This is a genomic window from Pseudomonas sp. JL23 (genome assembly GCF_056933585.1).
This window is the reverse complement of record NZ_CM167795.1, coordinates 337776-450727: the sequence shown is the minus strand read 5'-3', so window position 1 is coordinate 450727 and position 112952 is coordinate 337776. Positions and strand designations below refer to the sequence as shown.

At 60.5% G+C, this 112952-nt stretch carries 106 protein-coding genes, 3 pseudogenes and 1 riboswitch (2 of these 110 cut by a window edge); of the genes and pseudogenes, 52 read left to right on the top strand and 57 right to left on the bottom strand.

Annotated features, from left to right (window positions below):
• The 9 genes from tcyN to AC1Z24_RS02110 all read left to right on the top strand — a co-directional run.
• Positions 1-78: the 3' portion of an L-cystine ABC transporter ATP-binding protein TcyN gene (gene tcyN / locus AC1Z24_RS02150; protein ID WP_483744386.1), read on the top strand. Its footprint begins 666 nt before the window's first position; 78 of the gene's 744 nt are visible here — the last part of the coding sequence; its start codon lies beyond the left edge, outside the window; the stop codon is at positions 76-78.
• 479 nt (positions 79-557) lie between these two features.
• Positions 558-1286: a hypothetical protein gene (locus AC1Z24_RS02145; protein ID WP_483744385.1), complete on the top strand. Its 729-nt coding sequence runs from the start codon at positions 558-560 to the stop codon at positions 1284-1286.
• Positions 1287-1735: 449 nt separating this feature from the next.
• The gene (locus AC1Z24_RS02140) at positions 1736-2983 is read left to right on the top strand and encodes an SfnB family sulfur acquisition oxidoreductase (protein WP_483744384.1); all 1248 of its coding nucleotides are present in this window, start codon (positions 1736-1738) and stop codon (positions 2981-2983) included.
• Between the two features lie 24 nt (positions 2984-3007).
• Positions 3008-4201, top strand: a complete 1194-nt coding sequence (locus tag AC1Z24_RS02135; protein ID WP_483744383.1) for an SfnB family sulfur acquisition oxidoreductase — start codon at positions 3008-3010, stop codon at positions 4199-4201.
• A complete protein-coding gene (locus AC1Z24_RS02130; RefSeq protein ID WP_483744382.1) occupies positions 4201-5559 on the top strand; it encodes an LLM class flavin-dependent oxidoreductase in 1359 nt (452 codons plus the stop codon). Before AC1Z24_RS02135 ends, AC1Z24_RS02130 begins: the two co-directional genes overlap by 1 nt.
• 118 nt (positions 5560-5677) lie before the next feature.
• Complete coding sequence (locus AC1Z24_RS02125) at positions 5678-6466, top strand: MetQ/NlpA family ABC transporter substrate-binding protein (RefSeq protein ID WP_483744381.1); 789 nt, start codon at positions 5678-5680, stop codon at positions 6464-6466.
• 1 nt (position 6467) lies between these two features.
• Positions 6468-7589 (top strand): methionine ABC transporter ATP-binding protein, encoded by a 1122-nt coding sequence (locus AC1Z24_RS02120; RefSeq protein WP_483744380.1) that lies wholly within the window; start codon positions 6468-6470, stop codon positions 7587-7589.
• Positions 7579-8223: a methionine ABC transporter permease gene (locus tag AC1Z24_RS02115; protein ID WP_483744379.1), complete on the top strand. Its 645-nt coding sequence runs from the start codon at positions 7579-7581 to the stop codon at positions 8221-8223. Before AC1Z24_RS02120 ends, AC1Z24_RS02115 begins: the two co-directional genes overlap by 11 nt.
• 63 nt (positions 8224-8286) lie before the next feature.
• Positions 8287-8913, top strand: a complete 627-nt coding sequence (locus AC1Z24_RS02110; RefSeq protein ID WP_483744378.1) for a class I SAM-dependent methyltransferase — start codon at positions 8287-8289, stop codon at positions 8911-8913.
• A gap of 69 nt (positions 8914-8982) precedes the next feature.
• Here the strand turns inward: AC1Z24_RS02110 and AC1Z24_RS02105 are convergent.
• The 6 genes and pseudogenes from AC1Z24_RS02105 to AC1Z24_RS02080 all read right to left on the bottom strand — a co-directional run bounded on the left by AC1Z24_RS02105 (position 8983) and on the right by AC1Z24_RS02080 (position 15592).
• Positions 8983-9440: pseudogene (locus AC1Z24_RS02105) on the bottom strand (REP-associated tyrosine transposase).
• A gap of 278 nt (positions 9441-9718) precedes the next feature.
• Positions 9719-11140 carry a group II intron reverse transcriptase/maturase gene (gene ltrA / locus AC1Z24_RS02100; RefSeq protein ID WP_483743426.1) on the bottom strand — a complete coding sequence of 474 codons (1422 nt, stop codon included), beginning with the start codon at positions 11138-11140 and terminating at the stop codon, positions 9719-9721.
• Positions 11141-11686: 546 nt separating this feature from the next.
• Positions 11687-12706, bottom strand: coding sequence for an ABC transporter substrate-binding protein (locus AC1Z24_RS02095; protein WP_483744377.1), 1020 nt, complete (start codon positions 12704-12706; stop codon positions 11687-11689).
• Between the two features lie 141 nt (positions 12707-12847).
• On the bottom strand, positions 12848-13714 hold the full coding sequence (locus AC1Z24_RS02090; protein WP_259108191.1) for an ABC transporter permease: 867 nt from the start codon (positions 13712-13714) through the stop codon (positions 12848-12850).
• A gap of 82 nt (positions 13715-13796) precedes the next feature.
• Complete coding sequence (locus AC1Z24_RS02085) at positions 13797-14678, bottom strand: ABC transporter ATP-binding protein (protein WP_259108188.1); 882 nt, start codon at positions 14676-14678, stop codon at positions 13797-13799.
• 17 nt (positions 14679-14695) lie between these two features.
• Entirely contained in the window at positions 14696-15592 is an 897-nt protein-coding gene (locus AC1Z24_RS02080; RefSeq protein WP_259108185.1) for a TauD/TfdA dioxygenase family protein, read from the bottom strand.
• Between the two features lie 265 nt (positions 15593-15857).
• Here AC1Z24_RS02080 and AC1Z24_RS02075 point away from each other — a divergent pair, with 265 nt between their 5' ends.
• The gene (locus AC1Z24_RS02075) at positions 15858-15995 is read left to right on the top strand and encodes a hypothetical protein (RefSeq protein ID WP_259108182.1); all 138 of its coding nucleotides are present in this window, start codon (positions 15858-15860) and stop codon (positions 15993-15995) included.
• A gap of 24 nt (positions 15996-16019) precedes the next feature.
• On the opposite strand, the gene AC1Z24_RS02070 is transcribed toward AC1Z24_RS02075, so the two are convergent.
• The 6 genes from AC1Z24_RS02070 to AC1Z24_RS02045 all read right to left on the bottom strand — a co-directional run bounded on the left by AC1Z24_RS02070 (position 16020) and on the right by AC1Z24_RS02045 (position 20809).
• Positions 16020-16802: a MetQ/NlpA family ABC transporter substrate-binding protein gene (locus tag AC1Z24_RS02070; protein ID WP_259108180.1), complete on the bottom strand. Its 783-nt coding sequence runs from the start codon at positions 16800-16802 to the stop codon at positions 16020-16022.
• A 178-nt stretch (positions 16803-16980) separates the two neighbouring features.
• Positions 16981-17895, bottom strand: a complete 915-nt coding sequence (locus AC1Z24_RS02065; RefSeq protein ID WP_483744376.1) for a sigma 54-interacting transcriptional regulator — start codon at positions 17893-17895, stop codon at positions 16981-16983.
• A gap of 99 nt (positions 17896-17994) precedes the next feature.
• Positions 17995-18576, bottom strand: coding sequence for an alpha/beta hydrolase (locus AC1Z24_RS02060; protein ID WP_259108174.1), 582 nt, complete (start codon positions 18574-18576; stop codon positions 17995-17997).
• 246 nt (positions 18577-18822) lie between these two features.
• Positions 18823-19224, bottom strand: a complete 402-nt coding sequence (locus tag AC1Z24_RS02055) for an ExbD/TolR family protein (RefSeq protein WP_259108171.1) — start codon at positions 19222-19224, stop codon at positions 18823-18825.
• Position 19225: 1 nt separating this feature from the next.
• The gene (locus AC1Z24_RS02050) at positions 19226-19945 is read right to left on the bottom strand and encodes a MotA/TolQ/ExbB proton channel family protein (RefSeq protein WP_259108169.1); all 720 of its coding nucleotides are present in this window, start codon (positions 19943-19945) and stop codon (positions 19226-19228) included.
• 45 nt (positions 19946-19990) lie between these two features.
• Positions 19991-20809, bottom strand: coding sequence for an energy transducer TonB (locus AC1Z24_RS02045; protein ID WP_483744375.1), 819 nt, complete (start codon positions 20807-20809; stop codon positions 19991-19993).
• A 349-nt stretch (positions 20810-21158) separates the two neighbouring features.
• On the opposite strand from AC1Z24_RS02045, the gene AC1Z24_RS02040 reads away from it, so the two are divergent.
• Both AC1Z24_RS02040 and AC1Z24_RS02035 read left to right on the top strand, forming a co-directional pair.
• Complete coding sequence (locus tag AC1Z24_RS02040; RefSeq protein WP_483746503.1) at positions 21159-22064, top strand: LysR family transcriptional regulator; 906 nt, start codon at positions 21159-21161, stop codon at positions 22062-22064.
• A gap of 168 nt (positions 22065-22232) precedes the next feature.
• Complete coding sequence (locus AC1Z24_RS02035; protein WP_483744374.1) at positions 22233-22799, top strand: hypothetical protein; 567 nt, start codon at positions 22233-22235, stop codon at positions 22797-22799.
• Positions 22800-22845: 46 nt separating this feature from the next.
• Here AC1Z24_RS02035 and AC1Z24_RS02030 read toward each other — a convergent pair whose 3' ends face one another.
• The 6 genes from AC1Z24_RS02030 to bioB form a co-directional block, all read right to left on the bottom strand.
• Positions 22846-23763: a hypothetical protein gene (locus AC1Z24_RS02030; protein ID WP_483744373.1), complete on the bottom strand. Its 918-nt coding sequence runs from the start codon at positions 23761-23763 to the stop codon at positions 22846-22848.
• A 190-nt stretch (positions 23764-23953) separates the two neighbouring features.
• Entirely contained in the window at positions 23954-24634 is a 681-nt protein-coding gene (gene bioD / locus AC1Z24_RS02025) for a dethiobiotin synthase (protein WP_259108158.1), read from the bottom strand.
• A gap of 146 nt (positions 24635-24780) precedes the next feature.
• On the bottom strand, positions 24781-25590 hold the full coding sequence (gene bioC / locus AC1Z24_RS02020) for a malonyl-ACP O-methyltransferase BioC (protein ID WP_483744372.1): 810 nt from the start codon (positions 25588-25590) through the stop codon (positions 24781-24783).
• Complete coding sequence (locus AC1Z24_RS02015; RefSeq protein ID WP_483744371.1) at positions 25583-26314, bottom strand: alpha/beta fold hydrolase; 732 nt, start codon at positions 26312-26314, stop codon at positions 25583-25585. The genes bioC and AC1Z24_RS02015 overlap by 8 nt, the downstream gene beginning before the upstream one ends.
• On the bottom strand, positions 26307-27497 hold the full coding sequence (gene bioF / locus AC1Z24_RS02010) for an 8-amino-7-oxononanoate synthase (protein WP_483744370.1): 1191 nt from the start codon (positions 27495-27497) through the stop codon (positions 26307-26309). The genes AC1Z24_RS02015 and bioF overlap by 8 nt, the downstream gene beginning before the upstream one ends.
• 174 nt (positions 27498-27671) lie before the next feature.
• On the bottom strand, positions 27672-28730 hold the full coding sequence (gene bioB, locus AC1Z24_RS02005) for a biotin synthase BioB (RefSeq protein WP_483744369.1): 1059 nt from the start codon (positions 28728-28730) through the stop codon (positions 27672-27674).
• A 111-nt stretch (positions 28731-28841) separates the two neighbouring features.
• Between bioB and AC1Z24_RS02000 the strand changes: the two genes are divergently transcribed.
• The 5 genes from AC1Z24_RS02000 to rarD all read left to right on the top strand — a co-directional run bounded on the left by AC1Z24_RS02000 (position 28842) and on the right by rarD (position 34682).
• Positions 28842-29576, top strand: coding sequence for a phosphoribosyltransferase family protein (locus AC1Z24_RS02000; protein ID WP_483744368.1), 735 nt, complete (start codon positions 28842-28844; stop codon positions 29574-29576).
• 178 nt (positions 29577-29754) lie between these two features.
• Positions 29755-30519 (top strand): TOBE domain-containing protein, encoded by a 765-nt coding sequence (locus tag AC1Z24_RS01995; RefSeq protein ID WP_483744367.1) that lies wholly within the window; start codon positions 29755-29757, stop codon positions 30517-30519.
• 84 nt (positions 30520-30603) lie between these two features.
• A complete protein-coding gene (locus AC1Z24_RS01990) occupies positions 30604-32505 on the top strand; it encodes a PhoX family protein (protein ID WP_483744366.1) in 1902 nt (633 codons plus the stop codon).
• Positions 32506-32704: 199 nt separating this feature from the next.
• The gene (locus AC1Z24_RS01985) at positions 32705-33679 is read left to right on the top strand and encodes a serine/threonine protein kinase (RefSeq protein WP_483744365.1); all 975 of its coding nucleotides are present in this window, start codon (positions 32705-32707) and stop codon (positions 33677-33679) included.
• A gap of 115 nt (positions 33680-33794) precedes the next feature.
• A complete protein-coding gene (gene rarD, locus AC1Z24_RS01980) occupies positions 33795-34682 on the top strand; it encodes an EamA family transporter RarD (protein WP_483744364.1) in 888 nt (295 codons plus the stop codon).
• Between the two features lie 231 nt (positions 34683-34913).
• On the opposite strand, the gene AC1Z24_RS01975 is transcribed toward rarD, so the two are convergent.
• Positions 34914-35429, bottom strand: a complete 516-nt coding sequence (locus AC1Z24_RS01975; RefSeq protein ID WP_483744363.1) for a glycine cleavage system transcriptional repressor — start codon at positions 35427-35429, stop codon at positions 34914-34916.
• Positions 35430-35739: 310 nt separating this feature from the next.
• Here AC1Z24_RS01975 and AC1Z24_RS01970 point away from each other — a divergent pair, with 310 nt between their 5' ends.
• A complete protein-coding gene (locus AC1Z24_RS01970) occupies positions 35740-37917 on the top strand; it encodes a malate synthase G (protein ID WP_483744362.1) in 2178 nt (725 codons plus the stop codon).
• A gap of 93 nt (positions 37918-38010) precedes the next feature.
• On the opposite strand, the gene AC1Z24_RS01965 is transcribed toward AC1Z24_RS01970, so the two are convergent.
• Positions 38011-38457, bottom strand: coding sequence for a response regulator (locus AC1Z24_RS01965; protein WP_483744361.1), 447 nt, complete (start codon positions 38455-38457; stop codon positions 38011-38013).
• A gap of 129 nt (positions 38458-38586) precedes the next feature.
• On the opposite strand from AC1Z24_RS01965, the gene AC1Z24_RS01960 reads away from it, so the two are divergent.
• The 8 genes from AC1Z24_RS01960 to AC1Z24_RS01925 all read left to right on the top strand — a co-directional run bounded on the left by AC1Z24_RS01960 (position 38587) and on the right by AC1Z24_RS01925 (position 47736).
• Positions 38587-40521 (top strand): putative nucleotidyltransferase substrate binding domain-containing protein, encoded by a 1935-nt coding sequence (locus AC1Z24_RS01960; RefSeq protein ID WP_483744360.1) that lies wholly within the window; start codon positions 38587-38589, stop codon positions 40519-40521.
• Positions 40518-41231, top strand: a complete 714-nt coding sequence (locus AC1Z24_RS01955; RefSeq protein ID WP_483744359.1) for a 3'-5' exonuclease — start codon at positions 40518-40520, stop codon at positions 41229-41231. Before AC1Z24_RS01960 ends, AC1Z24_RS01955 begins: the two co-directional genes overlap by 4 nt.
• A 235-nt stretch (positions 41232-41466) precedes the next feature.
• Complete coding sequence (locus tag AC1Z24_RS01950; protein WP_259108117.1) at positions 41467-41985, top strand: RNA polymerase sigma factor; 519 nt, start codon at positions 41467-41469, stop codon at positions 41983-41985.
• Positions 41982-42971, top strand: coding sequence for a FecR domain-containing protein (locus AC1Z24_RS01945; protein WP_483744358.1), 990 nt, complete (start codon positions 41982-41984; stop codon positions 42969-42971). The genes AC1Z24_RS01950 and AC1Z24_RS01945 overlap by 4 nt, the downstream gene beginning before the upstream one ends.
• Before the next feature lie 288 nt (positions 42972-43259).
• Positions 43260-45698, top strand: a complete 2439-nt coding sequence (locus tag AC1Z24_RS01940; RefSeq protein ID WP_483744357.1) for a TonB-dependent siderophore receptor — start codon at positions 43260-43262, stop codon at positions 45696-45698.
• Between the two features lie 64 nt (positions 45699-45762).
• Complete coding sequence (locus AC1Z24_RS01935; protein ID WP_483744356.1) at positions 45763-46863, top strand: PepSY-associated TM helix domain-containing protein; 1101 nt, start codon at positions 45763-45765, stop codon at positions 46861-46863.
• A complete protein-coding gene (locus AC1Z24_RS01930) occupies positions 46860-47042 on the top strand; it encodes a hypothetical protein (RefSeq protein WP_483744355.1) in 183 nt (60 codons plus the stop codon). Before AC1Z24_RS01935 ends, AC1Z24_RS01930 begins: the two co-directional genes overlap by 4 nt.
• 79 nt (positions 47043-47121) lie before the next feature.
• Positions 47122-47736, top strand: a complete 615-nt coding sequence (locus tag AC1Z24_RS01925) for a glutathione S-transferase family protein (RefSeq protein ID WP_483746502.1) — start codon at positions 47122-47124, stop codon at positions 47734-47736.
• A gap of 3 nt (positions 47737-47739) precedes the next feature.
• On the opposite strand, the gene AC1Z24_RS01920 is transcribed toward AC1Z24_RS01925, so the two are convergent.
• From AC1Z24_RS01920 to rloA2, 5 genes are all read right to left on the bottom strand, one after another.
• Positions 47740-47970 carry a hypothetical protein gene (locus AC1Z24_RS01920; RefSeq protein WP_483744354.1) on the bottom strand — a complete coding sequence of 77 codons (231 nt, stop codon included), beginning with the start codon at positions 47968-47970 and terminating at the stop codon, positions 47740-47742.
• Positions 47967-49331: a cell envelope integrity protein CreD gene (creD, locus tag AC1Z24_RS01915; protein ID WP_483744353.1), complete on the bottom strand. Its 1365-nt coding sequence runs from the start codon at positions 49329-49331 to the stop codon at positions 47967-47969. The genes AC1Z24_RS01920 and creD overlap by 4 nt, the downstream gene beginning before the upstream one ends.
• Positions 49332-49457: 126 nt before the next feature.
• Positions 49458-50876 (bottom strand): two-component system sensor histidine kinase CreC, encoded by a 1419-nt coding sequence (gene creC, locus AC1Z24_RS01910; RefSeq protein ID WP_483744352.1) that lies wholly within the window; start codon positions 50874-50876, stop codon positions 49458-49460.
• Positions 50876-51556, bottom strand: coding sequence for a two-component system response regulator CreB (gene creB, locus AC1Z24_RS01905; protein WP_483744351.1), 681 nt, complete (start codon positions 51554-51556; stop codon positions 50876-50878). The genes creC and creB overlap by 1 nt, the downstream gene beginning before the upstream one ends.
• A 59-nt stretch (positions 51557-51615) precedes the next feature.
• Complete coding sequence (rloA2, locus tag AC1Z24_RS01900; protein WP_483744350.1) at positions 51616-52116, bottom strand: retropepsin-like aspartic peptidase RloA2; 501 nt, start codon at positions 52114-52116, stop codon at positions 51616-51618.
• Positions 52117-52292: 176 nt separating this feature from the next.
• Between rloA2 and AC1Z24_RS01895 the strand changes: the two genes are divergently transcribed.
• The 4 genes from AC1Z24_RS01895 (at position 52293) to AC1Z24_RS01880 (ending at position 55348) form a co-directional block, all read left to right on the top strand.
• Positions 52293-53186, top strand: a complete 894-nt coding sequence (locus AC1Z24_RS01895) for an acyltransferase (protein WP_483744349.1) — start codon at positions 52293-52295, stop codon at positions 53184-53186.
• A gap of 240 nt (positions 53187-53426) precedes the next feature.
• Complete coding sequence (locus tag AC1Z24_RS01890) at positions 53427-54062, top strand: sigma-70 family RNA polymerase sigma factor (protein ID WP_483744348.1); 636 nt, start codon at positions 53427-53429, stop codon at positions 54060-54062.
• Complete coding sequence (locus tag AC1Z24_RS01885) at positions 54059-54733, top strand: anti-sigma factor (RefSeq protein ID WP_483744347.1); 675 nt, start codon at positions 54059-54061, stop codon at positions 54731-54733. Before AC1Z24_RS01890 ends, AC1Z24_RS01885 begins: the two co-directional genes overlap by 4 nt.
• Positions 54734-54769: 36 nt before the next feature.
• Positions 54770-55348 (top strand): hypothetical protein, encoded by a 579-nt coding sequence (locus AC1Z24_RS01880; protein WP_483744346.1) that lies wholly within the window; start codon positions 54770-54772, stop codon positions 55346-55348.
• Between the two features lie 66 nt (positions 55349-55414).
• On the opposite strand, the gene fdhA is transcribed toward AC1Z24_RS01880, so the two are convergent.
• The 9 genes from fdhA to AC1Z24_RS01835 form a co-directional block, all read right to left on the bottom strand.
• Positions 55415-56614 (bottom strand): formaldehyde dehydrogenase, glutathione-independent, encoded by a 1200-nt coding sequence (fdhA, locus tag AC1Z24_RS01875; RefSeq protein ID WP_483744345.1) that lies wholly within the window; start codon positions 56612-56614, stop codon positions 55415-55417.
• A gap of 150 nt (positions 56615-56764) precedes the next feature.
• Positions 56765-57622 carry a formyltetrahydrofolate deformylase gene (gene purU, locus AC1Z24_RS01870; RefSeq protein WP_259108083.1) on the bottom strand — a complete coding sequence of 286 codons (858 nt, stop codon included), beginning with the start codon at positions 57620-57622 and terminating at the stop codon, positions 56765-56767.
• Between the two features lie 133 nt (positions 57623-57755).
• Positions 57756-58388 (bottom strand): sarcosine oxidase subunit gamma, encoded by a 633-nt coding sequence (locus tag AC1Z24_RS01865; RefSeq protein ID WP_259108082.1) that lies wholly within the window; start codon positions 58386-58388, stop codon positions 57756-57758.
• A 137-nt stretch (positions 58389-58525) separates the two neighbouring features.
• Positions 58526-61546 (bottom strand): sarcosine oxidase subunit alpha, encoded by a 3021-nt coding sequence (locus tag AC1Z24_RS01860; RefSeq protein ID WP_483744344.1) that lies wholly within the window; start codon positions 61544-61546, stop codon positions 58526-58528.
• Positions 61543-61854 (bottom strand): sarcosine oxidase subunit delta, encoded by a 312-nt coding sequence (locus AC1Z24_RS01855; protein WP_259108078.1) that lies wholly within the window; start codon positions 61852-61854, stop codon positions 61543-61545. Before AC1Z24_RS01855 ends, AC1Z24_RS01860 begins: the two co-directional genes overlap by 4 nt.
• 158 nt (positions 61855-62012) lie before the next feature.
• Positions 62013-63263, bottom strand: a complete 1251-nt coding sequence (locus tag AC1Z24_RS01850; protein ID WP_259108076.1) for a sarcosine oxidase subunit beta family protein — start codon at positions 63261-63263, stop codon at positions 62013-62015.
• Positions 63264-63279: 16 nt separating this feature from the next.
• Positions 63280-64533 carry a serine hydroxymethyltransferase gene (glyA, locus tag AC1Z24_RS01845; protein WP_413310087.1) on the bottom strand — a complete coding sequence of 418 codons (1254 nt, stop codon included), beginning with the start codon at positions 64531-64533 and terminating at the stop codon, positions 63280-63282.
• A 276-nt stretch (positions 64534-64809) separates the two neighbouring features.
• On the bottom strand, positions 64810-66030 hold the full coding sequence (gene alaC / locus AC1Z24_RS01840; RefSeq protein ID WP_483744343.1) for an alanine transaminase: 1221 nt from the start codon (positions 66028-66030) through the stop codon (positions 64810-64812).
• Positions 66031-66249: 219 nt separating this feature from the next.
• Positions 66250-66996: a TraX family protein gene (locus AC1Z24_RS01835; protein ID WP_483744342.1), complete on the bottom strand. Its 747-nt coding sequence runs from the start codon at positions 66994-66996 to the stop codon at positions 66250-66252.
• 234 nt (positions 66997-67230) lie between these two features.
• Here AC1Z24_RS01835 and AC1Z24_RS01830 point away from each other — a divergent pair, with 234 nt between their 5' ends.
• Positions 67231-68271: a threonine aldolase family protein gene (locus AC1Z24_RS01830; RefSeq protein WP_259108066.1), complete on the top strand. Its 1041-nt coding sequence runs from the start codon at positions 67231-67233 to the stop codon at positions 68269-68271.
• Positions 68272-68383: 112 nt separating this feature from the next.
• On the opposite strand, the gene AC1Z24_RS01825 is transcribed toward AC1Z24_RS01830, so the two are convergent.
• On the bottom strand, positions 68384-68686 hold the full coding sequence (locus AC1Z24_RS01825) for a cell division protein ZapA (protein ID WP_483744341.1): 303 nt from the start codon (positions 68684-68686) through the stop codon (positions 68384-68386).
• Complete coding sequence (locus AC1Z24_RS01820; protein ID WP_483744340.1) at positions 68683-68916, bottom strand: hypothetical protein; 234 nt, start codon at positions 68914-68916, stop codon at positions 68683-68685. Before AC1Z24_RS01820 ends, AC1Z24_RS01825 begins: the two co-directional genes overlap by 4 nt.
• 289 nt (positions 68917-69205) lie before the next feature.
• Between AC1Z24_RS01820 and AC1Z24_RS01815 the strand changes: the two are divergent.
• Positions 69206-69928 (top strand): annotated as a pseudogene (locus AC1Z24_RS01815) (MCP four helix bundle domain-containing protein); the annotation flags it as partial.
• Between the two features lie 30 nt (positions 69929-69958).
• Positions 69959-70831: a methyl-accepting chemotaxis protein gene (locus tag AC1Z24_RS01810; protein WP_483746501.1), complete on the top strand. Its 873-nt coding sequence runs from the start codon at positions 69959-69961 to the stop codon at positions 70829-70831.
• A 134-nt stretch (positions 70832-70965) separates the two neighbouring features.
• Here AC1Z24_RS01810 and gbcB read toward each other — a convergent pair whose 3' ends face one another.
• A complete protein-coding gene (gene gbcB / locus AC1Z24_RS01805; protein ID WP_259108055.1) occupies positions 70966-72066 on the bottom strand; it encodes a glycine-betaine demethylase subunit GbcB in 1101 nt (366 codons plus the stop codon).
• 319 nt (positions 72067-72385) lie between these two features.
• On the opposite strand from gbcB, the gene gbcA reads away from it, so the two are divergent.
• Positions 72386-73681 (top strand): glycine-betaine demethylase subunit GbcA, encoded by a 1296-nt coding sequence (gbcA, locus tag AC1Z24_RS01800; RefSeq protein ID WP_483744339.1) that lies wholly within the window; start codon positions 72386-72388, stop codon positions 73679-73681.
• A 1444-nt stretch (positions 73682-75125) separates the two neighbouring features.
• Here the strand turns inward: gbcA and AC1Z24_RS01795 are convergent.
• From AC1Z24_RS01795 to AC1Z24_RS01760, 8 genes and pseudogenes are all read right to left on the bottom strand, one after another.
• A pseudogene (locus AC1Z24_RS01795) lies at positions 75126-75197 on the bottom strand (RHS repeat-associated core domain-containing protein); the annotation flags it as partial.
• Positions 75198-75225: 28 nt separating this feature from the next.
• The gene (locus AC1Z24_RS01790; RefSeq protein WP_483744338.1) at positions 75226-75792 is read right to left on the bottom strand and encodes an N-acetyltransferase family protein; all 567 of its coding nucleotides are present in this window, start codon (positions 75790-75792) and stop codon (positions 75226-75228) included.
• Positions 75793-75906: 114 nt separating this feature from the next.
• Positions 75907-76713, bottom strand: a complete 807-nt coding sequence (etfB, locus tag AC1Z24_RS01785; protein WP_483746500.1) for an electron transfer flavoprotein subunit beta — start codon at positions 76711-76713, stop codon at positions 75907-75909.
• A complete protein-coding gene (gene etfA, locus AC1Z24_RS01780; protein WP_483744337.1) occupies positions 76703-77923 on the bottom strand; it encodes an electron transfer flavoprotein subunit alpha in 1221 nt (406 codons plus the stop codon). The genes etfB and etfA overlap by 11 nt, the downstream gene beginning before the upstream one ends.
• Positions 77923-79869: a dimethylglycine demethylation protein DgcB gene (gene dgcB, locus AC1Z24_RS01775; RefSeq protein ID WP_483744336.1), complete on the bottom strand. Its 1947-nt coding sequence runs from the start codon at positions 79867-79869 to the stop codon at positions 77923-77925. Before dgcB ends, etfA begins: the two co-directional genes overlap by 1 nt.
• Positions 79870-79999: 130 nt before the next feature.
• Entirely contained in the window at positions 80000-82060 is a 2061-nt protein-coding gene (dgcA, locus tag AC1Z24_RS01770; RefSeq protein WP_259101655.1) for a dimethylglycine demethylation protein DgcA, read from the bottom strand.
• Between the two features lie 15 nt (positions 82061-82075).
• On the bottom strand, positions 82076-82606 hold the full coding sequence (locus AC1Z24_RS01765; RefSeq protein ID WP_259101652.1) for a DUF5943 domain-containing protein: 531 nt from the start codon (positions 82604-82606) through the stop codon (positions 82076-82078).
• Between the two features lie 78 nt (positions 82607-82684).
• The gene (locus AC1Z24_RS01760; protein ID WP_259101650.1) at positions 82685-83662 is read right to left on the bottom strand and encodes a dipeptidase; all 978 of its coding nucleotides are present in this window, start codon (positions 83660-83662) and stop codon (positions 82685-82687) included.
• Between the two features lie 229 nt (positions 83663-83891).
• Between AC1Z24_RS01760 and AC1Z24_RS01755 the strand changes: the two genes are divergently transcribed.
• Together AC1Z24_RS01755 and AC1Z24_RS01750 are read left to right on the top strand one after the other, a co-directional pair.
• Positions 83892-84293 (top strand): lysozyme inhibitor LprI family protein, encoded by a 402-nt coding sequence (locus AC1Z24_RS01755; protein WP_483744335.1) that lies wholly within the window; start codon positions 83892-83894, stop codon positions 84291-84293.
• Between the two features lie 58 nt (positions 84294-84351).
• Entirely contained in the window at positions 84352-84768 is a 417-nt protein-coding gene (locus tag AC1Z24_RS01750; RefSeq protein WP_483744334.1) for a DUF3010 family protein, read from the top strand.
• A gap of 92 nt (positions 84769-84860) precedes the next feature.
• Here AC1Z24_RS01750 and AC1Z24_RS01745 read toward each other — a convergent pair whose 3' ends face one another.
• Positions 84861-85820, bottom strand: coding sequence for a GlxA family transcriptional regulator (locus AC1Z24_RS01745; protein ID WP_483744333.1), 960 nt, complete (start codon positions 85818-85820; stop codon positions 84861-84863).
• Between the two features lie 195 nt (positions 85821-86015).
• Here AC1Z24_RS01745 and cdhC point away from each other — a divergent pair, with 195 nt between their 5' ends.
• From cdhC to AC1Z24_RS01730, 3 genes are all read left to right on the top strand, one after another.
• Entirely contained in the window at positions 86016-86903 is an 888-nt protein-coding gene (cdhC, locus tag AC1Z24_RS01740; RefSeq protein ID WP_259101643.1) for a 3-dehydrocarnitine:acetyl-CoA trimethylamine transferase CdhC, read from the top strand.
• 205 nt (positions 86904-87108) lie between these two features.
• A complete protein-coding gene (locus AC1Z24_RS01735; protein ID WP_483744332.1) occupies positions 87109-88074 on the top strand; it encodes an L-carnitine dehydrogenase in 966 nt (321 codons plus the stop codon).
• A 133-nt stretch (positions 88075-88207) separates the two neighbouring features.
• Positions 88208-88687 carry a thioesterase family protein gene (locus AC1Z24_RS01730; protein ID WP_483744331.1) on the top strand — a complete coding sequence of 160 codons (480 nt, stop codon included), beginning with the start codon at positions 88208-88210 and terminating at the stop codon, positions 88685-88687.
• A gap of 109 nt (positions 88688-88796) precedes the next feature.
• On the opposite strand, the gene fba is transcribed toward AC1Z24_RS01730, so the two are convergent.
• The 7 genes from fba to tkt form a co-directional block, all read right to left on the bottom strand.
• Complete coding sequence (gene fba / locus AC1Z24_RS01725) at positions 88797-89861, bottom strand: class II fructose-bisphosphate aldolase (RefSeq protein WP_259101632.1); 1065 nt, start codon at positions 89859-89861, stop codon at positions 88797-88799.
• A 99-nt stretch (positions 89862-89960) separates the two neighbouring features.
• Positions 89961-90290, bottom strand: a complete 330-nt coding sequence (locus AC1Z24_RS01720; protein ID WP_483744330.1) for an MliC family protein — start codon at positions 90288-90290, stop codon at positions 89961-89963.
• 54 nt (positions 90291-90344) lie between these two features.
• Positions 90345-90539 (bottom strand): hypothetical protein, encoded by a 195-nt coding sequence (locus AC1Z24_RS01715; RefSeq protein WP_259101629.1) that lies wholly within the window; start codon positions 90537-90539, stop codon positions 90345-90347.
• An 89-nt stretch (positions 90540-90628) separates the two neighbouring features.
• Positions 90629-90859 (bottom strand): hypothetical protein, encoded by a 231-nt coding sequence (locus AC1Z24_RS01710; RefSeq protein ID WP_259101627.1) that lies wholly within the window; start codon positions 90857-90859, stop codon positions 90629-90631.
• A gap of 28 nt (positions 90860-90887) precedes the next feature.
• Positions 90888-92051: a phosphoglycerate kinase gene (locus tag AC1Z24_RS01705; protein ID WP_483744329.1), complete on the bottom strand. Its 1164-nt coding sequence runs from the start codon at positions 92049-92051 to the stop codon at positions 90888-90890.
• An 18-nt stretch (positions 92052-92069) separates the two neighbouring features.
• Positions 92070-93119 (bottom strand): erythrose-4-phosphate dehydrogenase, encoded by a 1050-nt coding sequence (gene epd / locus AC1Z24_RS01700; RefSeq protein ID WP_259101623.1) that lies wholly within the window; start codon positions 93117-93119, stop codon positions 92070-92072.
• 122 nt (positions 93120-93241) lie between these two features.
• Positions 93242-95239 (bottom strand): transketolase, encoded by a 1998-nt coding sequence (tkt, locus tag AC1Z24_RS01695; RefSeq protein WP_483744328.1) that lies wholly within the window; start codon positions 95237-95239, stop codon positions 93242-93244.
• Between the two features lie 249 nt (positions 95240-95488).
• Between tkt and AC1Z24_RS01690 the strand changes: the two genes are divergently transcribed.
• Together AC1Z24_RS01690 and metK are read left to right on the top strand one after the other, a co-directional pair.
• Positions 95489-96502 carry an ArsR/SmtB family transcription factor gene (locus tag AC1Z24_RS01690; RefSeq protein ID WP_483744327.1) on the top strand — a complete coding sequence of 338 codons (1014 nt, stop codon included), beginning with the start codon at positions 95489-95491 and terminating at the stop codon, positions 96500-96502.
• 2 nt (positions 96503-96504) lie between these two features.
• Positions 96505-97695, top strand: a complete 1191-nt coding sequence (gene metK / locus AC1Z24_RS01685; RefSeq protein ID WP_259101616.1) for a methionine adenosyltransferase — start codon at positions 96505-96507, stop codon at positions 97693-97695.
• Positions 97696-97884: 189 nt separating this feature from the next.
• Here metK and AC1Z24_RS01680 read toward each other — a convergent pair whose 3' ends face one another.
• Positions 97885-98505 (bottom strand): LysE family translocator, encoded by a 621-nt coding sequence (locus AC1Z24_RS01680; protein ID WP_483744326.1) that lies wholly within the window; start codon positions 98503-98505, stop codon positions 97885-97887.
• Positions 98506-98692: 187 nt separating this feature from the next.
• On the opposite strand from AC1Z24_RS01680, the gene ligB reads away from it, so the two are divergent.
• Together ligB and AC1Z24_RS01670 are read left to right on the top strand one after the other, a co-directional pair.
• Entirely contained in the window at positions 98693-100378 is a 1686-nt protein-coding gene (ligB, locus tag AC1Z24_RS01675; protein WP_483744325.1) for an NAD-dependent DNA ligase LigB, read from the top strand.
• 72 nt (positions 100379-100450) lie between these two features.
• Positions 100451-100861 carry a DUF1090 domain-containing protein gene (locus tag AC1Z24_RS01670; protein ID WP_483744324.1) on the top strand — a complete coding sequence of 137 codons (411 nt, stop codon included), beginning with the start codon at positions 100451-100453 and terminating at the stop codon, positions 100859-100861.
• Positions 100862-100991: 130 nt separating this feature from the next.
• Here AC1Z24_RS01670 and AC1Z24_RS01665 read toward each other — a convergent pair whose 3' ends face one another.
• Together AC1Z24_RS01665 and AC1Z24_RS01660 are read right to left on the bottom strand one after the other, a co-directional pair.
• A complete protein-coding gene (locus AC1Z24_RS01665) occupies positions 100992-101438 on the bottom strand; it encodes a c-type cytochrome (RefSeq protein WP_483744323.1) in 447 nt (148 codons plus the stop codon).
• Positions 101439-101519: 81 nt separating this feature from the next.
• The gene (locus AC1Z24_RS01660) at positions 101520-101918 is read right to left on the bottom strand and encodes an MAPEG family protein (RefSeq protein ID WP_483744322.1); all 399 of its coding nucleotides are present in this window, start codon (positions 101916-101918) and stop codon (positions 101520-101522) included.
• A gap of 277 nt (positions 101919-102195) precedes the next feature.
• Here AC1Z24_RS01660 and AC1Z24_RS01655 point away from each other — a divergent pair, with 277 nt between their 5' ends.
• The 8 genes from AC1Z24_RS01655 to AC1Z24_RS01620 all read left to right on the top strand — a co-directional run bounded on the left by AC1Z24_RS01655 (position 102196) and on the right by AC1Z24_RS01620 (position 111011).
• A complete protein-coding gene (locus AC1Z24_RS01655) occupies positions 102196-103359 on the top strand; it encodes an MFS transporter (protein WP_483744321.1) in 1164 nt (387 codons plus the stop codon).
• Between the two features lie 55 nt (positions 103360-103414).
• A complete protein-coding gene (locus AC1Z24_RS01650) occupies positions 103415-104218 on the top strand; it encodes a DeoR/GlpR family DNA-binding transcription regulator (protein ID WP_259101597.1) in 804 nt (267 codons plus the stop codon).
• 345 nt (positions 104219-104563) lie between these two features.
• Positions 104564-105469, top strand: a complete 906-nt coding sequence (gene ltnD / locus AC1Z24_RS01645; RefSeq protein ID WP_483744320.1) for an L-threonate dehydrogenase — start codon at positions 104564-104566, stop codon at positions 105467-105469.
• Positions 105470-105479: 10 nt separating this feature from the next.
• The gene (gene otnK / locus AC1Z24_RS01640; RefSeq protein WP_483744319.1) at positions 105480-106775 is read left to right on the top strand and encodes a 3-oxo-tetronate kinase; all 1296 of its coding nucleotides are present in this window, start codon (positions 105480-105482) and stop codon (positions 106773-106775) included.
• Complete coding sequence (gene otnC, locus AC1Z24_RS01635) at positions 106772-107410, top strand: 3-oxo-tetronate 4-phosphate decarboxylase (protein ID WP_483744318.1); 639 nt, start codon at positions 106772-106774, stop codon at positions 107408-107410. The genes otnK and otnC overlap by 4 nt, the downstream gene beginning before the upstream one ends.
• 215 nt (positions 107411-107625) lie before the next feature.
• Positions 107626-109083 carry a GntT/GntP/DsdX family permease gene (locus AC1Z24_RS01630; RefSeq protein WP_483744317.1) on the top strand — a complete coding sequence of 486 codons (1458 nt, stop codon included), beginning with the start codon at positions 107626-107628 and terminating at the stop codon, positions 109081-109083.
• A 20-nt stretch (positions 109084-109103) separates the two neighbouring features.
• Entirely contained in the window at positions 109104-109892 is a 789-nt protein-coding gene (gene otnI / locus AC1Z24_RS01625) for a 2-oxo-tetronate isomerase (RefSeq protein ID WP_483744316.1), read from the top strand.
• Between the two features lie 51 nt (positions 109893-109943).
• On the top strand, positions 109944-111011 hold the full coding sequence (locus AC1Z24_RS01620) for an alpha/beta fold hydrolase (RefSeq protein ID WP_483744315.1): 1068 nt from the start codon (positions 109944-109946) through the stop codon (positions 111009-111011).
• Between the two features lie 61 nt (positions 111012-111072).
• Here the strand turns inward: AC1Z24_RS01620 and AC1Z24_RS01615 are convergent, their stop codons facing one another.
• Positions 111073-111465, bottom strand: a complete 393-nt coding sequence (locus AC1Z24_RS01615) for an acyl-CoA thioesterase (protein ID WP_310504114.1) — start codon at positions 111463-111465, stop codon at positions 111073-111075.
• Between the two features lie 201 nt (positions 111466-111666).
• Positions 111667-111782: riboswitch (S-adenosyl-L-homocysteine riboswitch) on the top strand.
• A 21-nt stretch (positions 111783-111803) separates the two neighbouring features.
• Between AC1Z24_RS01615 and ahcY the strand changes: the two genes are divergently transcribed.
• Positions 111804-112952: the 5' portion of an adenosylhomocysteinase gene (ahcY, locus tag AC1Z24_RS01610; RefSeq protein WP_483744314.1), read on the top strand. Its footprint extends 261 nt past the window's final position; only the first 1149 of its 1410 coding nucleotides appear in the window; it begins with the start codon at positions 111804-111806; the stop codon falls past the right edge of the window.

Here is a 112952-nt window from a genome sequence, read left to right as displayed (position 1 = left end):
CAGGGCGAGGCCAAGGCCCTGTTTGCCAACCCTCGTGAGGAACGCACCCGGCAATTTCTCGAGCGCAGCCGCAACTGATCTGCACCACCGCATGAACGAAGCGCCTTCGGGCGCTTTTTTTGCCTTGTTTTCAACCTTGCGAATCACCCTGTATACACACTTGCGCACACTATTTATTGGTAATGTTTAAACACCCTCACATACTGAAAAACTTCTCTCCGGCACCATAAAGGCAATCCGCAACACCTGCGGTAGGTCAACCAATAAATAAAAAGTAAATAAACAACCTGATATCCGTGGGAAATTTCCGACTTCACTCTTTCAGCATATTTTACTCACACTACTTCTTGACAGCCTCGCAATAACCCCATTAGCTCGGTGGCGGCGAAAGGTTTAACGTCATTGTTTTATTGCAAATATTATCGTCCAACATATTGCAATACCTGTCGTAACTTTCGGCATTCCACCATTCAATACCCCTTAAATTTTCAGTCGTTTTCCCTGTGTATACGTGCGTGTGCCGCCCCTGGAAAAACGACGATCAAGAGTATTCATAAATGGCTTCTAACACCTGCAAGACCACTCCTCCCACCCTGCCAGCCCCCCATGTACCCCAGGCTCATCACCAGGGTATTGGTCGTCTGGCCGCCGCTCACCTGACGGTGCATATAGACCCCTACCCCACCATGGACGAAGGCGATCTTATCGAATTGCTCTGGGGAGGTTGCTACGTGACTTCGAAAACCCTGGACCTGGCTGACATTGGCCAGACTATCGCCTTACGCGTGCCAGAGAGCTTTCTACAGAACGGCAAGGTCAAGATCAGCTATCGGGTCATGAAGGTCGGTGGCCTGCCCGAAGCATCCGCGCCCTGCACGCTCTGGGTCAGGCTGGATCTGCCCGGCGGCCAGTTGCTCGACCCGGACGCCGAAGAAAATCAGGGCCTGGAACCCCTGACACTGCCCGATCCGGTACTGCAACGCGGACTGCACTCCAGCCATCTACTCGATGGTCTGCCAGTCAGCATTGCGCCCTATCTGAACATGGCTGCCCATGACGAAATCACTCTGCGCTGGGGCGACTTGCGCGTGGACCTGCCCGCCATCAGTGCCCGCGAAGTGGGCATGCCCGTTATCTACACGGTGCCGCCGGAGTTCATTCGCGAAGCCTGCGTCGAAGAGGCCCAGGAAATAACCTACTGCATCATTGACCGCGCCGGAAATAACTCGCGCTGGGCTCCGGCGCGCATTATCAAAACTTCTAACAACGCAAAGAAACCTCTTTAACGTCGAACACAGCGCACATGGCCGATACGGCGGACAATCCCTGACACGCTATCCACCGTATCGGCACCACCGCCTTTCAAGACGACGAAAGTTGTGCACTTGCGCACACAGTTATAAACATTCAGACTTTTCCTACCCAACATTGCATTTATACCTACAGCTTTTCCCCGACGCACTTATGACACGCTGCTAGCCTGCATCAGAAACACACGATTAATAACGAGAACAATCATCATGAAACACAAAGACATCGCAGTAGTGTGCATTTTTATTCTGACCCTGACCTATGCCACCGTCCTTTAAAGCAAAGGCTAACATTCGTCTTCTATGCTTATTCCTAAACGTTAGTTTATTTAATTTTTATACACGATTAGGGTATATGCACCGGACCACCGGACATCGTTGATTTTCCCCGCCGCAGCCCATGCGGCGCTTCATACGAGGTTCCCATGGTCATTTCTACGGTCAACCGCACACCACCACAGCAGGGCCGGGACAACATCGCTCCATTGCTGCCCGCCAAGGTCCTGCGCACCGATGCCGATGCCATCGCCGCCGCCCATGAGCTGGCCGCCATTGCCCGAGTCCACGCCGCCCAACGCGACCGCGAGCGCAAACTGCCCTGGGCGGAAATCGAACACTTCACCCGCAGCGGCCTGGGCAGTATTTCCATCACCCGTGCCTATGGCGGGCCACAGGTTTCATTTACCACCCTGGCCGAAGTATTCCGCATTATTTGCACCGCCGATCCGGCGCTGGGGCAGATTCCGCAGAATCATTTCGGCATTCTGCAACTGGTGGCGGGCTGCGCCACCGAACCGCAGAAACGCGCGCTATTCCAGAGCGTCCTGGACGGCTGGCGCATCGGTAACGCCGGGCCCGAACGCGGCACGAAAAACACCCTGGAACTCAAGGCCCGGGCCCGGCGCGACGGTGATCAATTCATCATTGATGGACAGAAGTTCTACTCAACCGGCGCCCTCTTCGCCCATTGGGTTGCGGTCAAAGCGCTCAATGACGAAGGCCGTCAGGTGCTGGCTCTGGTGCCGCGCAATACGCCGGGCTTGAGCATCGTCGACGACTGGTCCGGCTTCGGCCAACGTACCACCGCCAGTGGCACGGTGTTGCTGGAGGGCGTAAGAGTCGACGCCGAACGGGTGATCGACAACTGGCGCCAGGCCCTGGTGCCGAATATTCAGGGCGCGGTTTCGCAGTTGATACAGGCCGCCATCGACGCCGGGATTGCCCGTGGCGCCATTGACGATGCCATCAGCTTTGTCCGCGAGCGCTCGCGGCCGTGGGTGGACGCCAACGTCGAACGTGCCAGCGACGACCCTTATGTGATCGCCGATATCGGCAAGCTCAAGCTCGACCTGCATGCCGCTGAAGCCCTGCTGCGCAAGGCCGGACAAATACTGGATGAAGTCGCCGCCACAGAGATCGACGAGCACTCCGCCGCCCGGGCCTCCATTGCCGTGGCCGAGGCCAAGGTGCTGACCACGGAAATCGCCCTGCTGGCCAGCGAGAAGCTGTTCGAACTGTCCGGCAGCCGCGCCACCCTCGCCGAATTCAATCTCGACCGCCACTGGCGCAACGCAAGGGTGCACACCCTGCACGACCCGGTGCGCTGGAAATACCACGCCATCGGCGCCTGGAACCTCAACGGCAACCTGCCTGCCCGCCATTCGTGGATCTGAACCAGACCTCTGGAGCACCACCCTATGAGTTTTACCTCTCCCGCCGCCGTGATCGGTGACGACGCCCAGGCTCTGGAAATCGCCACCGCACTGGCTGCACAGTTTCAACGCGAAAGCATCCTGCGCGACCGCGAACGTCGCCTGCCCCTGGCCGAACTCGACCTGTTCAGCCAGTCCGGCCTGTGGGGCATCAACGTGCCGAAAGCCTATGGCGGCGCTGGCGTGTCCAACGTCACCCTGGCCAAAGTCATTGCGCTGATTGCCGCTGCCGATGCTTCACTCGGGCAGATCCCGCAAAACCATTTCTATGCCCTGGAAGTGCTGCGGGTAAACGGCAGCCTGGCCCAGCAACAGCGTCTGTATGGCGAAGCCTTGCGCGGTGTGCGTTTCGGCAATGCCCTGGCCGAACTGGGCACCCGCACCGCCCATGACCGCACCACCCGCCTGAGCCGCGACGGCGATGGCTATCGCATCAATGGCCGCAAGTTCTACGCGACCGGCGCCTTGTACGCGCAACGCATTCCCACCTCGGTAATCGATGACGGCGGCATCCAGCAACTGGCCTTTGTCGCCGCCGACAGCCCGGGCCTGAGCGTGATCGACGACTGGAGCGGCTTTGGCCAGCGCACCACCGGCAGCGGCTCGGTGGTGTTCAACAGTGTGTTCGTCCCGGCTGACGATGTCGTGCCGTTCCAAAGCGCCTTCGAGCGCCCGACCACGGTCGGCCCCCTGGCGCAGATTCTTCACGCCGCCATCGACACCGGTATCGCCCGCGCCGCCTATGACGACGCCCTGGTGTTCGTGCGGACCCGCACCCGGCCATGGATCGACTCCGGCAGCGACAAAGCCGTGGACGATCCGCTGACATTGCACAGCTTCGGCAAACTCGGCGCGCGCCTGAGCGCCTGCGAAGCCCTGCTCGACCGCGCCGGAGAATTCCTCGACCGCGCCCAACTCGACACCACCGCCGACAGCCTCGCCGACGCCTCAATCGCCGTGGCCGAAGCCCGGGCCATCAGCACCGAAGTATCCCTGGCCGCCGGCAGCACCCTGTTCGAACTGGCCGGCAGCCAGGCGACCCTGGCCGAACATGGCCTCGATCGCCACTGGCGCAACGCCCGCGTGCACACCCTGCACGACCCGGTGCGCTGGAAGTACCACGCCATCGGCAACTACTACCTCAACGACATCAATCCTCCACGCCGGGGGACCCTCTGATGGCGAAGAAAAAGATCCTGCTCAATGCGTTCAACATGAACTGCATCGGCCATATCAACCACGGCTTGTGGACTCACCCACGGGACAACTCGACCCAATACAAGACCCTGGAGTACTGGACCGAACTGGCCCAACTGCTTGAGCGCGGGCTGTTCGACGGCCTGTTCATTGCCGATATCGTTGGCGTATACGACGTCTACCAGAACTCAGTGGACGTGCCGCTCAAGGAGTCGATCCAACTACCGGTCAACGACCCGCTGCTGTTGGTCTCGGCCATGGCCGCCGTCACCCGCAACCTGGGTTTCGGCCTGACCGCCAACCTCACCTACGAGCCGCCGTATCTGTTCGCCCGGCGCATGTCGACCCTCGATCACCTGAGCCGCGGCCGGGTTGGCTGGAATATCGTCACCGGTTACCTCGACAGCGCCGCCCGGGCCATGGGCCTGAGCCAGCAGGTCGAGCATGACCGCCGCTACGATCAGGCCGACGAGTACCTGGAGGTGCTCTACAAGCTCTGGGAAGGCAGCTGGGAAGATGGCGCCGTGCTTAACGACCCGGCCCGGCGCATCTATGCGCAGCCGGACAAAGTGCACAAGGTCCGCCATGAAGGCGAGTTCTATCGGGTCGAGGGTTACCACCTGTGCGAGCCGTCACCGCAGCGCACGCCGGTGCTGTTCCAGGCGGGCAGTTCTGATCGCGGCCTGCAGTTCGCCGGGCGTCACGCCGAGTGCGTATTTATCAGCGGCCAGAACAAGACCGCGACCCGCGAGCAGGTGGACAAGGTCCGCGCCAGCGCCAAGGCCGCCGGGCGCAAGCCTGAAGACATCAAGATCTTCATGGGTCTGAACGTGATCGTCGGCGCTACCGAGCAAGAGGCCCAGGCCAAGCTCGCGGAATATCGCCAGTACGCCAGTGCCGAGGCAGGCGTCGCGCATTTTGCCGCGTCCACCGGCATCGACTTTGCCGAGTACGAACTGGATGAACCGATCCAGTACGTGAAGAGCAACGCCATTCAGTCGGCGACGAAAAACCTCAAGAACAACGACTGGACCCGCCAGCGCCTGCTCGACCAGCACGCTCTGGGCGGGCGCTATTTCACTGTGGTCGGCTCGGCGCAACAGGTGGCCGACGAACTGGAATCCTGGATCGCCGAAACCGGCCTGGACGGCTTCAACCTGACCCGCATCGTCACCCCGGAAAGCTACGTCGACTTCATCGACCTGGTCATTCCCGAACTGCAACGACGCGGCTCTTACAAGACCGCCTACGACAGCGGCTCACTGCGCGAAAAGCTGTTTCCCGAGGGTGAAGCGCATTTGCCCCAGCGGCATACCGGGGCCAGTTACCGACACTCGTAGTTCTGGAGCTGTCTGTGGGACCGGCTTTAGTCGGGAATACGCCTTCCCGGCTGAAGCCGGTCCCACAGGTGAGCGCATCTATACAGACAAAACAAAACCCAACCTTGCGGAATTCACCATGAACAAACTGATCGCCACCTTGGCCCTTGGCCTGTTATCCCTCACCGCCCACGCCGCCGATGCGCCGTTGAAAGTCGGCACCACCGCCGCCTTCGCCATCCCCCTGGAAGCCGCTGTCGAAGAGGCCGGCAAGCAGGGCCTGAAGGTCGAACTGGTGGAATTCACCGACTGGATCGCCCCCAACGTCAGTCTCGCAGCGGGTGATATCGATGTGAACTATTTCCAGCACATCCCCTTCCTGACCAATGCCAATGCTGCCGCCGGGACCCATCTGGAATCCTATGCGCCGGGGATCATCAATAACGTCGGCCTGTACTCCAGGAAATACAAAAGCTTCGACGAGCTGCCAAGCGGCGCTACCGTAGCCATCGCCAACGACCCGATCAATGCCGGACGCGGCCTGCAACTGCTGGCCAAGGCCGGTCTGCTGACCCTCAAGCCGGGCGTCGGCTACAAGGCCACCGAAGAAGACATCACCGCCAACCCGAAAAAACTCAAGATCATTCAGGTCGAGGCCGTGCAACTGGTGCGCGCCTACGATGACGCCGATCTGGTTCAGGGCTACCCCGCTTATATCCGCCTGGCCAAGACCTTCGACCCCAGCTCGGCGATTCTTTTCGACGGCCTCGATCACCCGGAATACGTCATCCAGTTCGTGATCCGCCCGGACCACAAGAACGATCCGCGCCTGGCCAAGTTCATCGACATCTATCAACACTCGCCGGTAGTGCGCGCCGCCCTGGACAAGGCCAACGGCAAGCTCTACCAGGCCGGCTGGGAAAAGTGAAATGACCGCCATCGCCCAGCGTCAGCAGCCCACCGACAACGCGCAGTCCGCCGACAAGGTCGAACTGCATCCTGACCTGAACAACGCCCTGGTTCGCTTCATCAACCTGGGCAAGACCTACAACGGCCAACAAGGCCCGGTGCAGGCGTTGCACAACATCGACCTGGCCATCCAGCGCGGCGAGATCTTCGGCATCATCGGCCGCAGCGGCGCGGGCAAGTCGTCACTGATCCGTACCATCAACCGTCTTGAGCAACCGAGCAGCGGCCGCGTACTGATCAATCAGGTGGATATCGGCGAGCTCAACGAAGACCGCCTGGTCGAGCTGCGCCGCCGGATCGGCATGATCTTCCAGCACTTCAACCTGATGTCGGCCAAGACCGTGTGGCAGAACGTCGAACTGCCGCTCAAGGTCGCAGGCGTGGCCAGGGAACAGCGCCAGCGCAAGGTCGCCGAGCTGCTGGAACTGGTCGGCCTGCAAGACAAGCATCACGCCTACCCGGCGCAGTTGTCCGGCGGGCAGAAACAGCGCGTCGGCATCGCCCGCGCCCTGGTGCATGACCCGGACATTCTGCTGTGCGATGAAGCCACCTCGGCCCTGGACCCGGAAACCACTCAGTCGATCCTTGGCTTGCTCAAAGAGATCAATCAGCGCCTGGGCCTGACCATCATCCTCATCACCCACGAGATGGCAGTGATCCGCGATATCTGCGACCGCGTTGTGGTGCTGGAGCAAGGCAAGGTGGTCGAGCAAGGGCCGGTCTGGCAGGTGTTCGGCAGCCCGCAACATGAGGTCAGCAAAACCCTGCTGGCACCGCTGCAACATGGCTTGCCGGAAGACTTGCAGGCGCGCCTGCATACACAGCCACCGCAGCCGGATTCGGCCCTGGTGCTGGACCTGCACTTTACCGGCGAGTCCGGCGAAGAGCCCGATCTGGCGGCGCTGTTCAACGCCCTCGGCGGGCAGATTCGTCTGCTCAATGGCGGTATCGAACGCATTCAGGGTCGTCCCTTGGGACACCTGCTGATCTCCGTGGCGGCATCGCGTTACAGCCGCGAAGAATTACTCAGTCGTGCCCGACAACAGGCACAGCATGTGGAGGTCATCGGCTATGTGGTTTGATCGCTTGCTCCAGGGCACCCTGGATACGTTTTTGATGGTCGGCGTGTCGTCGCTGATCGCGCTGCTGGTGGGCATTCCGTTGGCGGTGATTCTGGTCACCAGTCATAAAGGCGGTATCTACGAGGCACCGAACCTCAATCGCATACTCGGCGGCTTCGTTAACCTGTTCCGCTCGGTGCCGTTCCTGATCCTGATGGTCGCGCTGATTCCCTTTACCCGGCTGATCGTCGGTACCACCTACGGCGTGTGGGCCGCTGTCGTGCCCCTGACCATCGCGGCGACTCCGTTCTTTGCGCGTATTGCCGAAGTCAGCTTGCGTGAGGTCGATCACGGCTTGATCGAAGCCGCTCAGGCGATGGGTTGCCGCCGCTGGCATATCGTCTGGCACGTACTGCTGCCCGAAGCGCGGCCGGGTATAGTCGGCGGTTTCACCATCACCTTGGTGACCATGATCAACTCCTCGGCCATGGCCGGTGCCATCGGTGCCGGTGGCCTGGGTGACATCGCCTATCGCTACGGCTATCAGCGTTTCGACAGCCAGGTAATGGTCACAGTGATTGTGCTGTTGGTGCTGCTGGTGGCGTTTATCCAGTTCGGCGGCGATCGCCTGGCGCGGGTGCTGAACAAGCGCTGAGCTATGCGGCGCAGGGCATTTTGAGTAAGGTCAGCACTCAACGAGCCCTGCGCGAAGCCCCCCATGACCCTCGACCGCGACACGCTACAGACCATCACCGCAACGACCCTGGGCCACTACAACCAGGTCGCCGACGACTTTCGCGAAGGCACCCGCGACCACGACGTCAGCCAGAATATCGATGCCCTGCTGCGGCATATCCAGGGCACGGCGCCGTTGCAGATCCTCGATTTCGGCTGCGGACCGGGGCGCGACCTGCAGACCTTCACCCGCATGGGTCATATCGCCACCGGCCTCGACGGCTCCGAACGCTTCGCCGACATGGCCCGAGCCGCCACCGGGTGCGAGGTGCTGCAACAGAACTTCCTCGAGCTGAATCTGCCAGTTGAGCGCTTCGACGGCATCTTCGCCAACGCCGTGCTGTTCCACGTGCCCAAGCAGGAACTGCCCCGGGTATTGCGCGAACTGCACGCTGCCCTGAAACCCGGCGGCGTGCTGTTCAGCTCCAACCCCCGTGGCGACAACCAGGAAGGCTGGAAAGGCCCGCGCTACGGCGCCTATCACGATCTGGAAAACTGGCGGCAATTGCTCACCACGGCAGGGTTCGTGGAGCTTGAGCATTACTACCGGCCAGCGGGATTGCCCCGGGATCAACAGCCCTGGTTGGCGAGTGTGTGGCGCAAGGCCTGAGGATCCAATAATCCAACCTGTGGGAGCGTGGCTTGCCCGCGATGAAAGCGACACGGTCTCGCTACCTGATCAGATCCAGACAGCGTCCCAAAGTGGGTAGTCCCCAACCCGCTTGACCAGACCGGCCCGCACAGGTTTAACACGATATATCTGGCAACAGCTTTCAGATCGTCCTCCCGGCGAATAGCTCGATCATGGAAACTTGCCTGCCAGATACTACCGGTACGACCTATTGCCGCGCTCACGGCCAAACGGGTGAGAGACTTGGTACGCCCAACTACAAGGCTCAGCGAATCACTCCTCAGCTCTAGCAGCCAGTGGAAATGATCAGGCATTACCACCCAAGCCAAAGAATGTACGAGCTGATCGCGTTCAGCTTGCTTGAATTGCTTGGCGAGGAGACATCCCACTCTCCAGTCCGCAAATAACGGCTGTCGATCCAGGGTGTTGGATGTGACCAGATAAATTCGGCCTTGTTCGCTGTATCGACCGACGCGCAGCCGTCGAGATTGATGAGGTGAGCGCATTCCTTTGCCTCTGAGCTTTCTGAAGCTCAGAGGCTAGCTCTGACAGGTGACTGCCAATGGGCAATTGCTTGACGGAATATGTCCAAGACCGAGTTGAGGCCATCGCGGGCAAGCCACGCTCCCACCCGATCTCACTCCGATCCGTTTTCTAAAGGCCCAGGCCAATCATCAGCTGGAGCACTTGCAGGAACAGCGAGCGACGTAAGGATCGAGTAGGAGGCGGCTTTACAGCCGCCGTCCTCTCACACCACCGTACGTACGGTTCCGTATACGGCGGTTCAAGTTATGCGGCTAAGCCGGTTTATCGTATCCAGTACCGAGACTAACCCAAGTTGATCCCATAGCCTCTTCGGCAACGCCTGATTCATATGAGATGCTCCCGAGCTCCACCATGGGCCTCGGCCATTGAAGGCTGATTTGCAGGCACGAGCTTCGCTAAGCCCCAGGCGCATCAAGTTACGCGCCCTCGTTGAGGGCCGCTTCCATTGACGCCAAAGGACGCAGCGGAGCTTGCGCCGCACCCAGCCGTCAATTTCCTCAAGTGGCCGTTTGCTCTGACTGAGCTTGAAGTAGCCTGACCACCCGCGCAGCACAGGGTTTATACGTCCGATGACATTCGCCATCTTGTGGCCCCGTGCCCCGCGCAGCAGCTCCATGAGCCGGTCGCGCAAGCGAGCCAAACTCATCGTTGCCACTCTCAATCTCGGCTGCTGATGCCAGCTCATCCCATAGCCCAAGTAATCACAGAACCACGGACGTGCCACACGGCTCTTTTCCCGATTCAGCGTCAGTTTTAGGCGCTGATTCAGGAAGCGCTCAACACCGGCCAACACTCGCTCGCCCGCACGACGAGTGCGCACATAAATATTCGTATCGTCGGCATACCTCACGAAACGATGTCCCCGTCGTTCCAGCTCGCGGTCGAGTTCGTTAAGCAGGATGTTCGACAGCAACGGCGAGAGCGGGCCGCCTTGCGGCGTCCCCTCCTGTCGTCGGCTGACGATCCCGCTCGACATCGCTCCGGCTTCGAGGTAACGACGGATCAGTCTAAGCACGCGCTTGTCTTCGACGTGACGCTCTATCTTGTCCATCAATACGTCGTGGTTTACTCGATCAAAGAACTTTTCAAGATCAAGTTCCACACACCAGCGGTTGCCCGCTCCTACGTGGTCACGGGCCTTTTCGATGGCTTGATGAGCGCTTCTACCCGGACGAAAGCCGTAGCTATAGTCCGAGAACAGAGGATCGAAGATCGGCGTGAGCTGTTGCAGCAGTGCCTGCTGGATCAGGCGATCCACGACGCTGGGAATACCCAGTTGTCGTGTTCCGCCTTTGGGTTTGGGGATGTCAACGGCGCGTACACCCTGCGGGTGATACTCGCCGACCAGCAACCGAGCCTTGAGGATCGGCCAATACTGTTTCACGTAGCCCGCCAATTGCTCGACCGTCATGCCATCGGTACCCGGCGAGCCCTTGTTGCTGACCACGCGTTGATAAGCACGCCTAAGGTTAGCGGGTGCAAGCACCCGTTCCATCAGCGTGTCCGGCTCCGCGTTCGTCCACGTCACAGACGCCGCCGATACCTGTGCGCTGTCAGCCGTCATCCTCGGATACTGTCCGGGACTCGGAGTAACAGTCTTCTCTGGGAGAAATTTCTGCATTTCGGTATTCAACGAGACTTTGACGCCTACTGGCGGCATACCTTGTTCGGCCCTTGGTGACGGGGTTATTCGCCACTTACTACGGCCTCGGCTGACTTCTGCACGCTCATCCCGTCGCCTCTCGACGCTCGGTAGCACAGTGGCAAACGCGCAGATCTCCCAGGGTAATTCGCGCGACCTTCCTGCTTATGCCTGTCGGATCTACGTCACAGCGTTCCGTGCAAGTATCGGGCTTTGGGAAAATACGCCCCCTTACCCCGCTGTGCCGCCTCATCCGCTTCCTGTTCGTCAGGCCAGCATTTTGCCTCGGGCTTCCTTCAGATTCGCAGTCACCCGCGACACCCTTGCCTCTGGCTAACACTTCCCCTTGCCGGGTGTGTAGAGGACTTTCACCTCCCAGTCACCAGCGTGGCCACCACAGCCAACCTGGTTGCGCTACGCGCAACGCGCCATGCCTGGCGCACACATAAAAAAACCGCCTGTCAGCAGGCGGTTTTTTGTTGGCACATAAATTCGCGATCAATGTGGGACCGGCTTTAGCCGGGAAGGCGTATTCCCGGCTAAAGCCGGTCCCACGGGGAAAAATCAGCTCCCCGCACCACCATGCGCTTCTTCGAAGAAGTATTCCTTCCAGTCCGTAGCCTTGTTTTTCAACACGCCCAGTTCATGCAGCTTCTCGGCGTAGATGTAGGTGCGTTGCGGCACCACGGTAAAGTCGATTTCCGGGTCGGCGACGATCTTCTCGACCAGAGGCAATGGCAGCTTGGATTGTTCGACCGCGATATAGGTCTTGGCTGCTGCAGGCTTGTCGGCCTTGATGATCTTCTCCGCCTCGGCCAGGGCGTCGTAGAACGCCTTGTAGGTCTTGGGGTTTTCGTCGTGGAATTTCTGCGTGGTGTAGAGCACGTTGAACGTGGCCTGGCCGCCGAGGATGTCGTAGGAGCTCAGCACTTTGTGCACGTTAGGATTTTCCAGTTCCTGATACTGGAACGGCGGGCTTGAGAAGTGCGAGTTGATTTCCGAACCACCGGCAATCAGCGCCGAGGTGGCGTCCGGGTGCGGCACGCTGACGGAGATATTGTCGAATTTCTTGAAGTTGTCGTTACCGAACTGCTTGGCGGTTTCGATCTGCAAGGTGCGCGACTGGAAGCCTACGCCCGCAGCCGGAACAGCGATGCGGTCCTTGTCGCTGAAGTCCTTGAGGGTCTTCACGTTAGGGTTGTTGGTCAGCAGATAGTTGGGCATCGAGCCCAGGGAGGCGATGGCCTTGACGTTCTGCTTGCCCTTGGTGCGGTCCCACAGCACCAGCATCGGCGGAATACCAGCGGACACCACGTCCAGAGCACCGGCCAGCAGCGCTTCGTTCATGGCCGTGGCACCGGAAATGCTGTTCCAGTCGACGGCTATATCCAGCCCTTCCTGCTTACCGTGTTTCTCAATCAGCTTCTGATCGCGAACCACGTCGAGGATCAGGTAACCGATGCCGAATTGTTGCGCGATGCTAATCTTGCCTTCTGCCTGGGCGCCGCTGCTGAGCAGGCCCGCGAACAAACCGATGGTGGCCGCCAGCACAGTCAGTGCGGGACGTTTGAAAGAAGCTGCCATGTTGAACCTCAAAAAATTCGAATGGTGGGTGGTAGTACTCGTTGGAGCAGGGCTTGCCCGCGAACCTGGCGACGCGCAGTGCCATGCGCAACGCGTCAAGCTTTTCGCGGGCAAGCCTCGCTCCCACAGGTGTCAGGTTTCTTAGCGCTGCATGCCCCAGCGCTTCACGGTCAGCTTCTCGACATTGGCGAACAGCAGATTCTCGACCAGCAGGCCAATCAGAATCACCGCAGCCAAGCCAGCGAAGACCTTGTCGGTATACAGCTCGTTACGGTTCTGGAAGATGTACCAGCCCAGGCCGCCCTTGCCCGACGAGGCGCCAAACACCAGTTCAGCGGCGATCAGGGTGCGCCAGGCAAAGGCCCAGCCGATCTTGAGGCCCGCGAGGATCGATGGCAGTGCCGCCGGGATCAGGATGTACCAGACAAAGCGCAGGCCCTTGAGGCCGTAGTTGCGCCCGGCCATACGCTGGGTCTCGGACACACCGAGGAAACCGGCGTAAGTGTTGAGCGCCAAGGCCCACAGCACCGAGTGCACCAACACAAAGATCAGGCTGTTCTGCCCCAGGCCGAACCACAGCAGGGACAGCGGCAGCAAGGCAATGGCCGGCAGCGGGTTGAACATCGCGGTCAGGGTGCTGAGCAGATCACGGCCCAACTGGGTCGACACTGCCAGCGTGGTCAGGCCAAAGGCCAGGACGATACCGATCAGGTAGCCCTTGACCAGCACAGTCAGGGAAATCCATACCTTGCTCAGTAACTCGCCGCTGATGATGCCGTCGTAAAACGCCGACGCGGTTTGCAGGAAACTGGGCAGCAGCAGGTCATTACCCTGGATACGCGCAGCGATTTCCCAGATAACGGCAAGGGCGATAAGGATCACGCTCTTGCGCACCCAGCTCAGCTGCCAGATGCGTTGTAGCAGGGGAATATCACGCGCCAGGTCTTCTTGGGTGAAGGGCTGCAGCGTGACTTCGTATTCCTCACGGATGGGCGGTGCAAGGCTCATGGTGCTGATCTCTTGAATACTGGTTTACAACAAACCATCGCGATTGAAATGCGGCTCCCACAGGAGATATGCGCCAATCAAATCAATAGGCGATTCGAATGTCCTGGAAGCTCAGATCGCGCTCCACCGGGCTGCCGTCGCTTTCGTCGAACAGCAGGCGATGAATGCGTTGCGCGGTGCTCTGGAAGGCCGTGCCGCCGAGGCTTTTCAGGTCGAACTGATGGCTGTTGATCTCGGCCCGTACGCGCCCCGGATGGGGCGACAGCAGCAGGATGCGATTACCAACGACCAGAGCCTCTTCGATGGAATGGGTCACGAACAGCAAGGTGAAACGCACTTCTTCCCACAGCTCCAGCAGCTCTTCCTGCATCTTGCGTCGGGTCAGGGCATCGAGGGCGGCGAAGGGTTCGTCCATCAGCAGGATCTTCGGTTGCATCGCCAGGGCACGGGCAATTGCCACGCGCGCTTTCATGCCACCGGACAGGGTGTGCGGGTAGGCATCGGCAAAAGCGCTGAGGCCGACTTTTTCCAGGTAATACCGCGCACGTTCCAGAGCTTCGGGCTTTTTCAGGGTGCGCGAGGCCAGCAGCGGGAACATGACGTTCTGGATCACGGTTTTCCAGGGCGGCAGTTGGTCGAACTCCTGGAATACGACGATCCTGTCCGGGCCAGGCTCGGAAACCTGCTCGCCAGCAAGACGAATCTCGCCTTCGCTGGGTCGGATAAAACCGGCCACGGCTTTGAGCAAGGTCGATTTCCCACAGCCCGAAGGGCCAAGCAGGACAAAGCGGTCGGACGGATCGACTTCAAAACTGACTTGATGGGTAGCCCGCACCACGCGCTCGGGGGTGCGGTATTCCAGGCTGACGTTCTGTACCTTCAGCAGAGCTTCAGGCGCCTGCAAAGGCAGCGCCTGGGCAACCGGGCTTTCGCTGGCCGTGTGGCCTTGCAAAACAGCATTCATGAAACGGTACTCCTGAATCAGAACGGCGCATCACCCTGGATGGTGGTGCGGTGCAGCTTGCGACGCAGGTGTGCAGGGCAACCGGCGGCCAGGTGGATCAGCGAACGGTTGTCCCAGAACACCATGTCGTTTGCCTGCCAGTGATGGCGGTAAATATGCTCGGGACGCACGCTGTGGTCGTAGATTTCCTGCAGCAGGGCGCGGCTTTCGTCTTCCGGCAGGCCGACGATGCGCGTGGTGAAACCTTCGCTGACGAACAGCGCCTTGCGGCCGTTTTCCGGGTGGGTACGCACGATCGGGTGGGTGACTTCAACGACCTGGGCCAATTGCTCCGGGGTCAGGGTCGGGCGCCAGCTGGCGGCGTTATGGCCTTCGCTGTAGCGCGCGGTGTAGTTGTGCACGGCCGAGCGACCTTCCACCGCCTTGCGTAGATGCTCAGGCAGGGTGTCCCAGGCCCGATGCATGTCGGCGAACAGAGTGTCGCCGCCTTCGCTTGGCAGTTCCTGGGCGTAGAGCATCGAGCCCAGGCTCGGCAGTTCCTTGTAGGACAAGTCCGAGTGCCAATATTTGCCCGCATCGCCCAGGCCGACCGGCTGGCCGTTCTCGACAATATTGGAAACGATGAGGATTTCCGGGTGATTGGCCAGCAGGAACTGCTTGAGCACATGGATCTGCAGGACGCCGAAACGGCGGCTGAAATCGATCTGCTGTTGCGGGGTGATCTGCTGGTCGCGGAAGACCACGACGTGATAGTCCAGATGAGCCTGATGCACGCGGGCAAAATCAGCGTCGTTCAGAGGTTTGGACAGATCCAGCCCGACGATCTCTGCACCCACCTTTTCGGCGAATGGGCGCACGTCGAACGATTGCGCGGCGGCTTGGGCGGACGATGAAGCGAGAGAGGCAGCGGGCATGTGAATTGCGACTCCAGAAGACTGGTGGTTTAGGGAGTCGACTTTATAGATATAAGAATCAGAATTTAAATACCGTTACGGCATATTGATATCACTTAACGAGCTAGCACCCCGCAGACGCAGACTGACTGGGCAGTCAGTCCGGGATTCAGGTCCTTTCCGACGAAAGACCGGGGAGTTTTCCGACAAATGCGAACACAATGCCCGTTACGGGGTCTACGCAGGACGCGTGATAAAGCCCTATAAGAATCAGGAGCATTTCGATATGCCAACCCAGAAGACCTTCAACTACCCCCTAAAGGGCAATCCGGAAGACATGGTCAAACTGTTGATCGCCCTGAACCGCGCGCTCGATCCCCAGACAAATAAAAACGCCGACGCTGCTACCAGCCGTCGGCGTTAATCAGTTCAGCCTGTCACGCGACAATCAGAACGCTGGCACAACTGCACCGTCGTACTTCTTGTTGATGAAGTCTTTGACCTGTTGGCTGGTCAGGGCCTTGGACAGCTTGTTGATGGCGTCGGTGTGGGCATTGTCCTCACGGGTCACCAGGTAGTTCACGTACGGCGAGTCGGAACCTTCCAGAATCAACGCATCCTTTTTCGGGCTGAGTTTTGCTTCCAGCGCGTAGTTGGTGTTGATCAGGTCCAGGTCAACTTCTTTGAACACGCGCGGCAGAATGGCCGACTCCAGTTCTTTGAACTTGAAGTGTTTCGGGTTGCTGGCCACGTCTTTGGTGGTCGACAGCGCGTTGGTTGGATCTTTCAGGGTGATCAAACCGTTTTTCTGCAACAGCAGCAGGGCACGACCGGCGTTGCTGCCTTCGTTAGGCAGGGCGATGGTTGCGCCATCCGGCAGGTCCTTGATGCTCTTCCACTTGCTCGAGTAGCCGCCAAACGGTTCAACGTGAACGCCTACACCCACTTGCAGGTTGGCACCCTTGCCTTTGTTGAAGCCATCCAGGTAAGGCTTGGTCTGGAAGTAGTTGGCGTCCAGACGTTTCTCGTTCAACTGCACGTTCGGTTGCACGTAGTCAGTGAAAACCTTGATTTCCAGGTCCACGCCTTCTTTGGCCAGCTCAGGCTTGATCAGCTCGAGGATCTCGGCGTGGGGTACTGGCGTGGCGCCTACCACCAGTTTTTCGCCGGCGTGGGCCAGGCCGATCGACAGAGCGGCAGCCAGTGCAGTCAACAAGAAAGTCTTTTTCATATTATGTCCTTGGCGAAAAGCGCCATCGCCACAAAACGACGGCTTATCAGTGAGTTGCCGCACTCTGGTGGCGCGGCGTGAAGCGGACATTACCGAGATTCTTTATTCCAATACAATACTTTTTATTTCAGTGCTTATGCCTTTTTGCTGAGTAGCGGCTAATCGCCACATACCCGCTTCAAGGCAACTCTTGTAGTAGACGCTTCAGCACTGCCAGTTGTTTAGGATCGGCGTCATTCAACAAGCGTCGAATCTGCTCTTCGGGGGACAGGCGTTCAGGCAAACCCAGGTGTTGCGCCTGCACTTCATCGCCAGGGCTGACCAACAGCGCAAAATGAATAACGTTCTCCAGTTCCCGGGTATTACCCGGCCAACTGTGGGCTTCCAGCGCCGCCTGCGCCGCCTCGCTGATCAGTGGTACGGCAAAGCCCAGGCGCTGGCTGTAGATGCCGAGGAAATATTCGGCCAGGGGCAGGATATCGCCGACCCGCTCGCGCAAGGCAGGCAGCTCAAGCTGGCCTTCACGCAGGTAGTGATAGAGACGCTCGTGGAACTTCCCCGCCGCCACGGCTGGCGCCAGGTCGATACTGGTCGCTGCGACCAGCCGTACATCCACCGGGCTTGGCTGGGCGGCGCCGACGCGAGTGACTTCGTGATTTTCCAGGGCGGCCAGCAGTTTGGTCTGAATGGCCAGGGGCAGGTCGGCGATTTCATCCAGGTACAGCGTGCCGCCATTGGCCGAGCCGAACCACCCTGCCCGGCTGCTCACCGAACCACTATGGGCCCCGGCGGCGTAGCCGAACAATTCGGCATCGGCGTAGGTCGGGCTGATGGCCGCGCAATTGACTGAGACGAACAATCCGGAACGGTCACTGCCGCGATGGATCTGCCGTGCCAGCAACTCCTTGCCGGTGCCCGACTCGCCGCGAATCAGCACCGGCAAGGCGCCAGGTGCGCGCAGCTCCAGTTCCTCACGCAAGCGCCGTGAACGCGGGTCGACGAACACCAGGGCTTTGGCGCGAATGCTCAGGGGGCTTTTATCAGCGTCGGGGAAGGTCAGCAGCGGCTGGCCGAGATCAGGGTGAAGGCTCATGGCAAACTCCCGCCCGAGCCAACGATTGACTCAGGCGTTAACTAAAGGGATCGACCGTAGTCGGTAATAGAAACGCGAAACAGGCCGCGTCAATTGAGTTCATGCGCGGCGCCGGGCTTGTTGTTCCATGCGGCCCTGCAGGCGATACAGATAAGCGAAACCCTGCTCCCAACGCTGATGACCGGACTTGACGTTGATATGCCCGGCCTCGCTGAGGATGCCGATCTCGGCGCCCCAGTTGCGGGCAAAGGTCAGAGCGCGCTGAGTGCTGACGGCGGCATCGTTGTCGGAACTGACCACCTGGGTCGGAAACGGCAGCAGATCCGTCGGGATCGGCGCAAAGTTGCGCAGCGCCGGCGGGCAGTTCGGCCGCTCGACGTCGGCAGGTGCGACCAGCAAGGCGCCACGCACCTGACGCAACGACACCAGCGGTGCCAGCTTCGCCCAATGCGCCACGGTCACGCAGCCCAGGCTGTGGGCAATCAGGATCACCGGGGTATCGTCGGCGGCGATGCTGCGTTGCAGTTCACCCACCCAGTCCTCGAGACGCGGTTGCAGCCAATTGTCCTGCTCGACCCGCGCGCTGTTGGGCAAGCTGTTCTGCCAATGGCTCTGCCAATGTTCGTCAGGCGACCCTTGCCAGCCTGGCACGATCAGATAGCGAATCGATTCGTTATGCATGGGGTCACCTCGTGCATCGTTGCGTTCATGGGGCAAGTATAGGGACGGTATATATATTCGTTAAGGAATAAGAAGCTATTTATTAAGATCTAAAGGAAATATACGAAGTAAAAAGCCCGCATAAAAAAAGGGCCACCCCCTGCCTAAGGAGTGACCCAAGAAAACTGCTGTAGTCCCTGCTCACAACGCGTGAGAGCGAGGTTGAAGATAGCGATGCTCTGTTACAAATGCGCTACGGCTACCCCCTCATTTGGCAGTGATAACCGATAATTTGGTAATGCCAGCCTTCTCGATGGAGGCCATGGCCCGCGCCACTTCGCCGTAGTTCACGCCGTTGTCCGCCTGCAATTGCACGCGCACGTCGGGATTCTTCTGCTTGGCTGCAGCCAGGTTGGTCTGCAGCAGATCCGGCTGGATTTCATCCTTGTTGATGAACAACTTGCCCTTGTCGTCGATGCTGACGACCAACGGGTCTTTCTGCTCGACCGGTGCCACGGATTCAGTCTTGGGCAGGTTGATCGGGATCGAGTTGGTCAAAAGCGGCGCGGTGACGATAAACACCACCAGCAGCACCAGCATCACGTCCACCAAGGGCGTCACGTTGATCTCGCTGAGCACCTCGTCACTGTCTTGGGTGGAGAAGGCCATATCAGGACGCCTCCTTCACTTTCTGCGAGCCGGCAGCCGGCTTGTTCAGCACTGGATGCAGCAGCACGCGGAAGGCGTTTTTCTGCGCCAGGCTGTAGAAGTCGTGGGCAAAGTCGTCGAGGTCGGCAGCCGTCAGCTTCAGGCGGCGCAGGAAATAGTTGTAGACCAGCACCGCAGGCACCGCGACGGCGATACCGACGCCTGTGGCAACCAGGGCTGCACCAATGGGCCCGGCCACGGTTTCCAGGCTGGCGGAACCGGCGGCGCTGATGCCTTTGAGCGCCGACATAATGCCCCACACGGTGCCGAACAGACCGATAAAGGGCGAGGTGCTGCCGATACTGGCGACAATCGCCAAGCCGGTTTCCAGGGAGCGGCGCTCACGCACAATCTGCTGACGCAGCGCCCGCTCCAAACGATCCTGATGATTGATCGAGTGGGCCAGGTCGGTCTGTTGACTACCTTCCTGCACCTGAATCGCCGCATAACCGGCTTGAGCTACCCGCGCTGCGGCGCCGGGCTGGGTGGTCGCCAGTTCGGCAGCGGAATCCAGGCTAGAGGCGGCCCAGAATTGCTTGTGGAAACGCCGGTCCTGACTCTTCAGGCGACCGAACTGCACGCCCTTGAGCAGGGCCAGCCCCCAGGTTGCGACGGAGAAAATCAGCAGCAGCCAGATAACCGCATGCTCAATGGATTCGAAGGGGGATGCCAATACGTTCATGGTCTGTGCTCTCTTGCTTGTGCATGGGTCTGCTGTTGTGACGGATTAACGAATCTTGAAATCGATGGGTACGCTGACCCAGCCATCAATCGGGTCGTTGCCCTGTTTGGCCGGGACAAAGCTCCAGCGCTTGACCGCTGTCTGCGCCGCTTCATCGAGTTGCTCGCGGCCGCTGCTCTTCTGGATCTGGATCTCACTCGGCTTGCCGCTGGCCAGTACATGCACCCGCAACAGCACCGTGCCTTCCCAACCGCGACGCATCGCCAGGGCGGGATATTCCGGCGCCGGGTTATGCAGGTAACCGGCGTTGGCCGATGCCGGGGTAACCGGTGCAGGCGCGGGTGGTGCCGGTGGCGCGGGGGCGGCAACCGGGGGCGCCGGAACAGGCGGCGCAGGCGGTTGCTCGACCGGCTTGGCCACGGGCTTTGGCGGTGGCGGCTTGACCACTGGCTTGGGTTTCGGAATCGGCTTGGGCGGCGGCTTCACGGCCAGTTCGTCTTCCACTGGCGGTGGCGGTTCTACCACCGGCTGCGGAATCGGCTCGGGCGGTGGCGGCGGGGTTTCCACTACCGGTGGCGCGGGCTGGGAGAATTCGATGGTCATGGGCGGGATTTCCGGCGGCACGATCGGCAACACCGGAGCCGGGTTCTGATTGAGGGCATAAATCACCGCGCCGTGCAGGACCAGGGCGAGCACCCCAAGCAATATGGCTTCGCGACGGCTGAGCACCCCCTTGGGCGTGCTGTGCAGGCGTGACAACGCCAAAGGCCCGCGCCAGACCCGGCCGAGATCAACCAACTCGCCGTTCGGGGTCCTGCGCCAAAGCACGTCGTGGGCACTGGCAGCGGTCTGGACATTGCCCATCGCTTCACTCCTGCTGTCTTCATAAAAGATCGAGGAGCCTATGATTGGCGACGGCTGCTTAGCGCATAAAGCAATATTTAAAGTTATAAATAGAACTGAATCGAATATTAAAAACCTCAGGTTGACGATGGCCCTTATGAATCAACGCCTGCGCACAAGTGTCATTTCTGCCATGCCTGAAAGGCATTGAAAATATTCTTTTTATGCAGCTATTTACGTAGATGCAGGTCAACCCATACGGCCTATGCATATGCATTTAAAGCCTAAAAATCACTACTAGCCTCTGTTGACGGAATAAACGTTGAGCCATGAAACTGCCACACTTGCCTTATCGGAAGCTCTCTACACCATGGATCTGCGCCAGCTGCGCTACTTTATTGCCCTGCTCGAGCACCGCAGCTTTGTCCGCGCCGCCGATGCCATGGGCATTACCCAACCCGCCTTCAGCCGCAGCATCCAAGGGCTGGAACAGGAGTTCGGCTGCGTCCTGGTAGACCGCGGCAACAAGGACCTGCGCCCTACCGCCGAGGGACAGGTGGTGTTACAGCACGCCCTGCGCCTGGTACAGGGCGCAGCGACCCTGAGCAATGAAGTCGCGCAGATGAATAAACTCGACGCCGGTGAATTGCGCCTGGGCGGCTGCGCCTTGGCCGCTGAGCAGTTGCTGCCCCAAGCCGTGGCGCAGTTCATTAGTGAATACCCCAAGGTCAGGACCCGCTTTCAGATCGGCGACAGCGAAAACCTGGGCCGCAGCCTGCAACGGGAAGATATCGAGTTTTTCATCGATGATATCCGCACCTTCGAAGCCGACCCCGCCTATCAGACCCTGGCCCTGACGCCGCGCCACAGCGTGTTCTTCTGCCGCCCGCAGCACCCGCTGTGCGGCAAGGACAGCCTTTCCACCAACGAGCTGTTCAACTACCCATTGGCGGGGCCGGCACTACCGGCGGGCATGCGCAAGGTGTTGGCCAACCTGAGCGGCAAGACCGATCTGGCCTTGAGTATCGAAAGCCCGCACTTGAGTGCGCTGATCCGGGTCGTGCAGCAGTCCGATGCCATTGGCATCGCCACGCTGCAGGTGCTGCAGGAAGCGTTCGATCGCGGCGAGCTGGCGCGCCTGCACTGGCGTAACCAGCCGCACAATCTGGAAAGCCTGAGCCTGCGCCCCGGCATCGTCAGCCGCAGCGGCTATCGCCTGTCGGTGGCGGCGCAAATAATGATCGAGCGGCTACAGACCCTGGATCAGCTCGGCTGAGCGAACACTCATATAACTTTTTGGGGCAACTTCCGAAAAAAGACCAAAGTACCAATGTGTAGTCTATTTCATACAACGTTATGGGAATTATCGGACGAAGCTCTCAGGTCAGCCAATTCATTGATCTGCCGTTACACCTCTCATGTACCCTTGACAGGAGAGACCACTATGAACCTGACGTTCTTCATGGATGCAAATCATTCATACAGACGCGCAATCGAAGTCGCCTATGAGAAGGCCAAAAAAAATGGCGGGGTTGATGAAGTAACTGCGCGGGAGTGCGAATGGATAATCAGCCAGCCGGAGCCGGATTATGTTTATCACGAGGTAGACCTTAGCCCGCGCCTACAGCCGGATGGATGCACATACTATAGAATGCTAAGTGGACGCGATACATGCGAACAAATAAAAATAGATGCCCGTAAGCGCGCAGCACAGAATGTCGCGAATCAAATGGATGAGACATGGAAAGATATCAAGAAGACCGCTGTCGACGTAGAACCTGAGTTATTGAACGAGCTAAGTTTCTCAGTCGACGAAAAAGGCACTATCAAACCCGTCAGCATTTCACGCCCACTCGATGCGAAAACCGAAAAGCTGCTTTTTGAATTACTGAATAATCATTCGGAATTCAAGAAAGTGGCAAAGGAGTATGTCTGGCTACTGGCAGGGCTGGTGGGACTTACGCTAGACGGCTTGTCAGCCCCATATGCCCGGCACTTTGCCGACTCTTGACTACAAGAAAGCTAACAGCATGAAACATGCCGTTAGCCTTTAACTATTACTGGATAAATTTCATCGTGCAAATTTGAGTGATAGGCACTGGGCTGCTGTTGGCAGCTGGATTGCCTCGGACAGACACGTGCCAGTGGCCGGTATTGTATGTGACTTGCCATTTGTTGATGAAGTCATATACCCCGGTAAAAATAGGGGTCACCTGGCGCCCGTGGCAGGCTGGAAAATTCACGTATTCCACGATCCCTCCCGTAACGGTGACGCGCTGCGACTCCGCCATGTTGGCGTTGGAAGGATGTTGGTCATCGGCAGTTATGACAAAATTGACGGTAGCCCCTTCAAGAAGGTGACCCGTTGAGTCCCTGATATTCGTCGCCCACATAATCTGGTCCCTGAATGTTTTTGTCCAGAACTGACTTCCGGTCGGCGGGGCTACTGTTTCGATTCTGACATAGTGCGCGTAGGGGGCTGAGCCGAAATCAATATGAAAGTACTTATCTGGGTGGAAGGGCTCTCCGACAAGGTGAGAAACTCTGAGTTGAACCTTCTGACCGGGGGTCAGCAAGGGCGTGATGACGGAGTCATACTTGGGTGCAGGTTGCCAATGCCCTGCGATGTTATACTCGACATTCCAGTAAGTCCCTTCAGTGCCTCGCAGGACATCGTTGATCATTACCTTCTGGCCGCGCAATGCCGTGAAGCTATAGTACTTCACCTCATTAGCGTTCTTTAATTTATCATAGAGTCGATTTATTTTGTCCGGCAAGTCGATGACTTGAACGGTGGAGGCCTCGACAAGCGCCTCAGTGGATCCTTGATTGCTCTTACTTTCACTTGTGTCAGTTTGCTCGCTGCTGCCTGGTTCACACTCCGGCGTGGGCAAAGCTGTGGAACCATATAAGCCGATTAGCGATAGAAAAAACGAGGTAGCAAGCATTGTCTTTTTAAGGGCGTGACTATTCATTGTAAGTCCTTTTTTATATATTATTTTTCCAATACGATGAGAACCCCGCGATACGCCAGGCACTCTTTAGTATGTGTATTAGTTATTGTTCAACTAATAAAAGGACGTAATCATTGACCCCAGTCCATGGTCAACCCTGAGGATGTAAGCAAAAGTAAGCGCGCCACATCCTTTGCCAGGTTGCGTCTGACTAGTCCAGCAGCTCCAGGTGCAGATACTCCGCCACACCCTCAGCGCTCGGCCGCTTCAGTCGCGGTACGCGGCCCAGGCAAGGCGCTGGCAGACGCTCGGCCAGGGTGGCGAGGTTTTCTTCCAGGCGCGAGGTCTTGGGGTCGATGATATTGGCCACCCAGCCCGCCAGTTGCAGGCCGTCCTGGGCGATGGCTTCGGCGGTCAGCAAGGCGTGGCTGATGCAGCCCAGGCGCACGCCTACCACCAGAATCACCGGCAGCCCCAGGCCAATGGCCAGGTCCGACAGATTGGCCTGGTCGGCCAGGGGCACGCGCCAGCCGCCCGCCCCTTCGATCAGGGTGAAGTCCGCGCCCTTGGCCAGCACCTCGCGCATTGGCCCGAGCAAGGCACTGACGGTCAGCGACACTCCGGCTTCTCGCGCCGCCAGATGCGGGGCGATGGCAGGTTCGAAGGCGAAGGGATTGACCTGGTCGTAGGTAAGGTTCAGCGAACACTCGGCCAGCAGCGCCAGGGCATCGGCGTTGCGCAGTCCTGCGGGCGTCACGTTGCATCCCGATGCCACGGGCTTACCCGCCGCCGTGCTCAACCCCGACTGCCGCGCCGCATGCAACAGGCCCGCCGCCACGGTGGTCTTGCCGACATCGGTATCGGTGCCCGCGATGAAATACCCAATACTCATCTCAGTGGCCTTATCTAGTGGTGCTGGTTACTGAGTGGGACCGGCTTTAGCCGGGAAGGCTCAGGCATGATCGACACATATTCATTGCCTGCCATATCGTCTTCCCGGCTAAAGCCAGTCCTACGGTTTTGTGTACTGCAGCCTCATCAAGCCTTTTCCAGAACGGCATAAACCACCTGGTAGGTCGCCGTCAGGCCCTGGGGCTGGCGGAAGCGTTCGTAAGCCTCGATCAGCGCCATGATCCGCGCCCGTCCTGTCAGACCGCCAGGGCGACCGGGATTGATGTTGTGCGCACCCAGCGCCTTGAGTTCGTGGGTCAGGTTACGTACATCAGGGTAGTGCAACACATGGGGTCGCACCTCCAGACTGAGCACCCGCAAGCCACTGGCCGCACACATATGCCGGTAATCATCGAGGGGGCGGAAGCGGTTGACGTGGACCATACCGTCCACCGCCTGCCAGCTCTCGCGCAGCTCGTACAGGGTGCCCACACAAAGGCTGGCAAAGGCAAACACGCCGCCAGGCTGCAACACGCGATGGGCTTCGTTGAGCACGGCAGTGAAGTCAGCGCACCACTGCACGGCCAGACTGGAAAAAATCAGATCAAAGCTGCGATCACGCAGGGGCAAGCGTTCGGCATCGCCGGCGACAAAGTGTTTCGCGCCGCCCAAAGGTTGGGCATGACGCAGCATGCCTTCGGCAATATCCACGGCCACGCCATCGCTGTTGGCAAAACGCTCGGCCAGGGCGCGACTGAAATAGCCGGTGCCGCTGCCCATATCCAGCCAGCGCGTCGGGCTCAGCTCGGCGGGTAGTCGCGCCAGCAACTGGCTGCCGACATCGCGCTGCAGCTCGGCCACGCTGTCATAACTGGCTGCGGCCCGCGAGAAGGAAGCCGCCACCTGACGCTTGTCCGGCAAGGCGCCCGGCAGTGGCGGGTTGGAGAGGTCAGTCATCGCTGGACTCGTGCAAAAAGGCCTGGATCGCCGCTGCCACTCCATGGGGGTTTTCCAGAATGAATGCGTGGCTGGCTTGTTCAATCAGGCCAACCTCAATGTCCGGCATCAACGCCAGCAGGTCGCTTGCCGCTTCGGCTGGGACCAACGCATCGAGCCCGGCAAACAGATGCATCTGCGGGCCACGATAGGTTTGCAGGGCGCTACGGGTATCGAGTTTTTGCAACAGTTGCAGGCTCGCCAGCAAGCTTTCGCCGGAGCCGTGGGGGGCGGCGGCCTTGAGCAGGCGGGCGATACCACGCGGGTCCTCGGCGCCTTGTGCGCAGAGCAGGCTGAAACGCTTTAGGGTCGTTGCCGGATCTTCGGCACAGCCCGACAGGAAGGCGTCGAAATCACTCACAGCCATAGCCTGGGGCCAGGCACCGTGAGTGACGAAACAGGCGTTGCTGGCCAGGGTCAGCAAGCCGCAGCAGCGTTCGCCACGCCGTGCGGCCAGCTCCGCCGCCAGCATGCCGCCCAGGGACCAGCCGCCCAGCCAGGCGTCGTTGGGCAGGGTGGCGTCCAGTTCGTCGAGCCATTCCTGCACGTCGCTGCTGTCCAGTTCCGGCAACGGTTCTATTTCCACCCGCAGGTGCTCATCGAGACCGCGCAGTGCCGCCGCCAGGGGTTCCAGCGGTGAGATACCCAAACCCCAACCCGGCAACAGGATCAGACGATCACGCATGTTGTGACTCCACCGCGTCCTTCGGCCCGAGCAGCGGGTAACACTGCTCCAATGCATTCAACAATAGCTGCACTTGCGCTTCGCTGTGGGCCGCTGACAGGGTCACGCGCAAACGGGCGCTGCCAGCCGGTACGGTGGGCGGGCGAATGGCAGTGACCATCAGCCCGCGTTCACGCAGCAATTGCGAAAGGCGCAAGGCGCGGTCGGCATCACCGATCAGGATCGGTTGGATCGGCGTAAAGCTGTCCATCAGGGTCAGACCCAGTTGCTGGGCGCCGCTGCGGAACTGCTTGATCAACCGCGCCAGATGCTCACGCCGCCAATGCTCACTGCGTAGCAACTCCAGGCTTTTCAGGGTCGCGCAGGCCAAAGCCGGGGGCTGACTGGTGGTGTAGATATAAGGCCGGGCGAACTGGATCAGGGTTTCGATCAGCTCTTCGCTGCCTGCAACAAAGGCACCTGACGTGCCGAACGCCTTGCCCAGAGTGCCGATCAATACCGGCACATCGTCCAGGCCCAGACCGAAGTGCTCGACGATCCCGCCGCCGTTGGCACCCAGTGGGCCGAAGCCATGCGCGTCGTCGACCATCAGCCAGGCGCCACGGGCTTTCGCGGCCTTGGCCAGGGCGGGCAGATCGGCAATATCGCCGTCCATGCTGAACACGCCATCGGTGACCACCAGGGTATCGCCCACGGCCTTGTCGAGACGGCTGTTGAGGCTATCGGCATCGTTGTGCAGGTAGCGGGAGAAACGCGCGCCACTGAGCAGGCCGGCATCCAGCAAGGAGGCATGGTTGAGGCGATCTTCCAGCACGGTATCGCCCTGCCCGACCAGCGCCGTGACCGCGCCGAGATTGGCCATGTAGCCGTTGGAAAACAACAACGCACGAGGCCGGCCGGTCAATTCGGCCAGCGCTTCTTCCAGCTCGTGATGGGGCGTGCTGTGGCCGATCACCAGATGCGAGGCGCCACCGCCGACACCCCAACGCTCCGCCCCGGCCTGCCAGGCGGCAATGATCTCGGGGTGATTGGCCAGGCCCAGGTAATCGTTATTGCAGAAAGCCAACAGCGGCTGGCCATCGACCACTACCTGCGGCCCTTGCGGGCTTTGCAGCAGTGGGCGTTGGCGATAAAGATGTTCGGCGCGGCGCGCGGCAAGGCGGGCGCCCAGATCGAAAGACATGCGGGCCTCGGGGAAGAACGATGGTGCGCGGCAAAGTGGGAGCGAATTCATTCGCTAAAGGAGTATTTCAAACACTCGGGATTTATGGGGTGTACCGATTTATTCGCGAATGAATTCGCTCCCACAATCCACTCCCATAATGGGCCCGCATGTACGCGGGCCGTTAATTGCAGATCAAACAGCCGCAGCGTCGTAGAACATCGAGCTGCTCTTCTGCTCGACCAATGCCTGCTCAATCGCCGCCTGATGCACTTCATCGGCGTGCTCTTCACGGGCTTCAGGCTGGATGCCCAAGCGCGAGAACAGCAGCATGTCCTTGTCGGCTTGCGGGTTGGCAGTGGTCAGCAGCTTGTCGCCGTAGAAAATCGAGTTGGCACCGGCAAAGAAGGCCAGGGCCTGCATCTGTTCGTTCATCGCCTCACGACCAGCGGACAGGCGTACGTGGGATTGCGGCATCAGGATGCGCGCCACGGCCAGCATGCGGATGAAGTCGAACGGGTCGATGTCTTCGGCGTTGGCCAGCGGAGTACCCGCGACCTTGACCAGCATGTTGATCGGCACCGACTCCGGATGTTCTGGCAGGTTGGCCAGCTGGATCAGCAGGTTGGCGCGGTCATCGAGGGACTCGCCCATGCCGAGGATGCCGCCGGAGCAGATCTTCATCCCGGAATCACGCACATAGGCCAGAGTCTGCAGGCGCTCGCTGTAGGTGCGGGTGGTGATGATGCTGGTGTAGAAATCCGGCGAGGTATCGAGGTTGTGGTTGTAATAGTCCAGGCCGGCATCGGCCAGGGCCTGGGTCTGATCCTGATCCAGGCGACCCAGGGTCATGCAGGTTTCCAGGCCCATGGCTTTCACACCCTTGACCATCTCCAGCACGTAAGGCATGTCCTTGGCCGAAGGATGTTTCCAGGCAGCGCCCATGCAGAAACGGGTCGAACCAATGGCCTTGGCCCGAGCGGCTTCTTCCAGGACCTTCTGCACTTCCAGCAGCTTCTCTTTCTCAAGACCGGTGTTGTAGTGGCCGGACTGCGGGCAGTACTTGCAGTCTTCCGGGCAGGCGCCGGTCTTGATCGACAGCAGGGTGGACACTTGTACGCGGTTGGCGTCGAAATGCGCGCGGTGCACCGTCTGCGCCTGAAACAGCAGGTCATTGAAGGGCTGTACAAACAGCGCCCTGACCTCGGCTAAAGTCCAGTCGTGACGCAGGGTGGCGGTAGTGCTGGCGCTCATCGGGCGGCTCCTTGGTGTTTTCTTGGCAATGGCCCGGTGGCTCGGCGGTGATAATTCACGCAGAAAGTCCACAGGCGCGACACGGATGTTTGGCATATTTAAGGAAGAGTCATGCGCTGTCAACCACAGAGCAATCATCAGGTTTACATCTGGTTAAAAAATAACCAAATCTGCCTACTATGCGATGAACGCACCGATGCGGCCCTGCCCATTTGCGTCGCCTGCGAGGCCGGGTTGCCCTGGCTCGGCGACCAGTGCCAACGCTGCGCCCTGCCGATGCCCATGGACGGCCTGACCTGCGCATCCTGTAGCAGACACCCGCCAGCGTTCAGCCAGGTTCTGGCTCCCTGGCATTACGACTTCCCCATCGACGCGCTGGTCACACGCTTCAAGCATCAAGCCCGGTGGCCCATGGGTCGCCTGCTCGCCGAACTGCTGGGGCAATTGCTGCAACACCGCTTCGACGAAGCCCTGTCCCGCCCCGATTTCCTGCTGCCGGTGCCTCTGGCCAGCAAACGCCTGCGCCAGCGCGGCTACAACCAGGCCGCCATGCTGGCCAGGTGGCTGGGCGAACAATTACAGCTGCCGGTTGCCGAACACTGGCTGCAACGCACCCGCGAAACGACGGCCCAACAAGGCCTCGACGCCAAGGCGCGTAAACGCAATCTGAGCGGGGCATTTGCCGTGGCTGATGGGCATGGCTTGCAGGGACGCCATGTGGCGCTGGTGGATGACGTACTGACGACCGGATCGACGGCAGATGTCATTGCACAAATATTGATCAAGGCCGGGGCGCGGCAGGTGGATGTTTATTGCTTGGCGCGGACGCCGAAGCCGGGGGATTGAAAACCGAGAATCCTCCTATCAGACACGATCCAGCTATTGATTTGAAATGATAGGTGAGAGCTTTTCTTTCATCCATAGACATGACACCGATGCCACCCAAACAAAGGCGCAGGAACGCTGCTAATCGGAAATTTGGCTTACACTCGGCGCTCATCCGCCACAAGCCAAACTGCCAGCCATGCCCCTGCCCACCCTCCTTACGCAACATATGGTCCACCGCCCGCAGCGTATCGCCCTGTTGCAGCACATTGCCGAGCAGGGCTCGATTACTCGGGCGGCGAAGAGTGCCGGGTTGAGTTACAAGGCGACCTGGGATGCCATCGATGAGTTGAATAACCTGGCGCAGAAGCCCTTGGTGGAGCGCAGTGTTGGTGGGCGGGGCGGTGGCGGGGCGAAGTTGTCGGCTGAGGGTGAGCGGGTGTTGCGCCTGTATCAGCGTTTGCAGTTGTTGCAGGCGCAGGTGCTGGAGGCCACCGAGGAAAGCACTGACTTGCAGCTGCTTAATCGTCTGACTTTGCATACCAGTGCGCGTAATCAGTTGCTCGGGCGTATCGACAGCATTACCCGACACGGCCATAAGGCGCTGGTGCGCCTGGCGCTGGCAGGGGACCTGTTTATCGAGTCGCAGATTACCCATGACAGCACGGTGCGTCTGCATCTGGAAGCGGGCACTGAAGTGATGGCGCTGATCAAGGCCGGTTGGTTGCAACTGCTGCCAGTCGGGCAACCCGCAACAAGTGGATACAATTCCTTGAACGGTAAAATCGAGGAAATTCTCAACGCCGAAGACGGCCCCAGCGAAGTCAAAATCACTCTGGCAAGTGGCCAGACATTGTGCGCGCTGGCAGAGCAGCCGCAGCTTTCAGCCTTGCAGCTGAAAATCGACAGCCCGGTACAGGTGCAATTCGACCCGGCCATGGTGCTGCTGGGCACCACGGTCTAGGCCGACCTGGTCACTGTTTCGCCATAATTCCGTCATCTCTCCCTGCCTAAGGTTGCGGCCACAAAATCCGCAGGGAGCCTGATGATGAGCCTGTTAGAAGAAAACCAAAGCACCGATCTCGAACAAATGGTCGTCCTTAGCCGCCGTCGTTTTATCAGCGCCGGCGCCTTGTGCGGCGCAGCCATGTTTCTGGGCGGCAACCTGCTGAGCCGCAGCACATTGGCTGCCGGTGTCAGCGAGGCCTCGAGCAAACTGCTGGGCTTTGCCAGCATCCCCGCCGCCACAGCCGACAGCATCAGCCTGCCACCGGGCTATAAGTCTTCGGTACTGATCAGCTGGGGCCAGCCACTGCAAGCGGGCGGCCCTGCGTTCGACCCAAGCGGTAAGGGCAGCGCCGAGGCTCAGGAAGTGCAGTTCGGCGACAACAACGACGGCATGAGCCTGTTCCCCATGCCCGGCGACGCCAATCGTGCGCTGATGGCGATCAACAACGAATACACCAACTACCGCTACCTGTTCGATCACGGCCAGGCGCCGCAATCGGCCGAAGACGTGCGCAAGGCTCTGGCCAGCGAAGGCGTGTCGGTCATCGAGGTGCAGCGCAAGAACGGCCAGTGGCAGTTCGTCCAGGGGTCGAAATACAACCGCCGCATCCACGGCAATACGCCAATTCGCCTGGGCGGCCCCGCTGCCGGGCATGAGTGGCTGAAGACCGCCGCCGACAGCACCGGCACCAAGGTCCTGGGCACTTTTCAGAACTGCGCCAACGGTATGACCCCCTGGGGCACTTACCTGACCTGCGAAGAGAACTTCACCGATTGCTTTGGCAGCAGCGACGCCGAGCAGAAGTTCGATGCAGGCATCAAGCGCTACGGCGCGGTGGTAGCCAGCAAGGAAATCAACTGGCACCAGCACGACGAGCGTTTCGATCTGGCGAAGAACCCCAACGAGATCAATCGCCATGGCTGGGTCGTCGAGATCGACCCGTTCGACCCGCAATCCACGCCGGTCAAACGCACCGCCCTGGGCCGTTTCAAACATGAAAACGCCGCCCTGACCCAGACCAAAGACGGTCGCGCCGTGGTGTATATGGGCGACGATGAGCGCGGCGAGTTCATCTACAAGTTCATCAGCCGCGACAAGATCAATCACAAGAATGCCAAGGCCAACCGCGACCTGCTGGACCACGGCACGCTGTACGTTGCGCGCTTCGATGGCGGCGACAGCAACCCGGACCACCCGAAAGGCAAGGGCGAATGGGTCGAGCTCACCCACGGCAAACATGGCATCGATGCCAGCAGCGGCTTTGCCAGCCAGGCTGAAGTGCTGATCCATGCGCGCCTGGCTGCCAGTGTGGTCAAAGCCACGCGTATGGACCGCCCGGAATGGATTGTGGTCAGCCCCAAGGATGGCAAGGTCTATTGCACACTGACCAACAACGTCAAACGCGGCGACGACGGTCAGCCGGTCGGCGGCCCGAACCCACGGGCGAAGAACCAGTACGGGCAGATCCTGCGCTGGCAGGAAAGTGGCGACGACGCAGCAGCCATGAGCTTTGCCTGGGACCTGTTCGTGGTGGCCGGCAACCCGAGCGTACATGCCGGCAAGCCTCAAGGCGGCTCGAGCAATATCACCCCGCAGAACATGTTCAACAGCCCGGACGGCCTGGGTTTCGACAAGGCCGGGCGTCTGTGGATTCTCACCGATGGCGACATGAGCAATGCCGGTGACTTCGCCGGAATGGGCAACAACCAGATGCTCTGCGCCGATCCGCACAGCGGCGAGATTCGCCGCTTCATGGTCGGACCGATCGGCTGTGAAGTCACCGGCATCAGCTTCTCGCCGGACCAGCGCACGCTGTTCGTCGGCATCCAGCACCCTGGCGAGAATGGCGGCTCGACCTTTCCCGAGCACCTGCCTAACGGCAAGCCACGCTCGTCGGTAATGGTGATCAGTCGGGAAGATGGCGGGATTGTCGGGGCCTGACAATTATTTGGCCAACGGGGTAATCCGTTGGAGCGAGGCTTGCCCGCGAAGAGGCCGGTACATCCGATAGGGATTTATCGTTAATAACACGGCCTTCGCGGGCAAGCCTCGCTCCAACGGGATCGGGTTATGTCATCACGTGCCGGGTGCGCTAACATCTCTGGCCCGACGCAGCCGCCTGCTGCGCGCAGGAGTCAGCATGGCCCATCCGTTCTCAACACTTACCCCCGACTTGGTGCTCGATGCCGTTGAAAGCATCGGTTTTCTCAGTGACGCCCGCATCCTCGCGCTCAACAGCTACGAGAATCGCGTCTATCAGGTCGGTATCGAAGAGTCGCAGCCGCTGATCGCCAAGTTCTACCGGCCGCAGCGCTGGACCACCGAAGCCATTCTGGAAGAACACAGTTTTACTGCCGAGCTGGCCGCCGTCGAAGTGCCCGTCGTCGCGCCCCTGGTGCATGAAGGTCGCACCCTGTTCGAACACGCCGGCTTCCGCTTCACTCTGTTTCCCCGCCGTGGCGGCCGTGCGCCGGAGCCGGGCAATCTCGATCAGTTGTACCGCCTGGGCCAATTGCTCGGGCGCCTGCATGCGGTCGGTGCGACCAAGCCGTTCGAACATCGCGAAGCCCTGGCAGTGGAAAACTTCGGCCATGCCTCGGTCAACTACCTGCTGAACAACGACTGTATCCCGCGCAGCCTGCTGCCAGCCTACGAGTCCGTGGCCAAGGACCTGCTCAAGCGCGTCGAGGATGTCTACGCCAGGACCACCCATACCAATATCCGCATCCATGGCGACTGCCACCCCGGCAACATGATGTGTCGTGACGAGGTGTTCCATATCGTCGACCTCGACGACTGCCGCATGGGCCCGGCGGTGCAGGATATCTGGATGATGCTGGCCGGTGATCGCCAGGAGTGCCTGAGCCAGCTGTCGGAGCTGATGGACGGCTACGGCGAGTTCCACGACTTCGACCCCCGCGAACTGGCGCTGATCGAGCCGCTGCGCGCCCTGCGCCTGATGCACTACAGCGCCTGGCTGGCCCGGCGCTGGGACGACCCGGCGTTCCCCCACAGCTTCCCCTGGTTCGGCAACGAGCGTTATTGGGGCGACCATATCCTCGCCTTGCGCGAGCAGATGTCGGCGCTGAATGAGGAGCCGTTGAAGCTGTTCTGATCGACCGTGGGACCGGCGTTAGCCGGGAAAGCGTCTTCTCGGCTAACGCCGGTCCCACAGAGTACCCACATCACCTGCCATTCAAAATAAGGTCCACCTTTACCAAGGACGACACATGCAAGCCGCCAACCCGCGTCGCGGGTACATTCTGGGCCTGACAGCCTATATCATCTGGGGTCTGTTCCCGATCTATTTCAAACTGCTTGCCTCGGTGCCTGCCGTGGAGATCATCGTCAACCGGGCCATCTGGTCGGCGATTTCCGGATCGTTGCTGCTGTTGGTGTGGAAACACCCCGGCTGGTGGCGTGAACTGCGCGAGAACCCGCGCCGACTGGCGATCCTGGCAGGCAGCGGCACGCTGATCGCCTGCAATTGGCTGATATATGTTTGGGCAGTGAATAATGATCGCATGGTCGAGGCCAGCCTCGGCTACTTCATCAACCCGCTGGTCAACGTGATGCTGGGCATGCTGCTGCTGCGTGAGCGCCTGCGGCCGCTGCAATGGCTGGCGGTGGGCCTGGCGGTGATAGGGGTGGCGCAGCAGGTCTGGCAGGTCGGCAGCCTGCCGTGGGTGTCCCTGGCGCTGGCGCTGACCTTCGGTTTCTATGGCCTGATTCGTAAACAGGCACCCGTCGCCGCCTTGCCGGGCCTGGTGGTGGAAACCTGGATACTGGTGCCGCTGGCCCTGGGCTGGTTGTTGTTCAATCCCCTGGCTCACAGCGCCCAACCGCAGTTCTGGACGACATCTGAAGCACTATGGTTGGCGGCTGCCGGGCCGATCACCCTGGTGCCGCTGGTGGCTTTCAATGCCGCTGCCAGACATTTGCCCTACACGACGCTAGGCTTTTTGCAGTACATCGCTCCGACCCTGGTACTGACCCAGGCGGTGCTACTGTTCAACGAGCATCTGGCACCCGCGACCCTGGTGACCTTCGCCTTTATCTGGGCGGGTCTGGCGGTCTACAGCGTGGACGCCTGGTTCAATCTGCGCCGCAAAGCCTGATTCAAGCGCGAAAACCTGTACAAAAAACAGCCAGGCCGCTGCAAGCCAGATTATTCCTGGCTTGCAGGCATCGCTCCCAAGGTTATCCACAGCCTCGTTAAAGCTATTTGTGCACAACCACGGGAAACTGGTTGTTTTTTGATCAGTTCACGCAACCCCTTGTAAAAACTGGCGTGCAGCCTCGTCTATACAGGTTATCCACAGGCAGACGCAGGAAAACGTGGGATAACCTCAGTCTTCCTTGAGCACCAGTTCCACCATCAGGTCATCGGCCAGGGTTTCCAGGTGTTTCTGCAGGGTTTCCAGGGGCAGGGTCAGGGGCATGCCGAGGATCGCTTCGGCGTGGAACAGCATCTCGCTGCTCATCGGTGCCGGGCGTACATCGGTCACCAGACGCTCGACGTTGACGCCCTGCTCGGCCAGCAGGCGGGTAATCTCGCGGACGATACCGGGGCGATCATTGCCCACCAACTCCATGTTGATGTGCTTCCATACAGCGGTGGGTTCAATATCGTTTTCGGCAAACAGCACCTGGATGCCATGCACGGCCAGGTCGCGCAGAGCTTTTTTCAGCTCGGCCTGTTGCTCGATGGCGATGCCGATACGCACGATGCCGGTGAATTGCCCGGCCATGCGTGCCATACGGCTCTCCAGCCAGTTACCCTGATGATCGCCGATGCATTGGGCGATACGTTCGACCAGGCCCGGTCGGTCTGCGGCAAAAACGGTGACGACAATATGGTCCACAGGTCGATTCCTCATGTCCTGAATGTTGGGCAAGTATAGGCAAGGCCCGGCAAAGCGTGGCAAGGCCGAAAAACGCAAATCGTGTACAAAATGAAGTGTTATCTGGAACAATCGCCCACTCGTTTGCGAGCATCGGTCTCCTTAACGTGACTAACGATGCCAATCCAGTCGTTTGGTGACATCCTTCAGTCTCATTTTCACGTCGCCAATCATCATGTAGTATCCGCCGTCGCGCACTACATAATTGTTGGCGCTAACAAGACAGCGCTCCCAGAAGAACGCTAAAGCTGAGCAGAGTGAGGCAAATGCAATGACTGAACCCGTTCAAGTCGGTGGCCTGCAGGTCGCCAAAGTGCTGTTCGACTTCGTAAATGACGAAGCCATTCCGGGCACCGGCCTCGATGCAACTGAGTTCTGGAACGGTGCTGATGCGCTGATCCATGAACTGGCGCCCAAGAACAAAGCTCTCCTCGCCAAACGTGATGACTTGCAGGCAAAAATCGACGCCTGGCACCAGTCCAATGCCGGTAAGGCCCACGACGCCCCGGCTTACAAAGCATTTCTTGAAGACATCGGTTATCTGCTGCCAGAAGTAGCGGACTTCCAGATCTCGACGCAAAACGTCGACGAAGAAATCGCCCACATGGCCGGCCCGCAGCTGGTTGTCCCGGTGATGAATGCCCGTTTCGCCCTGAACGCCTCGAATGCGCGCTGGGGCTCGCTGTACGACGCACTGTATGGCACTGATGCCATCAGCGAAGCCGACGGCGCGGAGAAAGGCAAAGGCTACAACAAGGTCCGCGGCGACAAGGTCATCGCCTTCGCCCGCGCCTTCCTCGATGAAGCTGCGCCACTGGCCGCAGGCTCCCATGCCGACTCCATCGGCTACAAACTGATCGACGGCAAACTCGTCGTCACCCTCAAGGGCGGCAGCAATACCGGCCTGAAAGACGACGCACAGTTGATCGGTTTCCAGGGCGATAGCGCCGCGCCGACCACCGTGCTGCTCAAGCACAACGGTTTGCACTTCGAAATCCAGATCGATGCCGCAAGCCCGGTCGGCCAGACCGACGCCGCAGGCGTCAAAGACGTGCTGATGGAAGCGGCCCTGACCACCATCATGGACTGCGAAGACTCCATCGCCGCCGTCGATGCCGATGACAAGGTCGTGGTTTATCGCAACTGGCTGGGCCTGATGAAAGGCGATCTGTCGGAGTCGGTGTCCAAAGGCGGCAGCACCTTTACTCGCACCATGAACCCCGACCGCGTCTACACCTCACCCACCGGTGAGCCGGTGACGCTGCACGGTCGCTCGCTGCTGTTCGTGCGCAACGTCGGTCACCTGATGACCATCGATGCGATCCTCGACAAAGACGGCAACGAAGTGCCCGAAGGCATTCTCGACGGTCTGCTGACCAGCCTCGCGGCGATCCATAACCTCAAGGGCAATACTTCCCGCGCCAACAGCCGCAGCGGTTCGATGTATATCGTCAAACCGAAGATGCACGGGCCGGAAGAAGCGGCGTTCACCAACGAACTGTTCGGCCGTATCGAGCAGGTCCTGGGCCTGGCGCACAACACCCTGAAAGTCGGGATCATGGACGAGGAGCGCCGCACCACGGTCAACCTCAAGGCCTGTATCAAGGCTGCCAGCGAGCGCGTGGTGTTCATCAACACCGGCTTCCTGGACCGCACCGGCGACGAAATCCATACCTCCATGGAAGCCGGCCCTGTCGTGCGCAAGGCGCAGATGAAAGCCGAGAAGTGGATTGCGGCCTACGAGAACTGGAACGTCGATATCGGCCTGAGCTGCGGCCTGCAAGGCCGTGCGCAGATCGGTAAAGGCATGTGGGCCATGCCCGACCTGATGGCGGCGATGCTGGAACAGAAAATCGCCCACCCACTGGCCGGCGCCAACACCGCCTGGGTGCCGTCGCCAACCGCCGCCGCCCTGCATGCCCTGCACTACCACAAAGTCGACGTGTTCGCCCGCCAGGCCGAACTGGCCCAGCGTGCCCGCGCTTCCCTGGACGACATTCTGACCATTCCCCTGGCGCCCAACACCCACTGGACGCCGCAAGAGATCAAGAACGAGCTGGACAACAACGCCCAGGGTATCCTCGGCTACGTCGTGCGCTGGATCGATCAGGGTGTGGGTTGCTCCAAGGTGCCGGACATTAATGACATCGGCCTGATGGAAGACCGTGCGACGCTGCGTATTTCCAGCCAGCACATCGCCAACTGGCTGCGCCACGGCGTGGTTGATCAAGCTCAGGTCATGGAAAGTCTCAAGCGCATGGCGCCTGTGGTCGACCGGCAGAACGCCAATGACCCGCTGTACCGCCCGCTGGCTCCGGATTTCGATAGCAATATCGCCTTCCAGGCGGCGGTGGAACTGGTGGTTGAGGGTGGCAAACAGCCTAACGGCTACACCGAGCCGGTGCTGCACCGTCGGCGTCGGGAGTTCAAGGCCAAGAATGGGTTGTAAGCTGGCAGATCACAACTGATGTGGGACCGGCTTCAGCCGGGAAGACGCTTTCCCGGCTGAAGCCGGTCCCACAGCCGCCCCCTATGCAAAACCTTACGCCATCCCCAGTTCCCGCTTCACCAATTTCAATAACTGCTTGGTATTGATCGGTTTGAGCAGGAAATCCACCACGCTCAGATGCATGGCATCAATGGCATCGCGCACGCTGGCGTCGCCGGAAACGATGATGATCGGTAGCTCCGCGCGATCGGATTCGCGTACCTGGCGGATCAGGTCCAGGCCGCTGCACGGCACCATGCGCAGGTCGGTAATCAGCAGCGCAATGGATTCGCGCGCCTGAAGCAGATGCAGGGCGCTATTGCCACCGGCTGCGGTCAGGCAACTGATATCGTTGAGGCTGAGGATTTCGGCCAGCACTTCACGCGCTTCCCTGTCGTCGTCGACGATCAGCACCCGTTGCGGTGAATCGGGCACCGGGGCCAGCATGACTTCGTTGAGGGCTTCGCGCTCTTCGTCGCTCAAAATATCGTAGTCAGACATAGACATCTCTTCATTCCCTGCAATCAACGACGTGTAAGTGTCGCAGCCAGTACTAAGACTTACGTCCAATGGGCACCGTTGTGCAAGCGGTCGACCATTGTTTACAAATAAAAAAGCGCGGTACAGGTCATGAGCAAAGCGGACGCTTTCACCCAGGCAGGCAAAACAGCAGTGTTGCAGAACATTCATGGGACGATGCAGTTTCTGCAAAAGTTTCCGCCGTTCAACCTGATGGAGAACGCTCACCTCGCCTATCTGGTCGAGCAATGCCAGCTGCGTTTTTACGCCGCCGATGAGAGCATCATCAAGCCTGGCGATGGGCCAGTAGAGCACTTTTATGTCGTCAAGCAGGGCCGCGTAGTCGGCGAGCGCCCGCACACGGCCAAGGGCGGAACCGAAACCACCTTCGAAATCACTACCGGCGAGTGTTTCCCCCTCGCGGCATTGTTGGGTGAACGGGCTACTCGTACCGAACACCTGGCCGCCGAAGACACCTTCTGCCTGCAACTGAATAAACCGGCGTTCATCAAGCTGTTCGGCCTGTCCAATACCTTCCGCGACTTCGCCTTGCGCGGAGTCAGCAGCTTGCTCGATCAGGTCAACCAACAGGTCCAGCAGCGCGCGGTTGAAACCCTCGGCACCCAATACTCGCTCAATACCCGCCTAGGCGAATTGGCCATGCGCCATCCGGTGATGTGCAGCCCGCAAACACCGTTGCGCGAAGCGGTGAGGATGATGCATGAGCATCAGGTGGGCAGCATCGTCATCGTCGACGAGCAGCAGGCGCCCCTGGGAATTTTCACTCTGCGCGATTTGCGTGAGGCGGTCGCGGACGTCAACGCCGATTTCGGCCTGCCGATCCAGCAGCGGATGATCCAGGCGCCCTTCCATCTCAGCCCCGAAGCCAGTGCCTTTGATGCCGCCATTGCCATGACCGGACGGCATATCGCCCACGTTTGCCTGGTCAAGGACGGGCGCCTGTGTGGTGTGGTCTCCGAGCGCGACCTGTTCTCGCTGCAACGGGTTGACCTTGTGCATCTGGCGAGGACCATCCGCAATGCATCGCGCATCGAACAACTGGTCAATCTGCGCGGCGACATCGTTCAGTTGGTCGACCGCATGCTCGCCCACGGCGCCTCGTCGACCCAGATCACCCAGATCATCACCCTGCTCAACGACCACACGGTGTGCCGCGTCATCGAGCTGACCCTGGAAGAAAAAGGCGACCCCGGCGTGCCGTTTAGCTGGTTGTGCTTCGGCAGCGAAGGCCGCCGCGAGCAGACGCTGCACACCGATCAGGACAACGGCATCCTGTTCGAGGCCAAGGACGCCGCCGAAGCCGCGCAGATCCGTGGTCTGCTGCTGCCCATCGCCGAGCGCATCAATCAGGGCCTGGCCCAATGCGGCTTTACCCTGTGCAAGGGCAATATCATGGCGGGCAACCCGGAACTGTGCCTGTCGCGGCTGGAATGGGCGCGGCGTTTCAGTGCGTTCATTCGCGAAGCGACGCCGGAGAACCTGCTGGCCTCGAGCATCTATTTCGACCTGCGGGTGGTCTGGGGTGACGAAAGCGGTGGGCAGCAACTGCGCCGCAGTATTCTCGACCAGGTGGCCGACAACCGTCTGTTTCAGCGCATGCTGGCAGAAAACGCCCTGCGCCAGCGTCCGCCCGTGGGCCGTTTCAAGGACTTCGTGCTGACCGGCAAAGGCAGCGACAAAGACACCCTGGACCTCAAGACCGCCGGGCTCACACCCTTCGTCGACGGCGCCCGGCTGCTGGCACTGGCCAATGGCATCGAAGCCAACAACACCCTGGAGCGCCTGCGCCAGCTGGTTGAACGCGAAGTGATCGACCCGCTGGACGGCGCCGCCTATGAAGAGGCCTATCACTTCATTCAACAGACCCGCATGCAACAGCATCAATTGCAGAGTCGGCAGAACCTGCCCTGGTCCAACCGGGTCGACCCCGACAGCCTCAATCACCTGGACCGGCGCATCCTGCGCGAGTCTTTCCGCCAGGCCCAGCGCCTGCAAACCAGCCTGACCCTGCGCTATCAACTATGAATCTGTTTGACTGGCTACGCCCCAAGGCCAAGGCCGCGCTCCTGAGTTCCGAGCAAGAGCGGCGCCTGGGCCAACTGCACGCTTTTACATCCCTGAGCGAACACAGCCTGCGGCAACAACGCTGGGTGGTGGTGGATCTGGAAACCACCGGCCTGAACATGAGCCGCGATCAGGTGCTGTCCATCGGTGCCGTGGTTATCGAAGACGGCGCCATCGACCTGAGCCAGCAATTCGAGCAGACCCTGCTGCGGGTCGCTCACAAGCCCGGCCCCGCCGTGCTGATCCATGGCCTCGGCCCCAGTGCGATTGCCTCAGGCAACGAACCGGCCGAAGCGCTGCTGGACTTCATGGAGTTCGTCGGCGATAGCCCGCTGCTGGCCTTCCATGCGCCGTTTGACCAGCACATGCTGGGACGCGCCCTGAAAGACAGCCTCGGCTATCGTCTGCAACACGCCTTTCTCGATGTCGCCGAGATCGCGCCGATGCTTTGCCCCCAGGCCAACTTCCGCCAGGCAGGCCTGGATGACTGGACCGGTTTTTTCGGCCTGCACGCCGAAGAGCGCCATCATGCCAGCGCCGACGCCATGGTCACCGCCGAGCTGGCGCTGATCCTGTTCAGCCACGCCCGCCGCCAACAGATTGACAGCCCGGCGCGGCTGGAGCAGTGCCTGGGGCAATGGCGGCGCAGAAAGCAGTCGCATTCCTTCTGAGCGCCCATGCCAACCTGTGGGAGCGAGGCTTGCCCGCGAAGAGGCCAGTACATCCGATACATTTTCGGAGCCTGGAACATCCTTCGCGGGCAAGCCTCGCTCCCACAGTGGCCCACCTGACAAATTTCGACGACTGGAGCGCAATAGATAATCACTACCAATTGCCAGCATCGATATGCTCTGACACAATCGCGAATAATTCTCGTTAAATGATGTTACACACTCGGGGCTATTCGTGTCGTCAGTGCAAAGTTCTCAACGCGAGCTGGTAGGGACGCTGTATCGCGACCACCGTGGCTGGTTGCTGACCTGGCTGCGACGCAATGTGGCGTGCCCGCAGCGCGCCGAAGACTTGAGCCAGGACACCTTCGTGCGCCTGTTGGGCCGTGAAGCGTTCAATGACCCGCGTGAACCCCGCGCCTTCCTCGTCGCCATCGCCAAGGGCCTGTTGTTCGACTATTTCCGTCGCGCTGCCCTTGAGCAGGCGTATCTGAACGAATTGATGCTGATTCCCGAAGGCGAACAGCCGGGCCTGGAAGAGCAGCACCTGATTCTCGAAGACCTCAAGGAAATCGATCGCCTGCTGGGCAAGCTGTCGAGCAAGTCCCGTGCGGCTTTCCTCTATAACCGTCTCGATGGCCTGAGCCACGGCGAGATCGCCGAGCGACTGGGGGTTTCCGTGCCCCGCGTGCGCCAGTACCTGGCCCAGGGCATGCGCCAGTGTTACATCGCCCTGTACGGCGAACCGACATGACCCGCTTCAATGCCCATCCCGTTTCCGCCAAAGTTCTGGATGCCGCCATCGCCTGGCATTTGTGCCTGGACGGCGACAACGGCAGCGCGACCGAGCGTGAAGAATTCAATCAGTGGCTCGGCGCCAGTGAAGAACACAGCCGCGCATGGCGGCAATTGGGTCTGCTCGATCAACGCTTTGCCATTGGCACAGGTCCCGCGAGGCGGGCCTTGCAGCACAGTGATGAAAGTGCCCGGCGCAAAGTGCGTACGCTGCGCAGCAGTTTCTTCGGCATGTTGCTGGTCGGTGGCCTGGGTCTACTGTTGAGCAATACCCGTTATCTGCCAGTGGATTATTGGCTTGCCGATCAGCGAACGGCCACCGGCGAGCAGCGCAGCGTGCGCCTGGCCGATGACACCCTGGTGCGACTCAACACGCACAGTGCTATCGATGTACGTTTCGACGGCAAGGAGCGGCGGATCATTCTGCAGGACGGCGAAATCCTCGTCGAAACCGGCAGCCATAACGATCCGCGCCCGTTTATCGTCGAAACCCGCGATGGCCGCATGCATGCGCTGGGTACGCGCTTTCTGGTCAAGCGTGAAGACGACGACACCCTGCTCAGCGTGCTGCAATCGGCGGTCGCGGCCCATCCCCAGGCCAGCGAGCAGGAACAGATCGTTCACGAAGGCCAACAACTGCGTCTGAGCAGCGACAGCCTCAGCCCGCTGACCGCCCTCAATCCCGGCGCCGATGCCTGGACCCGGGGCATGCTGGTGGTGGACAACGCACGCCTGGGCGACCTGATCACCGAGTTGGGCCGCTATCGCATCGGGCATCTGGGCGTGGCACCGGAAGTAGCCGACCTGCGCATTACTGGCAGTTTCCCACTGAACAACTCCGACCTGGCCCTCAAGGCCCTGACCCCGACCCTGCCCGTGCAGATCGAACAGCACACGCCGTGGTGGGTAACGGTGGTGGCACAGACGCCAAAACCTGGAACCTGACCCGTTGGAGCGAGGCTTGCCCGCGAAGGGAGTGTTCCTGACGACACATTTATTTCGGATGTACTGGCCAATACTCACAATGTGGGAGCCGCCTTGGTGGCGATCGAGTGCGAAGCGCTCGCAAAAGCGGCAGTGACTGATCTGCCGCTATCGCCAGCAAGCCGGCTCCCACAGGTTTTATTCCGTATCGGCAATCTAAATCAAAATTATTTTCGATCAACCCTATCACTTTCCCATTCTCGTTCGGCACACAGACATTGAGTACCGTTTCCCTCCAGGAGCCTCCTAATGTCCCGCGCGCTTGAAACCCTGTTGCGACCCAGCCTGTTGGCTGTTGCCATTGCCCTGACCACTCCCCTCGCCAGCCTGTCGATCCAGGCCGCCGAGCAGGCTTCCAGCGTGCGGGCCTACAACTTGCCGGGCGGTTCGCTGTCCACGACCCTGAACCAGATCGCCAGTCAGGCCGGTATCGCTCTGGCCGTTGATCCGTCTCTGGTCGCCGGACGCACCTCAGCGCCGGTACAGGGTCAGTTCGACGCCACCGGCGCCCTGCGTCAGGCCTTGCGTGGCAGCGGCCTGCAACTGGTACAAAGCAGCGCAGGCAGCTTCAGCCTGATGGCCGCGCCGGAAGGTACCGTGGCCCTGCCGGAAACCACCATCCAGGGTCAATCGGCCGGTGCTGAAAGCGCCTGGGGCCCGGTGGAAGGTTATGTCGCCAGCCGCACCGCAGCCGGCACCAAGACCGACACCGCCCTGGCCGAAGCGCCACGCTCGATCTCCGTCGCCACTCGCGAGCAGATGAAAGACCGCGCCGTGCAGAACCTCGACGACGCCGTACGCTACATGCCGGGCGTCACCGCCAGCAGCTACGGTAGCGATAGCCGCGCCGAGTGGCTGAAAGTCCGTGGCTTCGAGCCGACCCAGTTCCTCGACGGCCTGGCACTGCCCAAAGGCGCCTACGTGATGCCGAAGCTGGAGACCTGGGACCTGGAACGCGTCGCCCTGCTGCGCGGCCCGGCCTCTTCGGTCTATGGCCAGACGCCGGCAGGCGGCATGCTGGACATGGTCAGCCGTCGTCCTGAAGCCACCGCCAGCCACGAAATCCAGGCTCAGGTCGGCAGCTATCAGCGCAAGCAGATCAGCTTCGACAGCACCGGCCCTATCGATGACGAAGGCCGTTTCGAATACCGCGTCAGCGGCGTGGTCCGTGACAGTGGCACCAGCGTCGAGCACATCGACGACAAGCGCTACAACCTGGCCCCCAGCCTGACCTGGAACATCGACCCGGACACCAGGCTGACCTTCCTCAGCCAGTTCAACCGCGACGATACCGGTATCACCAGCCAGTTCCTGCCACTGGAAGGCACCAAGCTGTCGACGCCAGCCGGCAAAGTGAAGTATCACGAAAACCTGGGCGACCCGAAGTGGGAGTTCTACGACAAGACCTATTACGCACTGGGTTATGCCTTTGAACACCGCTTCAACGATGTCTGGCAGTTCAAGCAGAACCTGCGCTATACCAAGAGCGATCTGTCGTTCCAGGGCATCACTGCCGGTGGTTATTACGGCTCGGTCAGCGCTGACGGCACCGTGGCCCGCGGCGCCAACGTCGTGAACGAAGACATCAGCCAGTTCGCCGTGGACAACAATTTCCAGGCCGATTTCAATACCGGCATCATCCGCCACACCGTATTGCTGGGCCTGGATTACCAGCGCATCAACCACAACTACAAGTGGGAATACGGCAACGCGCCGACCAGCAACATCATCAACCCGCTCTACGGCCAGGACTTCAGCAAGGTCTCGTACACCGCGTACCAGAACTACAACCAGAAGACCGACGATACCGGCCTCTACATCCAGGACCAGATGGCTCTGGATAACTGGCGCCTGACCCTGGGCGGCCGTCAGGATCTGCTGAAAACCGATTCGACCTTCTACAACATGAGCGACGCTCACGATAAGCGCACCGACAGCCACTTCAGCGGCAACGCGGCGCTGAGCTATGTGTTCGACTCCGGTTTCACCCCGTACATTTCCTACGCCGAGTCGTTCGAGGCTGAACAGGGCGGCAGCGACGGCAAGGCTTATCAGCCAGGCACCGGCAAGCAATATGAACTGGGCCTGAAATACCAGCCACCGGGCAGCGACATCCTGTTCACTGCCGCAGTCTACGACCTGACCCGCCAGAACATCGTCCTCTCCGACACACTCGGCAACACTCGCCCATTGGGTGAAGCCAAGGTTCGCGGCCTGGAGCTGGAAGCCGTTGGCAACGTCACCGAAAACCTCAAGCTGACGGCGTCCTACACCAACGCCAACACCAAGATGACCAAGGTCGGCAACCCGCTGGACAAGAACCGTCCGCTGCCGCTGACCCCGGAAAACCAGGCGTCGGTCTGGGCTGACTACACCTTCCACAATGGTCCATTGGCAGGTTTCGGCATGGGGCTGGGCGTGCGGTATATCGGTGAGACCGATAACATCGCCATCGGCAGCCTGGGCTTTGTCCGTGACAAATCCGACGGCCATACCAACGACTACACGCTGTGGGACGGTGCCGTGCACTATGACCTGAGCTACCTGAACCCGTCGCTCAAGGGCGTCAGCGTGGCAGTCAACGCCAACAATCTGTTCGACAAGGAATATCTGTCCACCTGTGACGGCTTCTACTGCTACTACGGCGACCGCCGCAACGTAATGGCCAGCGTCGACTACAAGTGGTAAGAAACACCGAGTCAATCCGGGGGCCGCTGCGTGATCAGCGGCCTTTGGCTTTCTGGAAAACGCTATGAAAAGCCAGACTATCCGGCGCTGGTCCGCGATCCATACCTGGACCAGCCTGATCTGCACCCTGTTTCTGCTCATGCTGGCCCTGACCGGCCTGCCGTTGATCTTTCATCATCAGATCGACCACCTGCTGGGTAACGCGCCGCAGTACAAGGCGATGCCCGCCGACGCTCCACGCCTGAACCTGGACCAACTGATCAAGGCAGCCGAGGCGCACCGGCCCGGTGAAGCCATGCAGTATTTTGCCTGGGAAGAAGACGAACCCAATGGCGTGATGGCCATCATGGCCGCCACACCGGGCACCGAGCCCAACTCGTCCCACACCTTCATGCTCGATGCCCGTACCGGTGAGGCTCTGGAAATGCCTTCGGCCAACGGTGGCTTCATGATGGTCATGCTGCGCCTGCATGTGGACATGTACGCCGGGCTGCCGGGCAAACTGCTGCTGGCCTTCATGGGCCTGATGTTCGTCCTGGCGATTGTCTCCGGGGTCGTGCTCTACGCGCCCTTCATGCGTCGCCTGCCGTTCGCCACCGTGCGCCCGGAAAAGTCCACGCGCATCCGCTGGCTCGACCTGCATAACCTGATCGGCGTCGTCACCCTGAGCTGGGCGCTGGTGGTGGGCTTGACCGGGGTGATCAACGCTTGCGCCGACCTGCTGATCACCTCCTGGCGCAACGACAGCCTGGCGGCAATGATCGCGCCCTATCGCGACGCTCCGCCCCTGACCCAACGGGCGCCGGCTGCGGATCTGTTGAAGCTCGCGGAAACAGCAGCACCGGGCATGCAGGCCGACTTCATCGCCTTCCCCGGCACCCTGCTGTCCAGCGAGCATCACTACGCAGTGTTCATGAAAGGCGCCAGCCAGCTCACCTCGCACCTGCTGACGCCGGTATTGATCGACGCCAGTAACCTCAAGCTCACGGCCGTGGTCGAGCGCCCCTGGTACATGGACGCGCTGGGCCTGTCGCAACCCTTGCACTTCGGTGACTATGGCGGCCTGCCGATGCAGATACTCTGGGCGGCGCTGGATGTCCTGAGCATTCTGGTACTGGGCAGCGGCCTATACCTGTGGTGGGTGCGGCGGCGGGTGAAGGCATGAAGAACTCGACCTTCTGGAAAGTCTTCGCCGCGCCCACGGCCATCGCTGTGCTGACCCTGGCCGGGCTGTTCGCCGCCCTTCTCGGTGATGGCGCCTGGGATGCGCTGTCATGGCTGGCCATGGGCATCTCCACGGCGTTGAGCCTGAAGGGTTTGCTCACGCGCAAAAAGCTGTCGTAACTGGAGATTGCAGACGAGCGGTGCCCTGACTAGTCTATGGTCCTGTTCGACTCCAGGAGGCTCCATGATCAATACCGACATGACGTTGCACTTCAACGCGGCTTCACCCTTTGCCCGCAAGGTATTGATCCTGCTCCACGAGACCGGGCAACTGGATAAGGTGATTCTGCTGCCGACCCCGGTTACGCCGGTCAATCCCGTCGAAGACCTCAATCAGGACAACCCTGCCGGCAAGATCCCGGCCCTGCGCCTGGCCGACGGCAATGTCATCCATGACAGCCGGGTGATCCTCGACTACCTCGATCACCATCACAACGGCACCCCGCTGATCCCCCGCTCCGGCCCGGCACGCTGGCGGCGCCTGACCCTGGCCTCTCTGGCCGATGCCGTACTCGACGCCGCCGTGCTGATCCGCTACGAGACTTTCCTGCGCCCCGCAGACAAACACTGGGATCTTTGGCTGGACAACCAGCATGAAAAAATCCAGCGCACCCTGGCCTACTTCGACACCGAGACCATCACCGAACTCGGCACCCACTTCGACATCGCCGCCATCGGCATGGCCTGCGCCCTGGGCTACCTGGACTTCCGCCAGCCCGACCTCGGCTGGCGCAGCAGCTACCCGCGTCTGGCCAACTGGTACGCCGACGTCAGCCAGCGCCCGTCGATGTGGGCGACACAGCCGCCGGTTTGATGGTTAGGCAAATGGACGACCTGAAATCCAATCTGTGGGAGCCGGCTTGCTGGCGATAGCGATATCACAGGCGGCATATTTGCTGACTGACACGCCGCCATCGCCACCAAGGCGGCTCCGACAGGGTGCAATCAGCGACCATTTTTCGGGGCGATCTGGAAACAACTGTGCAATCTCCGCAATCAACCGCGCCCCCATAGCCTGATCCTCCCGCGTCCCCAGCCACCTACTCATGGACGGCCTCCTCGATCTTGAACTCCAGGTTTAGCCAGGGCCACGCCGTACCAGTCGAGCTTGCGGGTCACGATCATGAACACACCGAGCAGGCCGAACAGCAGCAACGAGCCCATCAGCAGCGCATAGTCTTCGGCACCCAACAGGCCGTAGAGCAGGGCATACAGCGCCGCCAGCCCCGCCGTAAAGCCCAGGCCATGCTGCACGCTGCGCAGCACATGGCAGACATAGAAGCCGATCAGCAACACACAGGCAGTGGCCGACAGCAGGTAGGCCAGGGCAAAACCAATGTGCTCGGACATCGACAGCAGCAACAGGTAGAAGAACGCCAGCGAAACCCCGACCAAGGCATATTGGATCGGGTGCACGGCCATGTTTTTCAGCACTTCGAAGAGGAAGAAGCCGGCGAAGGTCAGGCCAATGAACAGCAAGGCATATTTGATCGCCCGGTCGCTTTTCAGGTACTGGTCCACCGGTTCGACAAAGCTTACGCCGAAACTGCGATTGCTCAGCTCCACGCAGGGGGCGGCTTCATGACAACGAGTCAGGGCCTCTTCCAGGTTGGTGGAAAAGAACGAGGTCTGCCAGTTGGCGCTGAAGCCCGTGTCAGAGATCTCCCGGTGGACCGGCAGGTAACTACCGATGAAACTCGGGTGCGGCCAATCCGCGTTCAGCACCACCTCGCTGGACTTGCCCACGGGGGTTATGCTGAATTGCCCGGTGCCTTGCAGAATCAGATCGAACGAGAAATTCAGCCGCGTCGCCTGCCTGCCATCAATGGCGGGCAGATTGGCACTCAAGCCATCGCCCAGCCAGTCCATCCGTGTGCCGGGGTCAAAATCCACTTCCTGATCATTGACGTTCAACTTCACGATATTTTGTATGCCGCGCGTATCGCTGATGCCCACTGACAGATAGGGCTGGTCGAACTGATAGCTGTCGAAGTCTTCAGTAATGCCCAAGTGTTCCGGAAGTTGGAAATGCCCCTCAATGGTATTGCTGGCGCGAAACAGCCGTGCCTCATAGATGCCCCGCGAGCGCAGCTCGGTGCTGATCTTGCCATTGAGGATGAATTTATCTGGCAGAAAGTACAGTAGCCCCCGGTCCTGGGTCGTCTCCAGCACGCGCTCGTTGGTTTGCGTATTGGTTTTCCACTGGCGGACAGTCTTGCGAAAGGGCACCACCACCAGCGGCCCGCTCAGTTGCTGGCTGTAGCTGGAACTATGGGCAATATCCTCCAGCACTGCGTCACGCCGGGCCTGGCGATCACCGATCATGCCGTCGATCATCATCAGCGGCACCAGCAACAGAATGATCAGGAGCGCGATCATTCCCAGTTTTATAGTCAGACTGCGATTCATGGGACTCTCCCTGTTTTTGATAGGCAGAGTCTGCAAGGGCTATGTGGGGGGTTTATGGGGGGAATGTGGGGATTGTGTGGGAATTGCCCGCTCGGAGCCGCGGCCCTCGCTTCAACGGGCGGAAAGTCACGGAATCAGCAGGGTGACCAAAACGCCTTGCTCAACATTACTGATACTCAACTCCCCCCCATGCAGCTGCACCACCTCTTCCACAAAATTCAGCCCCAGCCCAGTGCTCTTGCGCCCGGTAGCCGGGCGCGGCAGGGAATAGAAGCGCTCACTCAGGCGCGGCAGGGCGTAGTCAGGAATCGGTTCTGCGCTGTTGAACAAGGTGAACTGGATTCGCCCGCCAGTGCTTTGGGCGCTGAAACGCAAAGTGCCGCCCGGCGGGGTAAAGTCCAGAGCGTTCTCCAGCAGGTTGGCGATGGCCTGACGCAGCAGGAAGCGCTCGCCTATGATCGTCAGGTCGCTGTCGATCAGCAACTCGACTTGCAGATTCATCCGCTCGATCCGTGCGCTGCGGGTGCTGAGCAGATCATCCACCAACGCTGCCAGAAGCACCGCCACCTGCTCTTCCAGACCCTGGCGTTGTTCGACCATTGCCAGGTTCAGCAGACGCTCGATCAATTGCTGCACACGGGCACTTTCGCTGCTGATATTGCTGACGAAGCGCTGGCGCTGCTCGGCGGGCATATCGTCCTGCAGCAGCTCGGCCGCGCCACGAATGGCCGCCAGAGGGCTTTTCAGTTCGTGGGTCAGGGTATGCACATAGCGCTCGACGTAAGCTTTGCCTTCCAGTTGTGTGCGCATGTGCTCCACCGCCGCTGACAACTGCTCAAGCTCGCCGCCGCGATAGTGCGGCAGCTCGGCGCGACGGCCTTCACTGACCGCCTGGGCATAGCCGGTAAGACGGCGCAGCGCCTTGCCCAGCCACCACGACAGCAGTGCGCCAAACAGCAAACCGAGAATCACTAGCCCTGCGCCGTACAACAACAGACGGTGTTCGGCGCGGTCGACGTAGGGCTGCAACGAGCTATTGGGCTTGGCCACGGTCACGACACCGATGATCTTGCCGTCATCGCGGATCGGCGCCCCCACATGCATCACCGAGGAGTCCGGATTATCCGGATCGCTGCGGGTCGAGCGGGCGCCGTATTCGCCGCGCAGAGTCAGGTAGACGTCGTTCCAGCGCGAGTAATCCTGCCCCACCGCCAGACCGCTGGAGTCAAGCAGCACGATGCCCTTGGCGTCGGTGACGTAGATTCGGTTATTCACCTGATTCTTCTGCAAGCCCCAGATCTTCGCCGCTGGCTGGCGCAGACCGTAGGCCTTGAGCGCATCCGGCAGGCGGCTCTGGCTCAGGGTGCCGGCCTTGACGTCGTCGTGGAGGATTTCTGCCAGCAGGTTGGCGGTATCGACCAGGGTTTCTTCCGTCGACTGGCGCACGCCGGGGCGCACTTCTTTCATCACTGTGCTGAGCACGAAGTAGCCGGTCAGGGCTATGAACACGGCATAGACGAGGAAGATCCGGATGCTCAGGGGCATCAGCTGTGGCTCGGGCTATAGCTATAGCCGAGGCCGCGATGGGTCTGGATCGGCTCGGCGTCAGGGGCAATCAGGCGCAACTTGGCGCGCAGGCTCTTAATGTGACTGTCGATGCTGCGCTCGTATCCGGCGTCGGCGGCAGTGCCTAGGGCATCGAGCAATTGTTCGCGACTGAACACCCGCTCTGGCTGTTCCAGCAGGCTTTGCATCAGGCGAAATTCATGGCGGGTCAGGCTCAGCAACTGGCCGCGATAAGTGATCTGCACCCGCTCCCGATCGATGCCAAACAGCTCGCTGGCAGGCGCAGCTTCGGTGCGCGGCAGCAGGCGTTTGAGAATTGCCCGCACCCGCGCCGTCACTTCGCGCGGGCTGAACGGCTTGACCACATAATCATCAGCGCCGATTTCCAGGCCCACGACCCGGTCGATCTCTTCGCTGCGGGCGCTGAGAAACATCACCGGCACTTCGCTGAAGCGGCGCAGTTGCTTGCAGGTTTCGAAACCGGTGATGTCCGGCAGGCCGACATCGAGAATGATCAGGTCAGCCGGCATTGCGCGCTGATGCTCCACGGCGGCCAGGCCCAGGGTCAGCCAGGTCGTGGTGAAACCGTCGCTTTGCAGCGCGTAGATCAGGGTGTCGGCAATCGCGGCTTCGTCTTCGACAATCAGGATATGCGGCATGGCATCCGGGCCCGGCAATGGAAGGCCGCAAGGTGCCGGATGTCAGGCCCGGGCGTCAATCAGCAATCCGGTTTGTCGGCGGTAAAGCGCCGTGCCGGGTTGACCGCGGCATTGAACTCGCGCAACGCCTTGACCCCGATCAGCAGCGGATAGTTGAAGTGGCTGCGGTCGACCAGATTGACCTCGACGGTGTGCTTCTGGTTGCCCAGGCACAGTTCCAGCTCCACCACCGGGCGCTTGGTCGGATCGATGACCTCGTCTTCCTCTTCGCCGTCGGAGCGGCCCTTGATCTTGCTGATCCGCGCCACCTTGTGCTCAAAGACTTTGTTGTCGGCGTCCTTGGTGGCCAGGCGGAAACGCACCCAGTCCTCGCCATCACGCTGGAACAACTGGATGTCCTTGGCCGACAACGAAGCCGTCAGCGCGCCGGTGTCCATCTTGGCCTGGAAGGTCGCGCCGACTTCCGGCACACCAATGTATTCGAAGCGGCCATACAAGGTCGGCTCGGCGGCCATGACCGGCAAGGCCAACAGCGCCGACAACGCCAGAATCGATTTCATGCAGAGGTTCCTAAATGGCAATACGGGCGGGATTTTAGACTGCGCGCGGGGCAATCGTTCGTCTGTTCTATACATAAAGAGTCACAAACTGACACATTCATTCACGACCGCCGGGTTTGGCGTTGGCGGCACGGATCTTTATCATTGCGGGCCTTTTGCCTTGTATTGAGTGTTCTATGCGTCACCTGCTGACCGGTTGTTTCGTTGCGCTGCTGTTATTGCTCAATACCCTGACCCTGATTGGCCCGCTGCTGGTATTCGCGCTGCTCAAGCTGTTGTTCAAGGGGCGCATGCGTGACCGGATCTCCTGGGCAGTGATGTGGATTGCCGAGACCTGGGCTGAAATCAACAAACTGATCTTCAAGGCGTTCCTGCCGACCCGCTGGGATATCCGCGGTGCAGACGGCCTGCGTCGGGACACCTCGTATCTGGTGGTCAGCAACCATCAGTCATGGGTCGATATCCCGGCGCTGATTCAGGTATTGAACCGGCGCACACCGTTCTTCAAATTCTTCCTCAAGAAAGAACTGATCTGGGTGCCGTTCCTGGGCCTGGCCTGGTGGGCACTGGATTACCCGTTCATGAAGCGCTACAGCAAGGCGTTTCTGCAGCGGCACCCGCAGCTCAAGGGCCAGGACCTGGAAATTACCAAGGTCGCCTGCGAGCTGTTCAAGCGCCAGCCGGTGACCGTGGTCAACTACCTGGAAGGCACCCGCTTTACCCAGGCCAAGCACGATCAACAACAATCGCCCTATGTACATCTGCTCAAGCCCAAGGCCGGGGGAGTGGCTTTTGTCCTGGCGGCCATGGGCGCTCAGCTCGATGCCCTGCTCGATGTCACCGTGGTCTATCCGGGAGCACGCAAGCCGGGGTTCTGGGACCTGCTCTGCGGGCGCGTGCCACGGGTGATCATCGATATCCGCACCCATACCCTCGACCCGGCGCTCTGGGCGGGAGACTACGAAAGCGATCCGCAGCTGCGCAGCAAGGTCCAGGCCTGGGTCAATCAGCTGTGGCAGGAAAAGGATGCGCGGATTACCGCCTTGAGCAGCGAAACGTCCGGCCGTTGATCGGCTGGCTGCATCTGTTTGCTTGTCTCCTGCGTATGGATAAGGGCAACCACAGCGCAGGACTCGTGGGAGCCGCCTTGGTGGCGATCGAGTGCGAAGCGCTCGCAATGACGTCAGCGATTGAACCGCCGCCATCGCCAGCAAGCCGGCTCCCATAGAGTTTCCTTTCAACTCGAGCAATTGAGCTGCGTTTGACCAGCGCGGGCAAATATCTGCCCGCCCATGCAACGGGCCTCGACAATGTCTGGTACATCCGCGTGCCTTGATCTATCTTCTGCCTTCCTGCGGCGCTCCCCGAGCGCACGGGCCCGACACAGGAGAGTTGTCATTTCAGCAGTCGATATCGATCAGCTCCGGCAGTTACTCGCCCAATGTTCCCTGGGCAACCGTCGCGCCTTTGAAACCCTCTATCGCCAATCCAGCCAACGTCTGTTTGCCGTAGCCCTGCGCTGCATGGGCCGACGCGAATTGGCCGAAGAGGTGTTGCAGGAGGCCTTTGTGCGTATCTGGCACAACGCTGCGCGTTACGACGCCGCGTTGTCGGCGCCGATGACCTGGATGATCAATATCACGCGCAACCTGGCAATCGATCAGTTGCGCAAGCATCGCGAACTGCCGCTGACCGATGAACAGGCCATGGCGCTGTTCGATGACAGCCCTTCGGCCCATGATCAACTCGACAGCCAACGCCAGGCCAGCGCCCTGCAAGGCTGCCTGGAGACCCTCGAGGACAAGCAGCGCGAGTCCATTGTCATCGCCTACTTCCACGGCCTGTCCCACACCGATCTGGCCGAGCGCCTGGCGGCGCCGCTGGGTTCGGTAAAGTCGTGGATTCGTCGGGGCCTGGAACGCCTGCGCAGGTGCCTTGAGTCATGAACTATTCACAACCCGAACTGCGCCGCGCCCTCGCCGCCGACTACGTCATCGGCCTGATGCCCGGCACCGCCCGCCGCCGCTTCGAGCGCCTGCTGCTGGACGACCAGAGCCTGCGCGCAGAAGTCGCGCAATGGCAGGAAACCCTGGCCACTCTGACCACGCCCCTGAGCGATCAACCGGTGCCCGAGCGGGTATGGCAGGCCATCGTTGCGCGGATCGAACCGCAACACCTGCACGTTCCGGAAAAACGCCCGTTCTGGAACTGGCTGCGCATCGGCGCCCTGGCCTGCTCATTGCTGCTGGCCACCGTGCTGGGCGTGCTCTACAACCGCGACAACGCCACCTTGCGTGCGACCCTGGTCGCGGACAACCAGCAACCGGCGTTGCGTATCCGTGCCTACGACAGCTATCTGAAGGTCGAGCCGCTGAACCTCGCTGGCGTACAGGCCGACCGCAGTCTGGAACTCTGGGCGATCCCGGCCGACGGCAAGCCGGTGTCCCTCGGCGTGCTGCCGCGTGACGGCGACGGTCAGCTGCAGTTAAGCGACGCCCAACGCAAACTGGTCAGCGCCCCGACCACCCTGGCCATTACCCTGGAACCGCAAGGTGGCTCGCCAACCGGCGGCCCGACCGGACCGGTCCTGTATCAAGGCAAACTGGCAGCGCTGTAAGGCGCTGCGCGGCTCCATTCAACAAGGAAGTGCGACATGGTTGTGCAAATCGGCGGCGGCGCTGCAGCGGTGATCTTCCTCGGCATCGTGATAGTGCTGGGGCTCAACGAATGCTCCAAGGGGCCGCTGGAGCCGGAATTCCCCGCCAACACCTCGGACGAGCAGAAAGACTGGCTGAGAGTGCAGCACCGCATCCAGCGTTCGGATGCATCACTGGTCGATGTCAGCCGTGACCAGCAAGGGCTGACGATCCAATACCGCCCGGCCGCCGATCAAGCGCCCCCTTACGTGTGGAGCCACGAGATGTTCCGCATCGTCGCCGGCGGTCTGGCGGCCCTGAACAATGCCCCAGGCGGCAAGCAATACCGATTGGTGACAGTAAAGGCGCAGGTCCAGACGGCGCCCGATCACTATGTCGATGGCGCCACACTGGTGTACGACATGAGCGGCTTCGACGCGATCAAAACCAAACAGCGCGGCTACGACGACTTCGTCGACGCCCCGCAAAGTCTTACCCTGACAGCACCGGGGCGCAAGGTCGCTACAGAGGATTGTCGCGGCATGGAAGCAGGGTACTATCCCGGGTTCTGCGAGCGGGTGTTGCCTGCCAAATAATAATCCGCAAACAGAAAGAGCGACCGAGGTCGCTCTTTCTGTTTACATGGGAACGCTTGTGCAGCCTTACGCCGCGCTGAACAGTTTGTGCGGATCAATCACAAACTTCTTCGGCACGCCGGCATCGAACTCGCCGTAACCACGCGGTGCGTCGTCGAGGCTGATAACCTGGACGCCGACCACATCGGCAATATTGATGCGATCCCACATGATGGCTTGCATCAGTTGGCGGTTGTACTTCATGACCGGGGTCTGGCCGGTGTGGAAGCTGTGGGATTTCGCCCAGCCAAGGCCGAAACGGATGCTCAGGCTGCCCATTTTCGCGGCGGCGTCCACAGCACCCGGATCTTCGGTGACGTACAGGCCGGGAATACCGATCTTGCCTGCCACGCGCACTACGCCCATCAGGGAGTTGAGCACGGTAGCCGGTGCCTCATGCTGCACACCCGAGTGACCATGACCACGGGCTTCGAAGCCAACGGCGTCGACGGCGCAGTCCACTTCCGGCTCGCCCAGCAATGCGGCGATCTGTTCGTGCAGCGGGGTGTCGAGGGACAGGTCGGCGATTTCGAAGCCTTGGGCCTTGGCGTGCACCAGACGAGTCGGGTTGACGTCGCCAACGATCACCACCGCAGCACCGAGCAGACGGGCCGAAGCAGCAGCGGCCAGGCCTACCGGACCGGCACCGGCGATATACACCGAACTACCCGGACCAACGCCCGCCGTTACAGCACCGTGATAACCGGTCGGCAGAATGTCGGACAGGCAGGTCAGGTCACGGATTTTTTCCATGGCCTTGTCGCGATCAGGCAGTTTCAGCAGGTTGAAGTCGGCGTACGGCACCAGCACGTATTCGGCCTGGCCACCGGTCCAGTCGCCCATGTCGACGTAACCGTAGGCACCACCGGGACGCGCCGGGTTGACGCTCAGGCAGACGCCGGTGTGTTGCTCTTTGCAGGAGCGGCACAGGCCGCAGGCCACGTTGAAGGGAACGGAAACCAGGTCGCCGATTTTCAGGTTTTCGACGCCGCTGCCCATTTCGATCACTTCACCGGTGATCTCATGGCCCAGCACCAGGCCGACCTGGGCAGTCGTACGGCCGCGCACCATGTGTTGGTCGGAGCCGCAGATATTAGTGGATACCACGCGCAGGATGACACCGTGCTCGATCTTCCGGCCGCGCGGGTCCTGCATTTTTGGGTAGTCGATCTTCTGTACTTCGACCTTGCCGCCGCCGAGATACACCACACCACGATTACCAGACATGCATGTCACCTCTCTACTTGTTATTGGTTGGGTGAGTCGTCAATGAGCTTCAAGCTGCAAGCTTCGAGCTACAAGAAAAAGCAGCCGAATCCTGAAGTTGAAGCCTGTCGCCAGTTATCTTGCTTTCCTCTTGTAGCTTGTAGCTTTCGACTACAGGACAACCGTCCTGTTGGCATTCAGGAACACCCGCCGTTCAATGTGATAACCCACCGCCCGGGCCAGGGTCAGGCCTTCGATATCCCGGCCTTTGGCAATCAGGTCTTCGGGATAGTGGCTGTGGTCTACCACTTCTACGCCCTGGGCGATGATCGGGCCTTCGTCCAGGTCGTTGTTGATGTAGTGCGCGGTGGCGCCGACCAGTTTCACGCCCTTGTTGTAAGCCTGGTGGTAAGGCTTGGCGCCCTTGAAGCCGGGCAGCAACGAGTGGTGGATATTGATCGCCTTGCCATCGAGCTTGCGGCACAGGTCCGGCGACAGCACTTGCATGTAGCGGGCAAGAATCACCAGTTCGGCACCGGACTCCTCGATCACCTGCCAGACCTTGGCTTCCTGGCCGGGCTTGTCGTTGGGGTCGAGGGGAAAATGGTAGTACGGAATTTCGTGCCAGCGGGCCAGGGGTTCGAGATCCGGATGGTTGGACACCACCGCGACCACGTCCATGGACAGCTGATTGATGCGCTGACGATAGAGAAGATCGTTGAGGCAGTGATCGGCCTTGGAGACCATGATCACCACTTTTGGCCGATAGTTCGGCGCTGTCAGCTCGAAGATCATGCCAAAAGCCTGGCCGCGCTCGGACAGCCCGGCGCGGAAGGCCTGCTCGTCGAAACCCTCGGGTTGACGGAATTCGACGCGAATGAAAAAGCGACTCGACAGGCGGTCATCGAACGAGTGGTGCTCAGTGACATAGCAACCCTGTTCGAACAGATAACGGGTCACCGCATCCACCGTACCCAGCACGCTGGGGCAATCGGCAGTCAGAATCCATGTGTCGGGGGCGCGGCTCATCGGTTATCTCCTCAATTTGGCCCGGCGCCTATCAAAAGCAACCTGACCAACTGAATTAATGTGGCTTTTCTGTGGGACCGGCTTTAGCCGGGAAGGCGTATTCCCGGCTAAAGCCGGTCCCACAGGCCGGTAATCAGGCCTGAATGCCCAGACCGTACTCGGCCGCAGCATCCTGCAACCACAACCACCAGTAATCGGAGAAGCTGCGGCGGATCAGCAGTTCCCAGGTCTCTTCGCCGGTACGACGAATCACCAGTTGCGACTTGGCGAATACGGTGCCGACGGCCTTGCCGACCGGGAAGTTGTCCGGGTGCACGTCATAGCTGGTGGATTTCATCAGTACTTCACGGACCTTGGGACCGGTCAGTTCCAGCAGGGACTGGCCGCCGCTGACGTTGACGATAGCGATGTGCAAGCCAGCCAGGGCTTCGCGCAGTTTCTGCTCTGCGTCAAACTCCTCACCGGTCGGCACGATCAGCAGCCACTCGTCCGGGCCAAGCCATTGCAGGGAGCTGTCGCCGCTGCTGACCAGAGTCAGGGCGGACGGCAGTTCCATGCCCAGTGCCTTGTGGACGCCGGCGGCGAAGGCCGGGTCATGGGCGTCGCCCCGAATGGTCAGATGGCCCAGCAGTTTTTTCTCGCGCAGGATCACGCCAGGGTTGGTGCGGCCTTTGCCGATCAGGCTGCCGAGGTCGGCATGGAACAGCGGCGACTCAGCCTTTTCGCCGGTCGAAGGCCGCTGCTGGTAAACGTTGGCTGTGGTCATAAAGCACCTGTGTTGAATTCTGTGTGGTTCGGTAAGCCGGCCTTGTGGGAGCGAGGCTTGCCCGCGAAGAACGATGACGCGGTGTATCAGCTAAACCGGGTTGTTCCTTTCGCGGGCAAGCCCGGCTCCAACGGGCTTTACTCGATATTCTGCCGCTCACCCTTCGGATCGAAGAACACCGACGAGACGATCTCGGCCTCGATGAAACTGCCATCGGCCAGAGGTGCCCAGACCTTCTCGCCCATGCGCTTGAGACCACCCTTGACCACGCCCATGGCGAACGAGTAACCCAGCGAGTTGACCGCGTAGCTCGACGTCACGTGACCGACCATGGTCATCGGGATCGACTGCTTGGTGTCGAACACCAGTTGCGCGCCTTCCGGCAGCCACTTGTTCGGATCAACAGGCTTGAGGCCGACCAGTTGCTTGCGTTGATCACGCACGCAGTCTTCGCGATTCATGCCGCGCCAGCCGAGCCACGAGAACGGTTTGGTGCGACCGACACACCAGCCCATGTTCAGGTCGTCCGGGGTCATCGAGCCGTCTGTGTCCTGGCCTACGATGATGAAACCTTTCTCGGCACGCAGAACGTGCATGGTCTCGGTGCCGTACGGGGTCAGGTTGTACTTCTTGCCGGCCTCGACGATTTTTTCCAGGACACCCATGGCGTAGTCGGCCTGAACGTTGACTTCGTACGACAGTTCACCGGTGAACGAGATACGGAACACACGGGCCGGAACACCGCCGACCTTGCCTTCTTTCCAGGTCATGAACGGGAAGGCTTCGTTGCTCAGGTCGATGTCGGTGACTTCACTGAGCAGTTTGCGGCTGTTGGGGCCGGACAGCGTCATGGTCGCGTAGTGGTCGGTGACGGAAGTGAAGTACACCTTCAGGTCCGGCCATTCGGTCTGCTGATAGATTTCCAGCCATTGCAGGACGCGTGCAGCGCCGCCCGTGGTGGTGGTCATGATGAAGTGGTTGTCGGCGACGCAGGCGGTTACGCCGTCGTCGAAGACCATGCCATCTTCTTTACACATCAGGCCGTAGCGCGCCTTGCCCACATCGAGCTTGGTCCAGGCATTGGTGTAGATGCGGTTGAGGAACTCACGTGCATCCGGGCCCTGGATATCGATCTTGCCCAGGGTCGAAGCGTCGAGCAGACCGACGCTGGCGCGCACGGCCTTGCACTCGCGGCCGACGGCGGCATGGATGTCTTCACCGGCTTTGGGGAAGTACCACGGACGTTTCCACTGGCCGACGTCTTCGAATTCGGCACCGTTCTTGATGTGCCAGGCGTGCAGCGCGGTGAAGCGCACAGGCTCGAAGATGTGACCGCAGTGACGACCGGCTACGGCACCGAAAGTCACCGGTGTGTAGTTCGGGCGGAACATGGTGGTGCCCATTTCCGGGATGGTTACGTTCAACGAACGGGCGGCGATGGCCAGGCCGTTGACGTTACCCAGTTTGCCCTGATCGGTACCGAAGCCCAGTGCGGTGTAGCGTTTGACGTGCTCGACCGACTCGAAGCCTTCGCGGGTCGCCAGTTCGATGGCGGCAGCGGTGACGTCGTTCTGCAGGTCGACGAATTGCTTCGGCGCACGGGCAGTGGCTTTGTCGTGTGGCACCTGGAACAGCGCCAGCGTCGGCTCTTCAGCACGGCTCAGGGCTTTTGGCAGGACGCCTTCGACGGCTTTGAAACCGGCTTCGCTGGCTGCACGGACGCCGCCTTCGAAACCGTCGGCCAGGGAATCACCCAGGGCGTAGACGCCATTGATGCCACCGACACACACGCGTTTCTGCGGTGCTTCGCCCGGTACGAAACCGAGGATTTCTTCACGCCAGACCGGCTTGCCGCCCAGGTGGGAGGCCAGGTGGACGATCGGGCTGTAGCCGCCGGAGCTGGCGATCAGGTCGCAATCGAGCCATTCGCCAGGGCTGGTGACTTTGTGGCTGCGCACATCGATCGCAGCGACGCGGGCAGCGCTGACGCGCTTGCTGCCACGGGCTTCGATCACGGCACTGCCGGTCAGGATACGCACGCCTTTGGCGCGGGCTTCTTCAACCAACGCACCGCGCGGGTTATGACGGGCATCGGCCACGGCTATCACTTGCAGGCCGGCATCGAGCCAGTCCAAGGCAACGCGATAGGCGTAGTCGTTATTGGTCGACAGCACCAGTTTCTTGCCCGGTGCCACGCCGTAACGACGCACATAAGTAGAAACGGCACCGGCCAGCATATTGCCCGGCACGTCGTTGTTGCCGTAGACCAGCGGACGCTCGTGAGTACCGGTAGCCAGTACGACGCGCTTGGCGCGCACGCGGTGCATGCGCTGACGAACCTGGCCGATGGGCGCGCGATCACCGAGGTGGTCGGTCAGGCGCTCATGGATGGTCAGGAAGTTGTGGTCGTGATAACCGTTGACGGTAGCCCGTGGCAGCAGGATGACGTTGGTCAGGCCCTGCAGCTCGGCGACGACGGTAGCGACCCATTCAGCAGCCGGTTTGCCATCGAGGCTTTCGCGGCTGTCGAGCAGGCTGCCGCCGAACTCTTCCTGTTCATCGGCAACGATGACGCGAGCGCCACTGCGGCCGGCGGCCAGGGCTGCGGCCAGGCCCGAAGGACCGGCGCCGACCACCAGCACGTCGCAATGATGGTTCATCGCGTCATAGGTGTCAGGATCATTTTCGGTCGGCGAGCGACCCAGACCTGCGGCCTTGCGGATGTACTTCTCGTAGGTCATCCAGAAGGATTGCGGGTACATGAAAGTCTTGTAGTAGAAGCCCGGTGGCATCATCTTGCCGCCGACTTTACCGAGGATCCCCATGACGTCGTTGTTCACGCTTGGCCAGCCGTTGGTGCTGGTAGCGACCAGGCCCGAGTACAGCGCCTGTTGCGTGGCACGCACGTTGGGGATCTGGGTGGCTTCGGTCGCGCCGATCTGCAGAACCGCGTTCGGTTCTTCGGAACCTGCTGCGAAGATCCCGCGAGGACGCGAGTATTTGAAGCTGCGGCCAATGATGTCGACGCCGTTGGCCAGCAGGGCTGCGGCCAGGGTGTCGCCTTCAAAGCCTTGGTAAGTCTGACCGTTGAAGCTGAAGTTCAGCACCTTGGTCCGGTCGATGCGGCCGCCGTTGGGCAGACGATTGCTCTGGCTCATGCCTTGTCTCCCTTGTTCGTGGCTGCCGTATTGGTGAACTGGGGCTTGCTACCAATCGGATAGGTTTCGAGAATTTCGTAGGTCACGGTGTCACGGGTCGCGTTGAAGTACTGGCGGCAACCGGCCGCGTGAATCCACAACTCGTGGTGCAGGCCACGGGGGTTGTCACGGAAGAACATGTAGTCGCCCCACTGTTCGTCGGTGCAGGCATTCGGGTCCAGGGGACGTGGAATGTGAGCCTGGCCGGATGCGTGGAATTCCTCTTCGGAGCGCAGTTCGCCACAGTGAGGACAGAAGATGTGCAGCATGGGATTTCTCCTGTTAAAAGCCGCGTGAGAACTACTGCGCTCGGTAATACTGCGTTAAAAACAGGCGGAAAATGCTCATTTAGAACACCTAGACTCCGCTTTTCCGCCTGTTTTTGCCTTGTCTTACCTTCGCTCGTTACGTTCTCACGCGGCTTTGATTAGTGGGCGACAGCCGCGGCGCCGTGTTCATCGATCAACGCACCGTTGTGGAAACGGTCGATGGAGAAAGGCTTGGCCAACGGGTGCATTTCACCCTTGGCCAGGCTTGCAGCGAAGACGTTGCCCGAGCCCGGCGTGGCCTTGAAGCCACCGGTGCCCCAACCGCAGTTGAAGAACATGTTCGGAACGGGAGTCTTGGAAATGATCGGGCAAGCGTCCGGCGTGGTGTCAACGATGCCGCCCCACTGACGGTTCATGCGAACGCGCGAGAGCACCGGGAACATCTCGACGATGGCCTGAATGGTGTGCTCGATCACCGGGTACGAACCGCGCTGGCCGTAGCCGACCCAGCCGTCAATACCGGCGCCGATCACCAGGTCGCCCTTGTCGGACTGGCTGATATAGCCGTGTACGGCGTTGGACATGATCACGCTGTCAATAATCGGCTTGATCGGCTCGGAAACCAGGGCCTGCAACGGGTGCGACTCGACCGGCAGACGGAAGCCCGCCAGTTTGGCCATGTGCCCGGAGTTACCGGCTGTGACGACGCCGACGCGCTTGGCGCCGATGAAGCCTTTGGTGGTCTCGACACCGACGCAGACGCCGTTTTCCTTGCGGAAACCGATCACTTCGGTCTGCTGGATCAGGTCAACGCCAAGGGCGTCGGCGGCACGGGCAAAGCCCCAGGCCACGGCATCGTGACGGGCTACGCCGCCACGGCGCTGAACGGTTGCACCGATAACCGGGTAGCGAGTGTTCTTGGAGCAGTCCAGGTACGGAATCTCGTCCGCAACCTGTTTGGCGTTGAGCAGTTCGCCGTCCACGCCGTTGAGGCGGTTGGCGCTGACCCGACGCTCGGAATCACGCATGTCCTGCAGGGTGTGGCACAGGTTGTAGACGCCGCGCTGGGAGAACATCACGTTGTAGTTCAGGTCCTGGGACAGGCCTTCCCACAACTTCATGGCGTGCTCGTACAGGTGGGCCGACTCGTCCCACAGGTAGTTGGAGCGCACGATGGTGGTGTTACGGGCGGTGTTGCCGCCGCCCAACCAGCCTTTTTCGACCACGGCCACGTTAGTGATGCCGTGTTCCTTGGCCAGGTAATAAGCCGTTGCCAGACCATGCCCGCCGCCGCCGACGATAACCACGTCGTAGACTTTCTTCGGGGTTGGCGTACGCCACATGCGCTGCCAGTTTTCGTGGTGGCTGAGGGAGTGCTTGAAGAGGCCGAAGCCTGAGTAATGCTGCATGAGGGCTACTCCTGACTCAGCGGTAAACCGGGAAATCGGCGCACAGTGCCGCAACCTGGCGGGCAACGTCAGCCTCGACATCGGCATCACCGAGGTTGTCGAGAATGTCGCAGATCCAGCCGGCCAGCGTGACGCACTGGGTTACTTTGAAACCACGAGTGGTGACGGCCGGGGTGCCGATGCGCAGGCCCGAAGTCACGAATGGCGATTGTGGGTCGTTCGGTACGGCGTTCTTGTTGACGGTGATGTGCGAGCGGCCCAGGGCAGCGTCGGCTTCCTTACCGGTCAGGCCTTGCTTGATCAGGCTGACCAGGAACAGGTGGTTGTCGGTACCGCCGGAAACAACGTCGTAACCGCGATCGATGAACACCTGGGCCATGGCCTGGGCGTTGTCGATCACTTGCTGTTGATACGCCTTGAAGCCTGGCTCCATGGCTTCCTTGAAGCACACCGCCTTACCGGCGATCACATGCATCAGCGGGCCGCCCTGGGCGCCCGGGAATACAGCAGCGTTGAGTTTTTTCTCGATCTCTTCGTTGGCCTTGGCCAGGATCAGACCGCCACGTGGACCGCGCAGGGTCTTGTGGGTCGTGGTGGTGACCACATCAGCGTACGGCAGCGGGTTCGGGTACAGACCCGCGGCAACCAGACCGGCTACGTGAGCCATGTCGACGAACAGCAGGGCACCCACCTTGTCAGCGATCTGACGGAAGCGCGGGAAATCCAGAGTCTTGGAGTAGGCAGAGAAGCCGGCAACGATCATCTTCGGCTTGTGCTCGACCGCCAGGCGCTCGACTTCGTCGTAGTCGATCAGGCCGGTGGTGGTGTCGATGCCGTACTGCACGGCGTTGTACAGCTTGCCCGAAGACGAAACCTTGGCGCCGTGGGTCAAGTGACCGCCGTGGGCCAGGCTCATACCCAGAATGGTGTCGCCCGGCTGGATCAGTGCCAGGTAGACAGCGCTGTTGGCCGACGAGCCGGAGTGCGGCTGGACGTTGGCATAATCGGCACCGAACAGTTGCTTGGCGCGCTCGATAGCCAGTTGCTCGACTTTATCGACGTGCTCACAACCGCCGTAGTAACGCTTGCCCGGATAACCTTCGGCGTACTTGTTGGTCAGGCCGCTGCCCTGGGCTTGCATCACGCGCTTGCTGGTGTAGTTCTCCGAGGCGATCAGTTCGATGTGATCTTCCTGACGTTGTTCTTCGGCGTTCATGGCCGACAGGAGTGCATCGTCATAACCCTGGATCTGGTCTTGCTTGCTGAACATCGCGGATCTCCCAGCGGCGGCGCTGCGCCTGACTTTATCGATAGGGCTTGTGGACTGCCCTTTGTCAGCGATGGTAGGGCTCGGACGGGTCGGTCAGATGCCTACGGACGCCACGCAAAGGTGCGTTTACGACATGATCCGGATTTACTCGTAGGAGCGGCTTCAGCCGTGAGGCGTAAGTGCCGGTTTCTCGCGGCTGAAGCCGTTCCTACGGTATTTGTGCACAAACAAAAATCCCCCGATTGCCGGGGGATTTTTCACCTCAAGATGTCGCAATCAGGCCAAAGGCTTGTTCGCGACCAGACCGTCAGCACGGAACATGCCGCGAATACCGCGCACCGCCTGGCGAATCCGATCCTGGTTCTCGATCAGGGCAAAACGCACATGATCGTCGCCGTATTCACCAAAACCGATACCCGGCGACACGCAGACCTTGGCTTCAGCCAGCATCTTCTTGGCGAACTCCAGAGAGCCCATGTACGCGTAAGCCTCGGGGATCTTGGCCCAGACATACATTGACGCCTTGGGGTTCTCGACCATCCAGCCCAGCTCGTGCAGGCCCTTGACCAGTACGTTACGGCGCTGGCGGTATTGCTCGGCAATGTCCTTCACGCACTGCTGGTCGCCTTCGAGCGCCGCAATGGCCGCCACCTGCAACGGTGTGAAGGTGCCGTAGTCGTGGTAGCTCTTGATCCGCGCCAGAGCATTGACCAGTTCCGGGTTGCCGACCATGAAGCCGATGCGCCAGCCTGCCATGTTGTAACTCTTGGACAGGGTGAAGAACTCCACCGCGATGTCCTTGGCGCCGGGCACCTGCATGATCGACGGGGCTTTCCAGCCGTCGTAGACGATGTCGGCGTAGGCCAGGTCGTGAATGACCAGTACGTCGTACTGCTTGGCCAGGGCGACCACACGCTCGAAGAAATCCAGCTCCACGCACTGGGCGGTAGGGTTGGATGGAAAGCCCAGAATCATCATCTTTGGCTTGGGAATCGAACCACGAATGGCTTTCTCCAGCTCGGCAAAGAAATCCACACCGGGGATCAGCGGCACCGAGCGGACCTGGGCGCCGGCAATCACGGCACCGTAGATATGAATCGGGTAGCTCGGGTTCGGGACCAGAACTGTGTCGCCCTGATCGAGGGTGGCGAGCATCAGGTGCGCCAGACCCTCTTTCGAACCGATGGTGACAATGGCTTCGGTTTCCGGGTCGATATCGACCTCGTAGCGATCCTTGTACCAGTTGGAAATCGCCCGACGCAGGCGCGGAATCCCGCGGGAGGTGGAGTAGCCATGGGTGTCTTCGCGCTGGGCAACAGTGACCAGTTTCTCGACGATATGCGCTGGCGTAGCCCCGTCGGGGTTGCCCATGCTCAAGTCGATAATGTCCTCACCACGACGGCGAGCGGCCATTTTCAGCTCGGCGGTGATGTTGAACACGTAAGGGGGGAGTCGATCGATGCGCGAAAAGCGGCGCGGCGAACCTTGGTCTGCCATGAGAGCCTCTGAAGACGTAAGCGCCCGGAACCGTCCGAGCGACGCTGGCCGCATATGGCGGCCTGGGCAGAAGATAAATCCAATAATGGCGTTTTGTCTAATCCTGTTTTCGTGACTTCACAAACTTGTGGGAGCGAGGCTTGCCCGCGAATGAGACGACACGGACTCTCAGGAACACCGCGCTGAACAGTTCGCGGGCAAGCCTCGCGCCTACAGGAATCAGGCCAACAGTCTGGTGACGCCATACAACAGCAGAAAATGCGCCGGATAAATCCCGTACGCCCAGCGCCGCATCGGCCATACCCGCCCCGCGGGCTGTACGCGCAGCAACAGCACCCCCGCCAGCGGCGCCAGCACGCAGACGATCAGCGCACCAATGGAAATCGGATCGCCCCAAGCCACGGCGGCGAATATCTGCGACCAGGCGTTGCTGAACAGACACACCACGCCGGGAATCAGAGCAAAGCCAATAGGCCGTTCCAGCACCAACAGACAGGCCCAGGGCAGCAGCACGCCAAAAAAACCGAACATCAGCTTGTCCTGCAGCAAGGCCCCTAGCAGCACTGCAGCCAACGCCAGATTGCGGCTGACGGGCGAACGATGGCGCCAGCCCTGGGCCACCAGCATGCCCAAGGCGAGGGTGGGCAGTACGTTTAGCGTTTCCGCCTCTCCGGCCGGCATATACAGCCGATAGGGAATCTCCGCCAACCCGGCGAACAGCAACAGCCAACCCAGGTAGCGCCATTGCACACGCGGGCCTTCCAACCCGCGTACCCGCCGCGCCAGGTTCACGGCGATGACCAGGCAAAACCAGGGGAACGCCAGACGCCCCGGTACATACAGAACGTTAAGCGGTAAACCGATATAACGCAGGTGATCCAGCACCATGCTGGCCATGGCCAGCCACTTGAGCAGGTCCAGCGCCTTGTTGCGGCGCGGCAGGTACGGCGGGTTGGAAAGATCCATGGCACTCCGAAATATTGGGTTCTCTCAACAAACACAAGGCCAATATTGTGGGACCGGCTTTAGCCGGGAAGACGAAGGCACTATCGATACATTTGTAGCGTCAGGACTACCGCCTTCCCGGCTAAAGCCGGTCCCACAAATTCCATTCCAATTCAGATAATTGTGCAGGGCTTGATTGGCCCCAGCCCGCTTTTTGCTACAGTGCGCACCATAATCGATCACAAGGAACCGGCCATGTCAGACCAAAGCCAACAGTTTGCCAGCGACAACTATTCCGGGGTCTGCCCCGAAGCCTGGTCCGCCATGGAGCAAGCCAACCACGGCCACCAGCGCGCCTATGGCGAAGACCAATGGACCGCGCGCGCCGCCGATCATTTCCGCAAACTGTTCGAGACCGACTGCGAAGTATTCTTTGCCTTCAACGGCACGGCAGCCAACTCCCTCGCGCTGTCGTCACTGTGCCAGAGCTACCATAGCGTTATCTGCTCGGAAACCGCCCACGTTGAAACCGACGAATGCGGCGCACCGGAATTTTTCTCCAACGGCTCCAAGCTGCTGACCGCCCGCAGCGAAAACGGCAAGCTGACGCCCGAGTCGATTCGCGAAGTCGCCCTCAAGCGTCAGGACATCCATTACCCGAAACCGCGTGTGGTGACCCTGACCCAGGCCACGGAAGTCGGCAGCGTCTATCAGCCCGAGGAACTCAAGGCCATCAGCGCCACTTGCAAGGAACTGGGCCTGAACCTGCACATGGACGGCGCCCGCTTCGCCAATGCCTGCGCCTATTTGGGCTGCTCACCTGCAGAGCTGACCTGGAAGTCCGGGATCGACGTGCTGTGTTTCGGCGGCACCAAGAATGGCATGGCCGTGGGCGAGGCGATTCTGTTCTTTAACCACAAGCTGGCGGAAGACTTCGACTACCGTTGCAAACAGGCCGGGCAACTGGCGTCGAAAATGCGTTTCCTGTCGGCGCCCTGGGTCGGTCTGCTGGAAAACGACGCATGGCTCAAGCACGCCCGCCATGCCAACCACTGCGCGCAGTTACTGGCAGAGCTGGTCAAGGACATACCTGGCGTGGAGCTGATGTTCCCGGTGCAGGCCAACGGCGTGTTCCTGCAACTCTCGGAGCCGGCCATCGCGGCACTGACTGCCAAGGGCTGGCGCTTCTATACCTTCATCGGCAACGGCGGCGCCCGCTTCATGTGCTCGTGGGACACCGAAGAAGAGCGCGTACGTGAGCTGGCGGCGGATATTCGCCTGGTGATGAGCGCCTGACCTTATTTGTGGGAGCGAGGCTTGCCCGCGAACCTGACGACGGGCAATGTCTGGCATACCGCATCACAGCTTTCGCGGGCAAGCCTCGCTCCAACGAAGCCAGTGCCGACCCTCAGCCCTGGGCGATGGTCTTGGAAATCACATCTACCGTCGCATCGACCTGCTCCCGGCAGCGGTCAAGCTCTTCGCGGTGCTGTTGCTGCATTTCGATCTGCTGCGAGCACAGGTTCAGGGCCGCCAGCACCAGCAGGCGGTCGCCGATCAGGGTCGGATAGCGGCGCTTGGTCTCGGCCAGGGCTTTCTTGAGCATGCCAGTGGCTTGCAGCAGGGTGATTTCTTCGCCCGCCGGGGCCTTGATGGAGTAGTCGGTGCCGAGAATCGAGACCACCGTGACGCCGTTTTCGTCCTGGATCATGCGCTGACTGCACTGACGCGGGTGGCGCGTTCAACCAGGGCCTGGATACGTGCAGTCGTAACGCCCTGCTTCTCTTCCTGCTCCAACAGACTCAGCTGCAGACTGTCGTTGTCATCCCTGACTTGGGCAAGCTCGACGCTGAGCTGTGCGTTCGTGTCCTGCAGTTGCTGGTTCTGTTGCACCAGGTCGCTGACAAGTTGTTCCAATTGATTAAGGGATGCTTCCAACATTTTGATTTCTCGGGCGAATTTCAACGGGCGCACACGATAAAGAAAAGTCACTGGCCATGCCAGAAATTCGTGGGCGCATAAGGGCTCTGTTGACTATGTTTAGTCCTACAGGTTCCTGCTGTCGGTCGACTCGGAATCAGCGAGGATAGAAGCCATTTGCCATGAATATTATTTCAAAATGCTACGAATTCATTCAAGAATAGGCGTCCCGAACCGATAGCCAGCTACCAGAGTTACCTTTCCAGCCCGCTCACGGCCACCGCTCAACTTTCCCTACGGAAGATCACTCATGTCACTGCGCAACATGAATATTGCCCCGCGCGCGTTCCTCGGTTTTGCCCTGATCGGCGCCCTGATGCTGATTCTCGGTATTTTTTCACTCACGCAGATGAGCAATATTCGCCAGTCCGGCGACGTCATTGCCCGCGACAGCGTGCCCAGCATCCGCAGCCTGGACAAGATGATCGACACCAGCGTGCGTCTGCGGGTGTTGTCCTATCGCCTGCTGGTCAACCGTGATCCGGCGGTTCAGCAGAAAACGCTGGATGCCATGACCGCACGCTTCCAGCAAATGGGCATTGCCCAGGCTGTCTACGAAAAGCTCATCACCGCTGATGAAGAAAAATCGGCTTACAACGAATTCCTCCAGCTGCTGAGCCAGTACCGTCAGTTTGAAGATCGCATGCGCGGTTACAGCCGCGACAATAAGCTCGACGAGCTGGGCAAGATGCTCAATACCGAGCTGCAGCAGAACTCAGACCAGATGAACGTGGTGCTGAGCAAACTGGTAGAGATCAACGGCAAGCAGTCTGAAGATGCCAACCGCCAAGCGGCGAACCAATACTCTTCGGCCTTCAATATGGTGGTGGTCCTGCTGATCGTTGCCACGGTATTGACCCTGCTGTTCGCCTGGCTGCTGACCAACAGCATCACCCGGCCGATTTCCCAAGCGCTGACCGCCGCCGAAACCATTGCCGAGGGCAACCTGACCCATCCGGTCAAGGTTGACGGCACCGACGAAGCCGGCCGCCTGCTGGCCGCCATGCACAAGATGCAGCAAAAGCTGCGCGACACCCTGCAAAGCATTTCCGGCTCGGCCGATCAGCTTGCGTCGGCCGCGGAAGAACTCAACGCCGTCACCGATGAAGGCGCGCGCGGCCTGGCCCGGCAGAACGACGAGATCGAACAGGCCGCCACAGCGGTCAACGAGATGACCAGCGCCGTGGAAGAAGTCGCGCGCAATGCGATCAGCACTTCCGACGCCTCGAAAAACGCCACCAGTTCCGCCGGTGACGGTCGCGACTTGGTGCAGGAAACCGTCAGCGCCATCGAACGCATGAGCAGCGATGTGCAGGCGACTGCCGATCTGGTCGGTAACCTGGCGGAAGAGTCGCGGGATATCGGCAAGGTACTGGATGTGATTCGTGGCCTGGCCGATCAGACCAACCTGCTGGCGCTCAACGCCGCCATTGAAGCGGCGCGGGCCGGGGAAGCCGGTCGCGGTTTTGCCGTGGTAGCCGATGAAGTTCGTGCACTGGCCCATCGCACCCAGCAATCGACCAGTGAAATCGAGCGCATGATCGGCAGCATTCAGGGCGGTACGGAAAAGGCCGTGGGTTCGATGCGCAACAGCACCGAACGCGCGGCGTCGACCCTGAGCATCGCCAAGGGCGCCGGCCTGGCGCTGGATACCATCAATACCGCGATTGTCGAGATCAACGAACGCAACCTGGTGATCGCCAGCGCTGCAGAAGAACAGGCGCAGGTAGCCCGGGAAGTGGATCGCAACCTGGTGAATATCCGCGACCTGTCGGCGCAATCGTCCGACGGCGCGAGCCAGACCAGCGCGGCCAGCGGCGAGCTGACGCGCCTGGCGGTGGATCTGAACGGGCTGGTTTCGCGCTTCAGGTTATAAACGCAAACGCAGAGACATTGTGGGACCGGCTTTAGCCGGGAAGGCGATGAAGCAGGCGATAGAAATGTATCGATCCTGCCTGCGCTTTCCCGGCTGAAGCCGGTCCCACCAAAAAATAAAATCGTTCAGATCAATCAATACTCGATCCGCACATCACCCTTCGGCACGCTGCAGCACGACAGGATGTAACCCTCGGCCACGTCGTCGTCGGTGATGCCGCCGTTGTGTTCCATCTCCACTTCACCGCTGAGCTTCATCACCTTGCACGTACCGCAGATGCCCATGCCACAGGCCTTGGGGATCATCATGCCGAGCTTGGCTGCTGCGGCATGCACGGTTTCGCCCGGTGCAACGCGGATGCTCTTGCCGGTTTCGGTGAATTCGACCTGGTGCAGCTCGGAGGTGTCGACATCCGGCGCTTCGGCTGCCTGTTCGGCGTGCTCGACGGCATCGGCACGGGCTTCCGGCGGCGTCGCGCCAAAGGACTCCTCGTGGTACTGGGCCATGTTGAAGCCGGCGGCTTCCAGCAGACGCTTGACCGCATTCATGTACGGCGTCGGGCCGCAGCAGAACACTTCACGCTCCATGAAGTCCGGCGCCATGAGTTCGAGCATCTTGTGGTTCAGGTAACCGCGATAACCGGCCCAAGGCTCACCCATGCCGTATTTTTCGCAGATCAGGTGCAGGCTGAAGTTATCGATCCGCGACGCCATGTGTTCCAGCTCGCGGTGATAAATGATGTCTTTCGGCGAACGGGCGCTGTGCACGAAGACCATGTCGACATTGGCGTTGGTGTCGTAGAACCAGCGCGCCATGGACATGACCGGAGTGATACCGACACCGCCGCTGAGGTAGAGGATCTTCGGATTGGGGAAGTCGATGGCGTTGAACAGCCCGACCGGCCCGTGCACGGCCAGCTCCTGACCTTCATGCAGGGTGTCATGCAGCCAGTTGGAAACCTTGCCGCCCGGCACACGCTTGATGGTTACCGAGAAGCTGTAAGGAACCGATGGCGAGCTGGAAATGGTGTAGGAACGCATGATCTGCACGCCGTCGATCTCCAGCTCCAGGGTGACGAACTGCCCCGGCTTGAAGAAGAACAGGATCGGCTGGTCAGCCATGAAGCAGAAGGTCCGTACATCCCAGGTTTCCTGGATCACCTTGACGACGCGCACCAGGTGGCGGCCATTGGCCCATGTCTGGGTATTTACCGGGCTGAGGAAACTATTGGACATGCTGTTCTCCACGGCCGACTGTCGGCCTTATATGGGACGGATTCTGCGTAACGCGCAGGACGACCACTTACCTATCTGCGACATCGACGTACTTACGGCGACCAGCCCCCAACGACATGGGTTGCGACGTCGGGAACGGATGCGGCCATGTCGCCCATGGATAAGGTTCGGTCGCGACTCGGCTCCACACTCGCCGCTAAATATTTGTCGATATTTAAGCATGGACGGCAAAAGAACCGGCCAAGCGTGCAAACACCCACACAACCGTTATTAGCCAATTTCGTCGACCGCACCGTGAGCGGTCATGAGGATTACCGAGATGGACACTACTACCCTGAGCCTGGGCGATCCGCTGGAACCTGCACGCAAGGCCACTGCCGAGATGTTGCAGAATCGCGAGCGCACCTATTCGCTGCCGCAGCCTTTCTACAGTGATGAGCGCCTGTTTGAAATCGACATGCAGGAAATCTTCCAGAAAGAATGGCTGATCGCCGGCATGACCTGCGAGATTCCGGCCAAAGGCAACTACATGACCTTTCAGATCGGCAAGAACCCGGTCCTGATCGTGCGTGGCCCGGACGGCTCGGTCAACGCGTTCCACAACGTCTGCCGCCACCGCGGTTCGCGTCTGTGCACCGGCGAAAAAGGCAAGGTCGCCAAGCTCGTCTGCCATTACCACCAGTGGACGTACGAACTGGACGGCCGCCTGCTGTACGCAGGCAGCGAAATGGGCGCTGACTTCGACATGAAGAACTTCAGCCTCAAGCCGATCAACGTCAAGACCGCTGGCGGCTACATCTTCATCAGCATGGCCGAAAATCCGCCGGCCATCGACGCGTTCCTGGAAACCCTCAAGCACTACATGGAACCGTACGACATGGAAAACACCAAGGTGGCGGTGCAAAGCACCTTGATGGAAAAGGCCAACTGGAAGCTGGTGCTGGAAAACAACCGCGAGTGCTACCACTGCAGCGGTTCGCACCCGGAGCTGCTCAATACCCTGCTGGAATGGGATGACGTGACCGACCCGCGTGCGACTCAGTCCTTCAAGGACCACGTGGCCGAATCCGCCGCTGCCTGGGATGCCGAGAAGATCCCGTTCGCCCACGCCAGCTTCGGCCTGCGCAACCGTATCGTGCGCATGCCGCTGCTCAAGGGCACTGTGTCCATGACCATGGACGGCAAGCAAGGCAGCAAGAAGCTCATGGGCCGCATCCAGAACCCGGACCTGGGCTCGATGCGCATCCTGCACCTGCCGCACGCCTGGAACCACTGCATGGGCGATCACATCATCGTCTTCACCGTGTGGCCGATCAGCGCCCAGGAAACCATGGTCACCACCAAGTGGCTGGTGCACAAGGACGCCGTCGAAGGCGTGGACTACGACGTCGCGCGCCTGCGCGAAGTCTGGGACGCCACCAACGACCAGGACCGTCGCCTTGCCGAAGAAAACCAGCGCGGCATCAACTCCGTCGCCTACCAGCCTGGCCCGTACTCCAAGACCTACGAGTTCGGCGTGGTCAACTTCATCGACTGGTACAGCGCACGCATGCTGGAAAACCTCGGTGCCGAGCCTGCTCCATACCTGAAGGGTATTGCGGTTAACCACGAGTAAGCCTTTGAGCATCCGTGGGACCGGCTTCAGCCGGGAAGACGCCTTCCCGGCTGAAGCCGGTCCCACAGGATTCAAACATTGATCAAAAAACAACCAACATCCCGCCACACCAACCCCGCCGCACCTCGCCACATTCCACAAACAACTTATCCACAGGCAGGCCCACAGTAAATGTGCGCAAGTCCCTCTGCGCCTGTGCAAAAAGCCAAGAAAAACCGTGACTTATTCAGATAGCCACAATTCCCTCCACGCTGATCATTTATTGATCATATCTCTGTAAGCCACGTAATACATGGCCCTAAGCGGACCACGAACACCTTATCCACAGAAGCGCCAACAGAGAATGTGCACAACCCTGGCATTGGCTCCGCCTGGCTGTGGAAAAGTGAATAACGTTTTCAGGAGTGCCTGGAAAGGGATGTACTCTTTCAAAAGGTCTGAAACTGATCACTATTTGATCATATCTCTGTAAGCCCCGTATTTTCTGGTCTACAGAGGATAACGAACAACTTATCTACATGACCGCGCACAGAAATTGTGGGCAACCTTAGCGTGACAAGGCGTCCAACTGTGGAGAAAAAACCTTTAATAACCGCAGGATAGGCTGATCAAAACTTGATCAAACCTCTGCAAGCCAGATATTACGCGGTCCGCGCAACTCAACGAACATGTTATCCACAGCACCGCTAACAGGGAATGTGCACAACTGCTGTCTGAGTCTTTGATTCGTTTTCAACAAGGTGCAGGCGGTTACCCGAGCCGGGAGTTTCTGCGTTTATTACGGCTCTGTCTGCGTTAAGTGTTGCGTACGAGGTATCGCGGATTTCGTGGGAGCGGATTTATCCGCGAAGAAGTCTGCACGATCATGACCTTTTCGCGGATGATGGCGCTGCAACTGACTGAATCCACTCGATAAATCACTAGCTGCAACACCTAGCGCAGACAGAGCCTTTATTACCGCGCACGTCCCGACTATCAAGCTGTTCAGCCCCGTCACTGCCTCGCACGATCGCTGGCCCGGGACTCAGCTTGCCGGTTAGAGACTGTTGTTTGATCAGAGGTCGGGCAGACGCAAAACTCTCATTAAGTTGCGCTGCTGAAGCAATCGGAATTCTAGATACCATCAATCGCGCTTGGCGACTCGCCTGCAACTTCTCACGCACTGTTGCACCAAAACGTATCCAGGAAACGGGCGCTGTGAGTAGCGCCCCTACGAAACTTACCAACTGTGCCTCTTCCTGTTTACCCACCAGCTATAAGCCACCGCTCGTAACTGCCACTGCCCCGCCTCTACGCCCATTACAGCAGCAGCCCCTCGTATGCCCTTGAGGGGCGCGGTAACAGGTTTAATTTTGGGTGCTATGAGCAGACCCGCCGAAAGTGCAGCACCACCCAGTGCGGCGACAATAGCCACCACCGTTGTCGCCGTTCTCAACCACTACAAGTGCCCCGTAGGATCCACAAGATTGACGGGATCCTCTACGCAATAGGCATAGGCGTTCAAGCCCCCGTTGCCGATGCGCATAACTAGCAGAACTGCTAGGTCAGGCCCTGTGCATAAGATAAGCCTCACCCGTCACCCGAATCATCGGATGGGGATAAATCTGGCAGGTCTTGACGATTTTGAAGCCATGGCGCTCGTAGAAGCGGCGGGCGCCGGTGTTTTCGGCGTAGTCGATCAGGCTCAGGCCGTTGAGCTTCAGGGCGTCGGCACGCTGTTGTGCGCGGTCGAGGAACTGTACGCCCAGGCCCTGGCTGCGCCAGCCTTCGTGCAGGGCCAGGCTGGAGATGTAAAGGGTGTCAGGCACCTCCATGTCGTTGTAGGGCGCCAGCACCGGGTCAGTGCTGGGTGTGGCGTCCGGGTCCTGGCGCATGACGTAGCTGTGCATCATGCCGATCACCTGGCCGTCAGCTTCAGCGATCAGGCAGTTCTGGTAGGAGAAATCCACACCTTCGCGGGCGTAGCGGATGGCGCCCACATCCAGCAGGTCCTGGCCTGGCTCAGCCAGTTGGCTCCAGATGTAGTCCGAAGCGCCTTCAGAAGTGACCTGGAACAGACGGGCGATTTCACGGGCGTCACTGGCGACGGCAGGGCGAAAAACGACGGGCATTGATGGAGCTCCAGAAAAAATCGTGGCGCCGCTGATTGCATGAGAATCAGGGCGCCACAGCCTACCCCCGTTGGAGCGAGGCATTGTTTATTGTGAGGAGTGAGTTGTGCTATGTCAGCGCACCACACCCTCTTCCACCAACAGTTTGAGAATCGCCGCAGCGCCTTCTTCGGGGCTGACGCCCTTGAGCACCTGGCCTCCACCGCCGCTGGCTTTGGCGGTCGCGGCCTTCATGCGGTCGGCGCCGCTCTTGGCCTTGATCACTTTCAGGCGTTTGGGCCGTGGCTTGGCCGGTTGCAGGGCGTTGCCTGTGAGTAACTCGTCCACCACCACTTCCACTTCCTCGGCGCCCAGCACTCCGCGCTGGGCCGGGCCGTAGGCGCTTTGCCGGGCTTTGGGTGCGGCGTTATCCACAGTGGCCATGAACGGCAGGCGCACTTTCAGGCGACGACGCTGGCCCCGTGGCAGGGCTTGCAGGACCAGGGCCACGCCGTTGTCCAGGGATTCGACTTCCGCCAGGCCCACCACCAGTGGCCAGCCAAGCTTTTCGGCCAGCAGGAACGGCAGCATGCCCGAGCCTTCGCCGGTCTCCGCCTGACTGCCACTGAGCACGACCTGCACATTGGAATCGCGGATGTAGTCCGCCAGTGCTGGCAGGGCATCAGCGCCTTCAGGTTGTTCCAGTACGTGCAACTCATCCAGGCCCATGCCCAGGTAAGCGCGCAGGGCCGGCTCTTCGACGTTGCCGGCATGCAACACATGCAGGTTTTTTCCCGCCAGTTGCAGGCCCAGTTCGACGCCACGGGCGTCCTGCTCGGCACGACGCGGCCGCCCCGAGGTCGGGTGGGCGCCGATGGAGACCAGGCTGATGATGTGCACAGCATTGTTATCCACAGGTGAACTCGCTTGATCAGGCCGCATCACGTTTTGCCTCATTGCGGTACGCCTCGACAGCGGCGATCAGGGCCTTGAAGATCTCGGCGCTTTCGCCGATCACTGACAGGTCCGCCCGTTTGATCATGTCGCAACCGGCATCCAGGTTGATCGCCACGACCTTGTCGCAGGCACCGATACCCTGCAAATGCTGGATCGCACCGGAGATACCCACAGCCACATACACCCGCGCGGTGACCCAGGTGCCGGACGCGCCGACCTGACGATCACGGCTCATGAAGCCATCGTCCACGGCCACCCGCGAAGCGCCTTCGGTCGCGCCGAGGGCCGCTGCGGTGCGATGGAACAGGTCCCAATCCTTGACGCCGTTGCCGCCGGAGAAAATGAACTCGGCTTCGGCCATGGGAATGGCGCCCGGGTCCACGGCCACGGCACCGAGGTCTTCGATGCGCGGCAGGCTGCGCGCCACGCTTGTGGATAACTCCACCGGCAGGGCTTCGTGACGGGTTTCGCTGACCGGCTCGGCACACTCGGCGGCGGCCAGGATCAGGCGCGCCAATGGCCGCGCCAGGTCTTCACGGCCCGCACCGGCCCGGCCGATGCATTGCTCGTCCTTGACCTGCCACACCCGCGTCGCCGGGCGTTCGCCCAGGCTGGCGGCAAAACGACGGCCCAACTCGCCACCACCGCTGCGGCTGTCCGGCAGCAACCAGTGGCGCGGGTTGAACTGGTTATCCACAGCCCGCAGCCCTTGCACGCGCTGCTCCGGCGAATAACCGGCGAATTCGCTGCCTTCCAGCACCAGCAGGCGGTCCACGCCTGCCATTGCGAACGCGTTTTCCTTGTGCTCGCCAAAGACCACGGCCAGTACTGCACCGTCCTTGCCCGCCAGGCTATGAGCCAGGCCGAGCAAATCGCGGTCGTGGCTGCTCAGGCGGCCACCGACCATGTCCGGCGCCACACAGATATAGAAAGCGGGCTCAGCAATCTGATGCAGCGGCAGTTGCACTTCAGCAGACGCGGTACGCTTGACCGTGCCGCCCTGTTGTGCGCCGCTGCGGTCGATTCGCTTGATGCCGTTAGGGCCGATAAAACCGATACCATGGACGTTCTTGCGCATCAGGCCGTTAGGCCCCATCCAGCTGGCCTGGATCGGTTGCATGGCTGCATGCAGCGGGTGCAGGCGGTTGCGGGCGATCCACTCAGCGCGAGGGTCGCGGCGAATAATGTCGCTCATCAGTGCACCTCCGCAGGTTCACGTTTGGCGGGTGTCGACTTGGCCGCCGGAGCCTCTTCGAGCAGTGCGTCGGCTACCAGCTCGGCAATGTCCTTGATCATCGGCCGCGGTTCGACCACGCCTTCAAGCATCGCCGTGCACTGTGGACAACCTACCGCCACCAGCTCAGCGCCAGTCTCGCGGATGTCTTCCATGCGCATGTCGGGGATGCGCTGCTTGCCGGGAATGTCGGTAATCGGCGCGCCGCCACCGCCACCGCAACAGCGGGAACGGAAGCCGGAGCGTTGCATTTCCTTGACCTCGATACCCAGGGCACGCAGCACTTCACGGGGCGCTTCGTACTCGCCGTTGTAGCGGCCCAGGTAGCACGGATCGTGATAAGTCACGCTGGAGCCTTTGTGCTGGCCCAGGTTCAGCGCGCCACCACCGATCAGCTCGTTCATGTAGGTGCTGTGGTGCTGGACCAGGTAGTTGCCGCCAAAGGCGCCGTATTCGTTTTTCAGCACATGGAAACTGTGCGGATCGCAGGTGACGATACGCTTGAAGCTGTATTTGTTCAGGGTCTGGATATTGCGTTTGGCCAGCATCTGGAAAGTTGCTTCATCACCGAGACGACGGGCAACGTCACCGCTGTCGCGCTCTTCCAGGCCGAGTACGGCGAAGTCGACATTAGCCGCTTTCAGCACTTTGACGAAGGCACGCAGAGTACGCTGGTTGCGCATGTCGAAGGCGCCATCACCGACCCAGAACAGCACGTCGACGGTCTTCTTCTCGCTGAGCAGGCTCAGGTTGAGGTCCGCCGCCCAGTTCATCCGCCCGCCCGGTGCGAAGCCGCCGGGGTTGTCGGTAGCGATCAGGTTGTCGAGGACTTCGGCGCCCTTGTTCGGCGTGGCACCCTTTTCCAGGGTCAGGTGGCGGCGCATGTCGACGATGGCGTCAACGTGCTCGATCATCATCGGGCACTCTTCCACGCAGGCACGGCAGGTGGTGCAGGACCACAGGGTCTCGGCATCGACCAGACCATTGACGATCGGTTGATGAGGGTTGCCGCCATGCTCGCCAATCGCCTTGCCGGGGTAAGGGCTGCCTGCGAACTTGGCGTCAGTGCCACCGGCCAGGCCGACGACCATATCCTGAATCAGTTTTTTCGGGTTCAACGGCTGGCCGGCCGCAAATGCCGGGCAAGCCGCTTCACATTTGCCGCACTGCACGCAGGCGTCGAAGCCCAGCAGTTGGTTCCAGGTGAAGTCTTTGGGTTTCTCCACGCCCAGGGGCGCTTGCGGGTCAGTCAGGTCCAGAGGCTTGAGGCCAGTGGAACGACCGCCGCCAAAGCGTTCGGCGCGACGGTGCCAGGCCAGGTGCAGAGCACCGGCGAAGGCGTGCTTCATCGGCCCGCCCCAGGTCATGCCGAAGAACAGCTCGGACACGCCCCACAGCACACCGACCGCCAGAATCGCCGCCAGCACCCAGCCACCGAAGTCTTCGGGCAGGATGCCCGCGACCGGCAGGGTGATCAGAAAGAAGCTCACCGAAAACGCCATCAGGCTCTTCGGCAGGCGCATCCACGGCCCCTTGGACAGGCGGCTTGGCGGGTTCAGGCGACGGCGATAAACAAAGATCGCGCCGACGAACATCACTGCCGTCATCAACAGCAGGGCGTAACCGAGGATGCGGTTATGCAGGCCGAAACCATGGACCAGCAGCGCCAGAATGATCGACGCCACCGCCCCGCCCGCTGTCGCGACATGGGTATTGGCGATGTATTTGTCCCGCGCGACCACATGGTGCAGATCGACCATATAGCGCTTGGGCATGGCCAGCAGGCCACCGACCAGATCGACCTTGGAGGCACGACCCCGGCGCCACATGGCGACCCGTCGCAGCGCGCCGAGGACACCCAGGCCCAAGGCAGCGAACAACAGGATGGGAAGAAGGGTGTTTAGCATGTGGAGCTCCTACAGCGCACTCGGTCTGCCTGTGGGAGCGTGGCTAGCCCGCGATGAAGTCGGCGCGATAATTCAGATGTACCGCGTTATCGCCCATCGCGGGCAAGCCTCGCTCCCACAAGGTTCGGGCTTAGAAATCCTTGCAGAGACGAAGGCCGTCATAGATCGCCGCATGGGTATTGCGCTGAGCCACGCAGTCACCGATACGGAACAGCAGGTAGCCGTCACCCGGTTGGCTCAGCGAAGGTTGCGGCTGAATGGCGAACAGGGCGTCGATATCGATCTGGCCTTTGTTGCGCGAGCCTTCCTTCAGGGCGTAGTAGATTTCTTCATCAGGACGCACACCGTTTTCGATGACGATCTGATCGACTACACGCTCTTCTTTAGCGCCGGTGTATTCGTTCTCCAGCACCGCCACCAGCTTCTCGCCTTCGCGGTAGACCTTCTCCAGCATCATGTCGCCGGTCATGATGATTTCTTTCGGATACATGCTGCGGTAGTAAGTCGGGAACGACGTACCGCCCATGGCCACGCCCGGCTTGATGTCGTCGGTGACGATCTCGACCTGGCTGCCCTTGTCGGCAATGAAATCGGCGGCAGACATACCCGTGAACTCACAGATGGTGTCGTAGACCAGCACGTTTTTGCCCGGTGCGACCTTGCCGTCGAGGATGTCCCAGCTGCTGACAACCAAACCTTCAGCCGCGCCCCAGTGCTCGTTCTGCTCGATGAACGGATGACCGCCCACCGCCAGTACGACGATATCCGGACGCAGGTCGAGAATGGTTGCCGCATCGGCCGCCACGCCCAGGCGCAGGTCGACTTTCAGCCGTGCCAGCTCCAGCTGGAACCAGCGGGTAATACCGGCGATCTGGTCACGTTGCGGCGCTTTCGACGCCGTGGTGATCTGGCCACCGATGAATTCTTTCTTCTCGAACAGGGTCACGTCGTGACCGCGCTCGGCGGATACCCGGGCAGCTTCCATCCCGGCAGGGCCGGCACCGACCACCACAACCTTACGCTTGGGCCCGGTGGATTTCTCGATGATGTGCGGCACGCCCATGTATTCACGGGAAGTCGCGGCGTTCTGGATGCACAGCACATCCAGGCCCTGGTACTGACGGTCGATGCAATAGTTCGCGCCGACGCACTGCTTGATCTGGTCGACCTGGCCCATTTTGATCTTGGCGATCAGGTGCGGGTCGGCGATGTGGGCGCGGGTCATACCGACCATGTCCACATAGCCGCCTTCCAGAATACGCGTGGCCTGATTCGGGTCCTTGATGTTCTGCGCGTGCAGGACCGGAGCCTTGACCACTTCCTTGATACCGGCCGCCAGGTGCAGGAACGGCTCCGGCGGATAGCTCATGTTGGGGATAACGTTGGCCAGGGTGTTGTGGGTGTCGCAACCCGAACCCACCACACCAATGAAGTCGATCATGCCGGTCTGGTCGTAATACTTGGCGATCTCTTTCATATCGTCATGGCTGAGACCATCCGGATGGAATTCGTCACCACAGATACGCAGACCCACGCAGAAGTCAGGACCGACTTCCTTGCGCACAGCCTTAATCACTTCCAGACCGAAACGCATGCGGTTCTCGAAGCTGCCGCCCCATTCGTCGGTCCGCTTGTTGACCCGCGGGCTCCAGAACTGGTCGATCATGTGCTGGTGCACCGCCGACAGCTCGACGCCGTCCAGGCCACCGGCCTTGGCCCGTGCCGCAGCACTGGCGTAGTTGCCGATCACGCGCCAGATTTCTTCCGGCTCGATGGTCTTGCAGGTCGCGCGGTGCACCGGCTCGCGGATGCCTGACGGCGACATCAGGGTCGGCCAGTGATCGCCGTCCCAACGCGAGCGACGCCCCATGTGGGTAATCTGAATCATGATCTTGGCGCCATGCTTGTGCATGGCATCGGCCAGATTCTGGAAGTGTGGAATGATTTTATCGGTCGCCAGATTGACGGACTTCCACCAGCCTTGCGGGCTATCGATAGCCACGCTGGAAGAGCCGCCACAAATGGCCAGACCGATTCCGCCCTTGGCTTTCTCCTCGTAGTACTTCACATAACGGTCGGTGGTCATGCCGCCATCAGTGGCGTAGACCTCGGCGTGCGCAGTACTGAGGACGCGGTTGCGGATCGTCAACTTACCGATTTGAATCGGCTGGAACATTGCTTCGAAAGCCATGACGGAAACCTCGACTTACAACGGCTTGACGGTGAACAGGCCGTCGTCGTGGCCTTCTTCGGAGCCGCCGTAGACTTGCTCGGCAACGGTGCGGATCGAGCTGCCACGGGCTTGCAGGATCTGGTCCATGGCGCCAGCGAACCAGCCGGTGAACATGTAATCGACCTTGCGACCGACCTTGCCGTACACGTAGACGAACGCCGAGTGTTCCAGCTTGACGCTGCAAGTGCCCTTGTCCAGGTCGATGTCCTGGATCTTGAACAGGCCCCAGCCGCGCTGCGACAGGCGCTTCATGTAGTGTTCGAACACCGCGACGCCTTCCAGGCCGTGGCATTCAGCTTCTTTCTCACACCAGTGCCAGGCGGACTTGTAACCGGCCTTGTAAAGAATCTCGGCGTAGGCGTCAGCGCCCAGAACTTCTTCGATACCCATGTGGTTGTTGACGAAAAAATGGCGTGGCACGTACAGCATCGGCAGGGCGTCGGAAGTCCAGACACCGGTTTCGCTGTCGACTTCGATTGGCAATTGCGGGGCGATCTTGGCCATGGAAACTTGACTCCAGAAAATTCGGTTTGATGCCCTCTCCGCAAACGGGAGAGGGTGAAATTCAATAATCGACGAGGCTTATTCGCCCCAGACGTCGGCCAGGATGCGTACCCAGTTCTCACCCATGATCTTGCGCACCACACGTTCCGGGTGGCCGCGCTTGAGCAGGGTTTCGGTCAGGTTCGGGAACTCGCCGACGGTACGGATACCCAGCGGGTTGATGATCTTGCCGAAACTGGTCAGGCGACGGGCGTAGCCCTTGTCGTGGGTCAGGTACTCGAAGAAGTCCTGGCCGTGGCCCTGGGTGAAGTCGGTACCGATACCGATGGCGTCTTCGCCAACGATGTTCATGACGTACTCGATGGCTTCTGCGTAGTCGTCGATGGTGGAGTCGATGCCCTTGGCCAGGAACGGCGCGAACATGGTCACGCCGACGAAGCCGCCGTGGTCAGCGATGAACTTGAGCTCGGCATCGGATTTGTTGCGTGGGTGTTCTTTGAGACCCGAAGGCAGGCAGTGGGAGTAGGTCACTGGCTTCTTCGATTCGAGAATGACTTCCTCGGAGGTCTTGGAGCCGACGTGGGACAGGTCGCACATCACGCCGACACGGTTCATTTCGGCGACGATTTCGCGACCGAAGCCCGACAGGCCGCCGTCACGCTCGTAGCAACCGGTGCCGACCAGGTTCTGGGTGTTGTAGCACATCTGCACGATGCCCACGCCCAACTGCTTGAAGACTTCGACGTAGCCGATCTGGTCTTCGTAAGCATGAGCATTCTGGAAGCCGAACAGGATGCCGGTCTTGCCCAGTTCCTTGGCCTTGCGGATGTCAGCGGTGGTGCGCACCTGCATGACCAGGTCGCTGTTCTCGCGAATCAGCTTCTGGCTGGAGGCAATACTGTTGACCGTGGCCTGGAAACCCTCCCAGACGGAGACGGTGCAGTTGGCCATGGTCAAGCCGCCCTTGCGCATGTCCTCGAACAGCTCACGGTTCCACTTGGCAATGATCAGACCGTCAATAACGATGCTGTCGGCGTGCAATTCGGCTGGGCTCATCAGGCTGTCCCCTTATAGGTGCTATGCGCCGAATCGGCTGTCGGCGCTATTGGGGCCAGCATAAGCCCGAGGGTCAGGCGAGCCGGGTGCAAAAACGACAGGGGGTTTGCCGAAAGCGTCAAGAAACGACAATGGGCGACAGGACGCGGTTACGTTACATCCTGCAAAACTGTTCTTTGGCCCGCGCTTGGGCCAGAATTCGACGCATCTAATGGATCGGAGCGACCTAATGAAGACGATTTTCCTGGCCTTGGCTCTTTTCACCACCGCTGCCCACGCGGCGCAGGACCCGGATCGCAACCCATGCGATGGCGTCGACGAGGACAAGCAGACCCTGGAGTGCTCGAAATACAGCCGCGACACCGCCGAGGAACTGCTCAAGGAAAATTTCAAGAACCTGCAGGAGCGCGTGAATACTCAGTTCGGCGCCAACAAAAGCCAGGCCAACGACCTGATCAGCAAGCTCAAGACCGGCCAGCAGGCCTGGGAAAAGCTGCGTGATGCCGATTGCGCCGTCGAAGTGTTCCCTTCCGCTGCAGGCAGCCTGGCCTACAACATCTCCATGAACGACTGCATCGCCCACACCAGTGATGAGCGCTCGGAGTATCTGGAGTCGGTGTTACAGGAATGACCGCACAATGAGCTACCCTGAGACGCTTATGCATTCCGTTAGCGTCCAAGGTTCTCCCATGATCATTTGCGGTATAGAAATCAAAGGCAGTGAAGCCATCTTCGCCCTGGCCACGCGCCAGCAGGATGGCGTCGGCCACCTGCCCCTGGCGATCAAGAAAATCGGCCTGGAGGATGACGACGAGTCCGCCAACGTCAAGGCCTTCGCTCAGCAGATCGCCAGTTTCGTGCGAGAAAACGGCATCAGCCATATCGTCATCAAGAAACGCAGCAAGAAAGGCGAGTTCGCTGGCGGCCCAACCACCTTCAAGATCGAGACGATTTTCCAGCTGCTGCCGGACTGCACCGTCACCCTGTTATCGCCCCAGACCATCAATGCGCAGAACAAAAAACACGACTTCGCCCTGCCCGACTCGCTGAATAAATATCAGCACGAGGCGTTCAAGGCGGCGTGTGCGGGGTTGATGAAGAAGTAATCCTTGTGCGGGCGAGCGACATGCGCAGGACTTATGTGGGACCGGTTTCAGCCGGGAAGGCGTATTCCCGGTTAAAGCCCGTCCCACAGTATCTATGAAGATCGCGAAAGCGCCCCGGCAGAACGCCGATCCTCCCGCGGACACTGGGTAAACCGCGCTCGATAACTGCGCGTAAAGTAAGACGGCGATTCAAACCCGCAGGCAATACTCACTTCCAGCACGCTCATATCGCTCTGACGTAGCAACTGGCGGGCCTTTTCCAGGCGCAGGCCGAGGTAGAAGTTGCTCGGCGTGTCGTTCAGGTGCAGGCGAAACAGGCGCTCCAATTGGCGGCGGGTAACCTGGATGCCTTCGGCCAGCTCAAGGGTGCTCAGGGGCGGTTCGGTGTGTTGTTCCATCTCGCCGATCACTTGCACCAGCTTCTTGTTGCTGATGCCATAGCGCGTGGCGACCTGCATGCGCTGGTGGTCCTTGCGCGGGCGGATGCGGCCCAATACGAATTGTTCGGAGACTTTGATCGCCAGTTCCGGGCCGTGGGTCTGGCCGATGAGGTCGAGCATCATGTCGATGGACGCGGTGCCGCCCGCCGAGGTGATGCGCCGACGGTCGATTTCGAACAGCTCCTGGGTCACCTGCAGCCGTGGCCAGGTTTCCTTGAAGGCGTCGATGGCCTCCCAGTGCATGGTCAGCCGGTAGTTATCCAGCAAGCCCGCCTGAGCGAGGACGAAGCTGCCGGAGTCGATGGCACCCAGGGTCACACCTTCGTTGTCGAGGCGACGCAGCCAGTGCTCGAGAGCAGGCGTGTAGAACTTCAGCGGCTCGAAACCGGCGACCACCCACAGGGTTGCACCCTTTTTCAGCGGTTCCAGCGCCGCATCGGCGTTGACCGACATGCCATTACTGGCGATCACCGCGCCGCCATCGGCGCTGAGCACATGCCAGCGATACAGCTCCCCACCAAAACGATTCGCCACCCGCAGCGGCTCGACCGCCGAAACGAAGCCCATCACCGAAAAACCGGGCATGAGCAGAAAGTAAAAATCCTGGGACATGGGCGTTCTCGGCTGGGTTATGGGTGAGCGCAGGGTCAGCGTAAACAGACAGATACGCTGCTTCCTCGATCCCGGCAAGAGAGCAGGTCGCTGCTGTGCAAGAGCTGGTCGCCGCTGTGCGTTTTCCAAGGCTTGCGGCTGCGTAGTTTTGCACCATCAAAACAAGTCACGCCTAGCCTGCAAGGAACCGAACCCATGAACCATGACGTCATCATCACCTGCGCACTGACCGGTGCTGGCGACACGACCGGGAAGAGCCATCTGGTCCCGATCACTCCCAAACAAATCGCCGCAGCCGCCGTGGAAGCCGCCAATGCCGGTGCCACGGTGGTGCATTGCCACGTACGTGACCCTGAAACCGGCAAGTTTAGCCGCGACGTCGAGCTGTACCGCGAAGTCATGGACCGCATCCGCGACTCGGGCGTAGACATGATCGTCAACCTGACCGCCGGCATGGGCGGCGACCTGGAGATCGGCCCGGGCGAGCGCCCTACTGACTTCGGCCCCAACACCGACCTGGTCGGCCCACTGGCCCGCCTGGCCCATGTTGAAGCCCTGCTGCCGGAAATCTGCACCCTGGACTGCGGCACCCTGAACTTCGGTGACGGCGACACCATTTATGTATCGACCCCGGCGCAACTGCGGGCAGGCGCCAAGCGCATCCAGGAACTGGGCGTGAAAGCGGAGCTGGAGATCTTCGATACCGGCCACCTGTGGTTCGCCAAGCAGATGATGAAAGAGGGCCTGCTCGACAATCCGTTGTTTCAGCTGTGCCTGGGTATCCCGTGGGGCGCTCCGGCGGACACCACCACCATGAAGGCCATGGTCGATAACCTGCCGGCCGATGTGGTCTGGGCCGGTTTCGGTATCGGTCGCATGCAGATGCCGATGGCCGCGCAAGCGGTGCTGCTGGGCGGCAACGTGCGGGTTGGCCTGGAAGACAACATCTGGCTGGATAAAGGTGTACTGGCCAGCAACGGCGCCCTGGTCGAACGCGCCAGCGAAATCCTCAGCCGCATGGGCGCCCGCGTCATGACCCCGGCCGAAGGCCGCGTGAAGATGGGCCTGACCAAGCGCGGGTGATCACGAACGCTCTCGTCAAACACACATAGCCAGCTGAACTGGAAGGATATTTTGTGGGACCGGCTTTAGCCGGGAAGGCGGCGCCAGCTTCAAAGACGTCCTCACGGCTAAAGCCGGTCCCACATTATTCCTGTGTTTGCTGCGCGACAACGCTGTGCCAGGGGCACAACGGGATCTCCCAACGAATAAATTTCAGGAACACACCATGACTTTCATCACCGACATCAAAACCTTCGCCGCTCTGGGTAGCGGCGTCATCGGCAGCGGCTGGGTTGCTCGCGCCCTGGCCCATGGTCTTGACGTAGTGGCCTGGGATCCGGCTCCCGGCGCCGAAGCCGCACTGCGCAAACGCGTTGCCAATGCCTGGCCGGCCCTTGAGCAAAAAGGCCTGGCCGCTGGCGCCTCACAGGATCGCCTGCGTTTTGTCGCTACCATCGAAGAATGCGTGCGTGACGCCGACTTCATTCAGGAAAGCGCCCCCGAGCGCCTGGACCTTAAACTCGACCTGCACAGCAAGATCAGCGCCGCCGCCAAGCCCGCCGCTTTGATCGGTTCCAGCACCTCGGGCCTGCTGCCCAGCGAATTCTACGAAGGCGCCACCCATCCGGAGCGCTGCGTAGTCGGTCACCCCTTCAACCCGGTGTATCTGTTGCCGCTGGTGGAGGTAGTCGGCGGCGTGAAAACTGCGCCGGAAGCGGTGCAGGCGGCGATCAAGGTTTATGAATCCCTGGGCATGCGCCCGCTGCACGTACGCAAGGAAGTACCCGGCTTTATTGCCGACCGTCTGCTTGAAGCGCTGTGGCGTGAAGCGCTGCACCTGGTCAACGACGGCGTCGCTACCACTGGCGAGATCGACGACGCAATTCGCTTCGGCGCTGGCCTGCGCTGGTCGTTCATGGGCACCTTCCTGACCTACACCCTAGCCGGTGGCGATGCGGGTATGCGTCACTTCATGGCCCAGTTCGGCCCGGCCCTGCAACTGCCGTGGACCTACCTGCCCGCGCCGGAGCTGACCGACAAGCTGATCGACGACGTGGTCGACGGCACCAGCGACCAGCTCGGCAGCCACAGCATCGCCGCCCTGGAACGCTATCGCGACGATTGCCTGCTGGCCGTGCTGGAAGCGGTCAAGACCACCAAGGCCAAGCACGGCATGGCCTTCAGCGACTAGATCGCGAAACCTGTTGGAGCGAGGCTTGGCCGCGATCGCGTTGGTTCATTCACTGACGCCATCGCGAGCGCTTCGCACTCGATCGCCACCAAGGCGGCTCCCACAGTCCTCTATTCCCGCCCGGAATCCCGATATGCCCACCCTGACCACCTACACCACCCCGGTCCTCGCCGACTGGGTCGATTACAACGGCCATCTGCGCGATGCCTACTACATGCTGATCTTCAGCTACGCCACCGACGCCTTCATGGATCGCATCGGCCTGGACAGTAACAACCGCGACGCCAGCGGCCATTCACTATTTACCCTGGAAGCGCATATCAACTATCTGGATGAGGTGAAGCTGGGCGAGCAGGTAGAAGTCCGCACCCAGATCATCGCCCAGGACCGCAAGCGTGTGCATCTCTATCACAGCCTGCATAAAGTCGGTGTTGATGACGCTCTGTCGGCCAGCGAACAGATGTTGCTGCACGTCGACCTGGCGACCGGGCCGCGTTCGGCGCCGTTCAGCGATGCTTCATGGACTGCGTTGGAAGGAATTGTCGAGAGCCAGAAGGATTTACCGGTGCCGCAGTATGTCGGGCGAGTGATCGGGTTACCGAAGAAAGCTTGAAGGCGGGACACAAAACCAATGTGGGACCGGCTTCAGCCGGGAAGGGGTCAGTGAAGACGCCTTCCCGGCTGAAGCCGGTCCCACATTTCATAACTCAATCAACCATCACTCAGTTGATCTTGGCATCCAGCTCGCCTTTGGCGTAACGCTCGAACATGTGATCCAGGGAGATCGGTTTGATCTTCGAGGCATTGCCAGCGGTGCCGAAAGCTTCGTAGCGGGCGATGCAAACGTCGCGCATGGCCGAGACAGTCTTGGCCAGGTATTTGCGCGGGTCGAACTCGCTCGGGTTCTTGGCCATGAATTCGCGGATGGCACCGGTAGACGCCAGGCGCAGGTCGGTGTCGATGTTGACCTTGCGCACGCCGTGCTTGATGCCTTCAACGATTTCCTCGACCGGTACGCCGTAGGTTTCCTTGATGTCGCCGCCGTACTCGTTGATGATTTTCAGCCACTCTTGCGGGACCGAAGAGGAGCCGTGCATCACCAGGTGGGTGTTAGGGATGCGTTTGTGGATCTCTTTGATGCGCTCGATCGCCAGGATGTCGCCGGTAGGCGGCTTGGTGAACTTGTAAGCGCCGTGACTGGTGCCGATGGCGATGGCCAGGGCATCGACCTGGGTGCGCTTGACGAAGTCAGCCGCTTCTTCCGGATCGGTCAGCATCTGGCTGTGGTCCAGAATGCCTTCGGCGCCAACGCCGTCTTCTTCACCGGCCATACCCGTTTCCAGGGAACCCAGAACACCCAGCTCGCCTTCAACCGAAACGCCACAGGCGTGGGCGAAAGCCACTACGCGGCTGGTGACGTCGATGTTGTATTCGTAGGTGGTCGGCGTTTTACCGTCGACACCCAGGGAGCCGTCCATCATCACCGAGCTGAAGCCCAGCTGGATCGAACGCTGGCAGATGTCCGGGCTGGTGCCGTGGTCCTGGTGCATGACCACGGGAATATGCGGGAACTCTTCGATTGCCGCCAGGATCAGGTGACGCAGGAACGGGGCACCTGCGTATTTGCGCGCACCGGCCGAAGCCTGAACGATCACCGGGGAATCGGTCTTGTCAGCCGCTTCCATAATGGCGCGCATCTGTTCCAGGTTGTTCACGTTGAAAGCTGGGACGCCGTAACCGAACTCGGCTGCGTGGTCCAACATCTGGCGCATGCTGATAAGTGCCATTGTCTGTATCTCTCCCGGTAGGGTCGTTAATCGTGCAAGCCTGCCGGAGCGGCGGCTGCTATTCAAGTTATCTGCATCGACCGTGGTCGGGCAGGTCGATCAGCCGGCTGCCTTGCAACCGCGACCGATCAAATCATTGGTGGCTTCCCAGTAAACCAGGCCTTCATCACCATTTACGTGAAACGCCAGCACGCCGTTACTGAACAGCGAACCGGAAGAACCTGGCACAACCTTGAGCGCGAAGACCTGCTCGCTCTGGTTCAAACGCACATCAACTCCGGTTTTCGCCGGATTAGTGTAGCGCCAGTAGACTTCAGCCTTGCTATCACAGACCCAATGGGTCCAGGCCGTAGTGGCTGGTTGTGTCCCTTGCAGGTTGGCGCAACCGCCGAGCACCGCAAATACCACGAGGGCAATCAAGCCTTTCATTGAATCTCCTGGCTTGCCCCGCGATGCCCGGCCCGTGCCGGTTGCCTCGATACTTCAGGGGCAATTCTGTTCGTTTGGCTTACCGGACGGCTCACCCGTGACATGCGCTTCGACCCGTTGATCGTTCTGGGTCGTCGGCACATCCACGGACGCCGGACTCAACACTTCACACGCTTTGGTGTGGGCACCGGAACCGGTACAACCCGCCAACACCAGACAACTGAACAGGGCCAGGGCAGCTACTTTCATGGTGAAGCTCCTTCCTTGCGAAAAAGATACTTACCCAGTAGTGACCACTGCGCCCCACAGATGTTGCTCCGCTACTCAGCCAGGCCGACTCAACGGCAGGCCACCGGGCCGACCGCCGGCATGAAATCGTAACGATCCCACGCTTGCGGCCCGCCGCGCTTGTAGAGGACCGGTACGGTTTCAGCCTGCCAGGCAGACTGATAGCAGCCCACGGCGAGCACCTGGGGTGCTGCGCTGCGGTCGACTTCATCCGCCTCAGGTGCGCTGGCACAGCCGGTCAACAGACCAGCGAATATGAGCAGCGGTAACGGCTTGACCATGTGAATCCCCTTTCCCAAAGCCCGTTGATCAGGCTTTGGCACGTTGTTCCAGCATTTCGACCGCAGGCAGGACCTTGCCTTCGACGAATTCCAGGAATGCGCCGCCACCGGTGGAAATGTAGGAGATTTGCTCGGCAACGCCATATTTATCGATGGCTGCCAGAGTGTCACCACCACCGGCAATGGAGAACGCCGGGCTTTGCGCGATGGCCTGGGCCAGAACCTTGGTGCCGTTACCGAACTGATCGAACTCGAATACGCCGACCGGACCGTTCCACAGGATAGTCTTGGAAGATTTCAGCAGCTCGGCGAAGTGCGCAGCGGTTTGCGGACCGATGTCGAGGATCATGTCGTCGTCAGCCACATCGGCGATGAGCTTGACCGTGGCTTCGGCGGTTTCAGCGAATTGCTTGGCGACAACCACGTCGGTCGGCAATGGCACGCTGACCTTGGCGGCGATGGCGCGAGCGGTATCCAGCAGGTCCGGCTCGTACAGGGACTTGCCGACCTTGTGCCCGGCTGCAGCCAGGAAGGTGTTGGCGATGCCGCCGCCGACGATCAACTGATCGCAGATCGCGCTCAGGCTGTTGAGGACGTCTAGTTTGGTCGAGACCTTGGAACCAGCAACGATGGCGGCCATCGGCTTGGCCGGCGCGCCCAGGGCCTTGCCCAGTGCGTCCAGTTCAGCAGCCAGCAGGGGACCCGCCGCGGCGACTTTGGCGAACTTGGCCACGCCATGGGTCGAACCTTCGGCACGGTGAGCGGTGCCAAAAGCGTCCATCACGAAGATGTCGCACAGGGCGGCGTATTGCTGCGCCAGCTCATCGGCGTTCTTTTTCTCGCCCTTGTTGAAGCGCACGTTCTCGAACAGCACGATGTCGCCGGCCTTGACGTCAACACCGCCCAGGTAGTCGGCCACCAGCGGCACTTCGCGACCCAGGGCTTTGCTCAGGTAGTCGGCGACAGGCTTGAGGCTGTTTTCGGCGGAGAATTCACCCTCGGTCGGGCGACCCAGGTGCGAGCAGACCATCACGGCCGCGCCCTTTTCCAGCGCCAGTTTGATGGTCGGCAGCGCGGCAAGAATGCGTGCGTCGCTGGTGACAGCTCCGTCCTTGACCGGGACGTTGAGGTCTTCGCGGATCAGTACACGCTTACCTTGCAGATCGAGGTCGGTCATCTTCAACACGGTCATGTGAGGCGGTCCCTGTTATTACTGTTGTGAGTTGGCGGCACGCAAATAGTGATTCGCGGTGTCCAGCATTCGATTGGCAAAGCCCCATTCGTTGTCGAACCAGGCCAGCACGTTGACCAGCCGTGGGCCGGAAACGCGGGTCTGACTCGCATCGACGATCGCCGAATGGGGGTCATGATTGAAGTCACAGCTGGCGTGGGGCAGCTCGGTATACGCCAGCAGGCCTTTGAGCGGGCCGCTTGTGGCAGCCTCGCGCAAAATCCGGTTGATCTCCACGGCGTCGGTATCACGTTTGACCTGCATGGTGATATCGAGGCACGACACGTTCACCGTCGGCACACGAACTGCTTTGGCCTGAATTCGCCCGGCAAGTTCCGGAAGCAGGCGCTCAATCCCGCGCGCCAGACCAGTGGACACCGGAATGATCGACTGGAAGGCCGAGCGCGTACGGCGCAGATCTTCATGATGATAGGCGTCGATTACCGGCTGGTCGTTCATTGCCGAGTGGATCGTGGTGATGGTGATGTATTCCAGGCCCAGTTCGCGGTTGAGAAGGTCCAGCAACGGCACGCTGCAGTTGGTGGTGCAGGATGCGGCGGAAACCAGACGCTCGGCGCCGGTCAGGGTGTGCTGGTTGATGCCGTAGACGATGGTGGCGTCGACATCAGCTTCGCTGGCCATGGGCTGGGAGAACAGCACGCGGGGTGCTCGGGCGGCCAGAAAGCGCTCGCCATCGGCCCGGGTGTTGTAGACACCGGAGCATTCCAGCACCAGATCGACGTCCAGAGCGTTCCAGTCGATGCCTTCGGGCGTCGCGCTGCGGAACACTTTGATGACGTGATCGTTGATATGCAGAAAATCGCCTTCGACCCGCACTTCGCCGGGAAACCGGCCATGGGTGGAGTCAAAGCGCGTGAGGTATTCGAGACTGGCCATATCTGCCAGATCGTTGATCGCAACCACTTCAAACCCGGCCTTCGCCCCTCGCTCACAGAGCGCACGCAGGACGCAACGACCGATCCGGCCGTAGCCGTTCAGAGCAACTTTATACATGCGGGGTTGGGGCATGGGGATTCTCGTTGGAGGCTAGAGCCAGTTGGAGCAGGGCTTGCCCGCGAACCAAACAACACTGTCTGTCAGACAGACCTTGTTGCTTCATTCGCGGGCAAGCCTCGCTCCAACGAGTTGCATCAGTCTTCCAGCAATTCTTCCGCTGTGCTGATCACATTCTCCAGAGTGAAGCCGAACTCTTCGAACAGCGCAGGTGCAGGCGCCGACTCGCCGAAGGTGGTCATGCCGATGACACGGCCTTCCAGGCCGACGTACTTGTACCAGTAGTCGGCGTGGGCCGCTTCGATGGCGATACGGGCGCTGACCTGCAACGGCAGGACAGCTTGCTTGTAGCCGGCGTCCTGGGCTTCGAAGACGCTGGTGCAAGGCATCGACACCACGCGAACCTTACGGCCGGCAGCGGTCAGCTTGTCGTAGGCCTGAACGGCCAGGCCGATTTCGGAACCGGTGGAGATCAGGATCAGCTCCGGCTCGCCAGCGCAGTCACGCAACACGTAGCCGCCACGGGCGATGTTCGCCAGTTGCTCGGCATCGCGGCTTTGGTGCGGCAGGTTCTGCCGGGAGAAGATCAACGCCGACGGACCGTCGTTGCGCTCCAGGGAGTACTTCCAGGCCACGGCCGATTCGACCGCATCCGCCGGACGCCAGGTGTCCAGGTTCGGCGTGGTACGCAGGCTGGTCAGCTGTTCGATCGGCTGGTGCGTCGGGCCGTCTTCGCCCAGACCGATGGAGTCGTGGGTGAACACATAGAGCACGCGCTTCTTCATCAGGGACGACATGCGCACTGCGTTACGGGCGTATTCCATGAAGATCAGGAAGGTCGCACCGTATGGCACGAAGCCACCGTGCAGGGCGATACCGTTCATCATGGCGCCCATGCCGAACTCGCGCACGCCGTAGTGCAGGTAGTTGCCGTTGGCGTCTTCGCCGGTGATGCTCTTGCAGCCTTTCCAGATGGTCAGGTTGGAACCGGCCAGGTCGGCCGAACCGCCGAGCAGTTCAGGCAGCAACGGACCGAAGGCAGTCAGGGAGTTCTGGCTGGCTTTACGGCTGGCGATGGTTTCGCCCTTGGCGTTGACTTCAGCCACGTAGGCAGCGGATTTTTCCGCGAAGTCAGCAGGCAGCTCACCGCTCATGCGACGGATCAACTCGTTGGCCAGCTCAGGGAAGGCGGCGGAGTAGGCAGCAAAACGCTGGTCCCACTCGGCTTCGACAGCCAGGCCTTTTTCCTTGGCGTTCCACTCGGAGTAGATATTGGCCGGGATTTCGAAAGGACCGTGGGTCCATTTCAGGGCCGCACGGGTCAGGGCGATCTCTTCGGCGCCCAGTGGAGCGCCGTGGCACTCTTCCTTGCCCTGCTTGTTGGGCGAGCCGAAGCCGATGGTGGTCTTGCAGCAGATCAGGGTCGGCTTGTCGCTCTTGCGCGCAGTGTCGATGGCGGTCTTGATCTCTTCCGGATCGTGACCGTCGACGTTGCGGATGACCAGCCAGTTGTACGATTCGAAACGCTTTGGCGTGTCGTCGGTGAACCAGCCTTCGACTTCGCCGTCGATGGAGATGCCGTTGTCGTCGTAGAAAGCGATCAGCTTGTTCAGGCCCAGGGTGCCAGCCAGGGAGGCGGCTTCGTGGGAGATGCCTTCCATCATGCAGCCATCACCCATGAACACGTAGGTGTGGTGATCGACGATGTTGTGGCCAGGACGGTTGAACTGCGCCGCCAGAATCTTTTCAGCGGCAGCGAAGCCGACCGAGTTGGCGAAACCCTGGCCCAGCGGGCCGGTGGTGGTCTCGACGCCAGGCGTGTAGCCGTATTCCGGGTGGCCCGGAGTGCGGCTGTGCAGCTGACGGAAATTTTTCAGATCGTCGATGGACAGGTCGTAGCCGGTCAGGTGCAGCAGCGAGTAAACCAGCATCGAACCATGGCCGTTGGACATGATGAAGCGGTCACGGTCGGCGAACGACGGGTTGCTCGGGTTGTGCTTCAGGTAGTCACGCCAAAGAACTTCCGCGATATCCGCCATGCCCATAGGGGCACCGGGATGGCCGCTGTTGGCTTTCTGCACGGCATCCATGCTGAGGGCACGAATGGCGTTGGCTCGCTCACGACGGCTGGGCATCGCTGATCTCCTGGGGGCAGTAAAGAATGGGATCGGAAAAAGGGGTGCATTTTCCCTCAGGCATTGCTGCGGGGCAATGACAGATCACGTCCAAGGCGTGATTTTCCTGCCTTGGCACGACGATTTGCCCGTTATCAGCGCGCTGTGCCGGAATCACGACGCCTGATAAACGCCATTCATCAACCAATATCAAAACTTTTTGATACTGAACTTGCGCAGGCGTCGGTCGCTCTCTAGACTGCCAGCCCTATGAACCTTCGCGTGCCTGCAATTCGCCATGACACCTGCGACGACCTGTCGGCCTTGTGCAAGGCAGGCGGCGATCCGTTGCGGCTGAATGTATTGCGCGCCCTGGCCAACGATTCGTTCGGCGTGCTGGAGCTGGCGCAGATTTTCGCCATCGGCCAATCGGGCATGAGCCACCACTTGAAGGTGCTGGCACAGGCTGATCTGGTTGCGACCCGCCGTGAAGGCAATGCGATTTTCTATCGCCGCGCCCTGCCCCACACCGGACAACCGGGCGGCAGGCTGCATGCAGCGCTGCTCGATGAAGTCGATACCCTGCAGTTGCCGGAAGACGTGCAAGCAAGGATCGGCCTGGTGCATCGCCAGCGCGCCACCGCCAGTCAGGATTTTTTCGCCCGGGTCGCGGACAAGTTTCGCGCCCAGCAGGATCTGATTGCGGGCCTGGCGCAGTACCGCGAAAGCCTGCTGTCGCTGCTCGACAAGCTGAGCTTCGGCGCCGATGCCACGGCACTGGAAGTGGGCCCCGGCGACGGTGGCTTCCTGCCGGAACTGGCACGACGCTTTCGTCACGTTACGGCGCTGGACAACAGCCCGGCTATGCTTGAGCTGGCGCGCCAGCTGTGCGCACGTCAGGCACTGGCTAACGTTGAGCTGCGTCTTGCCGATGCATTGGGGGACACCCAACTGCGTGCCGACTGCGTGGTCTTGAATATGGTGCTTCACCACTTCGCCGCACCGGCTGAAGCACTTGGCCAACTGGCTGACCTGGTGCAACCAGGCGGTAGCCTGTTGGTGACAGAGTTGTGTAGCCACGACCAGAGCTGGGCCAAGGAGGCCTGTGGCGATCTCTGGTTGGGTTTTGAACAGGACGATCTGGCCCGTTGGGCCGTCGCTGCGGGGCTAGTTCCCGGGGAAAGTCTTTATATAGGCTTACGTAATGGTTTCCAGATCCAGGTTCGCCACTTTCAGCGACCGGCTGGCAACACTCACCATCGGTACATTTCAGGAAACCCGTAGAGATGAGCGAATACTCCCTTTTCACCTCCGAATCCGTGTCTGAAGGACACCCAGACAAGATCGCTGACCAGATCTCCGACGCTGTACTGGATGCCATCATTGCCCAGGACAAACACGCTCGCGTAGCCGTTGAGACCCTGGTCAAGACCGGTGTTGCCATCGTTGCCGGCGAAGTGACCACCAGCGCCTGGGTCGACCTGGAGCAGATCGTTCGTGACGTGATCAGCGACATCGGCTACACCAGCTCCGACGTCGGCTTCGACGGCGCCACCTGCGGCGTGATGAACATCATCGGCAAGCAGTCCCCTGACATCAACCAGGGTGTCGACCGTGCCAAGCCTGAAGATCAGGGCGCCGGCGACCAGGGCCTGATGTTCGGCTACGCCAGCAACGAAACCGCAGAACTGATGCCTGCGCCAATCGCGTTCTCGCACCAGTTGGTCAAGCGCCAGGCTGAAGCACGCAAGTCGGGCCTGCTGCCTTGGCTGCGTCCGGATGCAAAATCCCAGGTCACCTGCAGCTACGAAAACGGCAAGGTTGTCGGTATCGATGCCGTCGTTCTGTCGACCCAGCACAACCCGGAAGTTTCGTACAACGACCTGCGCGAAGGCGTGATGGAGCTGATCGTCAAGCACGTACTGCCTGCCGAACTGCTGCACAAGGACACCCAGTTCCACATCAACCCGACTGGCCAGTTCATCATCGGCGGCCCGGTTGGCGACTGCGGCCTGACCGGTCGCAAGATCATCGTCGACAGCTACGGCGGCATGGCCCGTCATGGCGGTGGCGCGTTCTCCGGCAAGGATCCATCCAAGGTTGACCGTTCGGCTGCCTACGCTGGCCGTTATGTTGCCAAGAACATCGTTGCCGCTGGCCTGGCCGAGCGTTGCGAGATCCAGGTGTCCTACGCCATCGGCGTCGCTCAACCGACTTCGATCTCGCTGAACACCTTCGGCACCGGCAAGATCAGCGATGACAAGATCATCAAACTGGTTCGCGACATCTTCGACCTGCGTCCATACGCAATCACCAAGATGCTCGACCTGCTGCACCCGATGTACCAGGAAACCGCAGCCTACGGCCACTTCGGTCGTACGCCGCAAACCAAGACCGTGGGCGACGACACCTTCACCACATTCACCTGGGAAAAAACCGACCGCGCCGAAGCCCTGCGCAAGGCGGCCGGCCTGTAATACAGCCTAGGCTGTAGCGCAGTGAAAAAGCCCCCGCAGACCTGGTCTGCGGGGGCTTTTTGCATTCAGCGCGTCATCTGTAGGAGCTGCCGAAGGTTGCGAATGGATTTATCTGATACACCGCTTTCGCAGCCTTCGGCAGCTCCTGCAATGCCCTCCCAAGCTGGGTTGTTGATTGACTCCGCGTAATCACGCCCGCCGCGCCACCAACAACACCGAAGCCGCCCCTGCCAATAGCGTCGCGCAAATACGGTTGAACAGGCGCTTGCCGCTAGGCCGCGCAAACAGCTTGCGCGCATGTACACCCATGCAGCCGTAGAGCGCGATCGCGATGCATTCCAGCGCGAGAAACAGACCGCCCAGCACAGCGAATTGCCTGATCACATCGCCCCCCTGATCGACAAACTGCGGCAGGAACGCAGTGAACAGCAGGATCGCCTTGGGATTGCCGATCGCTACCAGAAACTCCTGACGGGCCAGGCTGCCCATGCCGATCATGGCCACCTTCGCCTCGTCTTCCATGCCTGGCTTAGCCCGCCATAGGTGTACGGCGATGTAGAACAGATAGGCCGCACCCACGATTTTGATCCCGTGAAACAACCACTCCGACGTATGCAGAACAGCGGTCAGGCCCACCGCCGCCAGGGCAATCATGATCGCAAAGGCCAATAACCGGCCAAGTCCGCCGAGGCAGGCCATGACCAGGCCATAGCGACTGGCATTGCTGATGGACAGCAGATTGTTCGGCCCGGGCGCCATGTTCAGGGCAAAGCAGGCAGGGACGAAGACAAGCAGCGTTGCAAGGTTCATGAGGCACCCAGGCGTGAGTGAAGTCGGGCTTTCATTCTGCATGGGCCAGCGCCCGGCTCAAGGTACAGCTATGCGCGCAAACGAGGGTGATCTGTACCGACCGGCAAAATCCGGTAACCACCTCATCCGCCAAAACCATCGGGATATCACTAGCCTGTCAGTCCTGACCTCAAGCAAGGACGCTTCGATGCTGACCAATCTGCGCCTTCTGATCTGCACCGCCCTGACCCTCGGCGCACTCACCGCCCGCGCCGAATCCTGCCCCGATTGGCAGCCCGCGCAGGCCCGTGACGAAATCCGCCAACTGCAACAGCAGATCGACCTGTGGGACGACAGTTACCACCGCCAGAACATTTCGCTGATCCCTGACGAACTGTATGACCAATCCCGTCAGCGCCTGAGCGCGCTACACCAGTGCTTTACCAGCGTGGCGGCCGAAACCGCAGACCCGCTACGCACGGCGAAAGGCCCGATAGCTCACCCCATCGTTCATACCGGCGTGTCAAAACTGGCCGACACCAACGCCGTGCAGGACTGGATCAAGAACCGCAAAAATCTGTGGATTCAGCCCAAAGTCGATGGGGTCGCCGTGACGCTCGTGTATCAGAACGGCCGACTCACCCACCTGATCAGCCGTGGCGACGGCAGGCACGGCCACTCATGGACTCGTCATGCCGCACAGATCGACGCCATCCCCAACCGCCTGCCGTGGGAGGAAACCCTGGTCCTGCAAGGCGAGTTGTACTGGCGCCTCGACGGGCATATACAGGCTACATCAGGCAGCCTCAACGCCCGCAGCAAGGTTGCCGGGCTGATGGCCCGGCAGCAGATGAGCACTGAAGATGCAGCGAATATCGGATTGTTTGTCTGGGACTGGCCCGCGGGCCCTGCCGACATGCCCGAGAGGCTGGCCGGACTGAACGCCATGGGGTTCACTGATAGCGCCCTTTACAGCCAACCCTTGAATACCTTCAGCCAGGCCGAGCAATGGCGTGAGCACTGGTACCGCAGCCCGCTGCCCTTTGCCACCGATGGCGTGATATTGCGCGAAGGCCTGCGCCCGCCCGTGGAGCGCTGGCAACCTCGGGCGCCCTATTGGATCGCCGCGTGGAAATACCCCTTTGCCCAGGCCTTGGCCGAGGTGCGCAAGGTCGACTTTGCCATTGGCCGCAGTGGGCGAATCAGTCCGGTACTGGAGCTCAAGCCAATCCGCCTGGATGACCGCCAGGTCAGCCGCATCAGTGTCGGTTCACTGCAACGCTGGCAGCAACTGGATATACGTCCCGGCGACCAGGTCGCAATCAGCCTGGCGGGGCTGACCATTCCGCGCCTGGATGGGGTTATTTCACGCAACGTCGAGCGTGTCGAACTACAGGTTCCCAAGGCTGAGGACTATCATTCATTGAGTTGCCTACAGATTGTCCCAGGCTGTGAAGGCCAGTTCCGTGCCCGCCTGGCCTGGCTCAGTGGCAAGAAGGGCTTGGGCCTGACGGGTGTCGGGCCGGGCACCTGGGACAGCCTGATCGAGGCAGGACTGGTCAAAGGCATGCTGGATTGGATGTCCATGGACAGCGCGCGACTTGCTACCATGCCCGGCTTTGGTGAACGGCGTAGCGCCAAGTTGCTCACAAGTCTGCAAAGTGCCCGTGAACGCCCCTTCCTTTCCTGGCTCAAAGCCATCGGCCTGCCTGCCGTTGCCGAAGCGAACCTGGCTGATAACTGGCATGACCTGGCAACACGCAGCCATGAACAATGGCAGGCACTGCCGGGCATCGGGCCGGTCAGGGCGACGCAACTGGTTGGTTTTTTTCAGGACCCTCAGATACAGGCACTAAGCCAGCAATTGCAAAGCCTGGGCATTCAAGGTTTTTAGTAGTCCGTCATTTTTCAGCGCCCGGTTTTTTCTTCATCTGTGCCGAGCGCCACTGTTGTTTCAGGAGTTGTCATGAAGTTGTTGTCGCCCTTGTTTCTGTTGAGCAGTCTGGCCCTGTTCAGCGTTCCCGTATTCGCTGAAGACGCATCGCCACCGTCGATGGGCTGCGCCGCCAAGAGCCAGGAAATCCGCAGCAAAATCCAACAGGCCAAAACCGATGGCGACAAGGATCAGCAAGCAGGCCTGGAGAAGGCCCTGAGCGAAGCGAACGCCAACTGCAGCGAGACGTCGCTGCTCAAGCAACGCGAGCAGAACGTGCTGGACGCCAAACGTGAAGTCACCCGCCGCCAGAACGATCTGACCAAGGCCATGGAGAAAGGTGACGCGCAGAAGATCAACAAGCGCAAAGAGAAGCTGGCTGATTCGCGCAAAGAATTGCAGGAAGCCCAGACCGAGCTTGAGAAGATTCAGCCGGAGGATTGATAACATAACTGGATTGGAATGCGAGCCCTGTAGAAGCTGCCGAAGGCTGCGAAAGCGATGTATCTGACAGGCCAATTCGCAGCCTTCGGCAGCGCCTACAGCACCGTGATTGCCGCACGACGGCAATCTTTCAGTAAGCCCGAAACTCTTTATGGCAAGCCTCACACGCTGCCTGAACCTTACTCAATGAGGGAACCAGGACAGCAGCCGTCGGTTTGGCCGCAGCAACTCCCTTCAACTCACCCGTGGCCGTTTCCAGTGAGCTGACCAGTACCTGAAAACGCTCTTGCTTCTGCCAGACATCATCCTTGGCACTGGTGTGGTCGGCTTCCTTGGCCTGGGGAAAATGTTTCCATGGCTCCCGAGCCAGACCGTCCAGCTTGACTGCGGCATCGCTGAAACGCTGGCCATCGAACGCCACGCGCCCGTTGAGCATGCCGTTCATGTCCTCACTGGTCTTGAGCATCTCCTTGAAGATCGCCTTGCGCTGACCCAAAGGCGAGTTCGGATCAACCCCGCCGCAAGCGCTCAAGGCCATTACGACCAGCATTGCGATACACAGCTTTTGCACGTTCATGATCGATCCAAGCCAAGGGAAAACGGCGTGCAGTATCCGGGCACACGGGGCAAAGACCAAAGCGGTGCGTTGCCGCAGACCTTAGCTGGCCGGAAATGCCGAAACACCGAACAGCGTCACGATCAATACCAGGCCTATGAACCACACCAACGAACGCAGGGCTGCCCAGTCCGCCAGATAGCAAATGATGTACACCACGCGCGAGGTGATATAGAGCACCGCCAGCGCATCAATAGTGCCGCCCTGGGCGTTGCCGGCTATCTCCGCGATGATCACCGCGGCAGCAAAACCCGGCAGGCTTTCGAAGCTGTTCAACTGCGCGGCATGAGCGCGGCGGGGCAAGCCTTCGAGTTTTTCGAGAAATGCGCGCGGGTCGTGATTCTGTCGCGGGCTGAACCTGCCGCTGCTGTACTTGGCCACGGATGTACACACGTAAGGCAGAAGGATCGCGACTAATACGCACCAGAAGGCAACTGTCATGTGTTTATTCCTTGGAGTTTGAGTGTCATCGCAAGCATGGCCCACAGGCTATGAACCGCAGGCTGGCAAAAGGTTCTTGCGACGAACCGCAGTGCTTACGAGGCTTTTTTAATTCGCGATATTTCAACTCGTCCATCATACTTGAGCACGTTATCGCCGCACCCGGCTGCGCACTTCTAATACCAATAATCCCATCGCCTGTCTTGAATGCCCTGCTGCGTTCGAACAGGTGCACGTGCCCTATCCGGTCAATTCACATAAAGACTGGGATTCACCCATGCCACTCGCCTTGTTTGCACTCGCCGTTGCCGCTTTCGGTATCGGTACCACTGAATTCGTCATCATGGGCCTGCTGCCCGATGTCGCCAATGATCTGCACGTCAGCATTCCCAGTGCCGGGCTGCTAATCACTGGCTATGCCCTGGGCGTGGTGTTCGGCGCACCGATCCTCGCCATCGCCACCGCCAACATGCCGCGCCGGGCAACGCTGTTGGGCATGACCCTGACCTTCGTGCTGGGTAACGCCCTGTGTGCCCTGGCGCCGAACTACACGGCGCTGATGAGCGCACGGGTGATTACCGCGCTGTGTCATGGCGCCTTCTTCGGCATAGGCTCGGTGGTCGCTGCCGGACTGGTCGCGCCAAATAAACGCGCTCAGGCCATTGCCCTGATGTTCACCGGCCTGACCCTGGCCAATGTCCTCGGCGTGCCATTGGGCACGGCATTGGGGCAGTTCGCCGGTTGGCGCTCGACTTTCTGGGCGGTGACCGTGATCGGCCTGATTGCCGTGGTCGCACAGATGGCGTGGCTGCCAAAGGAAATCCCCTTGCAAAGAACCAACCTGGCCGCCGAGCTGCGCGTGCTGGGCAAAACCAATGTGCTGTTGGCCATGGCCATGAGCGTGATGGCCTCGGCCAGCCTGTTCAGCGTCTTCACTTATATTGCGCCGATCCTGCAGGAAATCACCGGCGTCAGCCCCCATGGCGTGACCATCATGCTGCTGATCTTCGGCGTCGGCCTGACCGTGGGCAGCATCCTCGGCGGCAAGCTGGCTGACAGCCGCCTGCTGCCGTCATTGGTCGGCATGGCCCTGGCCACGGTGCTGATAGTCGCCGCCTTCAGCCAGACTAGCCGTTCGCTGATCCCGGCGGCCGTCACCCTGTTCGCCTGGGGCGTTACGGCTTTCGCCCTGTGCCCGATCCTGCAACTGATGATCATCGACCAGGCCCACGAAGCGCCCAACATGGGCTCGACCCTGAACCAGAGCGCCTTCAACCTCGGTAATGCCACTGGCGCCTGGATCGGCGGCCTGGTGGTCGGCAGCGGCGTGCAACTGACCGAGCTGCCCTGGACCGGCGCCGCCCTGGCGATGCTGACCCTGCTGACAGCGCTGTTCTACATCTACCTGCAACGCCGACATGCGCAGACCGTAGGCGCCTGAGGCGTGATTGGCTAACATGGCCGCCAAGCCGGTCCCACAGGCCACAGGAGAAAGCATGTCCAGCGAAGAGGAGATCGCCGTCATTGGCGGTGCACCGATGATCCCCGATCAGCGTCGGGAGCTGATGCTGCGCCAGCTACGCAAGCATCAGGTACTCAGCGTGCATCAGTTGGTGGAGATGTTCGACTGCTCACACATGACCATCCGCCGCGATATCGCTCTGCTGGAACAGGAAGGCCGCGCCTATTCAGTGACCGGCGGCGTGCGTATCGCCAGCCAAGTCCACAGCGAACCGAGCCATCAGTCCAAGGCGGTCATCGAGCTGCCGCAAAAACAGCGCATGGCCCGCCTGGCAGCCGGTCTGCTGCATAACGACATGACGGTCTACCTGGATGCGGGCACCAGCACCCTGGAAATCGTCCCGCACATCGTCGCCCTGTCGGGCATGACCGTGGTTACCAACGACTTCGGCATCGTCAACGCCCTGGCCGAGGCCAGCCATGTCGACGTGATCCATACCGGCGGCCTGCTCGACCATCCGAACATGTCCTGCGTCGGCGGCCTGGCCGCAGCGACCTTGCGCCAACTGGCGACCGACATTGCCTTCATGTCCACCAGCTCCTGGGACTTGCAACGCGGAACCACCACGCCATCGGCCCTCAAGGTCGAGGTCAAGCAGGCCGCGATGCAGGCCGCCTCGCAGACCGTACTGGTCGCGACCAGCTCGAAATACGGCACCTTCGGCATGTACAAGGTCACCGGGCTGGAACAGTTCGACACCATCATCAGCGACGCCGACCTAGCCCAGGCGGCGGCGGACGGGATTCGCAAGCAGCGGGTGGAGTTGTTGTTGGCGTAGCGAAAGCTGCCAACTGGAGGAACGCCTTTGGTGGGACCGGCTTTAGCCGGGAAGAGGCCAGTGCACCCACTACACCTCCTTGATCAGCAAAAAACGCCTTCCCGGCTAAAGCCGGTCCCACATTAGTTGTGCGCGTCCTACAAAAAGCATCGCTCTCCTGGCATCACTCAAGATCCGCTCCGACAAGCGCGGCCGCATCGTGACGCCCGTCAATGTGAATCCATGTGAACGATAAAAATACTTCACATTATTTGCTCATTGATTCACTATCTATTTCACAGTTTCTAACAATATCGACCGCATGCCAGCTGAACGGGCATCGGCAGACATCCGAGGGTTGCACGCATGAATAACCAGAACGTTGGTGTTATCGGCTTGGGCGCCATGGGCTTGGGAATTGCCCGTTCATTGCTGCGTAGCGGCTTCAAGGTGCATGCCTGTGACGTGCGTGCCGCTGTTACCGAGCAGTTCGCCAGCGAGGGCGGTGTCGCCTGCGCAACCCCGGCGGCCATGGCCCAAGCCTGCGATGTGATCATCACGGTCGTGGTCAATGCCGAGCAGACCGAAACCGTGTTGTTCGGTGAGAACGGTGCCATTGCTGCGCTGCGTCCCGGCAGCCTGGTCATCGGTTGCGCCACCGTCGCACCGACCTTCGCCATCGAACTGGGCCAGCGTCTGACCGACCTGAACCTGCTGTACCTCGATGCGCCGATCTCCGGCGGCGCCGCCAAGGCCGCTGCTGGCCAGATGACCATGATGACCAGCGGCCCGGCTGACGCTTACGCCAAGGCCGACGCGGTGCTGAGCGGTATGGCAGGCAAGGTCTATCGCCTGGGCGACGTCCATGGTCTGGGCTCGAAAGTCAAAATCATCAATCAGCTGCTGGCCGGTGTGCATATCGCTGCCAGCGCCGAAGCCATGGCCCTGGGTCTGCGTGAAGGTGTCGATGCCGACGCCCTGTACGAAGTGATCACCAACAGCGCCGGTAACTCGTGGATGTTCGAAAACCGCGTGCCGCACATCCTCAAGGCGGACTACACGCCGCTTTCGGCTGTGGATATTTTCGTCAAGGATCTGGGCCTGGTGCTGGATACCGCTCGCGCCAGCAAATTCCCGCTGCCGCTGTCGGCCACCGCTCACCAGATGTTCATGCAGGCTTCCAGTGCCGGTTTTGGCCGTGAAGACGACTCTGCCGTGATCAAGATTTTCCCTGGCATCGAGCTGCCAGTCGCCAAACCCGACCAGGCCTGAGGAACGCATCATGAGTCTTTCCTCCCCACGCCCGTTGTTGGGCTGCATCGCCGACGATTTCACCGGTGCCACGGACCTGGCCAATATGCTGGTGCGCGGCGGCATGCGCACCGTGCAGAGCATCGGCATTCCCAGCGCGCAAATGGCTGAAGGTCTGGATGCCGACGCCATCGTCATCGCCCTCAAGTCCCGTACCACGCCGGTAGAAGACGCTGTCGTCGAATCTCTGGCGGCTCTGGAGTGGTTGCGCGAGCGCGGCTGCGAGCAGATCTTCTTCAAGTACTGCTCGACTTTCGACTCCACCGCCGCCGGTAATATCGGCCAGGTCAGCGAAGCTTTGCTCGCCAGCCTGGGCAGTGATTTCACCCTGGCCTGCCCGGCGTTTCCGGAAAACGGCCGGACGATTTTCCGCGGCCATCTGTTCGTGCAGGACCAACTGCTCAACGAATCCGGCATGCAGAATCACCCGCTGACACCCATGACCGATGCCAATCTGGTCCGCGTGCTGCAATCCCAGACCCGCCTCAATGTCGGCCTGCTGCGCTACGACAGCGTGGCCAAGGGCGTGGAAAGCGTACGCAACAAGATCGCCGAACTGCGCGCAGCCGGAATCGGCATGGCCGTGGCCGATGCGCTGTCGGATGCCGACCTCTATGTTCTGGGCGCCGCCTGCGCTGACCTGCCGTTGCTGACCGGCGGTTCGGGCCTGGCCCTGGGCCTGCCGGAGAATTTCCGCAAGGCTGGCAAGCTGCGCCATAGCGAAGATGCCGCCAGCCTGCAGAGCATCTCTGGCAAGGAAGTGGTGTTGGCCGGTAGCGCCTCGTTGGCGACCAACGGTCAGGTCGCGGCCTGGCTGGAAGCCGGGCGCCCGGCCCTGCGCATAGACCCGCTGGCCTTGGCCGCCGGTCAGCCGGTGGTCGAGCAGGCTTTGGCCTTTGCCCGTGACAGCGCAGCAACCGTACTGATCTACGCCACCAGCAGCCCGGATGAAGTCAAAGCCGTGCAGGCACAACTGGGCGTCGAGCGCGCCGGTGCCATGGTCGAAGAGGCGCTGGGGCAAATCGCCAAGGGTCTGTTCGACGCCGGTGTGCGACGGTTCGTCGTTGCCGGCGGGGAAACCTCCGGGTCTGTGGTCCAGGCCCTGGGCGTAAAGCTGTTGCAGATTGGTGGACAAATCGATCCCGGCGTTCCGGCCACGGTCAGCAGCGGCGAGCGGCCTCTGGCCCTGGCGCTGAAATCCGGCAACTTCGGTGGCCGCGACTTCTTCGCCAAGGCCCTGCGCCACCTGGCGGGGGACGTGCAATGAGCAACGAAAGCGCCCTGCGCGAAGAAATCTGTGACGTTGGTCGCCAGCTCTATGAGCGCAGCTACACCGTCGGCAGCGCGGGCAATATCAGCGCACGCCTCGACGATGGCTGGCTGATCACCCCGACCGACGCCTGCCTCGGCCGCCTCGATCCGGCCACCATCGCCAAGGTCAATCGGGCCGGGGAATGGGTCTCCGGGCACAAGCCGTCCAAGACCCTGGCCCTGCACCGCCAGGTCTACGACCGCAATCCCGCTGTCGGCGGCGTGGTGCATACCCACTCCACGCATCTAGTGGCACTGACCCTGGCGGGCGTCTGGCAGCAGGACAACATTCTGCCGCCCCTGACCCCGTACCAGGTGATGAAGGTTGGTCCGATCCCCTTGATCAACTACGAGCGCCCCGGCTCCGACAAGGTCGCAGAACGTGTCGCGCAACTGGCCAACAGCGTGCGTGGCGTGATGCTTGAGCGCCTCGGCCCGGTGATCTGGGAAAGCTCGGTTTCCAAGGCCAGCTATGCCCTGGAAGAACTGGAAGAGACCGCCCGCCTGTGGCTGATGACCCAACCGCGCCCTGCACCGCTGGACGAAGCGGCATTGGAAGAGTTGCGTCAGGTTTTTGGGGCGCGATGGTAACTAACGCCTGGGGCAACCGTGGGACCGGCTTTAGCCGGGAATACGTCTTCCCGGCTAAAGCCGGTCCCACAGAAAAAATAAATTGAAAAGCCAACACCCCGGCAACGCCGGAAAACAATAACAACAGGAACTTCGAGCATGACTCACACGTATCGCGCCACCCTGACGTTCGATTCGCGTACCGCCCTATCCACCCTGCGTGGGAGTGACCGGGCATGACGCCATTAATGCTGATGTGCGTTGCCGGTGCCGGTATCGCCCTGCTGCTGTTCCTGGTTCTCAAGTACAAATTCCAACCGTTCGTGGCCTTGATGCTGGTCAGCATCATCGTCGCCCTGGTTGCCGGGGTTAAGCCCAGCGATCTGGTTGCCACCATCGAAGGCGGCATGGGCAAGACGCTTGGCCATATCGCGATCATCATCGCCCTCGGAGCAATGATCGGCCGCATCATCGAGCTGTCCGGCGGCGCCGAGGCGCTGGCCAAGACTCTGATCAAGCGCTTTGGTAACAAGCGCACGCCACTGGCCCTGACCGTGGCCGGTTTCATGGTCGGCATCCCGGTTTTCTTCGAAGTCGGCGTGATTATCCTCATGCCCCTCGCCTATGGTGTCGCCCGCGCCGCCCGCAAACCGCTGCTGGTATTCGCCCTGCCGATGTGTGCTGCACTGCTGTCGGTGCATGCCTTTCTGCCGCCGCATCCGGGTGCCGTCGCTGCTGCCGCGCAATTGGGTGCGGACCTGGGCCGCGTACTGATGTTCGGTCTGCCGATTGTCGGCGTGCTGTGCCTGATCGGCTATTTCATTGCCGGGCGCATGACCCGCAAGGTCTACCCGATGACCGACGATATCCGCGCTGAAGTCTATGGCCCGCATATCACCAACGAAGACCTCGTGGCCTGGGCCAACGACGACTACTCCAAGACCAGCGAAGCCGCCCACGCCAAGACCCTGGGCCTGGAAGAGAGCGCCAGCAGCCTCGCTGCCCGCCTGCCAGCCGCTCCGGCGCCCGGTTTCGGCATGATCATTGGCCTGATCCTGCTGCCGATCATCCTGATTCTGCTGGGCACCCTGGCCACCACCATGCTGCCGGCCGATTCGACCCTGCGCAGCATCCTCACCGTACTCGGCGCACCGCTGGTGGCGCTGCTGATCGACACCCTGCTGTGCGCCTGGCTGCTGGGTTCGCGCCGTGGCTGGAGCCGCAGCCAGGTGTCCGATGTGGTGGGTTCGGCATTGCCGGGCGTTGCCATGGTGATCCTGATTGCCGGTGCCGGTGGCGTGTTCGGTAAAGTCCTGGTCGATACCGGTATCGGTGCCGTAGTCTCCGAAGCCTTGCGCAATACCGGCCTGCCGGTGCTGGCCCTGGGTTTCCTGCTGACCTTGCTGCTGCGCGCAGTACAGGGTTCGACCACCGTGGCCCTGGTGACCACTGCCGGTATCCTCAGCCCGCTGATCGCGACCCTGAACCTGAGCGCCAACCACCTGGCCCTGCTGTGCCTGGCCATGGGCGGTGGCGGTCTGGCGATGTCGCATATCAACGACGCCGGCTACTGGATGTTCACCAAACTGGCCGGCCTCAACGTCGGTGATGGCCTGCGCACCTGGACCGTACTGGTAACGGTATTGGGCACGCTGGGCTTTTTGACTACCCTGCTGCTTTGGCCATTCGTCTGATCTGAAAGACTGGAGTTCACATGCCTCGCTTCGCTGCCAACCTGAGCATGCTCTACCCGCAACACGACTTCCTCGCGCGCTTTGACGCGGCCGCTGCCGATGGTTTCGAGGCGGTCGAGTTTCTGTTCCCCTATGACTTCAGCATCGCGCAACTCAAGCAACGCCTGGACGACAACGGACTGGTCCAGGCGCTGTTCAACGCACCGCCGGGAGCCTGGGCCACGGGTGAACGCGGCACGGCATCACTGCCGGGCCGCGAGAGCGAGTTCCGCGAAGGCATCGGGCAGGCATTGGAATACGCTGCAGTATTGGGCAACGACCGGATTCACGTCATGGCAGGGCTGCTGCCAAGCGAGGACCTGCGCGAGCGCCATCACGCGCTCTATCTGGAAAACCTCGCCTACGCCGCCGAACAGGCAGCCAAAGCTGGCATTACGGTGCTGATCGAGCCGATCAATACTCGCGATATCCCGGGCTTTTTCCTGAACCGCCAGGATCAGGCCCAGGCCATCTGCAAGGAAGTCGGCGCGGCCAATCTGAAGGTGCAGTTCGACCTCTATCATTGCCAGATCGTCGAAGGCGACGTGACCATGAAGCTGCGCCGTGACTTCGCCGGGATCGGCCATATCCAGATCGCCGGGGTACCGGACCGTCATGAACCAAGCCTGGGCGAACTGAATTACCCGTACCTGTTCGAAATGATCGATCAACTGGGTTATGAAGGCTGGATCGGTTGCGAATACCGCCCTAAAGGCGATACCAGTGAAGGCTTGCAGTGGCTGCGGGATTGGCGTAAACGCCAGGCCTGAAGCGCGACACTTTGGTTTCTCCTCCCGACAACAACAAAAAAGGAAGTAGAAATGCACCATTTGAAAATCGGCTTGTGTGCCAGCGTTCTCCTTCTGGCCGAGGCAACTCTGGCTCCGGTCAGCGCCGCAAGCTTGCCAGCAGCAACTGAGGGTGAATGGACCGCGCCGTCCTTTACCTTCCATACCGGCGAAAAGCTCGACAACCTGCGCTTGAGCTACGTCACAGTCGGGGACCCGAAAAACCCGGCAATCCTTTATCTGCATGGCACCAATCGCCCGGCCAGTGACATGCTGGGCAAAGACTTTGCGGGTGAGCTGTTCGGCCCCGGACAACCACTGGATGCCAGCCGTTACTACATCATTGCCCCGGACGGGATTGGCGTCGGTAAATCGAGCAAGCCGTCTGATGGTTTGCGAAGCAAATTTCCGCAATACAACTACACAGATCTGGTCGAGGCCCAGCATCGCCTGATCAGCGAGGGGCTGGGAATCAAACACCTGCGCCTGATTATCGGCAACTCCATGGGCGGGATGCAGACCTGGATATGGGGAGAGCGCTGGCCGGACATGATGGACGGCCTCGTGCCGATGGCTTCCCAGCCAACGCCCATGTCCTCGCGGAACTGGATGATGCGGCGCATGCTGGTCGAATCCATCAAGCAGGACCCAGCGTGGAAAGACGGCAACTACACCAGCCCGCCCCCGTCATTGCGTACAGCCAACGTCATGTTCGGCCTGGCCACCAGTGGCGGCACCCTTGCCTATCAGACATCGGCGCCGACACGAGCGCAGGCGGACAAGCTGGTCGATGAGCGTCTGGCGGCGCCTCTGCCGGGCGATGCCAACGACTTTATCTATCAGTGGCAATCCTCGGCAGACTACGACCCGTCGCAGCAACTGTCAGCTATCAAGGCACCGCTACTGGCGATCAATAGCGCAGACGACGAGCGAAATCCGCCCGAGACCGGGACAATGCAGTCGGCCTTGGCTCAGTTGAAAAATGCTCGTCTGGTGCTGATTCCTGCCAGCAGCGAGACCCGCGGACACAGCACAACCGGGTTTGCCCGTTTCTATGCCCGCGAGCTTGGCGAGTTCATGCAAGCCACCGCTCAGCCCTGAAAGAGCCCGGCAACTGGCAGCGATGCGACGCAATGGCGTGGCATCGCGCTACAGCGGTCGATTATCCCGGCTCGAACTGATCCTTGATGTAGCGAATCTCGGTCCGGCCATGGGGGGCAGGCGTACCGTCTTCGCCCAGGTTGACGAACACCAGTTTGTCGATGGTCAGGATACTCTTGCGCGTGATCTTGTTGCGCACGTGGCAGCTCAGGGTGATCGAGGTGCGACCGAACTCGGTAGCAGTGATGCCCAGCTCGATGATGTCGCCCTGGCGCGAGGCGCTGACGAAGTTGATCTCCGAGATGTACTTGGTCACCACTCGCTGGTTGCCCAATTGCACGATGGCGTAGATCGCCGCCTCCTCATCGATCCAGCGCAACAGACTGCCCCCGAACAGGGTGCCGTTGGGGTTGAGGTCTTCGGGCTTGACCCATTTGCGGGTATGGAAATTCATGATCACTCCTGAGCGTCTGCCATATAGATAAGCAGCATAGTGCCAGCCCAGACCATTTACCTCCATTGAACATCTACTATGGTCGCGATTAGTCACTGGTCATTTAAACGCATCAAGCCCTTGGGCTAATCCGTCGACGCCGTTATAATCGCCACCGCTTCAAAAAACGGTCATCGTTCCCTGATACCGTTTTCCCGCCACCTGTCCGAGGGGCGCTGCAGCAGGTTTTCACCTGTCAGGCTCGGATGGGGCGTTGTTCGAGCCGACCTTCCAGGTCGCCTGCTCGAGCCTTAAACGCACAACGGCGCCCATTCGCACACTACGAATGGAGTCTCTTTATGAGCGCTGTAAACACGCCCGCCGGTTTCACCGACTTTAAAGTCGCCGACATCTCCCTGGCTGCCTGGGGTCGTCGCGAAACCATCATCGCCGAATCCGAAATGCCTGCCCTGATGGGTCTGCGCCGCAAATATGCCGGCGAGCAACCGCTCAAGGGCGCGAAGATCCTCGGCTGTATCCACATGACCATCCAGACCGCCGTACTGATCGAAACCCTGGTTGCCCTGGGTGCCGAAGTTCGCTGGTCGTCGTGCAACATCTTCTCCACTCAGGACCAGGCCGCTGCCGCTATCGCTGCCGCCGGTATCGCCGTGTTCGCCTGGAAAGGCGAGACTGAAGAAGAGTATGAGTGGTGCATCGAGCAGACCATCCTCAAGGATGGCCAGCCATGGGACGCCAACATGATCCTCGACGACGGCGGCGACCTGACCGAGATCATCCACAAGAAATACCCGCAGATGCTGGCCAAGATCCACGGCGTGACCGAAGAGACCACCACTGGCGTACACCGCCTGCTGGACATGCTGGCCAAGGGCGAGCTGAAGATCCCTGCGATCAACGTCAACGACTCGGTCACCAAGAGCAAGAACGACAACAAGTACGGCTGCCGTCACAGCCTGAACGACGCGATCAAGCGCGGCACCGACCACCTGTTGTCCGGCAAGCAAGCGCTGGTCATCGGCTACGGTGACGTGGGCAAGGGCTCGGCCCAGTCCCTGCGTCAGGAAGGCATGATCGTCAAGGTCACCGAAGTCGACCCGATCTGCGCCATGCAAGCCTGCATGGACGGTTTCGAACTGGTTTCGCCGTTCATCAACGGTGAAAACGACGGCACCGAAGCCAGCATCGACAAGGCCCTGCTGGGCAAGATCGACCTGATCGTGACCACCACCGGCAACGTTAACGTCTGCGACGCGAACATGCTCAAGGCCCTGAAAAAGCGCGCCGTGGTCTGCAACATCGGTCACTTCGACAACGAAATCGACACAGCTTTCATGCGCAAGAACTGGGCATGGGAAGAAGTGAAGCCACAGGTTCACAAGATTCACCGTACCGGTGCTGGCACCTTCGATCCGCACAACGATGACTACCTGATCCTGCTGGCCGAAGGCCGTCTGGTGAACCTGGGTAACGCTACCGGCCACCCA

Bases quoted from the DNA above. Each gene is read 5' to 3' on its own strand.
- AC1Z24_RS02055 (WP_259108171.1), bottom strand. From the start codon at position 19,224: ATGGCCTTCTCCACCCAAGACAGTGACGAGGTGCTCAGCGAGATCAAC.
- cdhC (WP_259101643.1), top strand. From the start codon at position 86,016: ATGAACCATGACGTCATCATCACCTGCGCACTGACCGGTGCTGGCGAC.
- AC1Z24_RS01945 (WP_483744358.1), top strand. From the start codon at position 41,982: ATGACCCGCTTCAATGCCCATCCCGTTTCCGCCAAAGTTCTGGATGCC.
- tkt (WP_483744328.1), bottom strand. From the start codon at position 95,239: ATGCCCAGCCGTCGTGAGCGAGCCAACGCCATTCGTGCCCTCAGCATG.
- bioF (WP_483744370.1), bottom strand. From the start codon at position 27,497: ATGTCTTTCGATCTGGGCGCCCGCCTTGCCGCGCGCCGCGCCGAACAT.
- AC1Z24_RS01680 (WP_483744326.1), bottom strand. From the start codon at position 98,505: ATGAACCTTGCAACGCTGCTTGTCTTCGTCCCTGCCTGCTTTGCCCTG.
- AC1Z24_RS01715 (WP_259101629.1), bottom strand. From the start codon at position 90,539: ATGAAAGTAGCTGCCCTGGCCCTGTTCAGTTGTCTGGTGTTGGCGGGT.
- AC1Z24_RS01835 (WP_483744342.1), bottom strand. From the start codon at position 66,996: ATGGATCTTTCCAACCCGCCGTACCTGCCGCGCCGCAACAAGGCGCTG.
- purU (WP_259108083.1), bottom strand. From the start codon at position 57,622: ATGAGCCGCGCCCCCGACACATGGATTCTGACTGCCGATTGCCCCAGC.
- glyA (WP_413310087.1), bottom strand. From the start codon at position 64,533: ATGTTCAGCAAGCAAGACCAGATCCAGGGTTATGACGATGCACTCCTG.
- AC1Z24_RS01660 (WP_483744322.1), bottom strand. From the start codon at position 101,918: ATGACAGTTGCCTTCTGGTGCGTATTAGTCGCGATCCTTCTGCCTTAC.
- rarD (WP_483744364.1), top strand. From the start codon at position 33,795: ATGCAAGCCGCCAACCCGCGTCGCGGGTACATTCTGGGCCTGACAGCC.
- AC1Z24_RS02045 (WP_483744375.1), bottom strand. From the start codon at position 20,809: ATGGGCAATGTCCAGACCGCTGCCAGTGCCCACGACGTGCTTTGGCGC.
- AC1Z24_RS01765 (WP_259101652.1), bottom strand. From the start codon at position 82,606: ATGGCCAAGATCGCCCCGCAATTGCCAATCGAAGTCGACAGCGAAACC.
- AC1Z24_RS01880 (WP_483744346.1), top strand. From the start codon at position 54,770: ATGGTTGTGCAAATCGGCGGCGGCGCTGCAGCGGTGATCTTCCTCGGC.
- AC1Z24_RS02060 (WP_259108174.1), bottom strand. From the start codon at position 18,576: ATGCATAACGAATCGATTCGCTATCTGATCGTGCCAGGCTGGCAAGGG.
- AC1Z24_RS01895 (WP_483744349.1), top strand. From the start codon at position 52,293: ATGCGTCACCTGCTGACCGGTTGTTTCGTTGCGCTGCTGTTATTGCTC.
- AC1Z24_RS01935 (WP_483744356.1), top strand. From the start codon at position 45,763: ATGAAAAGCCAGACTATCCGGCGCTGGTCCGCGATCCATACCTGGACC.
- AC1Z24_RS01960 (WP_483744360.1), top strand. From the start codon at position 38,587: ATGAGCAAAGCGGACGCTTTCACCCAGGCAGGCAAAACAGCAGTGTTG.
- ltnD (WP_483744320.1), top strand. From the start codon at position 104,564: ATGAATAACCAGAACGTTGGTGTTATCGGCTTGGGCGCCATGGGCTTG.
- AC1Z24_RS02080 (WP_259108185.1), bottom strand. From the start codon at position 15,592: ATGCCCGCTGCCTCTCTCGCTTCATCGTCCGCCCAAGCCGCCGCGCAA.
- bioB (WP_483744369.1), bottom strand. From the start codon at position 28,730: ATGAGCGCCAGCACTACCGCCACCCTGCGTCACGACTGGACTTTAGCC.
- AC1Z24_RS01760 (WP_259101650.1), bottom strand. From the start codon at position 83,662: ATGAGCCCAGCCGAATTGCACGCCGACAGCATCGTTATTGACGGTCTG.
- AC1Z24_RS01890 (WP_483744348.1), top strand. From the start codon at position 53,427: ATGTCTGGTACATCCGCGTGCCTTGATCTATCTTCTGCCTTCCTGCGG.
- AC1Z24_RS01885 (WP_483744347.1), top strand. From the start codon at position 54,059: ATGAACTATTCACAACCCGAACTGCGCCGCGCCCTCGCCGCCGACTAC.
- AC1Z24_RS01830 (WP_259108066.1), top strand. From the start codon at position 67,231: ATGTCAGACCAAAGCCAACAGTTTGCCAGCGACAACTATTCCGGGGTC.
- AC1Z24_RS01995 (WP_483744367.1), top strand. From the start codon at position 29,755: ATGCCCCTGCCCACCCTCCTTACGCAACATATGGTCCACCGCCCGCAG.
- rloA2 (WP_483744350.1), bottom strand. From the start codon at position 52,116: ATGAAATCGATTCTGGCGTTGTCGGCGCTGTTGGCCTTGCCGGTCATG.
- AC1Z24_RS01690 (WP_483744327.1), top strand. From the start codon at position 95,489: ATGAACCTTCGCGTGCCTGCAATTCGCCATGACACCTGCGACGACCTG.
- AC1Z24_RS01790 (WP_483744338.1), bottom strand. From the start codon at position 75,792: ATGCCCGTCGTTTTTCGCCCTGCCGTCGCCAGTGACGCCCGTGAAATC.
- AC1Z24_RS01745 (WP_483744333.1), bottom strand. From the start codon at position 85,820: ATGTCCCAGGATTTTTACTTTCTGCTCATGCCCGGTTTTTCGGTGATG.
- otnC (WP_483744318.1), top strand. From the start codon at position 106,772: ATGAGCAACGAAAGCGCCCTGCGCGAAGAAATCTGTGACGTTGGTCGC.
- AC1Z24_RS01985 (WP_483744365.1), top strand. From the start codon at position 32,705: ATGGCCCATCCGTTCTCAACACTTACCCCCGACTTGGTGCTCGATGCC.
- AC1Z24_RS02130 (WP_483744382.1), top strand. From the start codon at position 4,201: ATGGCGAAGAAAAAGATCCTGCTCAATGCGTTCAACATGAACTGCATC.
- creC (WP_483744352.1), bottom strand. From the start codon at position 50,876: ATGCCCCTGAGCATCCGGATCTTCCTCGTCTATGCCGTGTTCATAGCC.
- AC1Z24_RS01710 (WP_259101627.1), bottom strand. From the start codon at position 90,859: ATGGTCAAGCCGTTACCGCTGCTCATATTCGCTGGTCTGTTGACCGGC.
- AC1Z24_RS01965 (WP_483744361.1), bottom strand. From the start codon at position 38,457: ATGTCTGACTACGATATTTTGAGCGACGAAGAGCGCGAAGCCCTCAAC.
- creD (WP_483744353.1), bottom strand. From the start codon at position 49,331: ATGAATCGCAGTCTGACTATAAAACTGGGAATGATCGCGCTCCTGATC.
- AC1Z24_RS01670 (WP_483744324.1), top strand. From the start codon at position 100,451: ATGAAGTTGTTGTCGCCCTTGTTTCTGTTGAGCAGTCTGGCCCTGTTC.
- AC1Z24_RS01655 (WP_483744321.1), top strand. From the start codon at position 102,196: ATGCCACTCGCCTTGTTTGCACTCGCCGTTGCCGCTTTCGGTATCGGT.
- AC1Z24_RS01850 (WP_259108076.1), bottom strand. From the start codon at position 63,263: ATGCAGCATTACTCAGGCTTCGGCCTCTTCAAGCACTCCCTCAGCCAC.
- AC1Z24_RS01990 (WP_483744366.1), top strand. From the start codon at position 30,604: ATGAGCCTGTTAGAAGAAAACCAAAGCACCGATCTCGAACAAATGGTC.
- AC1Z24_RS02090 (WP_259108191.1), bottom strand. From the start codon at position 13,714: ATGAGCCTTGCACCGCCCATCCGTGAGGAATACGAAGTCACGCTGCAG.
- gbcA (WP_483744339.1), top strand. From the start codon at position 72,386: ATGGACACTACTACCCTGAGCCTGGGCGATCCGCTGGAACCTGCACGC.
- AC1Z24_RS01970 (WP_483744362.1), top strand. From the start codon at position 35,740: ATGACTGAACCCGTTCAAGTCGGTGGCCTGCAGGTCGCCAAAGTGCTG.
- AC1Z24_RS02145 (WP_483744385.1), top strand. From the start codon at position 558: ATGGCTTCTAACACCTGCAAGACCACTCCTCCCACCCTGCCAGCCCCC.
- alaC (WP_483744343.1), bottom strand. From the start codon at position 66,030: ATGGCAGACCAAGGTTCGCCGCGCCGCTTTTCGCGCATCGATCGACTC.
- AC1Z24_RS02095 (WP_483744377.1), bottom strand. From the start codon at position 12,706: ATGGCAGCTTCTTTCAAACGTCCCGCACTGACTGTGCTGGCGGCCACC.
- dgcB (WP_483744336.1), bottom strand. From the start codon at position 79,869: ATGCTAAACACCCTTCTTCCCATCCTGTTGTTCGCTGCCTTGGGCCTG.
- AC1Z24_RS01620 (WP_483744315.1), top strand. From the start codon at position 109,944: ATGCACCATTTGAAAATCGGCTTGTGTGCCAGCGTTCTCCTTCTGGCC.
- AC1Z24_RS01855 (WP_259108078.1), bottom strand. From the start codon at position 61,854: ATGCTGCACATCTTCTGTCCTCACTGTGGCGAACTGCGCTCCGAAGAG.
- ligB (WP_483744325.1), top strand. From the start codon at position 98,693: ATGCTGACCAATCTGCGCCTTCTGATCTGCACCGCCCTGACCCTCGGC.
- AC1Z24_RS02070 (WP_259108180.1), bottom strand. From the start codon at position 16,802: ATGAAAAAGACTTTCTTGTTGACTGCACTGGCTGCCGCTCTGTCGATC.
- AC1Z24_RS01865 (WP_259108082.1), bottom strand. From the start codon at position 58,388: ATGACCACAGCCAACGTTTACCAGCAGCGGCCTTCGACCGGCGAAAAG.
- metK (WP_259101616.1), top strand. From the start codon at position 96,505: ATGAGCGAATACTCCCTTTTCACCTCCGAATCCGTGTCTGAAGGACAC.
- otnK (WP_483744319.1), top strand. From the start codon at position 105,480: ATGAGTCTTTCCTCCCCACGCCCGTTGTTGGGCTGCATCGCCGACGAT.
- etfA (WP_483744337.1), bottom strand. From the start codon at position 77,923: ATGAGCGACATTATTCGCCGCGACCCTCGCGCTGAGTGGATCGCCCGC.
- AC1Z24_RS01820 (WP_483744340.1), bottom strand. From the start codon at position 68,916: ATGTTGGAAGCATCCCTTAATCAATTGGAACAACTTGTCAGCGACCTG.
- AC1Z24_RS01755 (WP_483744335.1), top strand. From the start codon at position 83,892: ATGAAGACGATTTTCCTGGCCTTGGCTCTTTTCACCACCGCTGCCCAC.
- AC1Z24_RS01720 (WP_483744330.1), bottom strand. From the start codon at position 90,290: ATGAAAGGCTTGATTGCCCTCGTGGTATTTGCGGTGCTCGGCGGTTGC.
- AC1Z24_RS01650 (WP_259101597.1), top strand. From the start codon at position 103,415: ATGTCCAGCGAAGAGGAGATCGCCGTCATTGGCGGTGCACCGATGATC.
- AC1Z24_RS01930 (WP_483744355.1), top strand. From the start codon at position 46,860: ATGAAGAACTCGACCTTCTGGAAAGTCTTCGCCGCGCCCACGGCCATC.
- AC1Z24_RS02040 (WP_483746503.1), top strand. From the start codon at position 21,159: ATGGATCTGCGCCAGCTGCGCTACTTTATTGCCCTGCTCGAGCACCGC.
- fdhA (WP_483744345.1), bottom strand. From the start codon at position 56,614: ATGTCTGGTAATCGTGGTGTGGTGTATCTCGGCGGCGGCAAGGTCGAA.
- AC1Z24_RS02065 (WP_483744376.1), bottom strand. From the start codon at position 17,895: ATGAGCCTTCACCCTGATCTCGGCCAGCCGCTGCTGACCTTCCCCGAC.
- AC1Z24_RS02075 (WP_259108182.1), top strand. From the start codon at position 15,858: ATGCCAACCCAGAAGACCTTCAACTACCCCCTAAAGGGCAATCCGGAA.
- AC1Z24_RS01705 (WP_483744329.1), bottom strand. From the start codon at position 92,051: ATGACCGTGTTGAAGATGACCGACCTCGATCTGCAAGGTAAGCGTGTA.
- epd (WP_259101623.1), bottom strand. From the start codon at position 93,119: ATGCCCCAACCCCGCATGTATAAAGTTGCTCTGAACGGCTACGGCCGG.
- AC1Z24_RS02030 (WP_483744373.1), bottom strand. From the start codon at position 23,763: ATGAATAGTCACGCCCTTAAAAAGACAATGCTTGCTACCTCGTTTTTT.
- AC1Z24_RS01750 (WP_483744334.1), top strand. From the start codon at position 84,352: ATGATCATTTGCGGTATAGAAATCAAAGGCAGTGAAGCCATCTTCGCC.
- AC1Z24_RS01825 (WP_483744341.1), bottom strand. From the start codon at position 68,686: ATGATCCAGGACGAAAACGGCGTCACGGTGGTCTCGATTCTCGGCACC.
- AC1Z24_RS02000 (WP_483744368.1), top strand. From the start codon at position 28,842: ATGCGCTGTCAACCACAGAGCAATCATCAGGTTTACATCTGGTTAAAA.
- AC1Z24_RS02115 (WP_483744379.1), top strand. From the start codon at position 7,579: ATGTGGTTTGATCGCTTGCTCCAGGGCACCCTGGATACGTTTTTGATG.
- gbcB (WP_259108055.1), bottom strand. From the start codon at position 72,066: ATGTCCAATAGTTTCCTCAGCCCGGTAAATACCCAGACATGGGCCAAT.
- AC1Z24_RS01730 (WP_483744331.1), top strand. From the start codon at position 88,208: ATGCCCACCCTGACCACCTACACCACCCCGGTCCTCGCCGACTGGGTC.
- AC1Z24_RS02140 (WP_483744384.1), top strand. From the start codon at position 1,736: ATGGTCATTTCTACGGTCAACCGCACACCACCACAGCAGGGCCGGGAC.
- AC1Z24_RS02125 (WP_483744381.1), top strand. From the start codon at position 5,678: ATGAACAAACTGATCGCCACCTTGGCCCTTGGCCTGTTATCCCTCACC.
- AC1Z24_RS02035 (WP_483744374.1), top strand. From the start codon at position 22,233: ATGAACCTGACGTTCTTCATGGATGCAAATCATTCATACAGACGCGCA.
- fba (WP_259101632.1), bottom strand. From the start codon at position 89,861: ATGGCACTTATCAGCATGCGCCAGATGTTGGACCACGCAGCCGAGTTC.
- bioC (WP_483744372.1), bottom strand. From the start codon at position 25,590: ATGACTGACCTCTCCAACCCGCCACTGCCGGGCGCCTTGCCGGACAAG.
- AC1Z24_RS02085 (WP_259108188.1), bottom strand. From the start codon at position 14,678: ATGAATGCTGTTTTGCAAGGCCACACGGCCAGCGAAAGCCCGGTTGCC.
- AC1Z24_RS01920 (WP_483744354.1), bottom strand. From the start codon at position 47,970: ATGAGTAGGTGGCTGGGGACGCGGGAGGATCAGGCTATGGGGGCGCGG.
- AC1Z24_RS01630 (WP_483744317.1), top strand. From the start codon at position 107,626: ATGACGCCATTAATGCTGATGTGCGTTGCCGGTGCCGGTATCGCCCTG.
- AC1Z24_RS02120 (WP_483744380.1), top strand. From the start codon at position 6,468: ATGACCGCCATCGCCCAGCGTCAGCAGCCCACCGACAACGCGCAGTCC.
- ltrA (WP_483743426.1), bottom strand. From the start codon at position 11,140: ATGCCGCCAGTAGGCGTCAAAGTCTCGTTGAATACCGAAATGCAGAAA.
- AC1Z24_RS01665 (WP_483744323.1), bottom strand. From the start codon at position 101,438: ATGAACGTGCAAAAGCTGTGTATCGCAATGCTGGTCGTAATGGCCTTG.
- AC1Z24_RS02050 (WP_259108169.1), bottom strand. From the start codon at position 19,945: ATGAACGTATTGGCATCCCCCTTCGAATCCATTGAGCATGCGGTTATC.
- creB (WP_483744351.1), bottom strand. From the start codon at position 51,556: ATGCCGCATATCCTGATTGTCGAAGACGAAGCCGCGATTGCCGACACC.
- dgcA (WP_259101655.1), bottom strand. From the start codon at position 82,060: ATGGCTTTCGAAGCAATGTTCCAGCCGATTCAAATCGGTAAGTTGACG.
- AC1Z24_RS02015 (WP_483744371.1), bottom strand. From the start codon at position 26,314: ATGCGTGATCGTCTGATCCTGTTGCCGGGTTGGGGTTTGGGTATCTCA.
- AC1Z24_RS01860 (WP_483744344.1), bottom strand. From the start codon at position 61,546: ATGAGCCAGAGCAATCGTCTGCCCAACGGCGGCCGCATCGACCGGACC.
- otnI (WP_483744316.1), top strand. From the start codon at position 109,104: ATGCCTCGCTTCGCTGCCAACCTGAGCATGCTCTACCCGCAACACGAC.
- AC1Z24_RS01940 (WP_483744357.1), top strand. From the start codon at position 43,260: ATGTCCCGCGCGCTTGAAACCCTGTTGCGACCCAGCCTGTTGGCTGTT.
- etfB (WP_483746500.1), bottom strand. From the start codon at position 76,713: ATGCGGCCTGATCAAGCGAGTTCACCTGTGGATAACAATGCTGTGCAC.
- AC1Z24_RS02135 (WP_483744383.1), top strand. From the start codon at position 3,008: ATGAGTTTTACCTCTCCCGCCGCCGTGATCGGTGACGACGCCCAGGCT.
- AC1Z24_RS01735 (WP_483744332.1), top strand. From the start codon at position 87,109: ATGACTTTCATCACCGACATCAAAACCTTCGCCGCTCTGGGTAGCGGC.
- AC1Z24_RS01810 (WP_483746501.1), top strand. From the start codon at position 69,959: ATGCACAAGATGCAGCAAAAGCTGCGCGACACCCTGCAAAGCATTTCC.
- bioD (WP_259108158.1), bottom strand. From the start codon at position 24,634: ATGAGTATTGGGTATTTCATCGCGGGCACCGATACCGATGTCGGCAAG.
- AC1Z24_RS01925 (WP_483746502.1), top strand. From the start codon at position 47,122: ATGACGTTGCACTTCAACGCGGCTTCACCCTTTGCCCGCAAGGTATTG.
- AC1Z24_RS01615 (WP_310504114.1), bottom strand. From the start codon at position 111,465: ATGAATTTCCATACCCGCAAATGGGTCAAGCCCGAAGACCTCAACCCC.
- AC1Z24_RS01955 (WP_483744359.1), top strand. From the start codon at position 40,518: ATGAATCTGTTTGACTGGCTACGCCCCAAGGCCAAGGCCGCGCTCCTG.
- AC1Z24_RS02110 (WP_483744378.1), top strand. From the start codon at position 8,287: ATGACCCTCGACCGCGACACGCTACAGACCATCACCGCAACGACCCTG.